General features: G+C 46.2%; 101 protein-coding genes, 6 tRNA genes, 1 other RNA gene and 1 pseudogene (1 of these 109 running past the window's edge). 65 read left to right on the plus strand and 44 right to left on the minus strand.

The features are described from left to right. Window positions 1-4,122 (minus strand): ESPR domain-containing protein (locus tag GVI43_RS09795; protein WP_211959083.1); only part of this gene is annotated, 4,122 nt, incomplete at its 3' end. 34 nt (window positions 4,123-4,156) lie between these two features. Here GVI43_RS09795 and GVI43_RS09800 point away from each other — a divergent pair. Together GVI43_RS09800 and GVI43_RS09805 are read left to right on the plus strand one after the other, a co-directional pair. Then, the gene (locus GVI43_RS09800) at window positions 4,157-4,429 is read left to right on the plus strand and encodes a hypothetical protein (protein WP_159566688.1); all 273 of its coding nucleotides are present in this window, start codon (window positions 4,157-4,159) and stop codon (window positions 4,427-4,429) included. Between the two features lie 1,616 nt (window positions 4,430-6,045). Beyond that, window positions 6,046-6,237 (plus strand): annotated as a pseudogene (locus GVI43_RS09805) (transposase); the annotation flags it as partial. A 131-nt stretch (window positions 6,238-6,368) separates the two neighbouring features. Here the strand turns inward: GVI43_RS09805 and bcp are convergent. After that, window positions 6,369-6,836, minus strand: coding sequence for a thioredoxin-dependent thiol peroxidase (gene bcp / locus GVI43_RS09810; protein WP_159566780.1), 468 nt, complete (start codon window positions 6,834-6,836; stop codon window positions 6,369-6,371). Window positions 6,837-6,838: 2 nt separating this feature from the next. Then, window positions 6,839-7,408, minus strand: coding sequence for a glycine cleavage system transcriptional repressor (locus tag GVI43_RS09815; RefSeq protein ID WP_159566689.1), 570 nt, complete (start codon window positions 7,406-7,408; stop codon window positions 6,839-6,841). Window positions 7,409-7,552: 144 nt separating this feature from the next. Here GVI43_RS09815 and dapA point away from each other — a divergent pair, with 144 nt between their 5' ends. The 3 genes from dapA (at window position 7,553) to purC (ending at window position 10,279) form a co-directional block, all read left to right on the plus strand. Continuing rightward, window positions 7,553-8,431 carry a 4-hydroxy-tetrahydrodipicolinate synthase gene (gene dapA / locus GVI43_RS09820; RefSeq protein ID WP_159566690.1) on the plus strand — a complete coding sequence of 293 codons (879 nt, stop codon included), beginning with the start codon at window positions 7,553-7,555 and terminating at the stop codon, window positions 8,429-8,431. Between the two features lie 16 nt (window positions 8,432-8,447). Continuing rightward, window positions 8,448-9,482 carry an outer membrane protein assembly factor BamC gene (gene bamC, locus GVI43_RS09825; protein ID WP_159566691.1) on the plus strand — a complete coding sequence of 345 codons (1,035 nt, stop codon included), beginning with the start codon at window positions 8,448-8,450 and terminating at the stop codon, window positions 9,480-9,482. Window positions 9,483-9,565: 83 nt separating this feature from the next. Further along, a complete protein-coding gene (gene purC / locus GVI43_RS09830; RefSeq protein WP_159566692.1) occupies window positions 9,566-10,279 on the plus strand; it encodes a phosphoribosylaminoimidazolesuccinocarboxamide synthase in 714 nt (237 codons plus the stop codon). Between the two features lie 12 nt (window positions 10,280-10,291). Here the strand turns inward: purC and GVI43_RS09835 are convergent, their stop codons facing one another. Further along, window positions 10,292-10,462, minus strand: a complete 171-nt coding sequence (locus GVI43_RS09835; protein ID WP_159566693.1) for a hypothetical protein — start codon at window positions 10,460-10,462, stop codon at window positions 10,292-10,294. Between the two features lie 222 nt (window positions 10,463-10,684). Here GVI43_RS09835 and ypfJ point away from each other — a divergent pair, with 222 nt between their 5' ends. From ypfJ to GVI43_RS09850, 3 genes are all read left to right on the plus strand, one after another. Further along, window positions 10,685-11,563: a KPN_02809 family neutral zinc metallopeptidase gene (gene ypfJ, locus GVI43_RS09840; RefSeq protein ID WP_159566694.1), complete on the plus strand. Its 879-nt coding sequence runs from the start codon at window positions 10,685-10,687 to the stop codon at window positions 11,561-11,563. Between the two features lie 82 nt (window positions 11,564-11,645). Beyond that, window positions 11,646-12,098 (plus strand): DUF441 domain-containing protein, encoded by a 453-nt coding sequence (locus GVI43_RS09845; protein ID WP_159566695.1) that lies wholly within the window; start codon window positions 11,646-11,648, stop codon window positions 12,096-12,098. A gap of 96 nt (window positions 12,099-12,194) precedes the next feature. After that, window positions 12,195-14,246 carry a tRNA(Met) cytidine acetyltransferase TmcA gene (locus tag GVI43_RS09850; protein ID WP_246201664.1) on the plus strand — a complete coding sequence of 684 codons (2,052 nt, stop codon included), beginning with the start codon at window positions 12,195-12,197 and terminating at the stop codon, window positions 14,244-14,246. 78 nt (window positions 14,247-14,324) lie between these two features. Here GVI43_RS09850 and GVI43_RS09855 read toward each other — a convergent pair whose 3' ends face one another. The 6 genes from GVI43_RS09855 to narQ all read right to left on the minus strand — a co-directional run bounded on the left by GVI43_RS09855 (window position 14,325) and on the right by narQ (window position 19,499). Further along, window positions 14,325-14,522 (minus strand): YpfN family protein, encoded by a 198-nt coding sequence (locus GVI43_RS09855; RefSeq protein WP_159566696.1) that lies wholly within the window; start codon window positions 14,520-14,522, stop codon window positions 14,325-14,327. Then, window positions 14,519-15,199 carry a M15 family metallopeptidase gene (locus tag GVI43_RS09860; protein ID WP_159566697.1) on the minus strand — a complete coding sequence of 227 codons (681 nt, stop codon included), beginning with the start codon at window positions 15,197-15,199 and terminating at the stop codon, window positions 14,519-14,521. Before GVI43_RS09860 ends, GVI43_RS09855 begins: the two co-directional genes overlap by 4 nt. Further along, on the minus strand, window positions 15,196-16,332 hold the full coding sequence (gene dapE, locus GVI43_RS09865) for a succinyl-diaminopimelate desuccinylase (protein ID WP_159566698.1): 1,137 nt from the start codon (window positions 16,330-16,332) through the stop codon (window positions 15,196-15,198). Before dapE ends, GVI43_RS09860 begins: the two co-directional genes overlap by 4 nt. Before the next feature lie 2 nt (window positions 16,333-16,334). Then, window positions 16,335-16,706, minus strand: coding sequence for an ArsC family reductase (locus GVI43_RS09870; RefSeq protein WP_246201666.1), 372 nt, complete (start codon window positions 16,704-16,706; stop codon window positions 16,335-16,337). Window positions 16,707-17,035: 329 nt separating this feature from the next. Beyond that, window positions 17,036-17,665, minus strand: coding sequence for a two-component system response regulator NarL (gene narL, locus GVI43_RS09875; protein ID WP_159566699.1), 630 nt, complete (start codon window positions 17,663-17,665; stop codon window positions 17,036-17,038). 145 nt (window positions 17,666-17,810) lie between these two features. After that, complete coding sequence (gene narQ, locus GVI43_RS09880) at window positions 17,811-19,499, minus strand: nitrate/nitrite two-component system sensor histidine kinase NarQ (protein ID WP_159566700.1); 1,689 nt, start codon at window positions 19,497-19,499, stop codon at window positions 17,811-17,813. Window positions 19,500-19,904: 405 nt separating this feature from the next. On the opposite strand from narQ, the gene napF reads away from it, so the two are divergent. Genes napF through napC form a run of 7 tightly spaced genes read left to right on the plus strand, consistent with a single transcriptional unit; the run spans window position 19,905 to window position 25,940 of the window. Further along, window positions 19,905-20,405: a ferredoxin-type protein NapF gene (gene napF / locus GVI43_RS09885; RefSeq protein WP_159566701.1), complete on the plus strand. Its 501-nt coding sequence runs from the start codon at window positions 19,905-19,907 to the stop codon at window positions 20,403-20,405. Next, window positions 20,392-20,661, plus strand: coding sequence for a chaperone NapD (napD, locus tag GVI43_RS09890; protein ID WP_159566702.1), 270 nt, complete (start codon window positions 20,392-20,394; stop codon window positions 20,659-20,661). The genes napF and napD overlap by 14 nt, the downstream gene beginning before the upstream one ends. Beyond that, a complete protein-coding gene (napA, locus tag GVI43_RS09895; protein ID WP_159566703.1) occupies window positions 20,658-23,141 on the plus strand; it encodes a nitrate reductase catalytic subunit NapA in 2,484 nt (827 codons plus the stop codon). Before napD ends, napA begins: the two co-directional genes overlap by 4 nt. Before the next feature lie 20 nt (window positions 23,142-23,161). Next, on the plus strand, window positions 23,162-23,914 hold the full coding sequence (gene napG / locus GVI43_RS09900) for a ferredoxin-type protein NapG (RefSeq protein WP_159566704.1): 753 nt from the start codon (window positions 23,162-23,164) through the stop codon (window positions 23,912-23,914). After that, on the plus strand, window positions 23,914-24,879 hold the full coding sequence (locus GVI43_RS09905; protein ID WP_159566705.1) for a quinol dehydrogenase ferredoxin subunit NapH: 966 nt from the start codon (window positions 23,914-23,916) through the stop codon (window positions 24,877-24,879). Before napG ends, GVI43_RS09905 begins: the two co-directional genes overlap by 1 nt. Continuing rightward, window positions 24,876-25,328: a nitrate reductase cytochrome c-type subunit gene (napB, locus tag GVI43_RS09910; RefSeq protein ID WP_159566706.1), complete on the plus strand. Its 453-nt coding sequence runs from the start codon at window positions 24,876-24,878 to the stop codon at window positions 25,326-25,328. The genes GVI43_RS09905 and napB overlap by 4 nt, the downstream gene beginning before the upstream one ends. A gap of 12 nt (window positions 25,329-25,340) precedes the next feature. After that, on the plus strand, window positions 25,341-25,940 hold the full coding sequence (gene napC, locus GVI43_RS09915; RefSeq protein WP_159566707.1) for a cytochrome c-type protein NapC: 600 nt from the start codon (window positions 25,341-25,343) through the stop codon (window positions 25,938-25,940). A 211-nt stretch (window positions 25,941-26,151) separates the two neighbouring features. On the opposite strand, the gene GVI43_RS09920 is transcribed toward napC, so the two are convergent. After that, window positions 26,152-27,105, minus strand: a complete 954-nt coding sequence (locus GVI43_RS09920; protein ID WP_159566708.1) for a LysR family transcriptional regulator — start codon at window positions 27,103-27,105, stop codon at window positions 26,152-26,154. Between the two features lie 404 nt (window positions 27,106-27,509). Here GVI43_RS09920 and GVI43_RS09925 point away from each other — a divergent pair, with 404 nt between their 5' ends. Beyond that, complete coding sequence (locus tag GVI43_RS09925; RefSeq protein WP_159566709.1) at window positions 27,510-28,097, plus strand: lytic polysaccharide monooxygenase; 588 nt, start codon at window positions 27,510-27,512, stop codon at window positions 28,095-28,097. A 214-nt stretch (window positions 28,098-28,311) separates the two neighbouring features. Beyond that, window positions 28,312-30,930, plus strand: coding sequence for a M66 family metalloprotease (locus GVI43_RS09930; RefSeq protein WP_170324324.1), 2,619 nt, complete (start codon window positions 28,312-28,314; stop codon window positions 30,928-30,930). A gap of 90 nt (window positions 30,931-31,020) precedes the next feature. Here GVI43_RS09930 and GVI43_RS09935 read toward each other — a convergent pair whose 3' ends face one another. Both GVI43_RS09935 and GVI43_RS09940 read right to left on the minus strand, forming a co-directional pair. Further along, window positions 31,021-31,470: a YaiI/YqxD family protein gene (locus GVI43_RS09935; RefSeq protein WP_159566711.1), complete on the minus strand. Its 450-nt coding sequence runs from the start codon at window positions 31,468-31,470 to the stop codon at window positions 31,021-31,023. Window positions 31,471-31,484: 14 nt separating this feature from the next. Next, a complete protein-coding gene (locus GVI43_RS09940) occupies window positions 31,485-32,333 on the minus strand; it encodes a hypothetical protein (RefSeq protein ID WP_159566712.1) in 849 nt (282 codons plus the stop codon). Between the two features lie 191 nt (window positions 32,334-32,524). On the opposite strand from GVI43_RS09940, the gene GVI43_RS09945 reads away from it, so the two are divergent. Both GVI43_RS09945 and GVI43_RS09950 read left to right on the plus strand, forming a co-directional pair. Beyond that, window positions 32,525-32,950 carry a GNAT family acetyltransferase gene (locus tag GVI43_RS09945; RefSeq protein ID WP_159566783.1) on the plus strand — a complete coding sequence of 142 codons (426 nt, stop codon included), beginning with the start codon at window positions 32,525-32,527 and terminating at the stop codon, window positions 32,948-32,950. 50 nt (window positions 32,951-33,000) lie between these two features. After that, complete coding sequence (locus GVI43_RS09950; protein ID WP_159566713.1) at window positions 33,001-33,579, plus strand: RpoE-regulated lipoprotein; 579 nt, start codon at window positions 33,001-33,003, stop codon at window positions 33,577-33,579. 105 nt (window positions 33,580-33,684) lie between these two features. On the opposite strand, the gene ulaR is transcribed toward GVI43_RS09950, so the two are convergent. Both ulaR and ulaG read right to left on the minus strand, forming a co-directional pair. Continuing rightward, window positions 33,685-34,440 (minus strand): HTH-type transcriptional regulator UlaR, encoded by a 756-nt coding sequence (gene ulaR / locus GVI43_RS09955; protein ID WP_159566714.1) that lies wholly within the window; start codon window positions 34,438-34,440, stop codon window positions 33,685-33,687. Between the two features lie 141 nt (window positions 34,441-34,581). Beyond that, complete coding sequence (gene ulaG, locus GVI43_RS09960; RefSeq protein ID WP_159566715.1) at window positions 34,582-35,646, minus strand: L-ascorbate 6-phosphate lactonase; 1,065 nt, start codon at window positions 35,644-35,646, stop codon at window positions 34,582-34,584. Window positions 35,647-36,082: 436 nt separating this feature from the next. On the opposite strand from ulaG, the gene GVI43_RS09965 reads away from it, so the two are divergent. From GVI43_RS09965 to cysM, 13 genes are all read left to right on the plus strand, one after another. Then, window positions 36,083-37,483, plus strand: a complete 1,401-nt coding sequence (locus GVI43_RS09965; RefSeq protein ID WP_159566716.1) for a PTS ascorbate-specific subunit IIBC — start codon at window positions 36,083-36,085, stop codon at window positions 37,481-37,483. Window positions 37,484-37,507: 24 nt separating this feature from the next. Further along, the gene (gene ulaB, locus GVI43_RS09970; protein ID WP_159566717.1) at window positions 37,508-37,816 is read left to right on the plus strand and encodes a PTS ascorbate transporter subunit IIB; all 309 of its coding nucleotides are present in this window, start codon (window positions 37,508-37,510) and stop codon (window positions 37,814-37,816) included. An 8-nt stretch (window positions 37,817-37,824) separates the two neighbouring features. Beyond that, the gene (gene ulaC / locus GVI43_RS09975; RefSeq protein WP_159566718.1) at window positions 37,825-38,301 is read left to right on the plus strand and encodes a PTS ascorbate transporter subunit IIA; all 477 of its coding nucleotides are present in this window, start codon (window positions 37,825-37,827) and stop codon (window positions 38,299-38,301) included. Between the two features lie 12 nt (window positions 38,302-38,313). Next, window positions 38,314-38,973, plus strand: a complete 660-nt coding sequence (locus GVI43_RS09980; RefSeq protein WP_159566719.1) for a 3-keto-L-gulonate-6-phosphate decarboxylase UlaD — start codon at window positions 38,314-38,316, stop codon at window positions 38,971-38,973. A 9-nt stretch (window positions 38,974-38,982) separates the two neighbouring features. Beyond that, complete coding sequence (locus GVI43_RS09985; protein ID WP_159566720.1) at window positions 38,983-39,837, plus strand: L-ribulose-5-phosphate 3-epimerase; 855 nt, start codon at window positions 38,983-38,985, stop codon at window positions 39,835-39,837. A 5-nt stretch (window positions 39,838-39,842) separates the two neighbouring features. Then, window positions 39,843-40,529: an L-ribulose-5-phosphate 4-epimerase gene (locus tag GVI43_RS09990; RefSeq protein WP_159566784.1), complete on the plus strand. Its 687-nt coding sequence runs from the start codon at window positions 39,843-39,845 to the stop codon at window positions 40,527-40,529. Between the two features lie 102 nt (window positions 40,530-40,631). Next, on the plus strand, window positions 40,632-41,195 hold the full coding sequence (locus GVI43_RS09995; RefSeq protein WP_159566721.1) for a YagU family protein: 564 nt from the start codon (window positions 40,632-40,634) through the stop codon (window positions 41,193-41,195). A gap of 426 nt (window positions 41,196-41,621) precedes the next feature. Next, complete coding sequence (locus GVI43_RS10000; protein WP_159566722.1) at window positions 41,622-42,521, plus strand: Dyp-type peroxidase; 900 nt, start codon at window positions 41,622-41,624, stop codon at window positions 42,519-42,521. A gap of 443 nt (window positions 42,522-42,964) precedes the next feature. Further along, entirely contained in the window at window positions 42,965-43,972 is a 1,008-nt protein-coding gene (gene cysP, locus GVI43_RS10005; RefSeq protein WP_159566723.1) for a thiosulfate ABC transporter substrate-binding protein CysP, read from the plus strand. A gap of 2 nt (window positions 43,973-43,974) precedes the next feature. Then, window positions 43,975-44,808, plus strand: a complete 834-nt coding sequence (gene cysT / locus GVI43_RS10010; RefSeq protein ID WP_159566785.1) for a sulfate/thiosulfate ABC transporter permease CysT — start codon at window positions 43,975-43,977, stop codon at window positions 44,806-44,808. Further along, window positions 44,808-45,683: a sulfate/thiosulfate ABC transporter permease CysW gene (gene cysW / locus GVI43_RS10015; protein WP_159566724.1), complete on the plus strand. Its 876-nt coding sequence runs from the start codon at window positions 44,808-44,810 to the stop codon at window positions 45,681-45,683. Before cysT ends, cysW begins: the two co-directional genes overlap by 1 nt. Then, window positions 45,673-46,767, plus strand: coding sequence for a sulfate/thiosulfate ABC transporter ATP-binding protein CysA (gene cysA, locus GVI43_RS10020; protein WP_159566725.1), 1,095 nt, complete (start codon window positions 45,673-45,675; stop codon window positions 46,765-46,767). Before cysW ends, cysA begins: the two co-directional genes overlap by 11 nt. Window positions 46,768-46,816: 49 nt before the next feature. After that, entirely contained in the window at window positions 46,817-47,698 is an 882-nt protein-coding gene (gene cysM, locus GVI43_RS10025) for a cysteine synthase CysM (RefSeq protein WP_159566726.1), read from the plus strand. Between the two features lie 353 nt (window positions 47,699-48,051). On the opposite strand, the gene GVI43_RS10030 is transcribed toward cysM, so the two are convergent. Beyond that, the gene (locus GVI43_RS10030) at window positions 48,052-50,022 is read right to left on the minus strand and encodes a MacB family efflux pump subunit (RefSeq protein WP_159566727.1); all 1,971 of its coding nucleotides are present in this window, start codon (window positions 50,020-50,022) and stop codon (window positions 48,052-48,054) included. A gap of 4 nt (window positions 50,023-50,026) precedes the next feature. Further along, window positions 50,027-51,217, minus strand: coding sequence for an efflux RND transporter periplasmic adaptor subunit (locus GVI43_RS10035; RefSeq protein WP_159566728.1), 1,191 nt, complete (start codon window positions 51,215-51,217; stop codon window positions 50,027-50,029). 202 nt (window positions 51,218-51,419) lie between these two features. Here GVI43_RS10035 and GVI43_RS10040 point away from each other — a divergent pair, with 202 nt between their 5' ends. Continuing rightward, window positions 51,420-52,097: a response regulator transcription factor gene (locus GVI43_RS10040; RefSeq protein ID WP_159566729.1), complete on the plus strand. Its 678-nt coding sequence runs from the start codon at window positions 51,420-51,422 to the stop codon at window positions 52,095-52,097. 6 nt (window positions 52,098-52,103) lie between these two features. After that, a complete protein-coding gene (locus GVI43_RS10045) occupies window positions 52,104-53,435 on the plus strand; it encodes an ATP-binding protein (protein WP_159566730.1) in 1,332 nt (443 codons plus the stop codon). Window positions 53,436-53,515: 80 nt separating this feature from the next. On the opposite strand, the gene acrD is transcribed toward GVI43_RS10045, so the two are convergent. The 5 genes from acrD to cysK form a co-directional block, all read right to left on the minus strand. Then, window positions 53,516-56,629, minus strand: coding sequence for a multidrug efflux RND transporter permease AcrD (acrD, locus tag GVI43_RS10050; RefSeq protein ID WP_159566731.1), 3,114 nt, complete (start codon window positions 56,627-56,629; stop codon window positions 53,516-53,518). A 293-nt stretch (window positions 56,630-56,922) separates the two neighbouring features. Next, the gene (gene crr, locus GVI43_RS10055) at window positions 56,923-57,432 is read right to left on the minus strand and encodes a PTS glucose transporter subunit IIA (RefSeq protein ID WP_159566732.1); all 510 of its coding nucleotides are present in this window, start codon (window positions 57,430-57,432) and stop codon (window positions 56,923-56,925) included. A gap of 108 nt (window positions 57,433-57,540) precedes the next feature. After that, window positions 57,541-59,268 carry a phosphoenolpyruvate-protein phosphotransferase PtsI gene (gene ptsI / locus GVI43_RS10060; RefSeq protein ID WP_159566733.1) on the minus strand — a complete coding sequence of 576 codons (1,728 nt, stop codon included), beginning with the start codon at window positions 59,266-59,268 and terminating at the stop codon, window positions 57,541-57,543. 54 nt (window positions 59,269-59,322) lie between these two features. Further along, on the minus strand, window positions 59,323-59,580 hold the full coding sequence (gene ptsH / locus GVI43_RS10065) for a phosphocarrier protein Hpr (protein ID WP_159566734.1): 258 nt from the start codon (window positions 59,578-59,580) through the stop codon (window positions 59,323-59,325). A 512-nt stretch (window positions 59,581-60,092) separates the two neighbouring features. Continuing rightward, on the minus strand, window positions 60,093-61,061 hold the full coding sequence (gene cysK, locus GVI43_RS10070) for a cysteine synthase A (protein WP_159566735.1): 969 nt from the start codon (window positions 61,059-61,061) through the stop codon (window positions 60,093-60,095). A 533-nt stretch (window positions 61,062-61,594) separates the two neighbouring features. Between cysK and GVI43_RS10075 the strand changes: the two genes are divergently transcribed. Genes GVI43_RS10075 through GVI43_RS10130 form a run of 12 tightly spaced genes read left to right on the plus strand, consistent with a single transcriptional unit; the run spans window position 61,595 to window position 75,371 of the window. Continuing rightward, window positions 61,595-62,743: an LPS O-antigen chain length determinant protein WzzB gene (locus GVI43_RS10075; protein ID WP_159566736.1), complete on the plus strand. Its 1,149-nt coding sequence runs from the start codon at window positions 61,595-61,597 to the stop codon at window positions 62,741-62,743. Between the two features lie 23 nt (window positions 62,744-62,766). Next, window positions 62,767-64,050 carry an O-antigen translocase gene (locus tag GVI43_RS10080; RefSeq protein WP_246201667.1) on the plus strand — a complete coding sequence of 428 codons (1,284 nt, stop codon included), beginning with the start codon at window positions 62,767-62,769 and terminating at the stop codon, window positions 64,048-64,050. Next, a complete protein-coding gene (locus GVI43_RS10085; protein ID WP_159566738.1) occupies window positions 64,034-65,317 on the plus strand; it encodes a glycosyltransferase in 1,284 nt (427 codons plus the stop codon). Before GVI43_RS10080 ends, GVI43_RS10085 begins: the two co-directional genes overlap by 17 nt. Further along, window positions 65,317-66,531, plus strand: a complete 1,215-nt coding sequence (locus GVI43_RS10090) for a hypothetical protein (RefSeq protein WP_159566739.1) — start codon at window positions 65,317-65,319, stop codon at window positions 66,529-66,531. Before GVI43_RS10085 ends, GVI43_RS10090 begins: the two co-directional genes overlap by 1 nt. Further along, window positions 66,531-67,565, plus strand: coding sequence for a polysaccharide biosynthesis protein (locus GVI43_RS10095; protein WP_159566740.1), 1,035 nt, complete (start codon window positions 66,531-66,533; stop codon window positions 67,563-67,565). The genes GVI43_RS10090 and GVI43_RS10095 overlap by 1 nt, the downstream gene beginning before the upstream one ends. Window positions 67,566-67,570: 5 nt before the next feature. Continuing rightward, a complete protein-coding gene (gene wbjC, locus GVI43_RS10100) occupies window positions 67,571-68,686 on the plus strand; it encodes a UDP-2-acetamido-2,6-beta-L-arabino-hexul-4-ose reductase (RefSeq protein ID WP_159566741.1) in 1,116 nt (371 codons plus the stop codon). Further along, the gene (gene wecB / locus GVI43_RS10105) at window positions 68,686-69,816 is read left to right on the plus strand and encodes a non-hydrolyzing UDP-N-acetylglucosamine 2-epimerase (RefSeq protein WP_159566742.1); all 1,131 of its coding nucleotides are present in this window, start codon (window positions 68,686-68,688) and stop codon (window positions 69,814-69,816) included. Before wbjC ends, wecB begins: the two co-directional genes overlap by 1 nt. A 22-nt stretch (window positions 69,817-69,838) precedes the next feature. Continuing rightward, window positions 69,839-71,053, plus strand: a complete 1,215-nt coding sequence (locus GVI43_RS10110; protein WP_159566743.1) for a glycosyltransferase family 4 protein — start codon at window positions 69,839-69,841, stop codon at window positions 71,051-71,053. Then, window positions 71,050-71,649: a sugar transferase gene (locus GVI43_RS10115; RefSeq protein ID WP_159566744.1), complete on the plus strand. Its 600-nt coding sequence runs from the start codon at window positions 71,050-71,052 to the stop codon at window positions 71,647-71,649. Before GVI43_RS10110 ends, GVI43_RS10115 begins: the two co-directional genes overlap by 4 nt. Further along, window positions 71,639-72,256, plus strand: coding sequence for an acetyltransferase (locus tag GVI43_RS10120; RefSeq protein ID WP_159566745.1), 618 nt, complete (start codon window positions 71,639-71,641; stop codon window positions 72,254-72,256). Before GVI43_RS10115 ends, GVI43_RS10120 begins: the two co-directional genes overlap by 11 nt. 14 nt (window positions 72,257-72,270) lie before the next feature. Next, window positions 72,271-73,446, plus strand: a complete 1,176-nt coding sequence (locus GVI43_RS10125) for a DegT/DnrJ/EryC1/StrS family aminotransferase (protein WP_159566746.1) — start codon at window positions 72,271-72,273, stop codon at window positions 73,444-73,446. A gap of 20 nt (window positions 73,447-73,466) precedes the next feature. Continuing rightward, window positions 73,467-75,371 (plus strand): nucleoside-diphosphate sugar epimerase/dehydratase, encoded by a 1,905-nt coding sequence (locus tag GVI43_RS10130; RefSeq protein WP_159566747.1) that lies wholly within the window; start codon window positions 73,467-73,469, stop codon window positions 75,369-75,371. A 72-nt stretch (window positions 75,372-75,443) separates the two neighbouring features. Here GVI43_RS10130 and cysZ read toward each other — a convergent pair whose 3' ends face one another. After that, window positions 75,444-76,175, minus strand: a complete 732-nt coding sequence (gene cysZ, locus GVI43_RS10135) for a sulfate transporter CysZ (protein WP_211959085.1) — start codon at window positions 76,173-76,175, stop codon at window positions 75,444-75,446. A 328-nt stretch (window positions 76,176-76,503) separates the two neighbouring features. Here cysZ and zipA point away from each other — a divergent pair, with 328 nt between their 5' ends. From zipA to GVI43_RS10150, 3 genes are all read left to right on the plus strand, one after another. Beyond that, window positions 76,504-77,376: a cell division protein ZipA gene (gene zipA, locus GVI43_RS10140; RefSeq protein WP_159566749.1), complete on the plus strand. Its 873-nt coding sequence runs from the start codon at window positions 76,504-76,506 to the stop codon at window positions 77,374-77,376. 87 nt (window positions 77,377-77,463) lie between these two features. Continuing rightward, window positions 77,464-79,485 carry an NAD-dependent DNA ligase LigA gene (gene ligA / locus GVI43_RS10145; RefSeq protein WP_159566750.1) on the plus strand — a complete coding sequence of 674 codons (2,022 nt, stop codon included), beginning with the start codon at window positions 77,464-77,466 and terminating at the stop codon, window positions 79,483-79,485. Between the two features lie 22 nt (window positions 79,486-79,507). Next, entirely contained in the window at window positions 79,508-79,720 is a 213-nt protein-coding gene (locus GVI43_RS10150) for a DUF3820 family protein (protein ID WP_159566751.1), read from the plus strand. Between the two features lie 75 nt (window positions 79,721-79,795). Here GVI43_RS10150 and GVI43_RS10155 read toward each other — a convergent pair. From GVI43_RS10155 to GVI43_RS10175, 5 genes are all read right to left on the minus strand, one after another. Further along, window positions 79,796-79,919, minus strand: a non-coding RNA gene (locus tag GVI43_RS10155) — RtT sRNA. 44 nt (window positions 79,920-79,963) lie between these two features. Further along, window positions 79,964-80,039: transfer RNA gene (locus GVI43_RS10160), tRNA-Lys, on the minus strand. An 8-nt stretch (window positions 80,040-80,047) separates the two neighbouring features. Continuing rightward, window positions 80,048-80,123: transfer RNA gene (locus GVI43_RS10165), tRNA-Val, on the minus strand. Window positions 80,124-80,173: 50 nt separating this feature from the next. Then, window positions 80,174-80,249, minus strand: a tRNA-Val gene (locus tag GVI43_RS10170). A gap of 55 nt (window positions 80,250-80,304) precedes the next feature. Continuing rightward, window positions 80,305-80,380 (minus strand) — tRNA-Val (locus GVI43_RS10175). Window positions 80,381-80,707: 327 nt separating this feature from the next. On the opposite strand from GVI43_RS10175, the gene gltX reads away from it, so the two are divergent. The 3 genes from gltX (at window position 80,708) to GVI43_RS10190 (ending at window position 82,551) form a co-directional block, all read left to right on the plus strand. After that, the gene (gene gltX, locus GVI43_RS10180) at window positions 80,708-82,129 is read left to right on the plus strand and encodes a glutamate--tRNA ligase (RefSeq protein ID WP_159566786.1); all 1,422 of its coding nucleotides are present in this window, start codon (window positions 80,708-80,710) and stop codon (window positions 82,127-82,129) included. A 213-nt stretch (window positions 82,130-82,342) separates the two neighbouring features. Then, window positions 82,343-82,418: transfer RNA gene (locus tag GVI43_RS10185), tRNA-Ala, on the plus strand. 57 nt (window positions 82,419-82,475) lie between these two features. Next, a tRNA-Ala gene (locus GVI43_RS10190) sits at window positions 82,476-82,551 on the plus strand. Between the two features lie 294 nt (window positions 82,552-82,845). Here GVI43_RS10190 and GVI43_RS10195 read toward each other — a convergent pair. The 7 genes from GVI43_RS10195 to GVI43_RS10225 form a co-directional block, all read right to left on the minus strand. After that, a complete protein-coding gene (locus GVI43_RS10195) occupies window positions 82,846-83,664 on the minus strand; it encodes a M55 family metallopeptidase (RefSeq protein WP_159566752.1) in 819 nt (272 codons plus the stop codon). A 26-nt stretch (window positions 83,665-83,690) separates the two neighbouring features. Next, window positions 83,691-84,746: a DmpA family aminopeptidase gene (locus tag GVI43_RS10200; protein ID WP_159566753.1), complete on the minus strand. Its 1,056-nt coding sequence runs from the start codon at window positions 84,744-84,746 to the stop codon at window positions 83,691-83,693. Between the two features lie 107 nt (window positions 84,747-84,853). Then, window positions 84,854-85,753: a glutathione ABC transporter permease GsiD gene (gsiD, locus tag GVI43_RS10205; protein WP_159566787.1), complete on the minus strand. Its 900-nt coding sequence runs from the start codon at window positions 85,751-85,753 to the stop codon at window positions 84,854-84,856. Between the two features lie 21 nt (window positions 85,754-85,774). After that, on the minus strand, window positions 85,775-86,695 hold the full coding sequence (gsiC, locus tag GVI43_RS10210; protein ID WP_159566754.1) for a glutathione ABC transporter permease GsiC: 921 nt from the start codon (window positions 86,693-86,695) through the stop codon (window positions 85,775-85,777). 115 nt (window positions 86,696-86,810) lie between these two features. Then, entirely contained in the window at window positions 86,811-88,364 is a 1,554-nt protein-coding gene (gsiB, locus tag GVI43_RS10215; RefSeq protein ID WP_159566755.1) for a glutathione ABC transporter substrate-binding protein GsiB, read from the minus strand. Between the two features lie 40 nt (window positions 88,365-88,404). Further along, the gene (locus GVI43_RS10220; RefSeq protein ID WP_159566756.1) at window positions 88,405-90,279 is read right to left on the minus strand and encodes a dipeptide ABC transporter ATP-binding protein; all 1,875 of its coding nucleotides are present in this window, start codon (window positions 90,277-90,279) and stop codon (window positions 88,405-88,407) included. 250 nt (window positions 90,280-90,529) lie between these two features. Next, the gene (locus tag GVI43_RS10225; RefSeq protein ID WP_159566757.1) at window positions 90,530-91,501 is read right to left on the minus strand and encodes an isoaspartyl peptidase/L-asparaginase family protein; all 972 of its coding nucleotides are present in this window, start codon (window positions 91,499-91,501) and stop codon (window positions 90,530-90,532) included. 729 nt (window positions 91,502-92,230) lie between these two features. Here GVI43_RS10225 and GVI43_RS10230 point away from each other — a divergent pair. Further along, window positions 92,231-93,487, plus strand: coding sequence for an Nramp family divalent metal transporter (locus tag GVI43_RS10230; RefSeq protein WP_159566758.1), 1,257 nt, complete (start codon window positions 92,231-92,233; stop codon window positions 93,485-93,487). A 50-nt stretch (window positions 93,488-93,537) separates the two neighbouring features. Here GVI43_RS10230 and mgrA read toward each other — a convergent pair whose 3' ends face one another. From mgrA to pagP, 4 genes are all read right to left on the minus strand, one after another. Then, window positions 93,538-94,527 carry an L-glyceraldehyde 3-phosphate reductase gene (gene mgrA / locus GVI43_RS10235; RefSeq protein ID WP_159566788.1) on the minus strand — a complete coding sequence of 330 codons (990 nt, stop codon included), beginning with the start codon at window positions 94,525-94,527 and terminating at the stop codon, window positions 93,538-93,540. 48 nt (window positions 94,528-94,575) lie between these two features. After that, complete coding sequence (locus GVI43_RS10240) at window positions 94,576-95,610, minus strand: NADP-dependent oxidoreductase (RefSeq protein WP_159566759.1); 1,035 nt, start codon at window positions 95,608-95,610, stop codon at window positions 94,576-94,578. A 264-nt stretch (window positions 95,611-95,874) separates the two neighbouring features. Beyond that, window positions 95,875-96,981 carry a sodium-potassium/proton antiporter ChaA gene (gene chaA / locus GVI43_RS10245; protein WP_159566760.1) on the minus strand — a complete coding sequence of 369 codons (1,107 nt, stop codon included), beginning with the start codon at window positions 96,979-96,981 and terminating at the stop codon, window positions 95,875-95,877. 232 nt (window positions 96,982-97,213) lie between these two features. Next, entirely contained in the window at window positions 97,214-97,765 is a 552-nt protein-coding gene (gene pagP / locus GVI43_RS10250; RefSeq protein WP_425482143.1) for a lipid IV(A) palmitoyltransferase PagP, read from the minus strand. Window positions 97,766-98,127: 362 nt separating this feature from the next. Here pagP and yqaB point away from each other — a divergent pair, with 362 nt between their 5' ends. From yqaB to luxS, 4 genes are all read left to right on the plus strand, one after another. Then, window positions 98,128-98,694 carry a fructose-1-phosphate/6-phosphogluconate phosphatase gene (yqaB, locus tag GVI43_RS10255; protein WP_159566762.1) on the plus strand — a complete coding sequence of 189 codons (567 nt, stop codon included), beginning with the start codon at window positions 98,128-98,130 and terminating at the stop codon, window positions 98,692-98,694. Beyond that, window positions 98,691-99,119 (plus strand): YqaA family protein, encoded by a 429-nt coding sequence (locus GVI43_RS10260; protein ID WP_159566763.1) that lies wholly within the window; start codon window positions 98,691-98,693, stop codon window positions 99,117-99,119. Before yqaB ends, GVI43_RS10260 begins: the two co-directional genes overlap by 4 nt. Before the next feature lie 69 nt (window positions 99,120-99,188). After that, on the plus strand, window positions 99,189-100,751 hold the full coding sequence (gene gshA / locus GVI43_RS10265) for a glutamate--cysteine ligase (protein ID WP_159566764.1): 1,563 nt from the start codon (window positions 99,189-99,191) through the stop codon (window positions 100,749-100,751). Between the two features lie 158 nt (window positions 100,752-100,909). Continuing rightward, window positions 100,910-101,425 carry an S-ribosylhomocysteine lyase gene (gene luxS, locus GVI43_RS10270; RefSeq protein ID WP_159566765.1) on the plus strand — a complete coding sequence of 172 codons (516 nt, stop codon included), beginning with the start codon at window positions 100,910-100,912 and terminating at the stop codon, window positions 101,423-101,425. Window positions 101,426-101,530: 105 nt separating this feature from the next. Here the strand turns inward: luxS and GVI43_RS10275 are convergent, their stop codons facing one another. After that, window positions 101,531-102,823, minus strand: a complete 1,293-nt coding sequence (locus GVI43_RS10275; RefSeq protein ID WP_159566766.1) for a CNNM domain-containing protein — start codon at window positions 102,821-102,823, stop codon at window positions 101,531-101,533. 71 nt (window positions 102,824-102,894) lie between these two features. Beyond that, window positions 102,895-103,686, minus strand: coding sequence for a cytochrome C assembly family protein (locus GVI43_RS10280; RefSeq protein ID WP_159566789.1), 792 nt, complete (start codon window positions 103,684-103,686; stop codon window positions 102,895-102,897). 176 nt (window positions 103,687-103,862) lie between these two features. On the opposite strand from GVI43_RS10280, the gene ffh reads away from it, so the two are divergent. The 5 genes from ffh to rplS all read left to right on the plus strand — a co-directional run bounded on the left by ffh (window position 103,863) and on the right by rplS (window position 107,748). Further along, window positions 103,863-105,224 (plus strand): signal recognition particle protein, encoded by a 1,362-nt coding sequence (gene ffh, locus GVI43_RS10285; protein WP_159566767.1) that lies wholly within the window; start codon window positions 103,863-103,865, stop codon window positions 105,222-105,224. Window positions 105,225-105,733: 509 nt separating this feature from the next. After that, window positions 105,734-105,985 carry a 30S ribosomal protein S16 gene (gene rpsP, locus GVI43_RS10290; RefSeq protein WP_159566768.1) on the plus strand — a complete coding sequence of 84 codons (252 nt, stop codon included), beginning with the start codon at window positions 105,734-105,736 and terminating at the stop codon, window positions 105,983-105,985. A gap of 18 nt (window positions 105,986-106,003) precedes the next feature. After that, entirely contained in the window at window positions 106,004-106,534 is a 531-nt protein-coding gene (rimM, locus tag GVI43_RS10295) for a ribosome maturation factor RimM (RefSeq protein WP_159566769.1), read from the plus strand. A 54-nt stretch (window positions 106,535-106,588) separates the two neighbouring features. After that, window positions 106,589-107,335: a tRNA (guanosine(37)-N1)-methyltransferase TrmD gene (gene trmD / locus GVI43_RS10300; protein WP_159566770.1), complete on the plus strand. Its 747-nt coding sequence runs from the start codon at window positions 106,589-106,591 to the stop codon at window positions 107,333-107,335. Window positions 107,336-107,391: 56 nt separating this feature from the next. Next, window positions 107,392-107,748: a 50S ribosomal protein L19 gene (gene rplS, locus GVI43_RS10305; RefSeq protein WP_159566771.1), complete on the plus strand. Its 357-nt coding sequence runs from the start codon at window positions 107,392-107,394 to the stop codon at window positions 107,746-107,748. Between the two features lie 86 nt (window positions 107,749-107,834). On the opposite strand, the gene GVI43_RS10310 is transcribed toward rplS, so the two are convergent. Together GVI43_RS10310 and bamD are read right to left on the minus strand one after the other, a co-directional pair. Next, entirely contained in the window at window positions 107,835-109,016 is a 1,182-nt protein-coding gene (locus tag GVI43_RS10310) for a pyridoxal phosphate-dependent aminotransferase (RefSeq protein ID WP_159566772.1), read from the minus strand. A 214-nt stretch (window positions 109,017-109,230) separates the two neighbouring features. Continuing rightward, window positions 109,231-109,962: an outer membrane protein assembly factor BamD gene (bamD, locus tag GVI43_RS10315; protein ID WP_159566773.1), complete on the minus strand. Its 732-nt coding sequence runs from the start codon at window positions 109,960-109,962 to the stop codon at window positions 109,231-109,233. Between the two features lie 133 nt (window positions 109,963-110,095). On the opposite strand from bamD, the gene rluD reads away from it, so the two are divergent. The 3 genes from rluD to clpB all read left to right on the plus strand — a co-directional run bounded on the left by rluD (window position 110,096) and on the right by clpB (window position 114,511). Beyond that, on the plus strand, window positions 110,096-111,073 hold the full coding sequence (gene rluD / locus GVI43_RS10320; RefSeq protein ID WP_159566774.1) for a 23S rRNA pseudouridine(1911/1915/1917) synthase RluD: 978 nt from the start codon (window positions 110,096-110,098) through the stop codon (window positions 111,071-111,073). Beyond that, the gene (gene yfiH, locus GVI43_RS10325; protein WP_159566775.1) at window positions 111,073-111,804 is read left to right on the plus strand and encodes a purine nucleoside phosphorylase YfiH; all 732 of its coding nucleotides are present in this window, start codon (window positions 111,073-111,075) and stop codon (window positions 111,802-111,804) included. Before rluD ends, yfiH begins: the two co-directional genes overlap by 1 nt. A gap of 133 nt (window positions 111,805-111,937) precedes the next feature. Beyond that, a complete protein-coding gene (clpB, locus tag GVI43_RS10330; RefSeq protein ID WP_159566776.1) occupies window positions 111,938-114,511 on the plus strand; it encodes an ATP-dependent chaperone ClpB in 2,574 nt (857 codons plus the stop codon). 70 nt (window positions 114,512-114,581) lie between these two features. Here the strand turns inward: clpB and rtcR are convergent, their stop codons facing one another. Next, window positions 114,582-115,343: the end of an RNA repair transcriptional activator RtcR gene (gene rtcR, locus GVI43_RS10335; RefSeq protein ID WP_159566777.1), read on the minus strand. The gene runs 837 nt beyond the window's last position; only the last 762 of its 1,599 coding nucleotides appear in the window; its start codon lies beyond the right edge, outside the window; its stop codon occupies window positions 114,582-114,584.

A 115,343-nucleotide genomic window follows, 5' to 3' on the forward strand; every position in this document is an offset into this window, starting at 1 on the left:
GACCAGAATACCGGTACCACCGACGCCGTTCAGGTTAATCACCAGATTTTTTGAATCAGACATATCCAGCAGGGAGGTATTCGCCACCACGCCGCCGGTGGCGGTTTCGAACGCCAGACCGGTACCGCTGCCGGATACGTTGATAGTACCGCTGTTGGTTTGCGCTAACGTTGCCGCGGTACGGATACCTTTACCGTTGGCCACGTTAATTTGGGTGGTGCCGGTGAGCTGCAGGCCCGCTATTTCAGCTCTATTTTCAACCCCGTGCCCCGTTGCACCGGCGGCATTGACGTTGATTTTCGCACCGGCAATCACCAGACCTGTCGCGCCGGTATCGAGCAACACACCGTGCGCCGTACCTTGCCCTTCAACCGTACCTAAACCGCTGCCGACCAGATTGAGCGACGCGTTCTGACCGAGCTTAATCGCCGCTTCGCCGTTGGTCGCGATGATATTACCGCCGGTGCTGGTCACGACTGAGCCTGCACCTTCCACCGATACGGCGACGCCGTTGACGCTGATATTGCTGGATTTATTGTCAAACTGACCGTTAATCACCTTCACGCCGGTGTTGCCGGTACCCTGCGTCAGGGTGATGTTGCCCTGATTGACCAACAGCCCCTGATTTTGAGTGATAAACCCGATGGCGTTGTTTAAGGTACTGGTAATGTTGGATTCATTGGTCAGGGTAGAGCCGGTATTGCTGGTCAGGATGTTACCGGCCAAATCGTATTCGTTGCCGTCAACCACGCCCACTACCGCGCCATTGCCGACTAAACTCACGCTGGTACCCGCCTGTAACGTACCGCTGGCCGCACCGGTGATATACACACCTTTTGCGCCCGCGCCTAAGATTTGGAAATTGCTGCCGGAAGAGGCGACCACCGAGGTGCCTGCGCCGGTGGCCCAGATACCGTTAGAATTTTGACCGGAGGTTTGCATCTGCAGCACGCCCGACTGAGTCGCACCGTCTTCAATGCGGAACAGCGTCGACTGTTTACCGCTGGCGTCCAGTACGGTACCGGCCGCCAGATTAGTCTGAATGCTAGAACCGGTGCCGACGATACGAAAAGCAATCTGGTCGGTCACGCCGGTAGCGGCGGCGGCAAACATGGGTAATGATGTCCCGGACAGGAGCACCTTGCCGCCGTCCAGTGCCTCAACGCCGACCGCGCCCTGGCCCTGCATATCAATAGAGCCGCCGGTCATATTGACCGTGACGGCGCTGCCCGAAGCCTGAATACCCTTGGTACGGTTGGCGTTGGTACCGCCTTTTAGCACTAAGTTACCGCTATTATTAATGGTGGTAGCCAAATTCGACGAGCTGGCCACCAGTCCAATACCGCCGTCCTGTAAGGTAATGCTGCCACTATTGCCACCGACAGAGCCGTCCAGCACCTGAATACCGGTGGTGTTTTTGCCGCTAAAGATAATATTGCCGGAGTTGCTCAGCGTCGCACTGTTACGGGCGATATAGCCGGTGACGTTATCCAGCGATGAATTAAGATTAGCGCCGGCCACCAGAAGGGTGCCGGTACCAAAACCGGCCGCACCGGCGTTGAGTGAACTATTGCTCAGCACGCCGGCAACCGGTGTACCGGTGGCAGAGCCGGTTAAATCATGCTTTTGCCCATCGGCAATACCGGCAACCGCCCCCGTCCCGGTCAGATTAATGTTGGCATTCGCGGCAATGTTGCCCTGCGCACCGCCTTCCACTAACACGCCGGTGGCATTCTCGCCGCTCAGGTTGAGGGTCATGCCGCCGGAGTTAAACGCCGACACGTCGGTACCGGTTAAGCCGGTGACCATCACCGCAACGGAGTCTTTACCGGATGCAGTGAGTGCCGAACCGGCACTCGTACCGCCGGTAAAGTCGGCGCCGTCTTCCATACGGAACAGGGTGGAACGTTCAGTCGACACATCCATGGCACCCGAGCCGGTATTGGTCAGAGAGGCTGAGGGACCATAAACGAAGAAGCCAATCTGGTCAGTGCCGGAGACAAACTTCACTTCGCCTGCGCCGCCGATATCGATACTGCCGCCGTCACGGGCGTGAGCACCAATCGCGCCATTACCGGCCAGATTCACCGTACCGGTCAGGGTGATGTTACTGCTGGCGTTGTGTGACCACAGGCCATAGTTGCGCAACCCGGTAGTCGGGTCAGCGCCACCGGCTACATTAATTACTCCGCTGGACGAGGCTTTACCGCCGCTATAGGCCATCATGCCAATATTGTTAATACCTTCTAAATCAATGGTACCCGCATTATCGACAATAGTACCCGCTGCGGCACTGCCACTCTGAATACCATAATTAACGCCAGGCGTAGCGCTGTAGTGCCCTTTTACGATGATTTTTCCGCTATTGACCACGTTCACCGCGGCCGCGGTGCCAACCATAATGGCCGTACCGTGTTGTACTTTGTCACCAATAATCAGCGAGCCTTGGTTATTCACCGTCGCGCCGCCGGCTTGAACCAGAATCAGTCGCCCGTTGTTAGGCTGAACTACATCAGCACCGCCGCGGTTAATTGGGGTCGCGGTGGTATCGGTACTGGCTTCGCGCCCTAAATACATCACACCCGCGGTATCATTGATAAACGAAGCGATACCCGAATCCAATACAATACCACTCAGCGTCGACGTCCCGGCCAGCGTCGCATTACCCACGTTGTAGGTGCCATGATTTATGGCTGAGCCGCCGGCGCGCACATAAAGCCCGACAGACGTCTTGCCGGATGAGGCAACGAGGTTCCAGCCAGCGATATTAACGGTGCCGTTATTGATATAGGTAGAACCCGTATCCTGTACCAAATCATAACCGTTTTCACTACGAGCACCGCTGACCTGACCTAAATTACGTACACCGTTGTTAATGGCGTGGCCGCCATTGATGGCGCGCATTCCAGCCTGCACATTGCCACCGTAAGTGGTGAGCGTTCCGTTATTGATGACCGTGCCGCCATGGTTCGCCTGCAGGGCAGCGGTACCCGACGCTATTACTATGGCACCCGTGTTGCCGATCTGGGCCAGCGCACTGGCTCCGTCAGCATGCATCAAGATCCGATCCCCTGGAGGTGTATAAAGCGGGTCGGTTGATGGAATGGATAGGGGATCGCTGATTAACTGGTAGCTGCTTGTGGTATTGACAATCGCCGCTTTTATTGCAGCATTATAGTTGGTCTGCGCAGAGGTACCGCTGCCTAGCTTACCTGCCTGCAATTGAGCGACCAGCCAGCTGTTATAGGCCTTATACCCGGCCAGATCGTTAACGGTTTGGGTCTGGGGACCATCGGTAGTATTGACCGTAAAGGTGCCTTTATAGGTCTGGGTGGAAATCGATGAAGCAACTGGCGCTAAACTCCCATAGGGAACGTTAGAAACAATTCCGGCAAAATACACCGTATTAGACGAATTCCAGTTAGCCGTGCCGTCGGTCACTTTAATGTATTCCGTACTTTTAACCGAGATATCACCAATGGCCCCGCTGACGTCCACGTTCAGAGTACCGCCGTTGGTCACGCTGGCAATTTCGGCATCAATAAACGGTCCCTTACCGGCTGTTGTAGGCATATAAACATAGATGCCATATGAATCTCCGCCTGGAACGACTTCTTTGATATTCGCATTATCATAGGTATTGACCGTGGTAGAGCCGCCGGTCACGGGATCATATACCGCTACGCTGACGCTTTGTGAGTTATTGCTCACACCAAATAGCCCGCTAGGGTCTACCGCACCGGTGATATAACCGGCGTTATAGCCATTGATTAAAGAGTAAAAGGTGGCATCAACACTGGCAGAACCGGAAAACGCCGTAGTACCTGACAGATTTACCGTATTGCCGTTAACGCTAATGCTACCGGCCTTATTGTTAAACTCACCGGTTGTAATGGTTGGATCAATCGTGATATTGGTGGCAAAAACGGCAGGAGACCCTATCAGCAGGGCGCTAATGGCCGCCGTAAGCAGCGATTTTCGCCCCAAAATTACCGGAGGATTTACGCGAACGGCTGCACCCGCACTACTAGCGGTACTTTTGGTTTTACCCCGACTTAATTCAGAGGCAACAACCCACAGGCCTAGCGCGCTGTTCCAGATAATCCGATAAACTTTATTCATTTTATTCTTCCATATTACTTTACAAGATTTCACGATGAAACGAGTAAGCGATTACCCGCTCATTGTGATTTTATTTTCAGCGATAGATGTCCCTCTTATCGCTGTACAACCCGACAGTCAGTCACTGCTCAAAAGCTGTATTTCATTTCAAACATTCTCTGAGTATCGGTATAACGGTCACTGCCAAATTGCTGTGCAACGTTGGCCTATGTTGATAAAAGATCTCGATGCCCAGCTTGAACTCGTCATGGCATCAGAGCGCTTTTTATGGGGAGGGGAAACGCTTGGAGTCGACGTTATCGAATAGCGAAAACATATTGTTAAAGAATGATGAGTATAAATTTAACAACATCTTTATTACAATTCTATTTACTTTTATTTCCATTTCTTACCTTGTCCCTAGGTATAAAGATCCGTCGAATCTAGGCCGCTATTTATTGGCATTGTGAACTCAAGTGTCAATAAACTGGATTCCATTTATTTCATTTTCTCTTAATATGGAATAAAGGTCCAGTTTTATTCATTATCCTTGTGGAACATAGGTAGAATTTTATGTTAATTAACATATAAACTTGTTGTTTTAAAAATATTTTTGTTATTTAGTATTTAAGTGCTTTTTATCAGGGTGGTCCTATTCTTAGATTGTCTTAACAACTATTTAACTTGTGTATTTATATAAATAAACAACATATTACTGTGTGTGAATGAACGGTTAATATTTCTGCTGTACAGCCGATCGTACATCGATCAGGTATCAATTTCTTTATCCAATAAAGTACCGTCACAGGTGTGAAGAATGTCGATCAGACGAAAATTTCGCTCTTTTTTCCAATTCGGGAGTAATGTTATAAAGTTGTTGTGGATATAAACTTGGCTCTTTACGACTCTCCAATAGCTAATCGTATTTTCTCCGATCTGTGGAATATTTTTACTACAAGTGAATAACTAGAGTAAAACGATTTATTGATGATATTGAAATAATCTAGGAAGGCATGATAAGGAGAGGGATATAGTTCATAGTTATAAGGAGTGTCGATGGATGGGATTTATAAAATCCAATTATCAGGATGGCTTATTTATATATTAAATGCGTCTAACTATTTATAGGTAGGTGTATTGTTAAGTCCCACCATTAAAAATGAGCTGGGCTTATATTGATTTATTAGTGTTTTATGCTGCAAAAATATAATAACTATCCACTATTTAAAATAGCATTAAAAATATTATCAAACACTATATTAGGTTCTGATATGTTTTACAGGTGCGATTAAATGTTTTTGGATTACTGGTAGTTTAATTTGTCGAATGCCGGATATTACGATGTTCCAGAAAATCTTGCATTAATCGGGTAGCCATACTTTGGCCTGCCAAACTGTAGCCACCTGCATGTTGTAACGAATGTGCGCTTAGGATGAACGGGAAATTTCGCCACTTTTATTCAAGGTAAACAGTGAGGGGCTGGTTTCACTATTTTTCCTTTTATTACCAATAGAGATCCATTGTTTCAATATTTTTATCTCACTGCCTAATAACGGAGGTAGGGGAGAAAAAATATTCTTTAGTCATGCAATAAAAGAGTACTGACACCCTATCAATATCGGCCTTCTTAAGTAGGATAAATCGTTTGCTTTTAATCTACGTCCATAGCTTATAAATAGTATATCCCTGTCTCATTAATACGGTAACGCAGCATTTTTTATCCTCCTTTAGCTAACGTGTATTTATAAAAAATCTGAGTATTTACTTAAAAATATAAGAATGGGAAAGCACCATATAAATGGTGATTGCCCCATCTATTTTGATGAAGGTTCCAACCAAATTAGTTTAAAGGCATTGATATAAATCAAAATCACCTTCATGGAGGTGATGCTCGTTCATGTGAAGCTATGTTCGTAAAGTGCCCAAGCTAGATACTATTCAATAATAGGTTATGTGCATTTAGTCGTAAGAACTTCGCCAAGTCTAAGTGTTTCAATGCTAATGGGATTTCTAATAGGGCGAGCAGCAATAAGGTTGTTTGCCAAATACCCGTATCTGAGAAAAAAGTTGTGGGGAAATCATTTCTGGCAAAGAGGGTATTTTGTTGACTCCGTGCGAGCGAATGAGGAAATCATTTGAAGCTATTAAGGCTGGGTGGCGAAAGAGGAAGAATAGAGGTAATGGCCACTGGGTCTGGCCCCCTTCTGGGGGGGCCGCATCAAAACCACCCGAGGTACGGGTGGTTTTGATTAATGGGGTGGTGGTTACTACTTGCCGTTTAGATAATCTAGAACGATTTCATGGTGGTTAGTGGTTTTAAAGTCATCAAAGACTTGCTCAATTTTACCGTCAGTACCAATCAAAAAACTGATGCGGTGAATGCCATCATAGGTTTTACCCATAAAGGTTTTTTCACCCCAAATACCGAACAGCTCAGAGACGGTATGCTGTTCATCTGACAGTAACGTAAAGTTCAGCAGTTCTTTCTCAACAAAACGGGATAGTTTTTCTGGTTTATCGGTACTGATACCCAGAACTTCGACGCCCAGCTTTTTAATCTCATCCATATTATCCCGTAATCCGCAGGCCTGTAAGGTACAGCCCGGCGTCATCGCTTTAGGATAAAAATAAACAAGAACTCTCTGCCCTTGGAAGTCAGTGAGGCTGATGTCTTCGCCATCTTGATCCGGGAGTGTAAATTCTGGGGCGGTGTCACCGGTTTTTAATGGGTTTATCACTAGTTTCCGTCCTTTTCTTCATGCTGTGGATTGATAATGATACTAATACTGCCTTGCGCATTGAGTTCTGTACAGAGGCGATAGAAATCTTGTTCAACAATCTGTTTGGAGTCTGTCAGCGTACTGTGTATTGTCATTTCAATATAGAGCGTTGGTTGTTGAAATATTTCGCAAATGCTGGTCTTTGAAGTGAGTTCAGCAATGCTGGTTTCTTCTGTATCAAATAAGTTAGTAAAGCGCTCAATTAAATGAGGAGAATCTTTAACTTCTACTTTGACCCACATTGTGACCGGCATCGGAGGGCGTTCGTGCTGAGTTGTGCGCTTCATCACAATAAGAAGGTCTAGTTCCATACCCTTTTGTGGCAATGTAGACTCTAACAGCATCATCGCGCTCCAGCCACCGGACAGCAACATAATAAACGTAAATTCTTCACCTAATAGCGCCAGGCGACTATCTTCAATATTACAGCCGCAGCTACTGACGTGTCGGGTGATCGTATTGACGATCCCGGGGCGATCGGTGCCTAATGCGGTGATGACAAGGTAATATTCAGATTGCTGTGGCACGTTGTACTTCCTGCCTAAAAAAGGTGATGCATATGGTAAACATAAAAAAATCACCCAGACAAGCAGTTAGAGTGATGTTGTTGCTTGCTTTTCGCTATTGGTCAAAAGTACCATGGTTAGCATATCTATCAAGAGGAATGGCTTATGTTTACGGGAAGTATGGTTGCACTAGTTACACCGATGGACGTTAATGGGCATGTCGATCGCGCCAGCTTGAAAAAATTGATTGATTATCATGTGGCTAGCGGCACCGCCGCGATAGTTTCCGTAGGTACTACCGGAGAGTCGGCTACCTTAAACCACCAAGAACACGTGGACGTGGTTAAATTAACGCTGGATTTAGCCGACGGGCGTATTCCCATTATTGCTGGCACCGGCGCGAATGCGACGTCTGAAGCTATTTCATTGACTCAACATCTTAACGATACTGGGGTAGTTGGCTGTTTGTCCGTTACGCCGTATTATAATAAGCCAATGCAGGAAGGCTTATATCAGCATTTTAAAGCGATTGCTGAACATACTGATTTACCACAAATTCTGTATAATGTGCCGGGGCGTACTGGCTGTGACATGCTGCCCGAGACGGTTGCTCGGTTAGCTAAAGTGCCTAATATCGTGGCATTAAAAGACGCAACGGGTAATTTAAGCCGGGTCAGCCAGATTCAGGCGCTGGTCGGTACAGACTTTAAATTACTCAGTGGTGACGATGCGACTTCATTAGAATTTATGCAGTTAGGCGGTCACGGTGTGATTTCCGTTACGGCCAATATTGCAGCAAAAGAAATAGCTCAGCTATGTGAATTAGCGGCTCAGGGAAACTTTACTCAAGCGCGTTGTCTTAATGAACGAATAATGCCGTTGCATTACAAATTGTTTGTTGAGTCAAACCCTATTCCGGTTAAATGGGCATGTCATCGTTTAGGCTTAATTGCCAGTGATACCATGCGGTTACCTATGACACCACTGGCAGAATCTGCCCGTCCGGTCGTCGAACAGGCGTTAAAGTCTGCGGGTTTGCTATAATTTTTAGGAAGATTTGATGGTTCATTCATTACAGAAAATAATTGGTGTTTCGCTGGTCATGTTTGTGGCTGCGTGTTCTAACGATCAGTCATATAAGCATCAGGTCAGTGGCAATGAAGACTATTTGAAAGCCCCGGAGCTAAAAGAACTGCATGCGCCGAGCGGTATGATATTACCCGTTCAAACGGGTGATTTTGCTCTGAGAAAGGTTGCTGTAGCTGATGGTAGCCTTGGCCTGGCGCTGGATATTCGCCCGCCGTCTCAGCCATTGGCTCTGATGAGCGGTTCTCGAGTGCAATACGCTAATAATATTGCTTCTATTTCATTAGAGAACAATGCTCAGAATCAGGCGCTTTGGTCGCAGGTGATTGCGGTATTGGGTCAAAATAACTACAAGATTGCCGATCGTCAGGATGCCAATCAAACGTTAACCACTGACTGGGTAAACTGGGCCCGTGAAGATGAAAACGTGCCGCATCAGGCCCGTTATCAAATTAGCGTTCAGTCTCAAGGTTATCAAAACCAACTGTCAGTGAAAGTGATTGAGCTGAAGGCTAATGATAAAACTATCAGCGATGCTGCAAGCATCCAGCGTTATAGCATTAGTATGCTAAACAGCATTACCGAGGCGCTAGATAAAACGCAGAGCAATCAGGATGCGAGCCGTATTGCGCAAACAACCGGTAGCGTTGTTCTTCAGGCAGGGCGTGATGATACGGGTCTTCCGGTCGTTATTGTACGCGCACCTTATGCCAACGTTTGGGAACGTTTACCTGGGGTGTTAGAGAGTATGGGCATGAAGGTTGAAGATCGTAATCGTCCTCAGGGTTTGATTACCATGACCTTCAAATCCTCTGCCAGCAACTGGGCTGCATTGAACGTGCCGGATCCCGATCTGCAAAATGGCGACTATAAGCTACAGGTTGGTGATTTAGATAACCGCAGTAGTTTGCAGTTTAGCGACGGTAAAGGTCAGGTTCTCAAAGATGCACAAAATAACGCACTGGTTGCAATATTGCAGTCGGCGTTTAACCGGACTACCACTAAATAATCAAAAGGGGCTTAACAGGCCCCTTTATCTTTTCCACAGTTAGGGAATATCCTCGAACTTGAAATCAACGGAGACAGCTGAAGATGCAAAAGTTAGCCGAACTTTATCGCGGTAAGGCAAAAACGGTTTATACCACCGAGAATCCGGATCTTTTAATTCTGGAATTTCGAAACGATACGTCTGCTCTTGACGGTGAACGCATTGAGCAATTTGATCGCAAGGGAATGGTAAACAATAAGTTTAATCATTTTATTATGACCAAGCTGGAAGAAGCGGGTATTCCAACCCAAATGGAACGTTTGCTGTCCGATACCGAAGTACTGGTTAAGAAGCTAGATATGGTGCCGGTTGAGTGCGTAGTTCGTAACCGTGCAGCTGGTTCATTAGTGCGCCGCTTGGGCATTGAAGAAGGTCTAGTATTGAATCCACCGCTGTTCGATCTGTTTTTAAAGAATGACGCTATGCACGATCCGATGATCAACGAATCTTACTGCCAAACGTTCGGTTGGGTCAGCGATGCTAATCTGGCGCGCATGAAGGCGCTGAGCTATAAAGCAAATCAGGTTCTGAGTAAATTATTTGACGATGCTGGATTAATTCTAGTGGACTTCAAACTGGAGTTTGGCTTATTCAACGGTGAAGTTGTATTAGGCGATGAATTCTCTCCTGACGGTAGCCGCCTGTGGGATAAAACAACGCTGAACAAAATGGATAAAGACCGTTTCCGCCAGAGTCTGGGTGGCCTGATTGAAGCGTACGAAGAGGTTGCACATCGTCTCGGTATTAATTTGGACTAAAAACGCAATCGATTACGTAGAGCTGGCTATCAGTATAGCCAGCTCTATTTCTTTAAAAATGCGATCGTCTTGGGCGGCCTTAACCCGCAATAAATACCACTCATCGGCGATAGCTGGAAGCGGGTAGCCAATAACTTCACGGTCAAAGCGTATATTATTTCTCTTGTCGGTGAATTTAATCATGGGCGAATTCCTTTGTCTGACGCCAAGCGTAGCGCCGTTGAATATCGATTACTCTCAGATTTCCCTCTCTTAATCTCAGTTATAAAAATTAAAAAGTACATGTACTAATACTATTAACGCGTAATTAATCAGTCTTTTTCTATTTTGCCGAATATACTCAAGTTATATAATGCTACCTATTGGTCTGAATTTTCAGACTACAGATAATTGAGAGATAATATTATGCGTTGGCAAGGCCGTCGGGAAAGTGACAATGTTGAAGATCGTCGTAGTGATTCCAGTGGCCCTTCAGGTGGGCTAGGCGGGGGTGGTTTTCAAGTTCCTCGCGGAAAGGGGGGGATCGCTCTATTAGTCGTCGTTTTGGTGGCCGGATATTATGGCGTTGATCTCACACCGTTGTTGACCGGTGGAGAAAACGCACCAACGGCTCAGCAGAGCCAGCCTCTCTCTCCTAAAGATAATGAGATGGCTAAATTTACTTCTGTTGTTCTGGCTTCAACGGAAGATACTTGGGCTGAAATATTTAAGAAAGAAGGCGGCCAGTATAAAGAGCCAAAACTGGTGTTATACCGTGGCGCAACTCGCACCGCCTGTGGTACTGGCCAATCGGTGATGGGGCCATTCTACTGCCCGACGGATAAAACGGTCTATATCGACCTGTCGTTCTATCAGGATATGGAAACCAGGCTCAAGGCTGGCGGTGACTTTGCTCAGGCCTACGTAGTGGCCCATGAGATCGGGCACCATGTACAAAACCTGATGGGCATCAGCGCTAAGGTGCGCGAGCTTCAGCAGCGCACCCGCAACGAGGCAGAGGTAAACCGTTTATCGGTAAAACAGGAGCTTCAGGCTGACTGTTTTGCCGGCATCTGGGGAAACGGCATGAAGAATCAGCAAGTGCTGGATCTGGGCGATATGGAAGAAGCATTGAACGCCGCGCAGGCGATTGGTGACGACCGCCTGCAAAAACAGGGTAACGGTAGAGTTATTCCCGATAGCTTTACTCACGGGACCTCTGAGCAGCGCTATACCTGGTTTAAACGCGGTTTTGACAGCGGTGATTTTAAACAGTGCAATACGTTTGATACTGATAAATTATAATCTCGGGTCATTTGAGGGTATTATTTGTGCCGGGTAATTAATCCGGCGCAATAGTGCCGCGCATAACCGCGAGAAATCTGTCATGCCAAACGTTGATCCTACGCTAATCATTCTGCTGGTTTTAGCCGGTCTGGGTATTCTTAGTCATAATAATACGGTGACTATTGCCATTCTGGTGCTGTTAATTCTTCGGTTAACGCCTCTCGAAGCGGCTTTTCCCACGGTGCAAAAGTATGGGCTGACGGTAGGTATCACTATTCTCACTATTGCGGTTATGGCGCCTCTGGCTAACGGTAAAATGACGCCAGCGATGCTGATGCAGGTGTTTGTTAACTGGAAATCTTTGACGGCTATTGTTATCGGTATTGCCGTTGCCTGGCTAGGCGGGCGAGGCGTAGTCCTAATGGCCAGCCAGCCAACGATAGTTGCCGGGCTATTAGTGGGCACTATTATTGGCGTTGCGTTCTTTAAAGGCATTCCGGTTGGCCCGCTCATTGCGGCAGGTATGGTCTCGCTGATTATCGGTAAGACCTGATTATTCGATTGATCGCCAAGACTAAAACGATATGCGTTGTGTGACATCATGCCCACAATTGCCCTTTAGCCGCCGAAGAATGAAAATCCCTTTTTTATGAATATAGATCTTAGTTCTTGCCTCGGACAGATGTCGGACTATGGTATCCGTCGGCTGGTTATTTTAAGCGGTGAGCCGCACTGGTGTCATGAACAGGCACTGAGTTTCACCCAACGCTACGTCGGTGACTGGCCTTGGATTTCTGATTTTCCGCTGGTCAATTACCCCTATTTGCAACGCAGGCCGTCGGCCGTCAATAATTTGTTGGGCAGTGAGTTCCGGCATGCGGTATTTGACGCAACTCAGGGGTTGCACGCCGAGGCGCTGGCAGCGATTGCCGGAACGCTGGCGGCGGGTAGTATGCTGGTGATGATGGTGCCTGACTGGCAGACATGGCCAACGCTAACCGATAACGATAGCCTACGTTGGAGCGAGTGTTCACATCCTATCTGCACGCCAAACTTTGTCCGCCACTTTCAGCAACAGGTTACCGCCGACGGTGACGCGTTATTGCTTCGCCAACATCACCCGTTTTCCCTCAATGCAGTAGAACCCTTGCCGGAATGGCAGCGTCCAAACGGTTTACCTACGGCGGAACAACAGGGCTTGCTATCTATCCTGTCGTCGGCTGAGCCGGGTGTGTATGTTCTGATTGCCGGGCGCGGTAGAGGTAAATCAGCGCTGGCCGGTATGCTGGCCAATGGCTGGTCTGGCGGTGGTGAGTGCTGGCTAACGGCTCCCTCCCAGTCATCGACGGCAACGCTACAGCTATGGAGCAACGGAAAGGTTACTTTCTTTTCTCCAGATGGATTACTGGAACGGTGCACATCCGTTCGGCCACAAAACGTCGACTGGCTGATTATTGACGAAGCGGCGGCAATTCCGGCGCCGGTACTTCATCAGCTGTCGGCATTTTTTCCTCGGGTGTTACTAACGACTACGGTACAGGGCTATGAAGGCAGCGGCCGCGGCTTTTTATTAAAGTTTTGCGCCAGCCTGCCGGAACATCGGGTTCTGACATTACACCAACCGGTGCGTTGGGCTGAGAACGACCCGCTGGAACGTGTGATTAACCAAGTATTGCTGATGGATGCTGAAAATAGCGTGATGGCATTGACTGAAACGTTACCAACGATTGCTTCTATTGATCGGCAGCGGCTGGCTGATAATCCCGAGTTATTCAATCAGTTCTACGGCCTGCTGACCGGAGCCCATTATCGAACTAGCCCGCTAGATTTACGGCGGCTATTTGACGCTCCGGGAATGTCATTTGCAGTAGGATTAAACGCTAAAAAGGCCGTAGTCGCTGGGCTATGGTTGGTGGACGAGGGTGGCATATCGCCTGAGTTAGCCCGTGAAGTATGGGCCGGAAGGCGGCGGCCCAGAGGCAATCTTGTCGCCCAGTCGCTGGCGGCACATGGCTCGGAATATGTCGCGCCCCAGCTCCGTTCTGCCAGAATCAGCCGGATTGCCGTTACTTTTGGTTTGCGCCGCCGGGGAATTGCCAAAGCGCTGGTTACTGAACAAGTTAATCAGGCTAAGGCCAGAGGGCTGGATTATCTCTCCGTCAGCTTTGGCTATACCGATGAGCTTTGGCTGTTCTGGCAGGCGTGTGGTTTTGAGCTGGTCCATATGGGAAGCCATAAAGAAGCCAGCAGCGGCTGTTATTCCGCGATGGCTTTGGTGCCCTTTAGCCATCAGGCGAAAGGACTGGTCATGCGGGCTAAGCGTCATTTTTTGCTGAATCAGTTGGTCTCCTGCGTTAAGCACAATCACGTTAATAATATTATGCCCGCTGATTTAAGCGATGATGACTGGCGGGCGCTGGCCGGATTTGCCTTTGCTCTGAGAACGTTAGACGCCAGCCAGATATCAATATATCGATTATTGCGCCATCAGAAGGTGAAATGTGCCGGGCTGAGGGGAATATTAGAACAACAGCTAAGCCCTGAAGAGACGGTTCAACGGTTGAACGTGAGCGGTAAAAGAGAGCTGACTAAGCTATTGCGTGAAGAAGTGGTACAGGCTTTAACGGTTATTGATCAAGATCGCTGTCGGTACTGGAAAGATTGGGTATCAGGAACGGTTCCCGTAGAACACGGCGCTTAGCTGATTAATTTGTCAGCGGAAGTAGCTTCGTCACCGTTAGGCCCGCCGTGCCGTATTTTACAGCATGGCGGGCTGAGGCTATTTCTTCTTGTTTTTGTTCCACTCATCGTCATCTTCTTTATCCCACTGGGCGTTATTGTCCCTGTGAGGCGGAAGCTTAGATGGATCGTTGAGCGAACCTTTGTAATTAACTTTATTTAATGCTTTTATGCCGTTAATGATGATACCGAACAGCACAATCAGAATAATCCACCAGTAGTCTGCTAGCCATTTCATGAAGAGACTCCGTCGATATTGGTAATATAACGTTCGAAAATTGAATCAAGATGCTGGCTAAGCCAACGGTATCCTTCAATCTCCTGATTTTCCCAACAGGCCAGCAGCGTTTGTGGCGTTAACTGGCGTTCGGCTTCCTGAGCCAGCGGGTAATAGCTTAAATGCCATGGCTCAGCGGCGACGCCCCCGCGGTCGTGCAGGAATGGCCGATAGAAGCCATATCTATTCATATTAGCCGTTAACCACTGCGTCAGGTGGTTAAAGTAGCCATTTTCCAAATATTCCCATGGCTCAAGCAGCAGCTTTTGTCCTTCCGGTAGTAAGTCAGGATCGTAGATATCCAGATCGGTGCCCCAATGATGGCGGCTGGCTCCGGGCATTGCCGACCAGCGCAGAATGGCAATGCAGCGCTGGCCTGCATCAAGGCAGGAGATGTTGATTGGCTGGCTTTGTGCGTCCATGACCTGACGAATACCGGTAAACTTTTCGTTCCATATCATCTGCTGTCTGGCAAAGTCGCGAAAGGTACTGGCCGGTTGGAGATTAAACCCGGCCCGTTCGGCCGCTGCCTGTAGTTCGAGAAACGCCTTTGCGGCCGCAGGCTGCAGCCGATGATTTCCGCATAAGTCGATCAGATGTTCGGTGCTTTGGCCGGTTAACATCTCGGTGGTTATCATGCCAGCAGCTGGTCCATGATTTTTTGATACATACGGCTAAGTAGCTGAAGATCGGAGGCCTTCACGCATTCATTTACTTTATGAATGGTGGCGTTTACCGGGCCAAGTTCAACTACTTGGGTTCCCATCAGGGCAATAAAGCGCCCGTCAGACGTTCCGCCGTTGGTCAGCAGTTTCGGCGTTACGGTGGCGTAATATTCAACCGCACGAGAAACCGCATCCACCAGCTTTCCACGCGGCGTTAAGAATGGCTTACCTGACAAATTCCACTCAATACTGTAGCGTAGCCCATGGCGCGACAGCATTTCCTGCACTCTGTGGGCGATTTGTTCATGAGTCAGCTCAGTGCTGTAACGAAAGTTAAACTGAATAAATAGCTCGCCGGGGATAACGTTATTACTGCCGGTTCCGGCATGAATATTCGCAATTTGCATACTGGTGGCCGGGAAAAACTCGTTGCCGCGGTCCCACTCGGTATTCACCAGTTCGCTGATAAACGCGGTCGCCTTATGCACCGGATTATCGGCCAAGTGGGGATAAGCAACGTGCCCCTGCGTACCGTGAACGGTCAGGTTAGCGGTAATAGAACCACGGCGGCCATTTTTAACCACGTCACCAACGCGAGCGGTGCTTGATGGCTCACCGACTAAGCAATAGTCCACGCGCTCACGCCTAGCCATCAGGGTTTCAACCACTTTAACCGTACCATTTACCGCAGAAGCCTCTTCATCTGACGTTATCAAAAAGGCCAGGCGGCCCTGATGGTTCGGATTAGAGGCGACAAAGCGTTCAGCGGCCACCACCATGGCGGCCAGCGAGCCTTTCATGTCGGCGGCACCGCGGCCATACAGGAAACCGTCTTGGATAGTGGGTTCGAAAGGCGGTTGGTTCCAGTGTTTTTCATCGCCGGTAGGGACAACATCGGTATGGCCGGCGAAGGCTAAAGTAGGTGAACCGGCGCGGCCTTCCCGATAGGCCCAAAAGTTCAGCGTATCGCCAAAGTTCATCGGTTCAACGGTAAAGCCGATGGCCTTTAACCGGTCGATCATAATCTGCTGACAGCCTTCGTCGTGCGGGCTAAGGGATGGTCGTTTGATCAACTGTTGGGCTAAGGTGATGACAGGGCAAAACATGATTATTGCGCTCCGTCGATAAACTGTTGGTAGCCGTCGGCGGAAAATCCCAACAGCATGGTGCCTGAATCGTTGCGTGCAAGTACCGGGCGCTTAATAATTGAAGGCTGCTCGAGCATTAACGCTTTGGCTGCTGCTTGATTATTGGTGGCGGATTTTTGCTCATCGCTAAGCTTGCGCCACGTGGTGCCGCGGGTATTAAGCAGGGGTTCCCAGCCAAGACGATCGATGAGTTGTTGTAATAGCGCTTCATCTAGCCCGTCAGCGCGATAATCGTGAAAACGATAGTCAACCTGATGTTCTTCCAGCCAGCGGCGGGCTTTTTTTATTGTATCGCAGTTTTTAATGCCGTAGAGGTTATAGGGCGTTTTCAAACGGAGTTCCTCATCAATTTACCATTAACATAAGCGCAGGCGACCTGTTGCAGAATAGATGCGTTCAGCAAATGGCTGAGAAAGCAGGATCGACTAAAGAATAAATCTATCATTTATTGATCCAATAGTGCGAAAAAATACGATTTAATTTGGCTTGTCGGTGCAAAGTTCGAGTGGTTAATCCAGCTTGAGTATGATGATTTAGCAGAGGTAAAAACAAAATAAGCGGCTTTAAATCAGGCGTTAGTGAGCGGTAATAAAAAAGTCGCCCCCATAGAGGGGGCTAGAGAGCATCGATTGATGGGCTATCTGAGCGGTAACCGTGTCGGTTACTGACTCTTTTGTTCCAAATACATTACCGTTGCGGCTACGCGTGAGCGAACGTTTAGTTTGCGCAGCATATTACGGATATGTACTTTTACCGTTTCTTCCGAAATATGCAGAAGAACGGCAATTTGTTTATTAGACATTCCGCGTGCCACTTCTTGTAATACGTCTAATTCACGTTCAGTCAGTGATTCAAACGGGTCGGTTTGGTCGTTTCTGGATGCCAGATATTCAAGGATAATATCGCTGAATACGTTTTCTCCATTTGCCGCCTGAAGTATTTTATTTAGCAGTTGGTCTGGCTCGCTGTCTTTCAATAAATACCCATCGGCACCGGCATCGATAAGGGCGTAAATATCGTTACGAGAATCGGATACGGTAAGTACAATAATTCGTGCGTCAATGCCTTCATTACGCAGCGCCTTTAGGGTATCCAGACCGGAAAGACCCTTCATATTAAGGTCAAGTAAAATAAGATCCGGTGAGAACTGACTGGCAAAAGTAATGGCTTCATTACCATTACTTGCTTCGGCCACAATATTGAACGAAGGTTCTAGCTCAAGAAGTTGCCGAACGCCGCGACGCATTAGCGGATGATCGTCTACGATTAATATATTACATTGCTCTGACACAGTGAATTACTCCATTATTCTTAATCAGTTGAAGAATATTAATATTCCTTTAGAACTTGGCGTTAAAACGGTATTAACCACCTTACGTAAGGCTATTAATTCAGGGATATAAAATATTTTATATTTTATTCTTTTTATGAAAAGCTCATTGTTGAGGAAAGGTAAGACATATGGATGTCCCACCTTCCTCGCGGCGGCGAATATTCAGTGTACCACCCAATCGAGATGTTCTTTCACTCATAATATTTAAACCATAATGACCTTCCGGTTCATCAAGGCTTTTGATGCCCGTGCCGTTATCGGTGATAGTAAACATATTATTACCGTTAGTGGCTGAATCACAGTTAACTGTGATAAGCGTAGCATTGGCGTGTTTAATTGCATTCAGTACCGCTTCCCTGACAATCTGTAGCGCATGAACCTGTTGCTGTGCATTTAATGCTTGGGATGATAATGCACAATGAATCTGAATCGGCACCGTTGTTTGAGCCTGTAACGGTGTCATCAATTGGTTCAATGCTTCATGCAGGTCCGCTTCTTGTATGGTGAGTCTGAAGGTCGCTAACAGTTCCCGAAGCTGTCGATAGGCGCTGGAAAGCGCCCGATCGAAATCGCCGATAACCGACATCGCTTTAGCATTATCACTGGGAACGATACGCTTAAGCAAGGTAAGTTGAATTCTTAAAAAAGAGAGTGACTGGGCCAGCGAGTCGTGTAACTCACGGGCAATCGTCGCTCTTTCTTCCATTAAGAGTACCTGCATATAGCGTTTTTGCGCCCGGTTAAAATAAATACCCCGGCTTAATATATTGGCTACGTTTTCAATTAATTGTGGATGAACTGCGGTATCGGAACACTGCCAGCTCAGGCGACCCAAATGTTGCTCGTTTTGTTGCAGCGACAGGAATTGCCAGTCGAGGTTTTTATCCTCATCGCCTTCAGTTAAAACCCACCGGCCTTCGCCACTGTCCTGTACTTCCAGCCGGATAACCACCAGATTTTCACTGTTATGTACGATGGATAAAACCTGTTCAAAGCACTGGCGATCTACCTGACTAACGCTGAGCGCCTGTAAGCAATCATACAGTACGACAAGAGAACGATTTGCCTGAGTCAGCTTTATGGTTTTTTCTTCAACTTTTTCAGCCAGTGACTGATAGAGCTTCGCTAAATCTGTCGACATCGAGGTAAACGCGGTGGCAAGAACGCCCAGCTCGGTTGGCTGAGCGACATCAAGCGGCTGATGGTCAAAATGGCCGGTCTGAATATAGTGGCTTGCTCTGACCATCCGGTTCAGCGGTTCAACAATTTTTCGCCTGCTAAATTGGATAATGTAGAGTACCAGAGCAATAGTCAGTAAAAAGCTGATGATACTAATGCCTGTGGCAACCCTGAGTTTGAGCTCAGAAAAGCGTTGGATAGACAAAACAAAGGTATCGATTTGATCTACATAGCTGGTTAGCTGATTGATGTAGTTTTCAGGCCGATTGCCTCTGAGCTCGTTTTCAAGCTGGTTCCAACGTTCTAATAATAAATGGTATTCATTACTAATCTCAGAAGGGATGTAAAACCGGTTCAATGCATCTAATGCGGGCGCTTTTAGAGAGGCGTCATATTGATCAATATATTGCTTAAGATCGGGGGAGTCGGTGGTTAGTTCGTAAGCTAAACGGTAGCTTTGCATGCGCAGTGAGCCTGAGATATTCACCGCTTCTGCATCTGTGCGGCTGGCAATCAGCGTAATAATGGCTAAACCGGTTGATAGTATCGATAAAACCACAATGGCAATCAGCATGTGCGATATGGTGGTAGTAACTGAACGCTTAACCGACACTTGAATACCTCACAGGGAATAATTGCATTAATTAACGACTCTTGAATTTATTGGCTTAACTTTTTGTTATTTTATTGTTAATTAAAATATGAAGGTTAAATAAATTAAAAAACAATTTTTTGGTTATTTATTTTTCAGCCTGATTATTACATTTCTACTTCCAATTGAATGACTATTATTTTAAAACGTGCCTAAGTCAAAATTCTGATTAAAAAATCTGTGAACGATTGATCTAACGCAAACAACCCCACCATTTACCCATTAAGAGTAATTATAACTCAATGCTTCAGAGATTAACTTACACTGGCCGGAGTTTCTATCTGAATTTTATCTACTCTGACACCCATGAGATTAACGGGCATTTAATAAGCTAACGTTTCTCTCGTGTTAACGGGAGGAGCAATCATGTCTGTTTTATCGCGACGCAATCTATTACGAGGGCAATGGCACCGTAGTTCTGCCATCAGGCCTCCATGGTCGATAGATGAAGCACAGTTTATTGATGGCTGCACCCGTTGCGATGCTTGTATTGATGTTTGTGAAACTCAAGTATTGATTGTCAAAGGACAGGACTACCCTGAAGTCGACTTTCAACGCGCTGAGTGTACGTTTTGTGGTCGTTGTGCGGATATTTGCCCAGAACCGGTTTTTGTATCTACTGAAAACTCGCCCTGGCAGCGTAAAGCAATAATAAATAAGACCTGCCTGACGTTTCAGGGCATAGCATGCCGGAGCTGTCAGGACGTTTGTGAGCCTAATGCGATTAAGTTCAAACTTCGCTTAGGAGGGATAGCCCAGCCCGAATTAGAAAGTGGGAGCTGCACCGGATGCGGAAGCTGTATCCGAAGCTGTCCGGTTCAAGCCATCACAACCAGTGAGAGTGATAAAGATAATGTCGGAAAATAGTGACTGGCACGTTTGTAGTTTGATTGTTCAGGTAAAGCCTGAAGATATTCCAAGAGTGAGCAAAGCGTTGTGCGAACTACCGGGAACTGAGATTCCCGGAGTGAATGAAACTGAAGGTAAGTTAGTTGTTGTTATGCAAGCAGAGAATTCTGATGCTCTGTTTGCACAAATTGAGTCAACGCGGGATCTAGTTGGTGTGTTGGCTGTGTCGCTGGTTTACCACCAGCAAGATGAGCAAGGTGAGGATACGCCATGAAACTCAGTCGTAGAGACTTCATGAAAGCAAATGCTGCTGCTGCCGCAGCGATGGCTGCCGGAATGACTATTCCAACGGTAGCCGTTGCCGCTGAAGGAAGTGATGCAATTAAGTGGGACAAAGCGCCGTGCCGTTTTTGTGGTACCGGATGTAGCGTTCTTGTTGGAACACAAAATGGTCGGGTTGTTGCCTCACAGGGTGACCCCGATGCACCGGTTAACCGTGGTTTAAACTGTATCAAAGGCTATTTCCTGCCTAAGATCATGTACGGAAAAGATCGCCTGACCCAGCCACTGCTGCGAATGAAAGACGGTCAATATGCCAAAGACGGTGAGTTTACCCCGGTAACGTGGGATCAAGCCTTCACCGTAATGAGCGAAAAATATAAGAAAGCGTTCAAAGATAACGGTCCTAACGGTGGTGGTATGTTTGCTTCCGGGCAATTTACCATTTGGGAAGGTTATGCAGCGGCTAAGCTGTTTAAAGCCGGTTTTCGTTCTAATAACATCGACCCGAATGCACGCCACTGTATGGCCAGTGCGGTAGTTGGCTTTATGCGTACCTTTGGTATGGATGAGCCGATGGGGTGCTACGATGATATTGAGCAAGCCGATGCCTTCGTGCTTTGGGGTTCAAACATGGCGGAAATGCACCCGATCCTGTGGTCGCGCATTACCGATCGTCGTTTATCTAACCCGAATGTTAAAGTTGCGGTGATGTCTACCTTTGAAAACCGTAGCTTTGAATTAGCCGATAACCCGATGATCTTTAAGCCTCAGACCGATCTGGTTATTCTGAATTACATCGCGAACTACATTATTGAAAATAACGCCGTTGACCATGATTTCTTGGAAAAACACGTTAACATTCGCCGCGGTGAAACCGATATTGGCTATGGCTTACGCCCAACTAATCCTCTGCAAAAAGCGGCTAAAAACCCGGACAGCGATAAATCAACGCCAATGAGCTTTGACGAGTACAAAGCTTTCGTTGCGGAATACACGTTAGAAAAAACCGCTGAAATGACCGGCGTTGCTCAAGATTCACTGGTCGCATTGGCTAAGCTGTATGCCGATCCAAACGTGAAAGTGGTTTCTTACTGGACCATGGGCTTCAACCAGCATACCCGTGGCGTATGGGCGAATAACCTGTGCTACAACATCCACTTACTCACCGGTAAAATTTCTAAGCCGGGCTGTGGTCCATTCTCTTTGACCGGTCAACCATCGGCCTGCGGTACCGCGCGTGAAGTCGGTACCTTTGCCCACCGCCTGCCGGCAGACATGGTGGTAACCAACGAAGCGCACCGTAAGATTGCCGAGCAAAAATGGAAACTGCCGGAAGGTACTATCCTTGGCAGCGTTGGCCTACACGCAGTCGCTCAGGACCGCGCGTTAAAAGACGGTAAGCTGAACGCTTACTGGACGATGTGTACCAACAATATGCAGGCCGGTCCGAATATTAATGAAGACCGTATGCCGGGCTGGCGCGATCCGCGCAACTTCGTTGTGGTTTCCGATCCGTACCCGACTATCAGCGCATTGGCTGCCGATCTGATTTTACCGACCGCAATGTGGGTAGAAAAAGAGGGTGCCTATGGTAACGCTGAGCGCCGTAGCCAGTTCTGGCGTCAGCAGGTTAAGGCTCCGGGCGAGTCTAAGTCCGACCTGTGGCAAATCGTTGAGTTTTCTAAGTATTTTAAAACCGATGAAATGTGGCCTGCTGAGCTGTTAGACAAGAACCCTGAATACCGTGGTAAAACCCTGTATCAAGTTCTGTTCGCTAACGGTCAGGTCGATAAATTTAAAGTAGACGAACTGGCGGCAGATCAGCTTAACGATGAGTCCCGCGAGCTAGGCTATTACCTACAAAAAGGCCTGTTTGAAGAGTACGCCGCCTTTGGTCGCGGTCATGCTCACGATCTGGCTGACTTTGACGCTTACCACAAATCCCGCGGTTTACGCTGGCCGGTGGTTGACGGTAAAGAGACCCTATGGCGCTATCGCGAAGGTTTCGACCCGTACGTTAAAGCCGGTGAAGGCGTGAAGTTCTACGGCAAGCCTGACGGTAAAGCGGTGATTTTTGCACTGCCTTATGAGCCGCCTGCTGAGAGCCCGGATGAAGAGTTTGATCTGTGGTTATCGACCGGTCGCGTTCTGGAGCATTGGCATACCGGTTCCATGACCCGTCGGGTTCCTGAATTGCATCGCTCATTCCCTGAATCTGTGCTGTTTATTCATCCTCAGGATGCACAAAAACGCGGTATGCGCCGTGGCGATAAAGTTAAGGTCCAGTCCCGTCGCGGCGAGTTAGTCTCGATTGTGGAAACCCGTGGCCGTAACCGCGTGCCTGAAGGTTTGGTCTATATGGCGTTCTTTGATGCCGCACAGTTGGTCAACATGCTGACTTTGGATGCAACCGATCCACTGTCGAAAGAGACTGACTACAAGAAGTGCGCAGTCAAAGTGGTCAAGGCATAGGATAGGTAACGCGCATCACTATGGCTAACCAAAGGGATAAAGGGCCCGAGCGTCGTCGTTTTTTACGCGATGTAGTACGCAGCGCAGGCGGTCTGGCCGGGCTGACGCTGCTGCTGGGCATTCCACAAAAACAGTCTCAGGCTCGCGAGGGGGTCGCTTTGCGTCCGCCCGGTGCACTGCCGGAGGCGGCGTTTAACCGCGCCTGCATCCGCTGTGGACAATGCGTACAGGACTGTCCTTACGATACCCTCAAGCTGGCGACGCTATTGTCACCGGTCTCTTCGGGTACGCCGTATTTTGTGGCTCGTCAGATTCCTTGTGAAATGTGTGACGATATTCCCTGCGTTAAAGCCTGCCCTAGTGGTGCATTAGATTCTTCTCTGACAGATATTGATAAGTCTCGTATGGGACTGGCGGTATTACTGGATCATGAAAACTGCCTGAACTGGCAGGGATTACGCTGCGACGTTTGCCATCGCGTATGCCCGTTAATCAACAAAGCCATTACGCTGGAACTTCACCGTAATGAGCGTACGGACATGCACGCTAAGTTTTTACCTACGGTTCACAGTGAATACTGTACCGGCTGCGGTAAATGCGAAGAGGCTTGTGTACTAACGGAGGCGGCCATTAAGGTGCTTCCGATATCACTGGCTCAGGGCAAACTGGGTGGGCACTACCGACTAGGGTGGATAGAGAAAGATAAGGCAGGGCATTCATTGATTCCTGAAGCTCTGACTCTACCAACCCGCAAACCGGAAGGAGGGCAATAATGGCGAATGCACCTATGCAGGCTGGCCGTGAAGCTCTGGTTAAATATGGCTGGTGGTATAGCCACCGCTTTCTGGTTTTACGTCGGATTAGTCAGTTGCTCATTCTCGGCATGTTCCTGACAGGGCCATTGTTCAGCATCTGGATCTTACGGGGTAACTACGGCGGCAGTATGCTGCTGGGGACTATTCCGCTAAGCGATCCGCTTATTATGCTGCAAAGTCTGGCTTCCGGTCATATTCCTGCTATTCCACCAGAAGGTACCCGCTCAAGCTGGGCCGACTGGTCACAATGGTATGGAATATTCGGCGGTTTAATTATTGCTCTGCTGTACGCGCTGTTCGCTAGCCGTTTGTTTTGCGGCTGGGTTTGCCCGTTAAGCCTGGTGACTGATTTTGCCGCATGGCTGCGGCGTAAATTGGGCATCCGCACTAGTGCCACTATTCCGGCGTCGCTGCGCTATGGCATTTTAATTGCCATCGTTTTAGCCAGCGCCGTCAGTGGAACGCTGGTATGGGAATGGGTTAACCCGGTTTCAGCATTCGGTAGAGGATTAATCGGCGGTATTGGACATTTATCAGCTTCAGTGAATGGCGTAATTACCGGACTGGCTGTCGGTTTTGGTGCCAGCATTTGGCTGATTGTGGCGGTTTTCCTGTTTGACCTGCTGGTGGTTGAACACGGTTGGTGCGGCCATTTATGTCCCGTTGGGGCTCTTTATGGCGCCATTGGCCATAAAGGGATGCTGCGAATTAGCGCTGTAAACCGTCGGGATTGTACCCGCTGCATGGATTGTATCCATATCTGCCCGGAACCACAGGTGCTGCGCGGCCCTCTGTTTGCTAAAAACGAGAGCCCGTTAGTGCTGAGTAAGGATTGTATTTCCTGTGGCCGGTGTATTGATGTCTGTTGTGAGAAAGTATTTCAAATAAAAACACGATTCCATCGTTCGGGAGTAGAAGAATGAAGAGTAACGTCTTGAAAAAGCAGGTTACCTTATGGGCAATGTTAATAACATTAGTATCGGGTGGCGTTGCCGTTGCTGCAGGTAATGGCGTTGATTTCAGCAAGTCTCCGGAAGTATCGGGCACCGCTGAAGGCCAGGTTAGTATGCCTAAAGAGCAAAACCGTATCGCGCTGGATTATGTCAACCAGCCGCCGATGATTCCACACAGCGTGGAAGGCTATCAGGTAACGGCAAAGGTGAACACCTGCCTTAAGTGTCACGGTGTTCAAAGCTACCGAACAACGGGAGCTCCGCGTATCAGCCCGACACACTTTGTGGACAGTGCAGGCAATGTAAGCAGTACCGTCGCTCCGCGTCGCTATTTCTGCCAGTCTTGCCATGTACCACAGGCTGACGCACCACCAATTATTGGCAATATGTTCGAGCCTGCACCGGGATACGGTCAGTAATCGGGGGATGAAATGAGTAAAGATAAAAAACCGGGTTTAATCCGTCGTATTTGGACTTGGTTTCGTACCCCAAGCCGCTTGGCTATTGGCACGTTATTGATTCTGGGCTTTGTTGCCGGCATCGTTTTCGTGACTGGTTTTAATACCAGCATGCACGCGATGAACAGCGAGAAATTCTGTATCAGCTGCCATGAAATGCGCGATAACGTCTATCAGGAATATATGGAAACCGTGCACTACAGCAACCGAACCGGCGTTCGCGCTATCTGTTCTGATTGCCACGTGCCGCAAGAGTTTATTCCTAAGATGGTACGTAAAATTCAGGCCAGCAAAGAGTTATATGGTAAAGCGTTTGGCGTTATCGATACCCAACAAAAATTTGAGGCACATCGTTTAGATATGGCCAAGAATGAGTGGGCGAGAATGAAAGGCAATGACTCGCAAGAGTGCCGTAACTGCCACAGCTTTAACTATATGGACTTCACTGAGCAGAAGACGGTCGCCACGAAGATGCACAGTTTTGCTATTGATAAAGGCAAAACCTGTATTGACTGCCATAAAGGGATTGCGCATAAGCTTCCTGATATGACGGGAATTCCTAACGGGTTCTGATTCTGTTGAATAAGTTTGTTACTAAAAGCCCGCGAGTTGATGACTTGTGGGCTTTTTTATTTCTGGCTGGTACTTACCGTATTTAATGCGTTTTAACGTTGGTTATCCCGCTGAAAAACGAAGTGGGGGCTATTTATTAAGCGTTAACGCTGAGTTATCTGTCTCGTTAGCGGGCTGGCCAGTAGCGTGATTTTGTTAAGCGATTTCTTGGTTAACGAGTGGCGTTATACCAGGGGTAGCAGCCGTCACGCACTAGTATGTTCCCCATCATGCTAAATGCATCGCTTTTGCCCTTTAGCCGTTCGAGCCACCAGTTGAAATTGGCCCCTTTGCTGGCCGGATGCCAAGCCAGCCAGATGATTTCATCGCCTTTTTCTATTTCTACCTCTACATCGATCTCTACCAATGCGCCATGCGCCAGCTCCTTTTCAATCAGCGCTGGCGGTAGAAAAGCATGACCAATGCCGCGCTTAAGCAGCTCAAGCTGGTTCTCGATGTTGCATGCCATGATCTGCCGCTGGCATGACATGGGGCCAATATTGCGCTTAGGCAGCTCACGGCTGCTGTCTTCTATTGCTACCACGATGTCATTTAGCCGCTGGTTTCTGCTGACCGGCTTTTTTTGCGCCGCAAACGGATGCGATGGTGATACGCACAGGGCAAAATTTATCTTACCGAGCATTACCGTTTTGGCCTGAACGCTGTCTGGGATCTGGCCAATGGCAATAATCAAATCAGCGCGATTGTATTTTAATGCCTCCCAAGTGCCGTTTAACGCTTCGCGCTGTATTGAGATACTGGAATCCTGACTGTAGCCAATATAGTCACGAATATCCTGAACAAGGTCTTCCCATGGGAAGAAGGCATCCACAGCAAGACGAATATTATTGTCCAGCTTGGGGATATTACGTACTCGACTTTCCAGATCCTGCATTGCATTTAATATCCAAATGCCTTCCTGCAGCAGGAATTCGCCTTCATCCGTCAGGGTAATCATTGGACCATTACGGTGGAACAGTTTTACGGATAGTTTGTTTTCAATATTTGATACGCGGTAAGAGATCGCTGAAGGAGTCTTGTAGAGTACTTCTGCTGCCCTAGAGAAAGAGCCGGTAGTTTTGATCGTGCTGATTATTTTAATTGCATCTAGGGACAAGCTAGTCATATATATGCCTCTTTTACATAAAACAAGAAAGATGCACACTAAATCCCTCAGCATGGCAACTCGAAATAGCGCAAATAGCGCAAATGGAGTAAAAATACGCCTAACTCAAAGAAATATACCCCATATAGCCAAGCACTATTCGGGAGAGTATTCATCAAGTCTTTAAATAAAATTCATCATAACTGCACGGTATTAATCCACTGAGATATAAAAAATTCAATCTTAAAATTGAAACAATTCACGATAATATTTTTCGTTAATAGGTCGTGAAATATTCCGTTTTAGCCCCCGGTAAAAGTGATAAAAAATATATAGGCACATAAAAAGAGTGTGTAATTGCCACAACATCTTGTGGCCTGAAATAATATCTAATTACCTCTTACCGTTTTATATCGGGAGTTATTATGAAAATGATATCAAGATATGTTACGACTATAGCTCTTTTGGGGGCAGCCATATTTGCCGCACAGGTCAGCGCTCATGGTTATGTAAAATCCCCGAGCAGCCGCGCCTACCAGTGTAATCAAGGCATTAACGTCGGATGCGGCAGTGTACAATATGAACCACAAAGCATTGAAGGGCCGAAAGGATTTCCGGAAAGCGGCCCACCGGACGGCCATATTGCCAGTGGCAATAAAGCTGCGTATTTTCAACTAGATGAGCAAACACCAACCCGTTGGCACAAGGTTAATATGAATACGGGTGATAATACCTTTGTCTGGTACCTGACTGCGCAACACAGCACCACCAGCTGGCGTTATTTTATTACCAAAACTGGGTGGGATGCTTCACAGCCGCTGAGCCGTGCCGCTTTTGACCTGACGCCGTTTTGCCAGATCAACGATGGTGGTGCAATCCCTCCGATGGAGGTCGTTCACAAATGCACCATACCTAAAGACCGCAAGGGTTCACACGTGATCCTTGCCGTGTGGGATATTGCCGATACCGCCAATGCCTTTTACCAAGCGATTGACGTCAATCTGAGTAACTAACCATAAAGGCCCGGCTAACGCCGGGCTTAATGAGATAGTCACCTCAACTTTATGAGCGGCATCTTTGAACGCTATTGCCATGGTTAATCCTCCCCCCTTGTACTGAATAAAGATGGTTGCTGACCGGTTACGCTATCTCAAAACGATTCTTTGCATGTCTGCGCTTTTACTTCAATTCATGGAACAAGCCAGCATCCTTAGAGAGGGTTTTATTATGCATATACCAAAAAAAATCGCATTGAACGGTGCTGTTGTACCGACTACTGAAAAATTAGTTTTCAATACCAACGAAAATTCCAACGATTTACAGGGGACACTGGCCGCCAGTATTAAATTTGCCCAAAGCCAAATATTCCCTGCAATACCTAAGCCAGGTGATAGCCAGCCTTACCTCGCCGCCGGAAGAAAAATTTTGCTTATGGTAAAACCGCTGAACGCGGTTAATACCTTGCATGTCACGGTATTAAACCGAGATGGTGTGCCGCTTGGTTCACGGTTGCTAAATAGCCCCGACCTATTGCCTAAAACGGCCTATTACATCGATGGCATACCGGATAGCGGGGTGGATTTCACCCCCCAGCCGGGGCCGACCTATACCATCAATAATAATAGTGGCGTCAATAAGCTGAGCGATCCGCAGGGGACCTTCCTGCTAGAAAAGCTGCAGCAAAACGCGGTGGTTGATATTCAAACTGCAGACGGCTGCTGGGTTGACGACATTTACCTGCCGAGCAGTTCGACCGTGGAAGGAAAGATAGTACGCGTCCAATCCACAGCAGTATACGCCTCGACTATTTTATATAGTAACCGGGGGATATCGATATCGCGGGGATTGACCTATCAGTTTAAGTTTGTCTCAGGGCAATGGTTTTGTGATGCCGAACTGGGAAACCAAGGGCTTATTTATGCCGACAATATCTGGAGCGTTGAAATTCCGGCACAGTGGGTCAAGCCTGGCATTAGTCTGCGTTTTGACAGCGATAGCCTGAGCGGGCAATTGAACAACCTGCGGGTTGGGGCCAGCACTGAACTGCTCATCAACACCATCGACATTGGTATGCTCACGCCACCGCGGGGCGCTTATGCCTTTGCAAAAGATCCCCATGCTCACGAGGAGTATTTCCAGACAATTCCAACCACACGGATGGTCGTAAGCAATTATCAATCGCTCTATCTACCCGAGGTGATGCTACCCAACGGTACGTTACTCACAGATTTTGATCCGAGCGTAGGAGACTGGCACTCTGGGACAATGAGGCAGCGAATTGGCAAGGAGCTGATTTCACTGGGTATCAACCATGCCAACTACGGTATTAATTGCTCGGCGGGCGAAGGCGAATGGAGCCCCTATACTGTCGCCCAGCTTACGGCCCACAACAGCTGTGGAAAATATTCCAATGGGATTGTGGTGCACGGCGGTTCGGGCGGCGGGGGGATCGTGACCCTCGACAGTTCAATTGGCAACGAGTTTAGCCATGAGGTGGGGCACAACTACGGGTTGGGGCATTATCCTAATGGTTTTAACGGCTCGGTGCACCGTGCGGCCAACGAGATTAACTCAACGTGGGGATGGGATATGAGCCGCGGTAAGTTCATTCCCAATTTCTGGCCGATGATTAGCGATAAAGAAACGTGTTACCAAGGAACATGCCAACCACCGTTTTATGGTCATACTTTTGGCTTTGATCCCATGGCCGGCGGTGAGCCGATGTCTCAGCTTATCCGCTTTACGCTGCATACGCCTTATACGGCGGCAATCATTCAGAAATTTATGGAAAGCAAAGCCGTTTTTGCGGCCGATTCAAAAACGGGTTTTCGTAAATGGGAGCCTGATACCCAGCAAATGGAACCTTATGACCATCGCGTAGACGCGACCGTACCAACCGTTGTTTCTAACGGCAATCTGAGTGAAGAGGCCATCTCAGCTATGTTTGATAAAAATCAAATGGTGAAAGTGGCCATGCAGGACGGAAACTGGGCACCATCTATCTATGTTCCGCCTGCGTCATCGGTTAACGATCAATGTATTATCACAATAGATCATGAAGCTACGCTCAACAGTCAGCTCTATATCAATGGTCAGACTATTCTGGTATCCCGTGGCTTTAATACCAGCTACATCTCAAACGGTTTAAGCTGGAATGAGTGCATATTGTTGGATATGAGCATGACCCGGTACAAGGCGCCTAACAACGATTTGAGCGAATCCACGTTGATTAGCCTACTGGCTAAGTATCAGGTACTGAATATGGTAATGTGGGACGGCGACTGGGCCCCGTCTATTCATATTCCGCCAGCATCACAGGCCAACGATCGGCGAGTCATCACGATTGACCACAATGCTACTTATAATACACAGCTCTATGTTAATGGCCTGAGCATTCAGATATCGCAGGGTATGAAGAAGTACTACATCTCTGATGGCGATCTGTGGATCGAACGTAGACAGCTTATCGATATGAGCGTTGAACGCTATCCGAAAGCATTTGGTGTACCGGTAACGACACTGGTCGGCTATTATGACCCACTGGGTGAGCTTCAAAGCTATTTATACCCGGCCTTGCACGGAGGCTATGGTTTTCTGTATGCCGACGATAGCGGTACGTTGACCGAGGCTGACTACCAGCTGTGGGTGGAGTCTGACAATGAGATTCAGCGTTTCAAGCTGAATAATAGTCGTATTCAGAGTAACGTGATGAACAAATTCCACATTAACATTGCAGAATCTGAACTCCCGCGTACGGTAGCCCTTGTCCACAATGGCGATATGGTGCTGCGGCAAAATATCGAGCCCGCAGAAGCAGCCCTGACTTACACCCTTAACGGTGAATAAAGGATTTATCTGAGTTTCGCTAAAGAGGGCAGATAGCCGTCCTCTTTAGCGCGTTGAAATTTGCTCTTGGCTTTTAACGTATCAAAAACGCTATTTCTTAAACTTCAACAGCCACTTATCCAGTTCATTAGCAAACTGTTGGCGATCGCGCTGGGTCATGGTGCTTGGGCCGCCGGTTTGTACGCCGCTGGATCGCATGGTGTCCATAAAGTCGCGCATCGTCAGGCGTTCACGAATGGTTGCCGGAGAGTAACGTTCACCTCTGGGATTAATCGCGTCTCCGCCTTTTTCCAGCACTTCGGCCGCGAGGGGAATATCGGCGGTGATCACTAAGTCACCGGGTTCAACCCGGCGGACTATTTCGTTGTCGGCAACGTCAAACCCCGCCGGAACCTGTAGGCTGCGGATATACGGTGACGGCGGCGCTTTAATGTATTGGTTTGCTACTAACGTAACCATGACATTAACCCGTTCGGCTGCCCGAAATAGCACTTCTTTTATTACGTTAGGGCAGGCGTCTGCATCGACCCAGATTTGCATAATTTATTTATCCTTCATGGCGCCGGTGATTCAGGCTCTTCAGTGAGATACCAGCAACCGTTTTTTTCTTCAAACAGGTAAGAATTGCCTTCAGACATGCCGTATTGGTAGCTAATTAGCCGGGCATGCTGGCCGACGGTAACTATCTCAGGCTTCAAATCGTCCGGATCGACCCTACCGTTGTAATCGACAAAGTGAAAAACACCGTTTTGGTAACGGATATTAAACCCATCGTAATTTGTCGCCAGAGTATAAGCGAATTGAGTACGATCGCCGTTATCGTCCGATTCTAATTGCGCGACTTTGACTAACGTATCGGTAAAGCCTTGCTGCAGGTGCTTATCGGAAGCGAAACGTTGAATAAAACTATCAAAATCAGGCGACGGGCAGCTCTGCGCTACCGGCTGTTTAATGGGTAATATCTCCCAAAATTTAACGGTCAGGCTTGCTTTCTCTTTCTCGATATTCCAGCTTTTATAAGGGCCATAGGTACTGATTCTGATTTCTAACTGCTGATTCTTATTGGCAAAATGCATCACGCAGTGCCCGTCGCCGCTACAGCTTTCCACTTCGGGTAATTGGTTACACACGTCTGCTGTTCCTCCGACATTATCCCAGCATTGCGGATCCCTGAGCGGTAGCCAATCGGCCTTCAGTAAGGACTGGCGCACATCGGCATAAGGCATTTCTTTCTTAAATGATTGTTCTATTGGTGATGCATTGGCTGAACTGAAAGCGTTACCGGAAAAAGCCACAATAGCGAATAGTGCGGATGAAATGAGTTTAAACGTGTTTTTTACTTCCGCTGAAAATGGACTGCTGACCGCTGAATCCGTCCGATCAATATGTTGGATTATTTCCATGAATACGCTTCCTTGTATGAACAAAATCAAACCGGTGAAATTTATTTAACCATTTGATTTCTAATGGGGTAGTTTATAAAACGCCTAGAAGCACTAGCACAGCGCGCCCATAGCCAGATCGAATATCCTTGCACTTAACACTAAACTTACCATAATCGTCAACTATTAGAAGGTGATAACGGTGAATGATGATGGAAATCCGCGTATTTAAACAAGATGATTTTGAAGACGTAATAACGCTATGGGAGCGTTGCGATTTATTGCGTCCGTGGAACGATCCTGAAACGGATATTGAGCGTAAGCAGAACAACGATCCTGAACTGTTTCTGGTTGCTGAGGTCGGAGGTGAGGTAGTTGGTACGATTATGGGTGGATATGATGGGCACCGTGGCTCGGCGTATTATCTGGGCGTACATCCTGACTACCGTGGCAGAGGCATTGCTAATGCGCTCATCAGCCGTCTAGAAAAGAAATTGATTGCCCGCGGATGTCCTAAATTGCAGCTGATGGTCCATGATGACAACGATGCCGTTATTGGGATGTATGAAAAGCTTGGCTATGAAATTCAGGATACGGTTTGTATCGCTAAGCGGTTGATTGAAGATCAAGAATACTAGTAGCCGACAGGCTTATTGCCTGCTTGCTCACTGACCCGATAGGATAATAGATGAATATTCGCGTTGTTTTATTATTGGTTCCTTTCTTGCTTACCGGTTGTTCAACGGTGAGCAATTTCTCTTTTTCCAGCCTGTCTCCGCTTAACTGGTTTAGCAGTAGCCCGACGCTCAGCGATAGCGGATTGGGTGATATCTCTTCAGCTACTCCGCTGGATGAAGGATCACTGAATAAAACGTTAGACGGTGATTATCGCCTGCGTAAAGGCATGGGTATATCGGCCGGTCAAACCGTCACTTTTTTTGAAGCGATGGACGGGACTAACGTTAAGCTGGCTTTCTACGCCAATGAGCAGGGCAAAGTTAAACGTATTGAAGTGATGGATAACGGCGTTAAAACGGCGGTAGGAACCAAGCTGGGTACCAAATTTAGTGAACTGTATGAAAAAGCGTTCAACGTTTGTGAAGTCGGTATCGGTGATAGTGCCGGTAGCGTTGCCTGTAAATCACCCGAAAGTCAGCGCATCACTTATATTTTTAGCGGTGAGTGGATGGGGTCATCCAGCATCATGCCGCCGGATGATAAGTTGAGAACCTGGACTATCAGTAAAATGATTTGGAATGCCAAATAGCCTATCGATTTATTCGACCTAAGTTCTACTAACGCCGACTAACGCCGTCAGATCAAACATAGTCGATTGCCCTGACGGCTGTTTTTACATCCAACGCCACTGTCGTTAAACCAGCAGTATTTCAACGCCCTGTTGACGCAGCTGTTCAATAATGGCCGGATCGGCAGCTTTACCGGTAATAATCATATTAATTTGTTCAGTTCGGCTAAACAGCATTCCCGCCCGTTGACCAATCTTACTGCTGTCGACCAGAACCACCAGCTTACCAACGTATTTCAACATTTTTTGCTCGGCCATTGCGGTCAGCATATCCGTTTTATACAGCCCGTCTACGGTTAGCCCTTTACCGCTGGTAAACATCCAGTGCCCGGCATACAGGCTGGAGTCGCTGTCCTGAGGCGATAGGGTAATCGACTGACTCTTATTATACTGCCCGCCCATAATCACGACGCTGTCGTGTTCCTGCTCAATCAGATAATTAGCCAGAGGAAGATAGTTGGTGATCACCTGAACATCTCGACCAACAATCTCTTTGCCTAACAAAAATGCGGTAGAACCGCAGTTAATCACCACACTTTCACCCGGCTGACACAGCTCAGCTGCTGCCTTGGCGATGCGCATTTTTTCATTCAGGTTCTGAGTCTGATGGATATTTAATGGCGTCCAGGCCGGTCGCTGTGACTGAATCACCTCTGCGCCATTGCGTACTTTGCGTAGCTTATTCATGCTATTGAGCTTATTAATATCCCGACGGGCCGTGGCCGGTGAGATATTAAAGGTGTCAATGACATTGGCGATAGAGATTTGCCCTTTGCGCTGTACCAACTCAAGAATGGCATTATGGCGTTGAGATTCGGTCATGTGGGCTCCGGTCTGTGCGTGAATATGATTATATGATGATTATATGCGAGCGGCATGGCAATTTGAATCATCCATAACAAATTAAAACGCATTGTAGGATCGCTTGACGGGTGGGGGCACCACCCGTCGGAGCCGAATGGACTATAAAAATGATTTAAACGGAAGGTCTGGCTCAGTGGTAAAGCAATCGTCAAAGCCGCGTGGATAGTGATACTCAAAGCTATCTTTATCCTGAGGCCAGATAAACTTACCGCCGACCTGCCAGATATAAGGCTTAAAGCTGTACTTCAGCCGGTCCTTTTTCATGTTCCACAGCATACGAATTTCTTGCGGATCGGCCTGAAAGTTAGACCAGATATCGTGATGGAAAGGAATGACGACCTGAGTATTCAATGATTCAGCCATACGCAGCATATCGGCACTGGTCATTTTATCGGTAACGCCGCGTGGATTTTCACCGTAAGAACCCAGAGCAACGTCTATCTTATGATCGTTTCCGTGCTTGGCATAATAGTTGGAATAGTGAGAATCACCGCTGTGATAGAGGCTACCACCCGGCGTTTTAAACAGGTAGTTCACCGCGCGTAAATCCATACCGTCGGGCAAAACACCCTGCGCTTTTTGATCGGCTGGCAGCGTAATCAGTGCGGTACGATCAAAGGCGTCTAGCGCATGGATTTCAATATCTTTCACCCGAATCACATCGCCCGGTTTAACTACGCGACAGCGTTCGGCCGGAACGCCCCAGCTTATCCAGATATCGACACAGGTTTGCGGCCCGATAAAAGGAACCAAGGAATCGCAGTTTTGCATCACGGCCGCGGCAACGTTGACATCAATATGGTCGTTATGGTCGTGAGTAGCCAGTACTGCGTCGATGTTTCTGATGGCAAACGGGTCGAGAACAAACGGCGTGGTGCGTAAATTAGGCTGTAGTTTTTTTACTCCAGCCATTCTTTGCATCTGATGGCCATCTTTCATCAATGGATTTCCGTGACTTTGCTTGCCGGTACCACACCAGAAATCGACGCAGACGTTGGCACCACCCTCTGATTTCAGCCAGATCCCCGTACAGCCCAACCACCACATAGCAAAAGTACCAGGAGCAACCTGTTCCCGATCTATCTCTTCATTTAACCAAGATCCCCACTCAGGGAAGGTACTTAAGATCCATGAATCCCGTGTGATGGTATTAACTTTACTCATGATTAAACCCTCTTTAATTTGCTATTGAATCAATTCGCATGATGCTAATTTAGTCATAATTAATCATTTAAAGATTTATTGTGATTTTTAATGGTGACTTGGTGACTCTATCATCGATGGTTTTTATGTTCAATGGTGATTTTTATTTTTAGTTTTTGCGGGGTAAATCGCAGTAATGACTATGCCACATTGATTGATTCTATTTTAATTTGAATATAATATCATGATAAATAATGAATATATTTCATGCGTCGCTAATTCAAATCGGGGGCTTGCGGATAACTTGGGAGCAATATCACAAATAGTCATATTTAATCTTTTAATGATTCAATGTGATTGGTATGGTGATTTTGTTTTATAACTGACGTACCCGGCAAGTTACCAAATAGGTGCGCCTAACTTCACTGGATAGATAAAAAATCAAACGGGGAGTTTTATGGAAACCCTCTACAACGTTTTCACTATTTTCTTTAATCAGGTTATGACTAATGCCCCGTTGTTGCTGGGTATTGTCACTATGCTCGGCTATTTGTTATTGCGTAAAAGCGCAACGGTCATTATCAAAGGAACAATTAAAACGATTATCGGTTTTATGCTGCTTCAGGCCGGTTCTGGCATTCTGACCAGCACGTTTAAACCCGTGGTGGCCAAGCTTTCAGAGGTTTATGGCATCAACGGTGCTATTTCAGATACTTACGCCGCAATGATGGCAACCGTCGAAAGAATGGGGGATGCCTACAGCTGGGTTGGCTATGCGGTGCTGCTCGCGCTCGCGCTTAATATTACGTATGTCCTGCTGCGCAGAATCACCGGCATTCGTACCATCATGCTTACCGGCCACATTATGTTCCAGCAGGCGGGCCTGATTGCGGTGTTCTTCTTCATTTTAGGCTACGACATGTGGACGACGGTGATTTGTACTGCGATTGTGGTTTCGCTCTACTGGGGAATCACGTCCAACATGATGTATAAGCCAACTCAGGAAGTGACCGACGGCTGTGGTTTTTCTATCGGCCACCAGCAGCAGTTTGCCTCATGGCTTGCCTGTAAGATCGCGCCGTATCTGGGTAAGAAAGAAGACAGCGTTGAAAATCTGAAGCTACCGGGCTGGCTGAATATTTTCCACGATAACATTGTCTCTACTGCCATTGTGATGACGCTGTTTTTCGGCATTATTCTTTGCTCTTTTGGCCTCGATACGCTGCAGAAGATGGCCGGTAAAACCCACTGGACTATCTATATTCTACAAACTGGCCTGATGTTCTCGGTTGCTATCTTCATTATCGTACAGGGCGTGCGTATGTTTGTGGCCGAATTAACCGAAGCGTTTAACGGTATTTCCCAGCGTCTGATCCCCGGAGCCGTACTGGCTATCGACTGCGCGGCTATCTATAGCTTTGCTCCGAATGCCGTCGTTTGGGGCTTTATGTGGGGTACTATCGGTCAGCTTATCGCCGTTGGCATTTTGCTGGCTATTGGCTCCTCCATCATGATTATTCCCGGCTTTATTCCAATGTTCTTCTCTAATGCCACCATCGGTGTGTTTGCTAATCACTTTGGCGGGTGGCGTGCGGCGTTAAAAATCTGTCTGGTTATGGGAATGATAGAGATTTTTGGCTGCGTATGGGCGGTTAAGCTGACCGGGCTCAGCGCGTGGATGGGAATGGCCGACTGGTCGATTCTGGCCCCTCCGCTTATGCAAGGATTAACCTTTGGCCTGTGGTTTATGGGCGTCGTGCTGGTTATTGCCCTGATGTACATGTTTTTTGCCGGTCGTTCACTGCGGGCAGAAGAGGACTTAGAACAAAAACAATTAACTGAATCCATTACTAATTAATATTCACCTATTGGAGATTTCATTATGACAGTACGAATTCTGGCGGTATGCGGTTGCGGGCAGGGCAGTTCAATGATCATGAAAATGAAAGTCGACCAGTTTCTGACTGAGCAAAAGGTAGATCACACGGTTAACAGCTGTGCTGTAGGTGAATATAAAGCAGAGCTTAGCGGTGCCGACATTATTGTTGCTTCTACTCACGTGGCGGAAGAGATCACCGTCAGCGGTAATAAATACGTTATTGGCGTTCGAAACATGCTGTCGCCTGCGGACTTCGGTCCAAAGCTGATGGACGTGATTAACATGCATTTTGCCAAAGACGTTAAGCCATAGGAGCCAGCATGAAACTGAGAGACTCTCTGGTTCAGAATAATTCAATTCGACTACAGGCTGAAGCCGATGACTGGCAGTCAGCGGTAAAAATTGGCGTTGATTTGCTAATTGACGCCGACGTTGTTGAGCCTCGCTACTATCAGGCCATTTTGGACGGCGTTGAGCGTTTCGGCCCCTATTTTGTGATTGCGCCGGGTTTGGCTATGCCTCACGGCAGGCCGGAAGAGGGGGTAAAGAAAAACGGTTTTGCCTTAGTGACGCTTAAAAAGCCGCTGGTATTTAATCATGATGACAACGACCCGGTAGACATTCTGATCACGCTGGCCGCCGTTGACGCTAACACCCATAACGAAGTCGGCATTATGCAAGTCGTCAACCTGTTTGAAGATGAAGCCAACTTTGATCGCCTACGGGCCTGCCGCACGCCTCAGCAGGTTCTCGATTTAATTGATGAAACCACTGCCGCGGCAGCAAATAGCAATTAAGGAAACTGATACATGACAACTCGTTCATTACCTATGTTACAGGTGGCTTTGGATAATCAGACGCTTTCGGATGCCTATGCCACAACCCGACTGATCGCCGAAGAGGTAGACATCATTGAAGTCGGGACCATTCTCTGCGTTGGTGAAGGGGTTCGGGCCGTGCGCGACCTGAAGGCACTCTATCCTCATAAGATTGTTCTCGCCGATGTCAAAATTGCCGACGCCGGTAAAATTCTGTCGCGCATGTGCTTTGAAGCGAATGCCGACTGGGTCACTGTGATTTGCTGTGCCGATATCAATACGGCCAAAGGTGCGCTTGAAGTGGCCAAAGAGTTTGGCGGCGATTTACAAATTGAGCTAACCGGATTCTGGACGTGGGAGCAGGCCGAAGAATGGCGAGTGGCCGGAATTCAGCAGGTCGTTTATCACCGGAGCCGTGACGCGCAGGCAGCAGGCGTGGCGTGGGGTGATGCCGATATTACGGCGATTGAACGGCTGTCCGATATGGGATTCAAAGTTACCGTTACCGGCGGTTTAGCGCTGGAAGATCTTCCTCTGTTTAAAGGAATTCCTATCCACGTATTTATTGCCGGGCGCAGCATTCGTGATGCCGCAAGTCCGGTTGCCGCGGCCAGAGAATTCAAACGCTCTATTGCCCAGCTTTGGGGTTAGGGAGCCTGTATGTTGCAAAAAGCCGTTCCGCTGGGTATTTATGAAAAAGCATTACCTCAGGGCGATGACTGGTTGGCTAAATTAACCTTGGCAGCCGAGCTGGGGTTCGACTTTGTTGAAATGTCACTGGATGAAAGTGATAGCCGGTTAGCCCGCCTTGATTGGAGCAGTGAACAGCGAATGGCTCTGGTATCGGCGATTGCTAAAACCGGAGTCAGGGTGCCTTCAATGTGTCTGAGCGCTCATCGTCGCTTTCCTCTAGGAGCCGAAGATGATGAAACTCGCGATCGGGGGCTGGAGGTTATGCGTAAAGCCATCCGGCTGGCGCAGGATGTGGGAATCAGGGTGATCCAACTGGCCGGTTATGACGTTTACTACCAGCAGGCCAACGATAATACCCGTGAGCGCTTTCGTGATGGTCTGAAAGAGTCGGTTGAAATGGCCAGCCGTGCACAGGTTACGCTGGCGATGGAAATTATGGACTATCCGTTAATGAACTCAATCAGCAAAGCGCTGGGGTATGCCCATTATCTGAATAACCCGTGGTTTCAGCTTTATCCTGATATTGGCAACCTGTCAGCCTGGGATAACGACGTTCAGATGGAGCTGGCTTCCGGAGCGGGTCATATTGTTGCCGTTCACGTTAAAGACACCAAACCGGGCGTGTTTAAAAACGTGCCTTTTGGCGATGGCATAGTTGATTTTGAACGCTGTTTTGCCACTTTACACCACAGTGGATATCAAGGGCCTTATCTGATTGAAATGTGGAGTGAAACCGCAGTCGATCCGATTAAAGAGGTTACCATCGCTCGGGATTGGGTAAAACAGCGGATGCACAACGCGGGTTTAGCAATAGAGGTATAACGATGCTGGAACAACTAAAGCAGCAGGTTTTTGCCGCCAACATGGCGCTACCTAGCCATGGTTTAGTGACGTTTACTTGGGGTAACGTCAGTGCGATTGACCGTGAGCGCGGTCTGGTGGTGATTAAACCGAGCGGCGTACCTTATGAAATCATGAAAGTCGAAGATATGGTCGTCGTCAACCTACATGGCAAAGTGGTTGAGGGCGATTACCGGCCGTCTTCTGATACCCCAACGCATTTGGCGCTGTATCACCATTATCCAAATATTGGCGGTATCGTTCACACCCATTCTACCTATGCGACCTCGTGGGCGCAGGCTGGTAGGCCAATTCAGGCATTGGGCACAACCCATGCTGATTATTTCCTTGGCGATATTCCCTGTACTCGAGCGCTCAGTGAAAAAGAGGTTGCGGATGAATATGAACTTAACACTGGCAGGGTAATCATTGAAACGTTAGGCGACATCAATCCGCTACATGCTCCGGGAATTGTAGTGTATCAGCACGGTCCCTTTGCATGGGGAAAAGATGCCGACGATGCGGTACATAATGCGGTTGTTATGGAAGAGGTCGCTAAAATGGCGTGGATAGCCTACGGCATTAACCCAAACCTGCGACAAATTGACGGCTATTTGATGGATAAGCACTTTAGCCGCAAGCATGGGCCAAATGCTTATTACGGGCAGAAGTAGCGATCGGACCTGAGCGGATACGTTACCTTATTGATGGACGATATCTATGTCTTTTCAGCGATAAGTCTACTTATGATTACCTAGCGTTATGGAGCTATCATAGTGATATTAAATAATTTTCTGTTACAAACGGAACCGTCGCGCCGCCGTTATGGCGTTGCCGCGATTGTCGGGGTGATTGCCGGTATTATGTCTGCCTTTGTTAAATGGGGCGCAGAAGTACCATTGCCACCGAGGACTATTTCCGACGGTCGCGCTGAGTTTAATCCACCGTATATTTTCTTGAGAGACTATCTTGGTATAGACCCGACCAGTACGGTGTATACCTTCTCAGAGCATATTATTAATCCGGTGATGGTTACGCACATTATATTCTCACTGGTATTCGCCATTGGTTACTGCATTGTGGCCGAGCGTTTTCCAAAAGTGAAAATGTGGCAGGGGGTGATGGCGGGTATTATTGTGACCATTGTCGTTCACGGAATAACGATTCCATTGCTTGGCTTATCGCCAGCGTTATCTACGCTGCCTTTCGATGAATACGTTTCTGAAATAGTCGGGCATATTTTCTGGTTCTGGGTGATTGAAATGATTCGACGCGATCTGCGTAATCGTATTACTCACCAACCTGATGCGGAAGTTCCATTAGATTCGTGGCATCGCTGAGGTTAGAAAATAGATTGGCTATTTTTTCTTACAGATAGCGAAATCAATAAGAGCCAGCTTTTACTGGCTCTTATTGATGACAAACCCAACGGTTAACTATTTAGCCTTAAAACTACCCGCAGCCCGATATGCTCAAAAACGTCGCCCCTTGGCCGCGAGAAAAAGATAATCTTTCGACGTTCTATTCGCGGATGAAGCTTACGCTGAAATAAAATTAAACCACTTTGTCAGCATTCTCAGCCTGCTTTACTACATGAATAAAAAGAACCACGATATTCAATTGGCAAATACAGCCTGTTTATCCACTCAGTTTTGAGTTAACGCATGATAGCCCGCGCTGATTTCGTTATGATAGTTGTATATGACTAATCATCAGTGCTGCCTGAGTGCGGGTGGCGCTTTCATTGAAGTGAGGATAGGTTTTTTATGGTTCAATCTCAAAGCGGTGTTTTGCTGGAACACTGTCGTTTTGGTATTTTTATTGAAGCTAAAGTAGGCAGTGATTTAGAACGTATTCGTACCGGCTGTAAAGACTTTTGTGCTACGCTGACTGATTTACAACAACAATATCCTGAAGCAGCATTAGGCGCGGTTATTTCATTTGGTTCAGATCTCTGGAAGCAACTGTCCGGCGGTAAAGGTGCTAGCGAGCTTAAACCTTTTGTACCATTAGGCAACGGGCTGGCACCGGCAACCCAGCGCGATATGCTGGTTCATATTCTTTCCCAACGCCATGACGTTAACTTCACCCTTGCTCAGGCAGCGCTAAAGGCGTTTGGTGATGCCATTGTGGTCGACGAAGAAATTCACGCTTTCCGCTGGACCGAAGACCGCGACCTTAGCGGGTTTATTGACGGAACTGAAAACCCACAGGGTGATGCTAGCCAAGCCGTCGCGGCGATTGCTGCCGATCGGGAAGATGCAGGCGGTAGCTACGTTTTAGTTCAGCGCTATGTGCATAATCTGAATATCTGGAACAGTATGCCGGTTAAAGCGCAAGAAAATGCCATGGGCCGTACCAAGGCTGATAACGAAGAGCTGCCTTCTGATAAGCGCCAGCCAACTTCGCACTTAGGCCGCGTCGACCTGAAAGAAGAGGGGAAAGGGCTGAAAATTTTGCGTCAAAGCCTGCCTTATGGTACTGCCAGCGGAGAGCATGGTTTGATGTTTATCGCCTACTGCGCTCGCCTGCATAATATTGAACAGCAGTTGCTGAGCATGTTTGGCGAGTTGGATGGTAAAACCGATCAGCTATTGCGCTTTAGTAAGCCAGTGACCGGCAGCTACTATTTTGCTCCATCGTTACCTCGCCTGATGGCACTGTAAGAAAATGCACCGGCAGGATATCGCTTCCTGCCGGTGAATGATTTATCCCGCCTAAACGTCTCCCGATTTATTTTATTTCCTGCGCTGTGCCACATATTCTTTTTAGCTCTTAATCAGACCCAAACGGTATATGAAAACGTTATATATAAGTTAAATCTAGCCATACACTATGACTTATCCAGCCGGTCTTTATTACGTAATGTGGTTTTTACCCTGTCGTCATCCCGGTGAAAGCCGGGACCCAGATTTTAGCTAACAAATTAGCACTTGGCTTAAAGATTGGACCCCGGCTTTCGCCGGGGTGACGATGGGCAGTGACCGATGATAATCAACATGATTACCATTTAAGCATGTTGATAGTCTTTAACTGACAGGCATTAGTCTTTTTTACGCGGTTTTCATCGCGAAATGCCGCGTGATATAGCGATAAGTGAGAGGGTGAAATGAGTAGGAAATGGCTAAAAGTTTGGGCGTTAGCAACGCTGGTGACCACCGGGTCAGCCTCTGCGGCTGAGCTACTGAATAGCTCTTACGATATTTCCCGCGAGCTGTTTGCTGAAATTAATCCGGTGTTTGAAAAACAGTGGAAGCAGCAGTCAGGTGAAGATCTCAGCGTTAAGCAATCCCATGCTGGCTCATCAAAGCAGGCCTTAGCCATTTTACAGGGGCTTAAGGCCGATGTGGTGACTTACAATCAGGTGACTGACGTTCAGATCTTGCACGATAAGGGCAACCTGATCCCTGCCGACTGGCAAGCCCGTTTGCCCAATAATAGCTCTCCTTACTATTCGACCATGGCGTTTCTGGTGCGCAAGGGAAACCCAAAAAATATCCATGACTGGAACGATCTGGTCCGTGACGACGTGAAGTTAGTGTTCCCGAATCCTAAAACATCGGGTAATGGCCGCTATACCTATCTGGCCGCCTGGGGCGCAACCAACATTGCGGACGGCGGCGATCGCCAAAAGACCCGCGAGTGGATGACGCGTTTTTTGAAAAACGTCGCCGTGTTTGACGTTGGCGGGCGTGGTGCAACGACCTCGTTCGTTGAGCGTGGTCTGGGAGATGTGCTGATTAGCTTTGAGTCCGAAGTGAATAATATTCAGAAGCAATATGGCGCATACCAATATGACGTGGTGGTTCCGCCGGTCGATATTCTGGCCGAGTTTCCGGTTGCGTGGGTGGATCGCAACATAGTGCGTAACGGCACTGAAAAAGTGGCCAAAGCTTACCTCAACTTCCTTTACACCCCACAAGCTCAGCAAATTTTTACCCGCTACAGCTATCGGGTTTACGATAAAGCCGCTATGACGGCGGTAAAAGGCCAGTTCCCGGAAGTAAAACTGTTCAACATTGAAGACCAGTTCGGCGGTTGGGAAAAAGTCATGAATGAACATTTCAGTACCGATGGCATTCTCGATCAGCTGCTAGCGGCAGGGCATAAAAGCTGATGCTGCTGTCAATGCCTGCGAAACGCGTATTGCCGGGCTTCTCCTTGAGTTTGGGAAGTAGCCTGTTATTTACCTGTTTAATTTTACTGTTGCCGTTGAGCGCATTGGTTATGCAGCTTAGCCATATGCGCTGGCAGGAGTATTGGCAGGTAGTGACCCATCCTCAGGTTATCGCCGCGTATCAAGTAACGCTATTGTCAGCGGCGGTGGCCAGCCTATTTAACGCCTTCTTTGGTACCCTGATGGCGTGGATACTCACCCGCTATCGTTTCCCCGGGCGTAGCCTGTTAGATGGCCTGATGGACCTTCCTTTTGCCTTGCCGACGGCCGTTGCTGGCTTAACGCTGGCCGGATTGTTTTCAACTACCGGCTGGTATGGCTCGTGGCTGGCGCAGTTTGACATCAAAGTGTCTTTCACATGGTTGGGTATCGCGCTGGCGATGGCATTTACCAGCATTCCTTTTGTCGTCAGAACCATTCAGCCGGTGCTGGAAGAGTTAGGGCCGGAATATGAAGAGGCAGCAGAAACCCTCGGGGCCAGCCGCTGGCAGAGTTTCCGGTTGGTGGTTTTACCTGAGATCGGGCCCGCGCTGTTAACCGGCACGGTACTGTCATTCACCCGCAGTCTGGGGGAATTTGGCGCAGTGATTTTCATTGCGGGCAATATTGCATGGAAAACAGAAGTAACCTCATTGATGATTTTTATTCGCCTGCAAGAGTTTAACTATGCCGCTGCCAGCGCGATTGCTTCCGTCATTTTAGCCGCATCCTTAGTTTTATTGTTTATCGCTAACGTATTGCAAAGTCGTTACGGCAAGCGCGTCGGAGGCCACTAATGACTGATTTTACCTATCAACAGCAGGCTGGCCTGAGTCAGATAAACTGGGGCAAGTGGGTACTGATTGGCACGGGTATTGTGCTGTCGGTAGTTCTGCTGGTGATTCCGATGATAGCCATTTTTGCTACCGCCTTTTCCGCCGGGTTTGACGGCGTAATAAAGAGCCTGAGCGACCCTGATATGTTGCACGCCGTATGGCTAACGGTGCTGATCGCTTTGATTGCGGTTCCGGTCAATTTGCTATTCGGTACGCTGTTGGCGTGGCTGGTGACGCGGTTCGAGTTTCGAGGCCGTCAGCTATTGCTGACGCTGATTGATATTCCTTTTGCCGTTTCGCCTGTGGTGGGTGGGCTATTGTACCTGCTGCTTTATGGATCAAACGGGCCGGTTGGCGGCTGGCTGGAATCGCATAATATTCAGCTGATGTTTTCATGGCAGGGAATGGCGTTAGTCACCATTTTTGTCACTTGCCCGTTCGTTGTGCGTGAGTTAGTGCCGGTGATGATGAGTCAGGGCAGCCAAGAAGATGAAGCGGCAGTACTGTTGGGCGCTTCCGGCTGGCAAATGTTCTACCGGGTGACGTTACCGAACATTCGCTGGGCGTTGCTATACGGCGTGGTTCTGACCAATGCCCGGGCAATCGGTGAGTTTGGTGCGGTATCGGTAGTGTCTGGCTCAATTCGCGGCGAAACCTATACCTTGCCATTGCAGGTTGAACTATTGCATCAGGATTACAACACGGCGGCCGCCTTTACTGCTGCGGCGCTGCTGACGCTAATGGCTATTGTGACGCTGTTTTTAAAAAGTACGCTTCAATGGCGTTTGGCCCGCCAGAAGAGACGGCATATTCAGGAGATAAACCATGAGCATTGAGATCAAAGGCATCAATAAATACTTTGACCAGACCAGAGTATTGCAGGATATCTTTCTGGATATATCTTCCGGCGAAATGCTGGCGCTGCTTGGTCCTTCTGGGTCAGGGAAAACCACCTTGCTCAGAATTATTGCCGGGCTGGAATATCAGAATGCCGGGCAGTTGAGCTTTAACGGTAAAGATGTCAGCCGGCTTCACGCCAGAGACCGCCACGTTGGCTTTGTTTTCCAGCACTATGCCTTGTTTCGCCATATGTCAGTATTTGATAACGTTGCTTTTGGTCTGACGGTACTTCCTCGCCGTGAGCGCCCGAATGCCGCAGCGATTAAGCAAAAGGTCGAACGTTTGCTGGATATGGTTCAGCTTGCCCATTTGGGTAGCCGTTTTCCTTCGCAGCTGTCCGGCGGGCAGCGTCAGCGGGTTGCATTAGCCCGGGCGTTGGCGGTCGATCCGCAAATTCTATTATTGGATGAACCCTTTGGTGCGCTGGATGCTCAGGTACGCAAGGAGCTGAGAAGCTGGCTGCGCCAGCTACACGAAGAGTTAAAGTTTACCAGCGTATTTGTTACTCACGATCAGGAAGAAGCGATGGAAATTGCCGATCGGGTGGTGGTGATGAATCAGGGGCGTATTGAACAGGTTGGCACGCCGGATGAAGTGATGCGCGAGCCTGAAAGCCGCTTTGTGCTGGAGTTTTTAGGTGAAGTGAACCGGATTCAGGGGGAAGTGAAAGGCTCCCAGATTACCATTGGTTCCCATCATTGGCCGCTGGATGCGGTGCCGATTCATCAGGGGCCGGTTGAACTTTATCTACGGCCTTGGGAGGTTGAACTTAGCGATCGGGCTACCGCGCGCTGTATTTTACCCGTTGTGGTGGTCGACAGTATTCCGAAAGGGCATTACTGGCAGCTAACGTTGCAACCTTTGGGCTGGCAAGATGCGGCGGTTAGCGTTACTTTTAGCCATGAGAATGGCGCTCCTCCGCAGCGGGGCGAACGCTATTTTATCGGTGGCGATCGCGCATGGTTATATGCCGGGGAACGACTGTTATTACAGTCTCTCCCTTACGCACAGAGTGCATGAACGCATAGATCGGAATAAAAATTAATAAACCAAGCGTCGGGAATGTCACGTGTCAACATTAGAAGATTTTATCGGTAACACTCCGCTAGTCAGATTACAGCGATTGACTGAGGGCGTTGAGAGTGAAGTTTGGGTCAAGCTAGAAGGAAATAACCCGGCCGGTTCGGTAAAAGATCGCGCGGCATTGTCGATGATTCAGCGCGCTGAACAACGGGGCGAAATTCAACCGGGTGACTGGTTGATTGAAGCAACCAGCGGCAATACCGGCATTGCGCTGGCGATGATCGCGGCTTTGAAGGGATATTCTTTACGGCTGCTAATGCCCGAAAATATGAGTAAAGAGCGTCAGGCTTCGATGCGTGCTTACGGTGCAGAACTGATTTTAGTCAGCCGGGAGCTGGGTATGGAAGGAGCCCGGGATCTGGCTCAGAAAATGGCGGATGAAGGGCAGGGGAAGATCCTCGATCAGTTTAATAATGATGATAATCCGTATGCCCATTTCTCAACTACCGGTCCTGAAATTTGGCGGCAGACAGCGGGAAAGGTCACCCACTTTGTTTCTAGCATGGGAACCACCGGTACCATTACCGGCGTGAGTCGTTATTTAAAATCACAGAATAGTCAGGTTCAGGTTATTGGCCTTCAGCCAGCCGAAGGCAGTAGTATTGCCGGTATTCGCCGCTGGTCTGCGGACTATTTACCGGGCATTTTTCGCCCTGAGTTGGTTGATAACGTATTGGATATTACTCAGGCGGAAGCGGAAAAAACCATGAAATTGCTGGCTACGCGCGAAGGTATATTTTGTGGAGTCAGTTCCGGCGGCGCGGTGGCCGGTGCGTTGCGTGTTGCGGCACGGCATAGGAATGCGGTTATTGTTACGGTGATATGCGATAGGGGGGATCGGTATTTGTCGACGGGGGTGTTTGATTAATGGTGAACGGGGTGTCTTCATATCGGTTTCGATAGCGTCAGGATCGTCGTATGTTTCGTCCGTTAATAGTGATGAGCTTGACTAAGCTGCTGCACACCGGCCGAGCAGAGGGGGTAGCCGACCCCCTCTTGCATCTCCGCGGTCTCGCTACAAATGTTGACCGCTGCTTTGCAGCGGCAGCCTCAGTCAGCTAAAAGGTTTAACGCATCGGCACGGATTCGTTCCAGACGAAGCCGTGCCTCGGTCCGCATCCATGCGAACCGTGCTACCTTTTAGCTTCCTTCGGCAACATTTGTCATGCTCGAGTTGAAGGTCAACGGCAAAGGTCAAGAACAATAAGACCAAAGTTAGCGCTACTCTCTCTCCAGCGCATGTATCGGATCCATTCTTGCGGCTCGGCGGGCCGGGAAGAAGCCGAATATCACGCCGATTAGCGTTGAGCAGGCAAAGGCGGCGATGATTGACGCGACGGAGTAAATCATCGAGAAGCTGCTGACCAGCCGATCGAACACGCTACCAATGGCTAGCGCTAAACCGACTCCTAGCGTACCGCCCAGCAGGCAAACCAGAACCGCTTCGATCAAGAATTGCTGCATAATATCGCTGGAGCGAGCACCTACCGCCATACGTACACCAATTTCTCGGGTTCGCTCGGTCACTGAAACCAACATGATATTCATCACGCCAATTCCGCCGACAATCAGTGATATAACGGCGATCATTGAAACCAGCAATGTCATTGTCGCCGTGGTTTTTTCAATCGTCTGTCGGATGCTGTCGGTATTGAGGATAAAAAAGTCCTGCGTGCCGTGGCGCTGGGTCAGTAGTTTAGTCACGCCCGCTTCGGCGACGTCCAGATCGATATTGTCACTGACCCTAACGGTGATGCTTTTCAAATACGATTGCCCCAGCATACGGTTCATCACCGTGGTGTAAGGTAGCCAGACGTTAAGGCTTTCATTACTGCCGAACCCGCTTTGCTGCTTTTCTACCACGCCAATAATTCTGGCCGGTAGATTACCCAGCAAAATGACTTCCCCCACCGGATTACTCTGCTTGCCAAATAGCTTATCTCTGGTGTTTTCATCAATCACCGCTTCCTGCGCCAGCGAATTCACGCCGTTAAGGTTAAATGACATACCTTGAGCCAGCTTATAGCCACGAACGTCGAAAAACTGTTCACCGACGCCGTTGACCGTTCCGACCACTGACAGGCTATTTACCCGGAAGTTTGTGCTGGCCGATACGCTTGGCGTCACGCTATGCACATAGCTTTGCTGGCGCAACGCATCGGCATCGTTAGCCCTTAGGGTATGTATGGTTGAAGCTTTACGATCGCCAAAATCATTCCCCGGAAAAACCTCTAACGTGCTGGTTCCCATCGAACTGATATCCGCTAGAATCTTTTGTCGAGAGCCTTCGCCTAGAGCAACGACCGAGACCACTGAGGCAATACCAATGATAATGCCCAGCATGGTTAAGAAGGTACGCAGCCGTTGGGAAATCATCGCCAGCATCGCCATTTTGAACGCATCGACAAAACGGTCCCGCTGGGCGAAAAATCCATTATTGGTTTTGGTGTTATGAGGCGAATTCGGGGCTTCCTTTTTAGCCTTGGTGCCCGTTTGCCGATCCGGGGGGCTTTGGCGATCGGCAATAACATTGCCATCGCTGAGCTCAATGATGCGTTGCGCACGTTCGGCAATTTGCATATCGTGGGTCACGATCACCACGGTATGGCCCTGTTCGTGCAGGTCTTTTAGAATTTTTAAAACTTCCTGACCGCTATGCATATCGAGTGCGCCCGTCGGTTCGTCGGCCAGAATGACTTGGCCGCCGTTCATCAGGGCGCGGGCAATACTGACTCGCTGTTGCTGACCACCCGATAGCTGGCTTGGGCGATAGCCGGTGCGTTCATCCAGCCCGAGTCGGGTCAGTAAAGCAACGGCCCGGTCTTTGCGCTTTTGGCGCTCGGTTCCCGCATAGATAGCGGGAACTTCAACGTTGCCCGCGGCGGTTAAGTCGCCCAGCAGGTGATAACGTTGGAAAATAAAGCCAAAATGTTCACGGCGAAGTTCAGCTAAATCATCGGGCTTCAGTTCATTGGTCGTTCGGCCCGCGATCCGGTAAGTTCCTTCACTCGGCTTATCCAGGCAGCCAAGGATGTTCATCAGGGTTGATTTGCCAGAGCCGGAGGCTCCAACAATGGCTACCATCTCGCCAGCGTTAATCGTTAGGTTAATGCCTTTCAATACGGTGACTATCTGCTCCCCGGCGGAAAACCGGCGGGTAATATTCTCTAACTGAAGTAACGGCTGAGTCATGGTGCTACATCCTCATCCGTGGCATGCGGACTGGCTTACTCTGACCGTCGCCGCTGGTTTCACTGATGATGATTTTTTCTCCGGCCTCAAGGCCCGAAATGATTTGAACGTCAACGTTGTTGTTTATGCCGGTTTTTACCCTTTTTTGCATCACGTTGCCCGCGTCATCAACCGTCTGAACGGTTGCATTACCCTGACCGTCGGTTTGATTTATGGCCGTTGCCGGAATAATAATGGCGTTTTTTGCCTGCTCCAGAATGATATACACCTGAGCGGTCATGGAAATGCGCAGTTTTCCATCAGGGTTATCAACGTCGAACAGGCCATTATAGTAAATCGCCGTGGTGGTAGAGGCTGAACTGGCTGACGAGGTGGTGTCGGTGTTAATGGAGTCCGGCGCGGGTTCGATAGCCTTTAATGTCGCGCTGTAGCGTTTACCCGGTTCGCCTAAAATAGTGAAGTAGACCGGCATACCTACTTTAACTTTCGGTACGTCGGCTTCAGAAATCTGGGCTTCAATCGTCATGGTATTCAACTGAGCCACCTTAATGATGGTCGGTGCGCTTTGAACGGCGTTAACGGTTTGGCCTTCTTCCACAGGAATAGCCACAACTACGCCATCAATCGGCGAGTTGATTTGGGTATATCCCAGATTTAACTTGGCGGTATCAACCGCAATTTGAGCCTGAATAATTTGCGCATTCAGCGCTTCGATATCGGCTTTCGTGGCATCTAGTACCGCTTTTGCACTGTCATAATCAGCCCGAACGCCGACTCCTTTGGCCAGAATGATGCTTTGACGCTCAAACGCCAGCTGGTTATTTTTCAGCGTTGCATTTTTAGAGGCGCGCTGTGCCTGAATGCTTTTCAAGCCAGCTTCGGCATCTTTCAGGGCGTTTTGCTGGGTCAGGTCATCGATTTCGGCAATCGCCTGACCTTTAACCACCTTATCGCCTAGCTCAACGTGTAGGACCTTAATTTGTCCCGACACTTGCGCACCAACGTTAACCTGTTTTAACGCTTTGATGGAGCCGTCGGCCAGAACGGTTTGTTCAATATCGGCTTTGGTTGCCAGCGCAGTAATGTAGTTAGGTTTAGCCGTTTCTGAGAACAAGACCGTTTTAATCAGCAGCCCGATAATCAGGATACTGACGATAATTAGCAGATAACGTAGTTTTGATGAACATATTTGCATAAGCCGGAATAGCCTCTAAAAACTAAAAATAGAAAAAGCGGAGACAAACGTATCTCTTAATCGTTATTCAGTAATGTACAACGGGTTGAAGGGCTATAGAGTAAACTCATCATAAATAAAGTGTAAGGTTTAAGTAAAAGTGGCTGCATCCTTATGCAGAAGGCGTGAGAATGAGCGAAACCATGATAGTACGGAGATGGGCATGAAAATTCTTCTGGTCGATGATGACGTTGAACTGGGCAGTATGCTACGAGAATATCTGGAGGCCGAAGGGTTTTCAGCTACGGTGGCATTAACCGGCACTGCGGGCGTGGCAGGGGCTCTGTCTGGAGAATATGCGGCAATGATTCTGGACATTATGCTGCCGGATATGAGCGGCATTGATGTGTTGAATAAAGTGCGCAAGCAGAGCCGCTTGCCAATTATTATGCTCACGGCCAAAGGAGACAACATCGATCGGGTTATTGGCCTTGAAATGGGGGCCGATGATTATGTGCCGAAGCCATGCTATCCGCGCGAGTTGGTTGCCCGACTGCGCGCGGTACTGCGCCGTTTTGAAGAGCACGTCGAACCGCAAAATGAGGCGATTTTTTCTTTTGGCGACCTACGGTTAGACGCATCTCAGCGTATCAGTGAATGGAAAAGAGAGCCGTTCGAACTGACGGCTTCAGAATTTAACCTACTGATGTTACTGATGAAAGAGAAGGATCGTGTGGTTTCAAAAGATGAGCTTTCTTTACAGGGCCTAGGTCGGCCAAGAGAGGCTTACGATCGCAGCGTTGACGTTCATATTAGTAACATTCGTCAAAAACTGAGTCAGATTGCTGGCGACACGCTATCAATTGAGACTGTCCGTAGTATTGGGTATCGGATCAGGTAAGGGATTATGCGTCGAAGTCTTTTTTTGAAAATATTGTTCGGATTCTGGATTACCTATATTGCGATTACCCAATCGGTTTGGTTGGTGTTTTCCTATTATTCGAGCCAGAAAGAACCGGTGGAAAACCGGATCGCTAACCGCATTGTGGCCTTACAGTTTAATTCTGCGGTATCCGTGCTGGAAACCCACGGAATTGACGCCCTAAACCGGATGATTGATAAGTGGCCTGAGGCCGATCGGCGAAGCGTTTCGCTGATGTTGCTTAAGGCGCCTTTGTCTGCAGTATCGGAACGGCGTTCACTGATCCCACTGACGGATGACGTGCGGGTTGAGCAGGTTAAAAGCGCCGACGGGCAAAATTATTTGCTGAAGTATGACGTTGAAGCTTTGCGTAAAGAGTACCGCCCGAAGCGTTCGGGGAGAATATTATTCAACCTGCCTAATCCGCTGTTAATTTTGGGGGCAATAGGCGGCTTTCTGTTTAGCGCGCTGTTAGCGTGGCATTTAACTAAGCCCATGCGTCAGTTACGCTCCGGATTTGATCGGGTTTCTCAGGGGGATTTAGACGTTCGGCTTTATCCAATGATGGGGAAACGAAGGGATGAACTCAGCGATATGGCTCGCGATTTTGACTCTATGGTCGAACGGTTAAAATTGCTGGTGGATGCCCGGGAGCAACTGCTGCACGATGTTTCCCATGAGTTACGCTCACCGTTAGCCAGATTACAGCTAGCCATTGGGCTGGCTCGGCAGAATCCGCATAACGTTGAGAGTTCGTTGGAACGGATAGAGCAAGAGTCAGTACGGTTGGATAAGATGATCGGTGAACTTCTAACGTTATCCAGAACCGATGCAACCGGCATTTCCGACGAGGAATATTTCGATCTGTATGGTTTGGTTGAGGCCGTGGTCAGCGACGTTCGCTATGAGGCGCAGATACCGGGCGTCGCTATCGAACTAGAGGCCGATGAGCAGGTTCAAAATGAGGCCACGGTGAAAGGTAACGCTGAACTCATGAGGCGCGCGGTTGAGAATATTGTGCGTAATGCGTTGCGGTTTTCCAGCACCGGCCAGCTGATTAATGTGGCACTGAGCCAGAATGAGAATGAGTTTGTGATTCAGGTCAGCGATCGGGGACCGGGCGTTGATGAAGATAAGCTGTCTAGCATTTTTGATCCGTTTGTCCGGATTAAATCCGCCATGTCTGGAAAAGGCTACGGTTTGGGATTAGCAATTGCCCGGAAGGTTGTCAATGCTCACCGCGGCAGTATTGAGGCCCGTAACGCCGATGGCGGTGGGTTAATTATCCAGATTCGCGTACCGCGATGGACCGCTTAACCGAATCGATTAAAAGCTAAATAGAAAAGTCCCGGTCATGTTTCAAATATGAGCCGGGACTTTTTTATTAAAGCCATCAATTAGATTGTCTTGTTTTTCCCCGGGAATCTCTTACGTATCAGGATAAAGAACACCGGTATAAAGAAAATTGCCAACAGCGTGGCCGAAAGCATTCCGCCCAATACGCCAGTACCAACGGCATGCTGGCTGCCGGAACCCGCGCCTTGACCAATGGTCATTGGCAATACGCCAAAAATGAATGCCAGCGACGTCATCAGGATTGGACGCAAGCGCAGCCGACAGGCTTCGAGCGTTGCGTGCAGTAAATCTTTGCCTGAATGGTGCAGCTCATTGGCAAATTCTACGATAAGAATGGCGTTTTTAGCCGAGAGTCCGATGATGGTGAGTAATCCGACCTGAAAGTAGACATCGTTCTCTAGCCCGCGCATCCATGTAGCACATACGGCCCCCAATACGCCAAGCGGAACCACCAGCATGACTGAGAAAGGAATAGACCAGCTTTCGTATAATGCGGCTAAGCAAAGAAAAACTATCAAGAGCGATATGGCATAAAGCGCCGGGGCCTGCTCGCCCGACAGGCGTTCCTGATAGGACATACCGGTCCATTCTAAACCGATGCCCTGAGGTAGATCTTTAACCAGTTGCTCCATAATATCCATTGCGGTTCCGGTGCTGATACCGGGGGCTGCTTCACCCACAATTTCTACCGCTGAGTTACCGTTATAGCGTTCCAGCCGTGGAGAGCCATAGCTCCATTCTGTGGTGGTAAAGGCCGACAGCGGAACCATACCGCCCTTATTGTTGTTAACATACCAACGGTTGATATCATCGGGCTGCATCCGATAGGGGGCATCGCCCTGAACGTATACCTTTTTTACCCGCCCGCGATCGAGGAAATCATTGACGTAGGTTGAGCCCCAGGTGGTTTTAAGTAAGTCGTTGATATCATCAATGCTGACGCCGAGCGCTTGGGCTTTACGCTGATCGATATTAACCTGTAGCTGAGGGCTGTCATCGAGGCCATTGTGTCGAACTCGGGTTAACTGAGGGTTTTTTGCCGCAGCCGCAATGAGAGAATCTCTGGCCTGCATTAGCATGTCGTGACCGACGCCAGCATGGTCTTCCAGCTCCATATCAAAACCGGCTGAATTACCCAGCCCGGATATTGGCGGAGGGCTACTGGCAAAAACGCGGGCTTCTTTGATCTGGTTAAAATCTTTGGTTACGCGTTCAATGATGGCAAATGAGGTATCTTCGGGGTGGGTCCGCTGGCTCCAGTCACGAAGACGGATAAACATTCGAGCCACATTTTGCCCGTTTCCACCGGGGCCTGAACCCACGGTTGAGAATACCGACTTGACGTTTTTCCCTTCTTTTTGCAACAGGTATTGTTCGACTTGCTGAACAATCTTAAACGTTTGCTGTTGCGTTGAACCCACCGGTAACTGGATTTGGGCCATGAACACGCCCCGATCTTCTAGCGGCAGAAATGAAGTCGGCAAGCGAGTGTAGAGTAGAGCCAGCCCGCCAAGAACCAGCAGGTAAATCAGCATCGTGCGCCCGCTGCGCTGAATGACTTTGGATACGCCACGTTCATAGCGCCGGGCATTGCTGGCGAACATTCGGTTAAACCAGCCAAAAAATCCACGCTGGGTGTGAATTTCACCCTTACTGATTGGTTTTAGCATGGTGGCACAGAGCGCTGGCGTGAGCACCAACGCAACGAGTACTGACAGCACCATCGCTGACACAATAGTGACAGAAAACTGCCGGTAGATGGCACCGGTAGTGCCGCCAAAAAAGGCCATTGGAATAAACACGGCGGATAAGACCAGCGTGATGCCAACCAGTGCGCTTTGGATCTGCCCCATTGACTTGCGCGTCGCTTCCCGCGGTGCAAGCCCTTCCTCCGCCATAACGCGTTCTACGTTTTCAACCACCACGATGGCATCATCAACCAGCAAACCGATAGCCAATACTATGGCAAACATGGTGAGCGTATTGATACTGAAACCAAACATATAGAGCACGGCATAGGTGCCTAGTAACACAACGGGTACCGCAATGGTTGGAATGAGTGTGGCGCGGAAATTTTGTAAAAACAGATACATAACCAAAAACACAAGGAAGATAGCTTCCATCAGCGTTTTAACAACGTCTTTGATTGAAGCTTGCACAAACGGGGTTGTTTCATAGGCATATTCAATCTTTAGCCCATGAGGAAAATATTGTTCGAGCTCGGCCAGTTTAGCTTTAACCAGTTGGTCTGTTTGTAGTTCATTCGAACCGGAGGCCAGCTTAATTCCCATTCCGGACGCAGGCATTCCGTTGTAGCGGCTGATGTAATCATATCTTTCTGCCCCGAGTTCGATAGTTGATACATCGCCAAGCGTAACCACAGAGGCATCCTGATTGACGCGCAGCGTAATATTTCTGAACTGTTCCGCTGTCTGTAGCTGGGCCTGAGCATTCATGGTGGCATTCAGTACTTGACCGGGAACGGAAGGGGTTCCGCCAACTTGGCCTACGGCAATTTGGCTGTTCTGTGACTCAATTGCGTTAACAACGTCTTTGGCTGTGAGGTTGAAACTGGTCAATTTGTTGGGATTTAACCAAATACGCATCGCATATTGTGAACCGTAGGCATCTACGCTGCCGACGCCGTCTATCCTGCTGATCGGATCCTGTAAATTACTGGCGACGTAGTCGGCAATATCCTGACGGCTCATGGAATTATCGGTTGATACAAAGGCAACCGTCATCAGGCTGTTATCACCAGATTTTGAAACGGTAACGCCCTGTTGTTGTACATCCTGAGGTAACTTTCGGATGGCTCCCTGTAGCTGGTTTTGCACCTGTTGCATGGCTTCGTTCGGATTAGTACCGGCTTTGAAGGTTAGCGTGATGGACGCACTACCGGTATTACTGCTCTGAGATGACATATACTGCAGGTTATCCAGACCGGTCATATTTTGTTCTATTGTCTGGGTAACGGTATTTTCTAACGTTTGGGCTGAGGCTCCCGGGTAGTTGGCTGAAATCCGGACCGTTGGCGGAACGAGGTTTGGGTACTGTTCAATGGGCAATGAACTGATGGCGAGTAACCCGCTAAGGCTGATAATAATGGCAATAACCCAGGCGAAAATGGGGCGATCGATAAAAAAACTAGCCATGGGTAGTAACCTTCATAACGCTCTCTTTTTATTTTGATGCCTGAACACGGGGCAGGGGAAAGGTACAACAATCATCGTAATCTACTGTAACGCGCTACTGTGAAGAAAGAATGGAGATATTGTAAAAAATATCATCCTATTATAGAAATTCTTTCATCGGGCGGAATTCGGGTAGAAAAAATGGGTTTGATTAACCTAGGAAGAAGCTGAAAATACAAATAAAGATGCCGATCGAGCATACTCGATCGGCATTTAGGATTTTTCGTTCTGTTGTTTAACCTAACGAATAAAAATTATTTTTTAATGCGAATAACCGGTGTTTCACCAACAACAACGGTGCCGCTAAGCTTAGTCAGCTCTTTGATTTCATCCATATTGGAGATAACGACCGGTGTTAGAGTCGATTTTGCTTTTTCTTCCAGCAGTGCCAGATCGAATTCAATGATCACATCGCCTTTTTTAACCAGTTGCCCTTCTTCTGCAATGCGTTTGAAGCCTTCACCTTTTAGCTCAACGGTATCAATACCAAAGTGAACAAATAGCTCAATCCCGCTATCCGACTCAATAGAGAATGCATGGTTGGTTTCAAAAATCTTACCGATAGTTCCATCTATTGGGGCAACCATTTTGTTACCGGTAGGTTTAATTGCGATACCATCGCCAACGATTTTTTCAGCAAATACAACATCAGGTACATCTTCGATGTTGACAATTTCACCTGACAGCGGAGCAACAATTTCAATGCTGCCTGCGTCTTTTTTATCATCAGAAACGAGTTGTTTCAGCTTATCGAACAGACCCATGATTTTCTCCTCAGCAGTAATGTTTAAGCGGTGTGCCGTTATTATTGTATATATTTGTTTATTGGAGTTGCCTCAAGTTAGCCGCAACTCCGATAGGTACAAGTATAGTTAGCAGAGCGTTTTTTCTTCGATAAATTTATTCACAATATCTAATACCTCTTGCGCAGTTGGCTGTGCTAATGCACTTTCTGCCAAGGCTTTTACATCAGAGAAATTCGCGTTGCGAATGATTTTCTTGATGCGAGGGATAGCAATTGCGCTCATGCTAAATTCATCTAGGCCCATACCGAGCAGCAATAGAGTTGCACGTTCATCACCGGCTAATTCGCCGCACATCCCGGTCCATTTGCCTTCTTTGTGAGAAGCATCAATAACCTGTTTAATCAGGGTTAAGACGGACGGAGATAATGGGTTATATAGATGAGAAATCAGCTCATTGCCACGATCTACGGCTAGAGTATACTGGGTTAAGTCATTTGTCCCAATACTAAAGAAATCAACTTCTTTTGCCAGATGATGTGCGATCGTAGCGGCTGCAGGGGTTTCTACCATTACGCCGACTTCAATAGCTTCATCAAAGGTTTTATTCTCTTCTCTTAGCTGAGTTTTCAGCATTTCCAACTCAGTTTTCAGTAGTCTAACCTCTTCTACTGAAATAATCATCGGGAACATAATACGCAGCTTGCCGTATGCTGATGCGCGTAAAATGGCGCGCAGCTGGGCGTGCAGAATTTCTTTACGGTCTAAACAAATACGTATTGCACGCCAGCCAAGGAAAGGGTTCTCTTCTTTCGGCAGGTTCATATACGGCAGGTCTTTATCTCCGCCGATATCCATAGTGCGTAAAATAACCGCCTGTGAGCCCATGGCTTCAACAACCGCCTTATACGCCTGGAACTGTTCTTCTTCCGTCGGGAATGAGTCACGATCCATAAACAGGAATTCAGTACGATACAGGCCAACGCCTTCTGCGCCGTTACGTTCTGCGCCCGCTACGTCACGAACGGTACCGATATTTGCACACACTTCTACCTGATGGCCATCAAGAGTGATTGCCGGCAAGTCTTTTAGCTTGGTTAATTCATTTTTATCGCTGAGGTATTGGCTTTGAGCGATTTTAGATTGCTCAATGACTTCAACGGATGGATTAACGTGAATCTTATTGTTTACGCAATCCAGAATCAGAAAGTCACCGTTCTTCACCTGTTTAGTCACGTCATTGGTACCTACAATCGCAGGAATTTCCAATGAGCGGGCCATGATTGAAGTATGGGACGTACGGCCGCCTAAGTCGGTAATAAAGCCAAGAACTTTATCCAGATTCAGTTGAGCCGTTTCTGACGGAGTCAGATCGGTAGCAACTAAAATAACTTCGTCTTTGATTGCGCCGAGATCGACAATAGACATGCCGAGAATATTCTGTAGCAGGCGTTTACCAATATCGCGGATATCGGCAGCGCGCTCTTTCAGGTATTCATCTTCAAGACTTTCAAGTTCAATCGCCTGCGCCTCAAATACTGCATGCGCAGCGGCGTCTGCCGTTTCTAGCTTGGTTTTAATTCGGCTTACGACTTCCTGCTCAAGGTCTTCATCCTCGAGCAGCATTATGTGGCCTTCAAAGATCGCCGCTTTTTCTTCGCCGAACGTCTCACTCGCTTTAGCCATAATGGCGTTGAGTTGTTCACTGGCTTTATCTCGACCAGCCTTGAAACGAGCGATTTCCTGCTCGATATTGTCGCTGGAAATCTTCTTGTTATTAATGACGATGGGTTCGTCTTTCAATATCAAAGCGTTACCAAATGCGATACCTGGGGATACTAAAATGCCTGAAATCATAAGCCTACCTTTAATTTAAAACCAAAACGGGTGCTGAAATTGTAGTTAAAGGTCTTATTCCAGTTCTGGCATTAGTTTAACCAGATGTTCAACCGCTTGTTGCTCATCTTCACCTTCAGCAGAGATAGTAATTACAGTACCTTGAGTCAGGCCAAGAGTTTGTAATTTGAACAGGCTTTTCGCACTAGAGCTTTTGCCATTAGCCGTCACGGTAATGTCAGAAACGAATGCTTTAGCTTCTTTTACGAATTGTGCGGCAGGGCGGGTATGAAGGCCATTTGGTGCAGTTACGGTAACATCTTGCTGAAACATAGTGATCCTCAACTTGGTTGAATAAATGTCTTTGGCGTTAACGTTTAAGTTTAGCCTAAAATTAACCAACATCGCTTTTGCGTTTAAGCAACAAAGGGCGATGTTAGTGTGGGATGCGCTGGACGGTCAGAATAAATAGTAAGCCGTACTCAGACAGGTATTTACTTGTTCAAAATCGTATTTCTACCACCTACGCTATTATATATAGCCCTTTTTAGCAAGAACCGAAAAAGGTAGGATTGGTGATTTAATTCGAGCATCGAAAAAAGTAGTAGCTTGATACTAGTAGTTAGTCAGTAAATCAAAGTTTTTTGGCAAAAAGCGAGAGCTGGCGCACAGAAAATGGTTCATATAAGCACTGTTTGCAAATTTTTGCCGCCGGGAATTTTTTGCTATTTTACTATTAGCATTGGATGTGAGTAGTCTTAGTGATAAGAGAAAGTTGTTATTCGGTATTGGCTATTGAAAAGCAAAAAGGCCCTTTGCAGGGCCTTACTAAGATAGAAGAGGCTTTACTGCTGGAGCTCTTTCTCAGTGAATAAATCGGCAAATAGCGGCGTACTTAAGTAACGCTCGCTCGATGATGGCAAAATAACCACGATATTCTTATCGGCGAATTCAGGTAATTCAATCAGCCTGAGGGCTGCGGCAACGGCAGCGCCTGAAGAAATGCCGGCCAGAATACCTTCCTCTTCCATTAAACGATGAGCCGTGGCAATTGACTCTTCGTTAGTAATTTTTTCCACTCTATCAATCAGACTTAAATCTAGATTGCCGGGAATAAATCCTGCGCCAATACCCTGAATTTTATGCGGACCTGGTTTTAGTTCTTCCCCTGCCAGTGCCTGACTAATTATCGGTGAATCAGCTGGCTCAACGGCAACGCTAATAATTTTCTTACCTTTGGTATTCTTGATGTAGCGGCTAACGCCGGTTAACGTACCTCCGGTACCAACGCCAGCAATAAATACGTCAATATTGCCATCAGTGTCTTCCCAAATTTCAGGCCCGGTTGTTTTTTCATGAATTTCAGGGTTTGCGGGATTATTGAATTGCTGTAGTAGCAGGTAGTGTTCTGGATCGGAAGCGACAATCTCTTCCGCTTTAGCTATTGCGCCCTTCATCCCTTTGGCTGCTTCAGTTAGCACCAAATTTGCACCGAGGGCTTTAAGTAATTTGCGTCGTTCTAGACTCATAGATTCAGGCATGGTCAATGTAAGTTTATAACCACGGGCTGCAGCAACATAGGCCAAAGCAATACCGGTATTACCGCTGGTAGGTTCAACCAACGTGACGCCTTGTTTTAATAAACCACGCTTTTCAGCATCCCAAATCATATTGGCACCAATACGGCACTTAACGCTGAAACTAGGATTGCGAGACTCAATTTTTACTAAAATTTTCCCATTTCCAATGCGGTTCAAACGGACAAGAGGGGTATGGCCAATAGTTTGCGAGTTGTCTTCATAAATCTTAGTCATGGCTTATCCTTTTAATTTTATGAATTTTTAGGGAACATATACAGCATAACCGCTAAATCAAAACTGTGAAGGAAGGAATAGATATATCGTTATGTAATTAAGGAATAAGTTTTTATCACGATAATGATTTTTGGGATAAAAAAGTATCAATAGCATTAACACTTACGAGTTAATATGTTGGGTGCGGTATTCATTAAGGATAGTTAGCTTATAATTGTTAGCCATTTTGCTTTGTGAAGTATAAGCCAATATGTTTGCATTTAATGACTAATTTCATTTAAATCAATCGGTTGTATGTATTTCTCGCACAGGGGTTGCATGGCAGTTAACTTGCGATTGAGAGCTAAGTGAGTATAATCAGCCGCAACGAATGAGCTACATAATGAAGCAGCATAAAATATTTCATATTAATATATATACTGATTTAGGAATAAATGGCTACCCTTTAATATACCAGCGGCTGTCCCTACATCGTTTTATACAGTGCCTTTAGGAGCCGTAACCTAAGGGCGGTAGCGTGCCTGAAAAAGTGCATGGAAGATTTAATTTCTAATAAATATATTAAATTTCAACCAATTGGAATGGATATGAGCAATAAAGAGCAATCCCAGTCACAACCACAACCGGCATTCGCTGGTTACTACCCTATGTATCAGGCGCCGCAGAATGGTGAGATCGACCTGTTCGATCTCATAGCACAGCTATGGAAGAAAAAACATTGGATTATCGGTTGTATGCTAGCAACTACGATTTTGGCTGCGGTATATGCATTTACAGCGAAAGAACAGTGGACTGCAACAGCGGTGGTTGATGTACCGAGCTTTGATACTATGGATAACTATTATCAGGGATTCCGATTGTTGGAAGGGAATGTAGATAAGCCTACCTCATTAGAAGAGGTTGCAGATAAATTGTTTAAGCAATTTATCTCTCAGGCTGGATCTTATAATGAGTTAAGTAAGTTTATTGGTCAGAGTGAATATTATAAAATGTTGGTTGAAGGTAAAAGTGAAAGTGAAAAGGCTAAACTGCTTAATGAGGTTGTTGATAAAGTAAAAATTTTAAAAGATAAAGACGAGCTTATTTTTACAATTAGCTTCCCTGCCAGTACTCCTAATGAGTCAAAAAAATTACTGGAAGATTATATAAAAGTTGTTAACGGTAATGTTAGTAGCGCTCAATATGCACAATTAGCTTCTCAGATTACCAATAGAAAAACCAGTATTCAAAATCAGATGAATGCATTAATGCAAATTGCAGAAGATAAGCGCCAGGAAGAAATTAAAAATATAAAAATGGCGTTGGCAATTGCTAATAAATCTAATATTCAAAAGCCTGAATTGAATGGTTTAACAAAGTTAGATACAAATAGTCTGTTTCTGTTAGGTAAAGATGCATTAAATGCGATGTCTGAGAGCATTAAAGATCAGCCTCTCACTTTAACTGATCATTATTATAGTTTACAAGGGCAATATATTAATTTAGAGCGATTTGATGTTGATGGTGACTCTGCTCAAGCCTTTAGTTATCTAAAGGGCCCAATAGAGCCCGTTAATAGAGATAAGCCATTACGAGCGCTAATGTTGATAGTGGGATTAGTGTTTGGTTTAATTGTTGGATTGGGAGCGGCTACAATTAATATTGCTATTCAAAATAACGTTAATAAGAAAAAGTATTCATAATAAGAATCCAACTAAGCAGGTTAATGGTGATTAGCTCAACTTTCTCAATTTTATTTTCCCATGGAATAAAAATATTATATGGACTAGTCCTCTTAAAATTAATTGCAGTATATCTGGGACCTGACGGCCTAGGTGAGTTAGGTAACTTTATGAGTCTGGTTACTATTTTTACCGTTATTGCAGGTGGCGGTGTGATAAATGGCATCATAAAGTATGTGGCAGAGTATAAAAATACACCAGATAAGTTGTATGGTTTTATATACACTAGTCTGGTTTATTCAATTTGTTTTTCTATCGTTGTATTAATATTATCTATAATATTTTCTAACTATATATCTATACTTATCTTTGGTAATGATAAATATTCTTCTGTAATTATATTCGCTGCATTGTCTCAGATTATATTATCTCTGGTAAATGTGATTGTTGGTATCGTTAATGGATATCGTAATACAGTATTATATGCAAAAATTACTATATTTGGTTATATAATATCGTTCCCTGTCGTTTATTTCTTTATAAAATATTCAGGATATGTTGGTGCTGCAAAGTCTTTAGTTGTGGCAAGCGCACTAATGATTTTACCAGCAATAATATTTTGTTTTAGATATTTTAGTCTTAATGAGTTTAAAACTCATGCTTCATTAGATTCTAAATATTTAAAAGATATATCCAAGTTCAGTTTGATGCTTCTCGTTAGTGTGAGTACTTTTCCAATTTCAGAAATTATAATTAGAAATATTATCATTGAGAACGTTGGATTAGCTAATGCTGGCATATGGCAATCATTAACGAAGTTATCTGCCGTATATATGGGGTTCATTGGTATTTTCTTGAACTTTTATTTTATGCCTTTACTGTCGGAAAAAGGTAATGATATATCGAGTATAAATCGCATTGTAATTAAGTTTTCCTGCATTATTTTGATTTCTTTCTTCTGCACTTCAATTTTTTTCTATTTTCTAAGAAGTTTTATAATTAGCTTGGTCTTCTCTAAAGAGTTCTTGGTCGCAGGTGATTTCATTATATATCAACTAATTGGTGATTTTTTTAGAGTTGGCTCTTATATCATTGGTTTTATCGTCGTAGCTAAAGCTGCAACAAAACTATATATATTTGCTGAAATACTGCAATGTACTTTATATGTATCAATTGTATATTTCTCATTAAAATTTAGTAGTGGATTTGAACTATCTACAGTTTTTAAGTCATATATATACGTATATATGATTTATCTTCTTGTTTGTTATTTGGTATACTATTTTTGGTACAAGAACAGGCGTTCAATCAATGTTATTAATAACTAATACTTTAGCATTTAACGGTGGAACGACTTTTTTACTTCGTTTTGCTAAAGGTTACCTACAGAAAGAAGGAAAAAAAGTAGGTGTACTGGTTTTATTCAATAATATAGATAAGCATTTAGAAGTAGAGATAAAAAAGTATGCTGATGTTTATTTTTTATCTGAATATATTTTTTCTGGTTTTAGGTTTATGTGTAAAAATCAATTGTCTGTATTTTTACCATTCCAAAAAAAATTGTTATCAAGAATTCTTCCTGAAGATAAGCATCTGCATGTGATGGGGATTTTTGGCCTGATATTCTCCAGACGCCTGACTCGTCTGTTTGGTGAGTTTAAAGTTACTGTTGGGATTTATCATCAAAATGAGTATATGTATAGAACAAAGAAACCCTGTAAATTTTCTGAAGGTGTTTTTAAGTTAGTCAAAGATGTTCCTGATGACAATTTCGTATTTTTTAATGAATTCAATATTGAATCCTATGGGAAGTTTTATATGAAGGATTATGCAAATCCTTCATTGCTACCTATAGGAATTGATATTAAAGCAGATAATTCTGAAAGTAAAAAACCCGTTAATGCAAGAATAGTATCTATAGGTAATTTGGTTAATTTTAAAACGTATAATCTTCATGTTATTAATTCGCTAAATAGACTCCCTAAAAAATCGGGAAAAGAGGTTGTTTACGATATTTATGGTGAAGGAGATAATAATATTTCACTGCAACAGTTAGTTAATGATCTTGGATTAACGGAACGCGTTAGATTCTGGGGGAATATAAAATACAGTGAAATGAAGGATGTATTACAAGATGCTTCAGTTTTTGTTGGAAGTGGAACTGCATTGCTGGAAGCAGCTGCTTTAGGAGTTCCTGCTCTCACTGGAATTGAGTCAGTAAAAGATCCGATAACATATGGTTATTTATATGAAATAGAGGGTTTTTCATATAATGAATTAATGCCAGGACGGAAAGTTTATAATTTAGTAGATAAATTAAATGAATCTATTAATAGTACTGATGAATATTGGACGGATTTATCCTCGTTATGTAAAAAGAAGTCCAAAGATTTTTCAATATCTTGTACTGTTGATGGTTTTATTCGATTAAATGATAAAGCAAAATTAGTTAGTTTCGATAGAAACAATTCTATTTGTTTTTTCATGTCTTTTTTAAAGTGTGTTATTTATGATAAGCTAAATTTAGATAAGAGTTTCAGAAATAGAAGGGATCAGTCATCATTTAGTAATGATATGAAAAAGAATTTATTATAATGAGAATACTTGTAACTAAATTAATTATTGTTTCAGCATTCCTTCCTTATATATTGGGGTGTAGGGTTGACTTCTTTTTTTGTACTTTGGTGTTTTTTGTTTTGGCTTTTTATCAGCTATTTTCCAATAAGAAATTAAACGGAAAAATTTTAGCTTTAGCCGTAGTACTATTTTTTTCCTCTTTACCTGTTATATTTAATTATATATTTAATAATGATGATATACCCGTATCGACATTTTTTTCATCAGTATCCAGATTTTTATTGCCATTTTTTCTACTGTTTATCTTCTCATCCATTTTAGTTAAATGTGATGACCGTTTCTTCGTTGATATATCCTTCTTTATTTTAAAGTTTCTGGTTGTTATAACAAGTTATACAATCTTTACTGTTATTTTCAGGGTCGATGATGTTTTTAATCTATACGCTGTTGGTGGTTATGATGGTGTTTGGTGGCAAGCATACAACCTAAACAGATATACAGGAATATTCAATCAACCGTTGGAGTCAGGTATCTTTTATTCAACAATGCTGTTTGTCGTTATTTTATTGAATAAACAAAAGTTTTTGACAGGGTGGCGGTTCTATTTTTATCTGTTATTCATTCTTATCGGTGGAGCTTTAAGTTTTTCGAAAAATTTTATTGTGTTAGGGTTGTTTATTGCATTACTGCAGTATTTAATCTTGAACCCTAAGAAGATCGTTCAGTTAACATGTGTTCTGGTTCCTGTACTATTATTTTTATCGTTTATATTTATTAATATTAGTAATGCAAGTTATTTAGAATCATTTGTTGATTTGTATAATGAGAATGGTTTCTTATATGCAATTACAGCAGGTCGATTTGGTAGTGGCCAAACTCAGCTAGAGTTAATGATCCATGAATTTATTGCTAATGGATTTCTATATGGTGTTTCTATAAATAGCACATTACCTTTTGATAACGCATATATAGAGTATGCATATCAGGGGGGGATAGTGCCTTTAATAATGTATGTTTCATTCTTTTTGTTAATATTTATTTTCGGGTTAAGTTTAAATAAAAATGCATATGGTAAAACCTTGTTAATAATAGCCTGCTATGGGATTTTTTGTTCAATAGGTGGGCCTGTAATTAATGCCAATAGGGCATGCATATTTTATTTATTATTTATTTCAATGTTTATTCTATTATCAAAGAATAATAGTGTGCTAATTTCTAAGGTGAGAAGCTGATGTTTAAAGATAAAGTATTATTAATTACAGGAGGTACTGGTTCATTTGGTAATGCAGTACTCAACCGTTTTTTACATACAGATATTGCTGAAATTAGGATTTTTAGCCGAGATGAAAAAAAACAAGATGATATGCGTAAAAAATATAATAATGCCAAAATCAAGTATTATATTGGCGATGTTCGTGATTTTAATAGTATTTCTAGCGCAGCAAAAGGTGTCGACTATATTTATCATGCGGCAGCATTAAAGCAAGTACCTTCATGTGAGTTTTACCCTCTTGAAGCAGTAAAAACAAATGTTTTAGGTACGGAAAATGTACTGGAAGCTGCAATCAACAATAAAGTAAAGCGAGTGGTTTGCTTAAGTACTGATAAAGCTGTTTATCCAATCAATGCGATGGGTATTTCTAAAGCGATGATGGAAAAAGTGATGGTTGCTAAAGCTCGTCAGATGAATGATAACGAGACAGTCATCTGTGGTACTCGCTATGGTAATGTAATGGCATCCAGAGGTTCTGTCATACCATTATTCGTGGAACAAGTATTATCGGGTAAATCAATAACAATAACAGATCCAGATATGACTCGTTTCATGATGACGCTGGAAGATGCCGTTGATCTTGTATTACATGCTTTTAAACATGGTTCTAATGGGGATATTTTTGTTCAAAAAGCACCTGCTGCAACGGTAGATATTTTGGCTAAAGCCATTTTGAGTTTTATGAATAAAGAAAACCATGAAATTAAAGTTATTGGTACTCGTCATGGTGAAAAGTTATATGAGGCTTTATTAACAAGAGAAGAAATGGTAAATGCTGAAGACCAGGGCGAGTATTATCGTATCCCTGCAGATAACAGGGATTTAAACTACGACAAATATTTTGATAATGGGCAAGAGAAGGTTACAGAAGCATTAGATTATCACTCGCACAATACTCATCGATTAAATATTGATGAGATGAAGACTCTATTACTTAAACTCGATTTTATGCGAGAGATCGTTAAAGGTAACTATATTCAACCGGATCATTAATTTTTATGGCTAAAATACTAGTAACAGGTTCTCAGGGTTTCATTGGTAAAAACTTAGTTTTAAGATTAAAAGAAGAAAAACATGATGTTATTGAGTTTTTAGTTTCTGATTCTTTAGATAAATTGGAGAGTATTGTAAGTGATGTAGATTTCATATTTCATCTGGCTGGAGTAAATAGGCCTAAAGATGAAATAGAGTTTACAACGGGTAATGTCAATTTAACCAAACAGTTAATTTATTTTATCAGTAAATTGGATAGAGATGTGCCGGTTCTGTTTACATCATCTATACAGGCAGAAAAAGAGAATTCTTATGGCGTAAGTAAGAAAAAAGCTGAAGAGGAACTGTTAACTTATAGAGATAATACTGGAAATACACTTTTTATCTATCGATTACCTAATGTTTTTGGTAAATGGTGTAAGCCTAATTATAACTCTGTTGTGGCAACATTTTGTCATAATGTTATCAATGATATTCCATTAGTTATTCATGATGAAAAAGCGATCGTTAATTTAGTCTATATTGACGATGTAGTTAACGATTTTATTCTTCAGTTAAGAGTGTCATCAGTTGAGCAAAATAGGGTATTCAAAGGTATTAAGCCTGTATACCAAATTTCTGTAGGTGAACTGGCGAATAAACTGAAGCAGTTCAAAGAAAGCCGAGTTAGTTTGGTAACTGATAATGTAGGTTCGGGTTTATCAAGAGCGCTTTATTCTACTTATCTGTCCTACATGGCGCCTGACCATTTTTCATATACGGTACCCGTTTACAGTGATGAGCGTGGTAGCTTTTCCGAATTGATTAAAACACCTGAGCATGGGCAATTTTCATTTTTTACCGCTAAACCAGGGATTATTCGTGGTGGACATTATCACCATACAAAAAATGAAAAGTTTATTGTTGTTAAGGGTGAGGCTCTTTTCGGTTTTAAAAATATGGATACTGGAGAGTATGTCGAAATAACCGTCAGTTCTGAAAAAATAGAAATTGTTGAAACTATTCCTGGCTGGGCTCATAACATCAAAAATATTGGAAATGATGAAATGGTTGTTTTGCTTTGGGCAAATGAAATTTTTGATAGAGAAAAGCCTGATACTATTTATGCTGAGATAATGTAATGAAAAAATTAAAGGTAATGACAGTTGTAGGCACAAGACCGGAAATCATTAGATTATCCTGTGTATTGGGTAAATTAGATCAATATTGTGATCATGTTATTGTTCATACCGGACAGAATTATGATTATGAATTGAACGAAATTTTCTTTAACGATCTGGGTGTTCGCAGGCCTGATTTCTTTCTTAATGCTGCTGGGTATAATGCCGCAGAGACTATTGGTAACGTTATCATCTCTGTTGATAAGGTATTGGAAGAAGTGAAACCGGAAGCATTACTTGTTTTAGGTGATACTAATAGCTGTTTGGCGGCTATTCCAGCTAAAAGAAGAAAAATTCCTATTTTCCATATGGAAGCGGGAAATCGCTGTTTCGATCAACGAGTACCTGAAGAAGTTAACCGTAAAATTGTAGATCATACTGCGGATATAAATTTAACCTACAGTGATATTGCTCGGGAATATTTACTGAAGGAGGGATTACCTGCTGACCGTATCATTAAGACAGGTAGTCCAATGTTTGAGGTTTTAACAACCTATAAAGATGAGATTAACCGCTCTGATGTGCTGGAGAGGTTAAATCTAAAACAGGGGCAGTTTTTTGTAGTAAGTGCGCATCGGGAAGAAAATGTTGATTCAGTTGATAATCTAATAAAGTTAGCTCTAATATTGAATACTGTTGCGGAGCATTATAATTACCCTGTCATTGTTTCCACTCATCCAAGAACACGTAAACGTATTGAAGCACAATCACTCTCTTTCCATGAAAACGTCCATCTTTTAAAGCCTCTTGGTTTTAAAGACTATGTAAAATTGCAGATGTGTTCTAAAGCCGTATTGTCGGATAGTGGAACAATTAATGAAGAGTCGTCAATATTAAATTTTGCGGCAATAAATATTCGCGAAGCACACGAACGACCTGAAGGATTTGAAGAAGCAGCGGTCATGATGACAGGATTAGAAGTTAATAGGGTAATGCAAGCTCTTGAGATTCTAGAATCTCAGCCTACAGGTGATATACGCCTACTTCGTCAGGTTGCTGATTACAGCATGCCAAATGTGTCTGATAAGGTTGTTCGGATAATTCTTAGCTATACCGATTATGTGATGCGAACAGTTTGGAAGCAGAACTAATATTTTATAAAGAGCTAATTTCTTGAAAATTTTACTTTTAACTCAATGGTTTGATCCTGAACCAACATTTAAAGGCCTTTTGTTTGCTAAAGAGTTACAGGCAAATGGACATGAGGTAGAGGTTATAACCGGTTTTCCTAACTATCCAGGTGGGAAAATCTATGATGGATACAAAATAAAATTTATTCAAAGAGAGTACATTGATGGCATAAAGGTAACAAGAGTACCTCTGTATCCAAGTCATGATAATTCGGCAATAAAGAGAATATTTAATTATATTTCTTTTTCCTTTTCAGCAACATTGTATGGAATATTTGGCGCTAAAAAGCCTGATGTAATTTATATTTATCATCCTCCGTTAACTTCTGGGGTTGCCGGTGCAGTTATTGGCTTTTTCCGCAGAGCACCATATGTGATCGATATACAAGACTTGTGGCCTGATACACTGAAAGCTACAGGTATGGTCAATAATCAAAAGGTGCTTAATATTGTTCAGGTCGTATGTAATTGGGTGTATCACAGAGCGACAAAGATTGTTGTATTGTCATCTGGTTTTAAAAATCGATTAATTCAATCTGGTCAGCCTGAGAATAAAATCTCTGTAATTTATAACTGGTGTGATGAATCGGCATTGGATATTGATAAATCGTCTCGATTGCCTGCTGAAGGGTTCAATATTGTTTTTGCAGGAAATCTAGGGAGAGCTCAGGGGCTGGATACGGTATTGCTGGCAGCAATGGATCTTTCTTCAAATGAGCGGAGAATTAATTTTATTTTCGTTGGCTCTGGCGTAGTTGAGGATGAGTTAAAGCAAACGGTTAAGGACAAATTAATAGATAATGTCTATTTTATTCCCAGACTTCCAATGAAAGATATTGGTGGTGTACTTAAAGAAGCCGATGCATTATTGGTACACTTAAAAGATGAAGAGCTGTTTAGTATTACTATTCCATCTAAAACTCAAGCCTATATGTCAATTGGGAAGCCGGTTATTATGGGGGGCAGAGGTGACGCTGCAGACATCATTATTCAGGCGGATGCTGGTATTGTTTGTGAACCAGAAAATGTTGAGTCGCTTAAACAGGCTGTTATCTGTTTGTCTCAATTAACTGAAAATGAAATTGAAAAGCTAGGAAAGAACGCAGAAAAGTTTTATTTGGATGAGATGTCATTATCTGCAGGATGTAAAAAATTCATATCAGTTTTTGATGATGCAATTCGTATGAGGAAACTATGATAAATCGTCTATTTGATATAGTTGTTTCTTCTATATTGCTTATTTTATTTTCGCCGCTTTTCTGCTTTCTTTATTATAAAATCGCCCAACATCTTGGTACGCCGGTGTTTTTTAAGCAAATCAGACCAGGAAAGGGAGGCGTTCCATTCCTTATGATAAAGTTTCGCTCTATGCGGGATGCCGTCGATAAGGATGGGGTAGCGTTACCTGATGAGGAGAGGTTAACCCCTTTTGGTCATAAATTGCGGAGCAGCAGTTTAGACGAATTACCTGAATTATGGAATGTGTTAAAGGGCGATATGAGTTTAGTTGGTCCTCGGCCTCTTTTAATGGAATATCTACCTTTATATACCGTCGAACAAACACGTCGTCATGACGTTAGACCGGGCATAACCGGCTGGGCTCAAGTTAATGGTCGTAATGCCATTAGTTGGGAAGAGAAATTTAAGTTAGATATCTGGTACGTGGAAAATAGAACAATATGGTTGGATATTAAGATCTTATTTTTGACAATTAAGAAAGTTTTAATAAAAGATGGGATTAATGCTGAGGGGAGTGTAACTATAGAGAAGTTTACGGGGTCAAATGAAAAATAATAAATTAATTATTTTTGGTGCCGGTGGCCATGGAAAAGTTATTGCTGACTTAGCTTCACTAATGGGCTATAAAGAAATTAATTTTTATGATGATTCATATCCCCAAAGAACTTATTTATCTAGATGGCCAATATTAGGAACTTGTCAATCCCTCCTAGATAACCCTCTACCAAATGCAGATTATGTTGTTGCAATTGGGCATAATATTACTCGGTTGAAAATATTTAATAGTTTGAAATTACTTGGCGTCAATCAACCTATACTCATCCATCCATTTACTTCCATTAGTCAATATTCATCAATTGGTGAAGGTACAGTAATTTGTGCAGGTGTTTGTATTTCTGCCGATACTTCTATCGGAAATGCCTGTATTTTGAATACTGGATGTACTGTTGATCATGATTGTATTCTCTCTGATGGTGTTCATATCAGCCCTGGTGCAAATGTAGCTGGAGGTGTGAGTATTGGAGAATGTACTTGGATAGGTATAGGTGCTGCAATTCGTCAATCAATAGAAATTTCAAGCCATGCTATTGTCGGTGCCGGTGCAACAGTTATTAGACATGTTGATATAGGCCAAATGGTTTTAGGCACACCAGCCAAATAATAAAGGATAGATAAATGTTAAATACCAATTTTTCTCCATGGCCTTCTTTTACACAGGAAGAAGCCGATGCTGTATCAGATATGATACTTTCAAATAAAGTAAATTATTGGACCGGTAATGAATGTCGTGAATTTGAAAAAGAATTCGCTGCATTTAGCGAGAGTAAATATGCTGTTGCATTATCTAATGGGACTCTGGCTCTTGATGTTGCAATGAAAGCTCTTGATATTGGTTATGGGGATGAAGTTATAGTTACATCTCGTACCTTTTTAGCTTCAGCAAGTAGTATTGTTACCGCAGGCGCAATACCCGTCTTTGCTGATGTTGATTTGAACTCTCAAAATATTACAAAAGAAACAATTCAGGCTGTTTTTACCTCTAGAACTAAAGCAATCATATGTGTTCATTTAGCCGGTTGGCCTTGTGACATGGATCCTATAATGCAGTTTGCAGAAGATCATGGTATATGGGTTATTGAAGATTGTGCTCAGGCTCACGGAGCTAAATATAAAGGTAAAATGGTAGGTTCCATTGGTCATATTGCCGCGTGGTCATTTTGTCAGGATAAAATTATGACAACAGGCGGTGAAGGAGGAATGGTTACTACTAACAATGAATCTTTTTGGAAAAAAATGTGGTCTTATAAGGATCATGGCAAGTCATTTGATGCTGTTTATAACCGTGAACATCCACCGGGTTTTCGTTGGTTACATGAATCCTTTGGTACTAATTGGCGAATGATGGAATTTCAGGCTGTTATAGGCCGAATCCAATTGAAACGTATGGCGGATTGGACTGCCATTCGCCAGCGTCATGCTACAAAGCTGAGTAACGTATTATCTCAGTTCAGGTGTATCAGAATGCCAGTTCCTTCTAATGATTTTGTTCATGCATGCTATAAACATTATGCATTTGTCGTTCCCTCACAACTTAATGAATTATGGAATCGAGATCGTATTATTGATGAAATAAATGCTAGAGGGGTACCCTGCTATCAGGGATCTTGTTCGGAAGTTTATTTAGAGAAAGCGTTTAATAATACTTCTTTTAGACCTAACGTTAGGCTAGTTGTGGCAAAAGAGTTAGGTGAAACGAGCTTGATGTTTCTTGTTCATCCGACATTAACTGATGATGAGATATCTGAAACGTGTATGGCCATTTCTGATGTATTGAGCCTTGCACAAAAATAAGTGTGAATGAGTATATTGTTATGTTATATAAAGCATTATTATCATTGCCTCGTGCAAAAAAAAGAGTAATTATGGTTTTACTCGATATATTGCTAATTACGTTGGCTTACTGGGGAGGGTTTTGGGTTCGACTTGATACTAATACCCCTATATACAGCATTCAGCATTGGATGTTACTTGCAGGGATAGCACTGCTTACTATAGCAATATTTGTCAAATTAGGCTTATATCGAACAGTATTACGGTATGTTAGCGCCAGAATATTAGGTACTGTAGCCTTAGGTGTGGCAATTTCATCTTTGCTCTTAGTTTTTATTGCGTTTTATGCAGGTGTATTTTTACCTAGAACTGTAACAATAATTTATTTTACTTTTTCTTTATTACTAGTTTGTGGAACCCGTTTAGTATTTAGAATACTTTTAAATCGTAGTATGGAGGGTAAGCTCCCCGTTATTATTTATGGAGCAGGCGCTTCAGGACGACAATTATTACCTGCATTATCTCAGGCTAGTGAGTATTATCCGGTTGCTTTTGTTGATGATAATCCCAGATTACAGCGTGCCGTTATCCATGGCGTTACTGTGTATGCTCCTAGTAAATTAGAATACCTTGTTGAAAGATATGGTGTTAAGAAAATATTATTAGCAATGCCTAGTGTTGCTCATAATCAACGTAAAACGGTTATATCCCGATTAGAGAAACTCCCCTGTGAGGTTCTTTCTATTCCTGGCATGGTTGATTTAGTCGAAGGACGGGCAAGTATAAATAAGCTAAGAAAGGTCTCAATTGAAGATCTTTTAGGCAGAGACCCCGTTAATGCCATTCCTAAATTAATGGGAGCAAATATAACTGGTAAAGCGGTTATGGTTACTGGTGCCGGTGGCTCAATTGGTTCTGAATTATGCAGGCAGATAATTTACCAGAAACCCAAGCTACTGGTCTTATTTGAACTTTCAGAATATGCACTTTATTCCATAGAAGAAGAGTTAAGCAGAATATGTTTATCTGAGAAGTTGGAAATAACATTAATTCCGTTACTTGGTTCTGTACAAAGAAAAGATCGTTTAGAAACAGTAATGAAAAGCTTCAATATTCAAACTGTTTATCATGCGGCAGCTTACAAGCATGTTCCATTGGTTGAGTATAATGTAGTTGAGGGTGTGAGAAACAATATCTTTGGTACACTTTACTGTGCTCAGTCAGCTATTGAGGCTGGTGTTGAAACATTTGTATTAATATCTACAGATAAAGCAGTTAGACCAACTAATATCATGGGAACAACTAAACGAGTTGCTGAATTAATACTTCAGGCTCTGGCAAAGGAGCAATCTCGGACTCGTTTTTGCATGGTGCGTTTTGGTAATGTTCTTGGCTCCTCGGGGTCTGTAGTTCCACTTTTTGAAAAACAAATAGCACAAGGTGGACCAGTAACATTAACCCATCAAGATATTATTAGATATTTTATGACGATACCAGAAGCTTCTCAGCTAGTTATTCAAGCTGGTGCAATGGGGCATGGTGGGGATGTATTTGTACTTGATATGGGTGAGCCTGTTAAGATTTTCGATTTGGCTAACAGAATGATTCGTTTAAGCGGCTTAACTGTAAAAAGTGAATCTAACCCCGAAGGTGATATTGCAATTGAAATTACGGGATTACGTCCAGGTGAGAAGCTGTATGAAGAACTATTGATAGGTGAATCTGTTGAAGGAACTCAGCATCCCCGTATTATGACAGCAAATGAAGTAATGTTGGCTTGGCAAGCTCTTTCTGCCCTAATTTCTGAATTAGATCAGGCATGTTATGATTTTAATCATGAAAAAATTAGATCTTTACTTCTAAAAGCACCAACGGCTTTTGAACCTTCTGATGGAATATGTGACTTAGTTTGGAAAGCTAAGCAGGAAGTTCGTATTTCTCGGTAATAATTAGATATATTCCTTTTCAACGTTGGGTAACCTATATTTTAAAAACCAAAATATAGGTTACTTTTCCACTTAACCCCCAACAAACCCCGACCTATACCTATCAACCCACATCGCCGTCGCGCCACAAACCGCTACTGGCATGATGAATAAATTCAATATCGGGATCATCGTAAACAAGCTCACCACTCCGCCAAACTGTAGATTCATCATTTTTTCCTTTCCCAGCGTTCGTTTCATATCGGAAAAGCCGATTTTATGGTTATCAAACGGGTAATCGCTGTATTGAATCGAGAGCATCCAGGCGCTGAACAGGAACCAGAGTATCGGGAACAGCACTTGCCCGACGCCCGGTATGAAATAGAGTACCAACAGGAGCAGGGCGCGGGGGAGGTAATAGGCGAGCTTTTTCCACTCACGCTTCATAATCCGTGGGATATCTTTTATGATCCCGGCTATTCCGTTGTCGGGGAGGGCTTTACCGGTTAGCTTTGCTTCTAACTGTTCTGCCAGTAGACCGTTAAACGGCGCGGCTACCCAGTTGGCAATCGTGCTGAACAGGTAGCTAAAAACAAGTAATACGGTGATAACCGCAACCGGCCAGAGCAAATAGCTCAGCCACTGCAACCAGTTGGGTATATGGCTCATTATTGCTGGGATCCATTCCCCGAGTTTGCCATATAGCCACCAGAATGCCCCACCGATTAACAAGATGTTCACCAGTAAGGGAAGTAATACGAAACGCTTGATTCCCGGTAAGGTGACCAGCTTGAATCCTTTGGCTATATAGTGGAAACCGCTCAAAGATTGCGGGTTACTGCCATTAGAATTTGTTGTCATGCATTAAAAGTTCCTGTTATAAACGCAAATCAGGTTATCATATCCTATGATAAATACATTACTATCTTCATGATACCCTTTGTACTTGAAGTAACGGCAGTGTTCGCTTACTTGTTACCCTGCCGAAGCGCTAATTATTTGGGCTGTAGATTAAAAAATGAGCGAAAAGTAGTAAAAAGCGTATTTATCGCTAATAAAAACAAGCACGGGCTTGCACTTGGATACGCGGACAAATAGATTAGTAGGGTGAATGTTTGCCGCGGTGGCATGTATTAGAAAAGCAGAGATAGCAATGATGCAAAATTTGCGTCTAGTATTGATAGTAGTTGGAGCAATAGCAATTTTAGCGCTGTTAATACACGGCTTATGGACTAGTCGTAAAGAGCGCTCGTCTATTTTTCGTGATAAGTCGTTCAAAAAACGGGGTATATCACAAAAAACAGAAGTGTCATTTGAATCATTAGATGAAGGTGTTGGTCCGGTGCGCGTTCGTACTGTTTCTACCCACTCTTCTGATCCTCTGGATGAGTCAAAACCTGAAATTGTGGTTAAAACCGAGGTTTTACCGCAGGAAGCTGAACTGAAATTAGATACCGAACCGTCTCCGATGCAAATGTCTTTCGATGACGTTCTGCTAACGGATACGGATGAAGTTCCTGAACCGGTGCAACCAGTATCGGTAGAGCCGTCTCCTCAAGAAGCGCAAACACAGTTGGCGGAATCTAAAGAGCCTGCAGCACTGAAAGAGTTGGTGATTGTTCTGCACGTTTCTGCGCTGAATGGTGGTAGCATTTCCGGTGAACCGCTATTACAAAGTATTCTTCATGCAGGCTTTCAGTTTGGCGCTATGGGTATTTTCCATCGCCATGTCGATCCTGCTGGAAGCGGTCCGGTATTGTTCAGTTTGGCCAATATGGTTAAACCAGGTTCTTTTGACCCTGAACAGATGTCAGATTTCTCTACTCCGGGCGTTTCGATGTTTATGATGGTGCCTTCATACGGTGATGCCCATCAGAACTTCAAGCTTATGCTGCAGTCAGCGCAACGTATTGCTGATGATGTTGGTGGCGTGGTGCTAGACGATGGTCGGCATATGATAACGCCGCAAAAGCTTGAGACTTATAAAGCTCAGATAAGAGAAGTTATCGACAATACGGCTAAATAGCGGCTTAGGTTGGCTATACATCAGTTACTTATATTTATTCAATAAAACCCCCGCCTGTCGGGGGTTTTTTATCATTACCGGTGAGTTATGGAACCTCTTAAACAACGTCTAATACAACTTTGTAGCGAGCTACGTCATCATGAACATCTGTATTATGTTCTTGATGCTCCGGAAATTCCCGATGCTGAATACGATCGCCTGATGTGCGAACTGCGCGATATTGAGGCAGCTCATCCTGAATGGGTCACCGACGATTCCCCGACTCAACGCGTAGGTGCAACGCCGCTGGCGGCGTTTGCGCAGGTTACTCACGAAGTTCCGATGCTCTCTTTAGATAACGTTTTTGATGAGCAAAGCTATCTGGCGTTCGATAAACGCATTCATGACCGCTTAAAAAGTGAAGATGAAATTACCTTTTGCTGCGAGCTCAAATTAGACGGTCTGGCAGTTAGCCTGTTATATGAAGATGGCCGTTTGATTCAGGCCGCCACCCGCGGCGACGGAACAACCGGCGAGAATATCACTTCTAACGTCCGTACTATCGGCGCTATTCCATTGCGGCTAATCGGCGATGATATTCCCCATCGGGTTGAAGTTCGCGGCGAAGTGTTTATGCCGCAGGCCGGATTCGAAAAGCTCAACGATTATGCTCGCCGTAACCACGAAAAGGTTTTTGCTAACCCAAGAAACGCGGCCGCAGGCTCTTTACGTCAGTTAGATCCAAAAATTACCGCTAAACGCCCATTGATGTTTTATTGCTACGGTGTCGGTGTGATTAGCGGTGGCGAATTACCCAACAGCCACCGGCAGCGTTTGATGAAGTTTAAACAGTGGGGGCTACCTGTCAGCGAGCGAATTCAACTGTGTACCGGTAGCCAGCAGGTTTTAGACTTCTACCGTCAGGTTCAGGAAGATCGCCCAACGCTTGGTTTTGATATTGACGGTGTGGTAATCAAAGTTGACGATCTGGCACTGCAGGAATCGTTAGGGTTTGTTGCTAAATCTCCGCGCTGGGCGACGGCGTTTAAATTCCCGGCTCAAGAGCAGATGACCGTAGTGCGTGACGTAGAGTTTCAGGTAGGGCGAACTGGCGCTATCACGCCGGTAGCCCGTTTAGAGCCGGTTACCGTCGCCGGCGTTACCGTGAGTAATGCAACGCTGCATAATGCGGATGAAATTGCGCGCTTAGGGCTCTGTATCGGCGATACGGTGATGATTCGTCGTGCAGGTGATGTGATTCCTCAGGTAGTCGGCGTTATCGCCTCAGAACGCCCGTTAGGCGCTAAAGAAATCGTCTTTCCAACCGAGTGCCCGGTCTGCCATTCAGCGATTGAAAAAGTAGAGGGTGAAGCGGTTGCCCGCTGTAGCGGCGGTTTAGTCTGTGGCGCTCAGAGAAAAGAGTCTCTTAAGCATTTCGTATCCCGCAGGGCGATGGATGTGGAAGGGATGGGCGATAAAATTATTGAGCAATTAGTCGATAAAGAGTATGTCCACACTCCGGCCGACCTGTTCCGTTTATCAATTGGCATTCTGACCCGGTTAGAACGGATGGGGCCAAAATCGGCGCAGAATCTGATTGAAGCTTTAGAGAAAGCCAAAAGCACCACCTTTGCTCGTTTTCTGTTTGGTTTGGGAATTCGGGAAGTGGGCGAAACTACGGCGTCTAATCTGGCCAGCCACTTTGGTTCGCTGGAAGCGCTTCAGGCTGCAGATATTGATACGCTTAAAACCGTACCGGACGTTGGCGATATTGTCGCGAAGCATACTTTCAACTTCCTGAGAGAAGAGCATAATCAGAAAATTATTGCTGAGCTGATTGGCCCGGAAATTGGTGTTCATTGGCCCGTTCCGGTAGTGATTATTGCTGAAGAGATCGATAGCCCATTTGCCGGTAAAACGGTTGTCCTGACAGGTTCGCTTAGCCTGATGTCCCGCGATGACGCCAAGGCTAAATTGATTGCGTTAGGCGCAAAAGTCAGCGGAAGCGTCTCCAAGAAAACGGATATGGTGATTGCCGGTGAGGCCGCTGGCTCTAAGCTGGCAAAAGCGCAGGAACTGGATATTCCGGTAATTGATGAAGCTGAAATGGTACGTCTGCTCGGCGAGTAAACGTGAACGGAGAACGATTGCGATGCTAGAGAAAGAGCATTTAATTCAGATCGCCAATACCCCAATGCCGTTTGGAAAATACAAAGGACGGATGCTAATTGATCTGCCCGATGAATATTTACTCTGGTTTGCGAAGCAGGGCTTTCCCGCCAGCGCATTGGGGCAACTGATGGAAATGACGCTGGCGCTGAAAATTGACGGTCTGGACGAAGTAGTTCGGCCGTTAAAGCGCTGAAGTGAATTATCCGCCACGCTTTGCTTCCCGGGGGCTATAAACGAAAAAAGCGCCATAAGCGCTTTTTTCTGAAATTGGTGGGGCGTGCAGGATTATTCGGCCGTTGGCCTCACCCTGCGGGCCGTTATCTTCGATAACGTTGTCTCGCTGCGCTCGGCTCGAACCTTTAGGTTCTCATCCAGCACGCTTTGGTTTTCATCGGCTATAAACGAAAAAAGCGCCATAGGCGCTTTTCTCTGAAATTGGTGGGGCGTGCAGGATTCGAACCTGCGACCAATTGATTAAAAGTCAACTGCTCTACCGACTGAGCTAACGCCCCAGAGATTATGGTGGGTGATGACGGGCTCGAACCGCCGACCCCCTCCGTGTAAAGGAGGTGCTCTACCAACTGAGCTAATCACCCTAAAATCTTGGTTACTGCTTATTACTCTATTTACTACTCTATGAGAAGAATGGTGGGTGATGACGGGCTCGAACCGCCGACCCCCTCCGTGTAAAGGAGGTGCTCTACCAACTGAGCTAATCACCCAAACTGCTTTAATCTCTCACTATTGCGCGATATAAAACCGACGCTACACAAAGAATGGTGGGTGATGACGGGCTCGAACCGCCGACCCCCTCCGTGTAAAGGAGGTGCTCTACCAACTGAGCTAATCACCCTTCTCGTGTGGAGGTGCATTATAGGGAACCGACCAAATGAGTCAATTGTTTTTTCATGGAATGTTATTGTTCGTCGTAAATTTAGGCAGTTGAGTCTAAATATATTGACTGTGATTGCGCCTTCAACATTGAGGATTCAGCGGGGAGTGATAGAATGTGGCCCGCTCTCGTGCAGTACGGATGTAGTACAGGTATAGTACAGATACTAAATTCAGATTTATACCCAATAGATTTCAAGTAACGGCCAACGTATCAACAACTTGAAAGATGACGAGTATATTGATATTTGCCGATTAAATCTTGCAACAAGGCTAACGCTCAATGTCCATGAAAATAAAAACACGTTTTGCTCCGAGTCCGACCGGTGATTTACACGTAGGCGGGGCGCGCACCGCGCTTTACTCTTGGCTTTTCTCCCGTCATTTTGGCGGTGAGTTTGTTTTACGTATTGAAGATACAGACCTCGAGCGTTCAACCCAGCAGGCGATTGACGCCATTATGGACGGTATGAACTGGTTAGGCCTGGACTGGGACGAAGGTCCTTATTTCCAAACTAAGCGCTTTGACCGTTATAACGGCGTGATTGATGAAATGCTGGCTGCAGGTACAGCCTATAAATGTTTCTGTTCTAAAGAGCGTTTAGAAAAGCTGCGTGAAGACCAAATGGCGCGTGGCGAAAAAGCGCGTTATGACGGCTACTGTCGTGATACGAAATGTACCCATGGTGATAATGAGCCGCACGTGGTGCGTTTTCGTAACCCACAGGAAGGCTCGGTTATTTTTGATGATAAAATCCGCGGCCCGATTGAATTCAGCAATCAGGAATTAGACGACCTGATTATTCGCCGTACTGACGGTGCGCCAACCTATAACTTCTGCGTAGTGATTGACGATTGGGATATGGAAATTACCCACGTTATTCGTGGTGAAGACCATATTAACAATACTCCGCGCCAGATTAATATTTTAAAAGCGCTAAATGCTCCGGTTCCTGAATACGCCCACGTATCGATGATTCTGGGCGACGATGGCCAGAAATTGTCTAAGCGCAACGGTGCGGCCAGCGTGATGCAGTATCGCGACGCTGGTTATTTACCTGAAGCGCTGCTGAATTATTTGGTTCGTCTGGGCTGGTCCCATGGCGATCAGGAAATTTTCAGCGTTGATGAAATGAAGCAGTTCTTTACGCTGGATGCGGTAAGCAAATCTGCCAGCGCATTCAACACTGAAAAGCTGCAGTGGCTGAATCACCACTATATTAACCACCTGCCAGCAGAATACGTGGCGGTTCATCTGTCATGGCATATTCATGAGCAAGGGTTTAATACTCAAAATGGCCCACAGCTGGTAGAGATAGTTAAGCTGCTGGGAGAGCGATGTAAGACGCTGAAAGAGATGGCTACTGCCTGTCGCTATTTCTACGAAGAGTTTGATGCGTTTGACGATGATGCCGCTAAAAAGCACCTGCGCCCGGTAGCCCGTGAGCCACTAGAAGCCGTGCGCGCCAAGTTAAGCGCTACCGGCGACTGGACGACAGAGAGTGTACATCAGGCAATTGAAGGCGCTGCGGCTGATTTGGGCCTAGGCATGGGGAAAGTTGGAATGCCTTTACGCGTTGCGGTTACCGGCTGCGGCCAGTCTCCGTCAATGGACGTTACCGTTCATGCTATTGGTAAAACCCGTAGTCTGGCGAGAATCGATCGTGCTTTGGCATTTATTGCTGAAAGAGAAGCCCAGCAGCAGTCATGATTCATTAGCCTGACTGGCTAGTTATCAGAAAAACCGGGTGAATGATTGGCTCGGTTTTTTTTATTGTCCGCAACGCTGATATTGGCGACAGCCGGTCTGAATTGTTCTCTTTTTCAACGCTCAGACCAATTGTACTAATTAGCCGTTGACAGGTATCCCTGATGTTTCATATTATGCGCCCGTTCTATATTTTATAGCGATGATTTATGTCGTGGGGTTATAGCTCAGCTGGGAGAGCGCTTGCATGGCATGCAAGAGGTCGACGGTTCGATCCCGTCTAGCTCCACCAAATCTTCTTATTCGCTAAGAAGTCGCCGCCAAATCGGTGTGTTTGTTCCAGTTCTGTGGGGTTATAGCTCAGCTGGGAGAGCGCTTGCATGGCATGCAAGAGGTCGACGGTTCGATCCCGTCTAGCTCCACCACATTTAGTTCACTGATTTGCAGGTTAGCTCTTAGAGAGGCGCTATCGGTGAATAGAAAAGTAGAAAATAGCAAAATAGAAAAAACCGACTCGCATTAATATGTTAGTCGGTTTTTTTATACCCGAAAGGGCCGATCCCCACCACTTTCAGCCACGATGATTGAGCATTAAAAAATCTAAAGCGCTTTGAGAAGCGTCGATAATATTTTTAGCTCAGTAAAAAGGCCCTGATAGACAGAGCCTTTGGCTGACAATAAACGCCGGGCTCCGGCATTTACGCTCGATTATCTCAGCATTATCTCAACATCGTCGACATCGCAGAGAAGCAGTTGAGTATCCGAATGGCCGACTGTACTGAATCAGCTTCAAAGCTAATCAAATCACCTTCAAGTCGTTCTGCAATCGGCAATTGGCCAAACAGATCGGCAAGCGCCGGGGTTTGGGTTTGTAGGCGACAAATAATCGGTGCGGTAATGTTGAACGGGTGCCAGACGCCGGGGTTTTCTATTAGCATTCTGGCGGCATCATAAATAGCTTCACATGACTGCTGCGGCGTAATTGATAGACCTGAGTTTTGGCCTTCAGCCTGCTTTGTTTCAACAAACGTGACGTTTGGAAACAGGGGCCGCGTCTCTTCAATGAAAACGTCGTCGCCGGTAATCAGCGCCACCGGTACGTTAAATTCTCCGGCTAAGGCACCATACAGCCCGGCTTCGCCCAGCTCCATATTGTTGAGCCAGATGCGGGAGAAGGCGAAACTGTTAATGGTATGAGCCAATATTCCGCGGCTTTTTGACTTGGCATGATAGCCAATGAGAAACAGCGCATCCGGGGCGCGTTCCACGCCGGAAACCATACTCAAATAGCGCGGTTTCCCCTGAAGCAATAGCGCTCGCGGGTCCATTTTGTCTGCAATGAGATTGCGAAAACTGCCGTGAGAGTCATTGACCACCACTTCTTTGGCTCCGCCGTCAAATGCGGCTTTAACCGCTGCGTTGGCTTCGTTGGTCATCCAAATTCTGGCGCGCTCATATTCACCGTTGCCCGGCCGAACCTGCTCCGGGTGGAAAATGCCGGCGACGCCTTCAATATCGGTAGAGATTAAAATCTTCATGCTGCTATTTCCGTATGGTTCAGAATTCAGAGTAAATGGCGTATATCTGGTGCGATATCGAGCAGTGAAAAACGCCGGTGGCCATCGCGGCCGGTGGTTGTTTCAGCGTGCCATAATGCGTTAATGATAGCCTGCTCAACGCTGTCGGCCGTAGCCTGAAATAGCGGGTCGATCGTAGCATCATGCACCAACGAGATCGCAGGCATCGGGCGTTCAGGCTGATGAGGAAGGGTGTAAGCGGTCGAGAATGCCAGTGCAATATCGCCGCTGCCGTTGCCAAAAAAGGCACCAGTGCGCGACAAGCCTACTCCGGCGCGCAACGACAGGCGCTTTAGCTGGCGCGAGTCCAGCGGGGCATTGGTGGCTATAATCATAATGATTGAGCCTTTTTCTTCCGTTTGCGGCTTTTGTGCCGCCAGCCGTTGTTGCATCAACGGGCCAATATGCTTGCCTGTTACGGTGAGGGTTGGCAGGCGGCCAAAGTTAGATAGAACCAACGCGCCTACGGTGTAAGAGTCACCGGAGCTTAGCGTCGCCACTCTTGAGGCCGAACCTATGCCGCCTTTCAGTTCAAAACACGACATGCCGCGGCCTGCACCAATAGCCCCTTGTAGAAACTGTGATTGGGCGTTATTCAGCGCGTGCTGATAGTGCCGTTCTCCCAGCGCCATGGCCTGAATATCGTTGAGATAACCGTCGTTACATTCGAACACCAGTGGATTTACCGTTGACCACTCACGACCGATTTCAGGATTTTCTTGAATCGACCGGCGAATCTGAGCCTGCGCCATTGCGCCGACTGAGAAGGTATTAGTTAGTACTATGGGGGTTTCGAGCACGCCCAGCTCGTCGACCTGAACTAAACCAATGCTTTTTCCAAAGCCATTAAGTACGGTAGCCGCAGCGGGAATTTTATCGCAAAACAGATTACCCGCGTGCGGTTTGATGATGGTGACGCCGGTCTGTTGGGCATTTTCGCTTAGCGTACAGTGCCCAACGCTGACACCGGGAACATCGGCGATCGAATTGTAGCGACCGGCAGGAAGCTGGCCAATAGAAGGAATTGAATCGAGGGCGGTCATCGTGGGCATCCTTTTGGTTCAGTGATGTGGTGCACTATGGCTTACCATTACCGGTTATCGTATCGCAACCTGCATGAACAGACTGCGATACGACGCTGATTGCCCGGCTATTTCCTATCAATTTTTGGATCTAATGCATCACGCAGGCCATCACCCAGCAGGTTGAATGCCAGAACGGTGAGAAATATTGCCAGACTTGGAAATATGGCGACGTGAGGCGACATCACCATATCGGCTCTGGCTTCGTTGAGCATCGCGCCCCATTCTGGCATTGGGGGCTGGGCTCCCATGCCTAAGAACGAGAGGCTGGCGGCGGTGATAATCGACGTACCGATACGCATGGTGAAATAGACCACAATTGACGAAATCGTTCCCGGCAGTATGTGGCGCATGATAATGGTCCAGTCTGACGCGCCTAAGCTGCGAACGGCTTCCACGTAGGTTAGCTGTTTGATAACCAGCGTATTCCCCCGCACCAGACGAGCAAAGGCCGGAATGCTGAATATTGCTACGGCGATAATCACGTTCGACATGCCGTTACCCATAATGGCTACCACGCCGATAGCCAGTAGGATGCCGGGGAAGGCGAACAGCACGTCAGAGATACGCATAGTAATGCGGTCCCACCAGCCTTCGTAATAGCCGGCCATCAGCCCCATAAAGGTGCCGATCAACGCGCCAAGCGCAACGGAAAAAAATCCGGCCGACAGCGATATACCGGTTCCGGCCAGTATGCGGCTAAAAATATCGCGCCCGAGTGAATCAACGCCAAACCAGTGAACGGCCGAAGGGCCTTCATTCAGGCGCTCATAGTCAAAATAGTTTTCTGGATCGAACGGCGTAATCCACGGGCTCAGAACGGCGATCAGGATTAAAAATAGCACAAACACGCCAGCGGCTACGGCAACATGCTGTTTACGAAATTTACGCCAGAACTCACTCCATGGCGTACGCACGCTATCGTTTTTACTCGCAGAAGCAGACGTGATGGTTGGTTCCACAGTCATTGATAAACTCATCTCTGCCCCTTATTTGTATTTTATGGTTGGGTTAATGGCGGCATACAACATATCAACGATCAGGTTGATAAGAATAAATTCCAGTGAAAACAGCAGTACTTCGGCCTGAATCACCGGATAGTCACGGGCTTCTACCGAGTCCACCAGCAGGCGGCCAAGGCCGGGCCAGTTAAATACCTTTTCCACCACAATCGAACCTCCGAGTAAGAAACCGAACTGTAGGCCCATCATGGTGACAACCGGGATCATCGCGTTGCGTAATCCATGCTTGATAACCACTACCCGTTCCCGAAGCCCTTTGGCTCTGGCGGTACGAATAAAATCTTCCTGTAATACTTCAACAAACGAGGCTCGGGTAAAGCGCGCCATAACGGCGGCAACGGCCGCACCTAAGGTAATTGAAGGTAATATGTAGTGTTGCCAGCTATCGGCCCCGATGGTCGGTAGCCAGCCGAGATTGACCGAGAACACCTGCATCAATAGCATACCCAGCGCAAATGATGGGAAGGAAATGCCGGATACCGCCAGCGTCATGCCCGCTCTGTCCGGCCAGCGGTTACGCCATACGGCAGAAACAATACCGATCCCCATACCGAAAAGAACTGCCCAGGTCATACTGGTTACCGTTAGCCAAAATGTTGGCATAAAGCGCACGGCGATCTCTTCACTGACCGGCCTTTTGGTGCGCATGGAGGTACCAAAATCACCCTGAATAACATTGCTGAAAAAATGGACAAATTGTTGCGGAAGCGGTTTATCAAGACCGAGGTCTTTGCGAATCATATTCACCACTGTTTCATCAGCCTCAGGACCGGCCGCTAAGCGGGCAGGGTCGCCGGGGAGCATATGAACGAATAAGAATACCAATACCATGACGATTAACAGCGTCGGTATCAGTCCAAATAATCGTTTTATAAAGTAACTCAGCATGATGCAGACTCAGAAAACTACGTGCAACGACGTATGCAATGACAATTACCAGCGTCACGTTGGCAAGCCAACGTGACGCTGATTGAACGCGCTCCGTTGAGAGCGCAGATAAATATTATTGTTTTAAATCAACTTCATCAAAGCTAAATGAACCGTCGAGCGTGATGTACATGCCGGTTAAATTCTTGCTGTGAACATACAGTAGTTTATCCGTCAGCAGGAATGCCCATGGCGCATCGGCCCAGATTTGGTCCTGAGCTTCTTTGTACAGCGCCGCTTTTTCTGAAGACACCGTGGTCTTCAGCGCATCGCCTAGTGCTTTATCCACTTTTGGATTGCTGTAATAAGCCGTGTTGAACATTTTTGGCGGCCATGATGAGGTCGCCAATAGCGGCGTTAGCGCCCAGTCAGACTCCATTGTTGAAGATGACCAACCGGCGTAGTACATCCGCACGCCTGCCTGTTCTGGCTTTTGGACGCTTTCTACTTTGGCAACGCGCTGGCCCGCTTCCATTGCTTCAATTTGTACTTTAATACCCACTTGCCCTAGCTGTTGCTGGACAAATTGAATCACTTTTTGAGCCGTTGTGTTGTTGCCGTTTGCCCATAGCGTGGTTGAAAAACCGTCAGGGTAGCCAGCTTCTTTTAGTAACTCTTTGGCTTTGGCTGGGTCGTAGGGCCATGGACCATAGTTAACCGCATATTCAACGCCCTGTGGTACGACACCGTTAGCCGGTGTGGCATAGCCAGCAAAGGCAACTTTAGCCAGAGCTTCTTTGTTGATGGCGTAATTAATCGCCTGACGAACTTTCAGGTCATCAAACGGTTTCTGCAATACGTTGAAGCTGAGGTAACGTTGAATAATGGACGGGGCTGAAACCATTTCCAGTTTGTCATTTTTTTCCAGTAATTTTGCCTGTTCATAAGGGATCGTATAGGCAAAATGAGCTTCACCGGTCTGCATCATGGCGGCGCGGGTATTATTTTCAACCACCGGGCGCCAGGTAATGGAATCAACTTTTGGTAGGCCTTTCTTCCAATAGTTATCAAATTTTTGCACTTTCATGTAGTCAGTGGCGTTCCATTCAGAAAATTGGAACGGGCCAGTACCAACAGGGTGGAAGCCAATATCTTTTCCATATTTCTGGAGCGCTGCTGGCGAAATCATAACGGCTGACGGGTGAGCCAATGAGTTAATAAAGGCGGAGAAAGGTGCCTGTAAGGTAAATTTAACCGTGTAAGGCTCAAGCACTTCAGTTTTAGTTATACGGTTAAACATATTGTAACGCTTCAGGTGATTTTCAGGGTTGGTCACCCGATCAAAAACGGCCTTAACAGCGTTAGCATTGAAGTCGGTACCATCGTGGAACTTAACGCCCTGACGAAGCTTGATCGTGTATTGTAGCCCGTCATCACTGACGGTATAGCTGTCGGCTAACACATTAACTAATTTTGCATCTTTATCGAAGCCAAACAGGCCTTGATAAAACGACTTTGATACGGCTTGCGACAGGGTGTCGTTAGAGTCGTACGGGTCAAGCGTTGTAAAGTTTGAATAGACGGCAACGATGACATCCTTGGCGGCAAAAGCAGGTAACGCGCTGAAGCTAGCCAGCGTAACTATGCCAGCGGCAAGCAGCGTTTTTCGGGGAAATGAAAGTGTAGTCATAAAGCGTGCTCTCCATACATGTTGTGTTGTTGATCTAGTTTTAATAAACGCCGGCAATCCGGTGGCGTGCGACAAAATGGTTTTCACTAACCTGAACCAAAGGTTCAACGTTGGGTTCGTCATTTAATGCTCTGATCGGACTAGGTATTTCGTCTGACAGCAGCTCTCGTTTTAGATGACGCCTTGCCGGATCGGCAATCGGCACGGCGGCCATCAGCTTTTTGGTATAAGCATGCTGGGGATTTTCAAAGATCTCTTTGCGTGGTCCTATTTCAACGATTTGGCCTAAGTACATCACGGCAACCCGATGGCTAACGCGCTCAACCACCGCCATATCGTGAGAAATAAACAGGAAGGCAATGCCGAATTCCCGCTGTAAATCCAGCATCAGATTGACCACCTGAGCCTGAATTGAAACGTCAAGCGCCGACACTGATTCATCGGCGATGATGACTTTAGGATTGAGAGCCAGCGCTCGGGCGATACAAATCCGCTGGCGTTGCCCGCCGGAGAATTCGTGAGGGTAGCGCTTTGCGTGCTCAGGCAGTAGGCCAACTTTCTCCAGCAACCACGCCACCCTCCGTTCAGCCTCTTTTCCTGAGGCGACTTTATGAATTAACAGCGGTTCCATAATGGAAAAGCCAACGGTTACCCGAGGGTCTAAAGAGGCAAACGGATCCTGAAAGATAAACTGAATATCTTTGCGCAGCGCTTGCAGGCCCTGACCTTTCAGGCTATTAATCTTCTTTCCGCAAAACTCAATGCTGCCGCCCTGGCTTTCAACCAGCTGGAGCAAAGAGCGGCCGGTGGTAGATTTACCACAGCCAGATTCTCCAACCAGCGCTAGGGTTTCTCCGGGGTAAAGCTCGAAGTTAACTTTTTCTACCGCATGGACCCGGCGCTTAACCCGATTAAAAATGCCGCCGCGAATATCAAAGCGGGTGATGAGGTTTTCAACCTTTAAGATAGGCGCGCCGGAATGGTCAACGGTTTGTTGGACAATTGGCGGTGTGCTGTCATTGAGACCATCAACGTTAAGCAGCGGGAACTTGGACGGAAAGTCAGTGCCTTTCATTGCGCCCAGCTTCGGTACGGCAGACAGCAGGGCTTTCGTGTAGGGGTGCTTTGGTGAGGCAAACAAGGTGTCTGAATCACCTTCTTCAACTTTTTCGCCTTTATACATTACCAGCACACGGTCGGCGACTTCGGCCACCACGCCCATATCGTGGGTAATGAATATCACCGCCATTTCCATCTCATCCTGTAGCTCACGAATAAGCTGTAAAATCTGTGATTGGATGGTTACGTCCAGTGCGGTAGTGGGTTCATCGGCAATTAATAGGGCCGGGCGGCAGGAGAGAGCCATAGCGATCATGACGCGTTGGCGCATACCGCCAGAAAGCTGATGAGGATAACGGTCAAGCACGTTTTTAGCTTCGGGGATGCGTACGCGCTCCAGCATTTTCAAAGCTTCAGCTCTGGCGGTGGCCCGATCTTTGTTCTGGTGTAAACGGATGGATTCAGCAATTTGTTCGCCAACCGGAAATACCGGATTGAGCGAGGTCATTGGTTCCTGAAAAATCATCGCAATGTCAGCACCGCGGATGGTACGCATGGTTGAGCTATTTGCTTTTGCCAAGTCTAGCTGGTTGCCACCTTGGTTAAATAGAATTGTGCCCTGAGTGATTTTTCCACCACCCTGTTCAACTAAGCGCATGAGAGCCAGTGAGGTAACCGACTTACCTGAGCCTGATTCACCAACGATCGCCAGCGTTTCTCCCCGTTTTACGCTAAAAGAGAGGGAACGCACGGCGCTGACGGTATGTTCGGAAGTTTCAAACTGTACGGAAAGATTATCAACCTGAATGGCCTGCGCTTTCTCTGTATTATCGGAGACTATATTATGTTGTGTCACAGTTTCTCTTATCCCTGCCAACGGCTATTTTATTTGGTGAAATAATTCAGACCGAACTTGTAAGCAAAATAAAATAACTCGTGGTTACGTGGTTTCTATTTATGAGTAAAGATTATGAGTAAAGACAACGAAAATAATGGTGCATCCAATGGATTAGCATTGGTGATATAGAAAACCTAAATCTATTTGTTTGATCAAGTCGATATTGGCTCAATTTGCCCGAATAGTATTCGGGCAGCGCCGTTCGTTATTAACGATAAATATCAACTGATGCAGCTTGACCAACCTTTGCAACACCTCGGTACATTCCTTCGGTATTAAACGGCATGGCAACGTTGCCTTTATTATCAATAGCAATAATTCCGCCGTTACCATCGATAGCCGGTAGTTTTTCCATGACAACTTTATTGGCGGCGGCTTCTAAAGACAAGCCGCCATATTCCATCAGCGCAGATACGTCATAGGCAGCTACTGCGCGGATAAACATTTCGCCGGTGCCGGTAGCAGAGACGGCTACGGTACGGTTATTGGCATAGCATCCGGCACCGATAATCGGTGAGTCGCCGACCCGGCCAACTTTTTTGTTGGTCATTCCACCGGTGGATGTAGCCGCCGCCAGGTTGCCACGAATATCTAAAGCTACTGCGCCCACGGTACCAAATTTCTTATCGGGATCGATGGGATCGCCCTGAGGCTGAGAGGCTAAGCTGGCCGCGTCGTGGTCCAACATGACTCCGTTTTGTTCCAGAAGGGCCCGCTGCCATTGTTCATAGCGTGGGGTGGTAAAATAGTAGTCAGATTCAACCATTTCAACGCCGCGGCTTTTAGCGAAGTCTTCAGCGCCTTCACCAATAAACATCACGTGGTCGCTATGTTCCATCACTTCACGGGCGGCAAGGATCGGGTTGCGAATGTGTGATACACCGGCAACCGCTCCGGCTTTGAGCGTTGCGCCATCCATAATTGACGCATCCAATTCGTTAGTTCCAGAGTTTGTAAATACGGCACCTTTACCGGCATTGAATAGTGGGTTTTCTTCTAGCAGCCGTACCGCTTCGGTAACGGCGTCTAACGCGCTTCCGCCCGCGGCAAGAATGCTTTGCCCTGCGGTGACAATAAAGGTTAAAGCGCTACGATACTCTAACTCTTTCTCCGGACTCATCGCCGAACGGGTAATTGCACCTGCGCCACCGTGAATGGCGATTACTGGTTTGAATGTCATGGTATGCCTAAAGGTTTGCTTAGGGTTATTTAAGTTTTATCAGGTAAGAGTACCGTCCAATAACTTATTCTGAGCCGTTATTCTGTCCATGAATTCAATTGATATTATTTGGCTTTTTTCGACTATAGAATTTTGAACATCGCTCGTAAAGTAAAAAAATGAGATAAACGATATTTTTTTACCAACGGTTTAAATACAGCATTGGAAATAAAACCTACTAATTAAAAAATTAGAGTTATTAATAAGTCTAATTCATCGTGTTATTTCAATAGCGATTAAAATATAAGACATAAAAATTAGAATAATTATTTTATCTGGTGATAAAAATGGGTTGTATGAAATATTTCAGATGAAAAGATAGGTGTCATGGGTGTGTTTATTGAATGAATAGTTGCTAATGTGGCTTGATAATTACCGCCAGTAAACGGGGCGGTAGAGAGAGGATGAAAATTTATACCGTTAAGATGGTTAAATTTTTCCGCTCATGTTGTTACAAATGGTTTCTTTATTGTTGTTAAAATGCTGCATTTGGCGGAAGCTGTATTATAATGACCCTATAAAAGTCGTTGGTAAGGCCAGACTTGGTCTGGCGTGCATTGTTACTCAAGTTGTTACCCAAATCGTTTAGTTATATCTATTTTAGCGATTTGTTTAATCCCCTTGTTATTTAAATGATAATCATTATCATTAAAGAGGCGATATTGGTTCGTTATAAGGGGAGGCGTGAAAATGTCAGATTCAGGTGCCGTAGTGCCGCCAGAGATTCAGCCAGCCTCTGTGTCTAATCGCGCATCGAGAAAAATGCGGCTTTCCTTGATGGGGCCTGCCTTTATTGCCGCTATTGGATATATCGATCCCGGGAACTTTGCTACCAATATTCAGGCCGGATCGGCGTTTGGTTACCAGTTACTTTGGGTCGTTGTGTGGGCCAATATTATGGCGATGGTTGTTCAGCTGTTTTCAGCCAAGCTGGGCATTGCCACCAATAAAAATCTGGCTGAGCATATTCGCGATCGTTTCCCTCGTCCAGTGGTTTGGTTTTATTGGGTTCAGGCTGAGCTCATTGCTATCGCGACCGACTTAGCTGAATTTATCGGTGCGGCGATCGGTTTCAAATTACTGTTGGGTATTAGCTTACTGAACGGTGCCATTATCACCGGTATCTGTACTTTCCTGATTCTCATGCTTCAAAGCCGTGGCCAAAAACCGCTTGAGCGAGTTATCTGCGCCTTTCTACTGTTTGTCGCCGCAGCCTATATAATTGAACTGGCTTTTTCTCAGCCGGAAATAGGCAGTCTGGCGACGGGTATGCTGTTCCCCGGTTTACCTAATAATGAAGCCGTATTTTTAGCCGCTGGCGTATTAGGGGCGACGATTATGCCTCACGTTATTTACTTGCATTCAGCGCTAACACAGTACTCACAGGGTACCCGAGAACAGCGTTATTCGGCCACTAAATGGGACGTTGCCGTAGCCATGACTATTGCCGGATTCGTTAATTTGGCAATGATGGCTATGGCCGCAGCGGTATTTCATTTTAACGGGCAGACGGGAATAACAGAATTAGATCAGGCCTATGTGACCTTAGAGCCATTGCTCGGTAAGTTTGCCGCGGTGACCTTTGGCCTGAGTCTGGTGGCTGCCGGGTTATCTTCGACCGTTGTTGGTACGTTAGCCGGACAGGTGGTTATGCAGGGGTTTATCCACTTTAAAATTTCATTATGGATCCGCCGTAGCGTCACGATGCTACCGTCGTTTGTGGTGATTATGTTGGGCATGGATGCCACCCGAATCTTATTAATCAGTCAGGTATTTTTAAGCTTTGGTATCGCGCTTGCGCTGATCCCTTTACTGAGTTTTACCGGCAACCGTCAACTGATGGGCGATATGGTCAATAGCCCGGTAATGCAGAATATCGGACGATTGATTGTGGTTTTAGTGGTGAGCCTGAATCTCTATCTGGTAGGCAGTTTCATATTGAGTTGATCGAGCACTGCGAACGCTAAGCCCGCGGTGCTACTAATCTGTTTTACTCACTACGCCAAAATACGCTCTATTTCATTCAGCTCCTGTTGGCTAAACTCAATATTATCCAGCGCCATTACGGCATCGACAATCTGGCTAACCCGGCTGGCACCAATTAGAGCGGAGGTCACTTTCCCATCTCTTAATACCCACGCTAGAGCCATCTGTGACAGCTTCTGGCCGCGCCGTTGTGCTAGCTGATTAAGCTGGTTAATTTTATTCAGCTTTTCCTGAGTCAGCTGTTCTGCTGTCAAGGAAGGGCTGCTGCTGGCTATACGGGAGTCGTCGGGAATGCCGTTGAGATAGCGATCGGTTAACAGGCCACCCGCCAGCGGTGAAAAGGCGATTGATCCGACGCCTTCTTCCTGTAATACGTCCTGTAGGCCATCTTCAATCCAGCGTTCGAACAGGGAGTATTTCGGCTGGTGGATCAGGCAGGGCGTTCCTAATGCGTTAAGAATACGGATGGCTTCTTTTGCCCGATCTGCCGGATAGTTAGAGATACCCACATAGAGCGCCTTACCCTGACGCACAATCAGATCCAGCGCTGCCATGGTTTCTTCAAGCGGCGTATTAGGATCCGGGCGGTGGTGATAGAAAATATCGACATAGTCTAGCCCCATGCGCTTCAAGCTTTGATTCAGGCTAGAGACCAAATATTTTTTGGAGCCCCAGTCGCCGTAAGGCCCAGGCCACATAGTGTAGCCAGCCTTAGACGAGATAATCATTTCATCCCGATAGGCATGAAAATGCTGTTTTAAGATCCGGCCAAAGTTTGTTTCTGCCGATCCCGGCGGCGGGCCGTAATTATTGGCCAGATCAAAATGAGTAATACCCAAATCAAAGGCGGTACCAATCATATTTCGGCTGGTGTCATACTGTGTAACATCACCAAAGTTGTGCCATAGGCCGAGGGAAATTTTTGGCAACTGTAAACCACTGCGACCGCTGCGGGCGTATTGCATATTGTCATATCGTTTCGGGTTGGCTTGGTAGGGCATCATGTTTCCTCTAAGTTGCTTAGGCTGCTCAGTAGCTAGTGATTGTAGTTACTCTTTTGCTATCTGGATAACCAGCTTGCCGAAATTTTTGCCTTCCAGCAGGCCAATAAACGCCTGTGGCGCATTCTCTAGCCCGTCAATAATCTGTTCGCGATAGTGAATTTTTCCTTCTGCAACCCACAGGCTCATTTGCTGTATAAATTCACCATAGCGATGAGCATAGTCATCAAAAATGATGAAACCCTGCATACGGATCCGCTTTTTTAGGATGATGCTTTCCAGCAACGGGAGCCTGTCCGGGCCTTCGGGTAATGAGGTCGTATTGTACTGCGATATCGTGCCACAAACGGGAATTCGGGCTTTAGGATTCAACAGTGGAAGGACGGCATCAAAAATTTTACCACCAACGTTCTCGTAATAGACGTCAATGCCCTGTGGGCAGGCTTGAGCTAACCGTTTTGCCAAAAAGGGCTGTTGATGGTTGAGGCAGGCATCAAAACCGAGGGTGTCGACGGCGTGGCGACATTTTTCTTCACCACCGGCAATACCTACTACCCGGCATCCTTTCAATTTTCCTATCTGGCCTACCGTTGCACCAACCGGGCCAGTTGCCGCGGCGACCACCAACGTTTCGCCCGCTTTGGGCTGGCCGATATCCAACAAGCCCATATAGGCAGTGAAGCCAGGCATGCCAAGAATACCCAAGGCGTAAGACGGATGAGGAAATTTATCATCAAGCTTGAGCAGGTCATTGCCGTTTGAAATTGCATAGTCTTGCCACCCTGAACGGCTGACTACCCAATCGCCTGCCAGATATTCAGGATTATTTGATTTTTCTACCCGACTGACGGTTCCTCCGGTCATTACCTCATTGATTTCCAGCGGTTTGGCATAAGACGGCTCATCGCTCATTCTGCCTCGCATGTAGGGATCTAATGAAAGATAGACGTTGCGTAGTAATAGTTCACCTTTTTCAGGCGTTGGAACCGGACGCTGTTCTAGCCTGAAGTTATCCGGAGTAGGGGCGCCAAACGGGCGAGAGGCGAGAACAATACTGCGATTGATTTGTGGGCTCTGACTCATAATGACTTCCTTTATTGAAGATGATGAATGGGAAACGGAGCGTTTAATCTGACCGTATTGAATTTGAAAACGATATAAAGATGTAAGAGATATATGAAAAGCTACTCTTTATCATGGCCGATGAACAGTGATTACGTTTGCCGGCCAAATAGAGCGGATAAATACATTTTATGCTTTAGCCTAAGTATTAGATTAGAGCAATATTTTCAAACGGCGGACAAAAAAATGCCGCTGTGTCAGCGGCATGTACAAACCCGTTTTCTGTTACTCCACCAGTACCATGATATAGGCAAAGAACAGGGCCAAATGAGCAGTACCGCTTAATACGTTGGTTCTGCCGGTTGCGAAAGAGCTTTGGCATAAAAGTAGTACGCTGACCAGAATCACTATATTGGCCGGATCTAAGCCAAACACCAGATTTTGTCCGGTAAGCAGGGCGATAATTACCACGCAAGGAACCGTTAACGAAATAGTTGCAAGCACAGAGCCAAAAAACAGGTTCATTGCGCGCTGAACCTGATTCATCATTACTGCTTTAAGAGCCGCTAAACCTTCCGGTGAAAGGATTAATAGTGCAATCAGGAAACCAGTAAACTGCTTGGGGGCGTGCAGGCCGCTCAGCAGGGTTTCTAATGAACCTGCATTGATTTTTGTTATGGCAATAACGGCAACTAGGTGAATAACCAGCCAGAACCCATGCCATTCATTGCTATGCGCTGAAGGCTTTCCTTGGTGGTCATCGGGATCGTCAGATTCATCTTCGTGTTCATAAATAAACAGGTTTTGGTGGGTTTTTGTCTGAATGATCAAAAATACGCCGTACATGGCCGCTGAAATTAGAGCAACGAATATTAACTGCACGGTGCTGAACGTACCGCTGGCAAACATTGCCGGTAACACCAAAACAATCATTGCCAGCGGCATAATAGCCATCAGATATTGCTTTATGCCTGCCAGATTAACGTGCTGAGTGGCAAATTTCTGACCGCCCATCAGCAGCGACAGCCCGACTAACCCGCTGGTCACGATCATCACCACGGAGTAGAGCGTATCTCTCATCAGCGTTGGCCCTGCATCTCCGTTAGCCATCAGCGTTGAGATTAAGCTAACCTCTAGAATCACCACGGACAGGCTTAATATGAGTGAACCATAGGGCTCACCTAAACGGTGGGCCAGAACGTCGGCGTGGCGTACAACGCTAAAGGCACTGCCTAAAATGGCGGCCAATGCCAATAGGTTGAGTAACACGATAATGGCAAAGCTTGGGGTGTGTTGCAAAAACAACAGTACGGGAATGGTGATCATCGCCAGAATTAGCGAATATTCCTTATGGCGGGTTTTCGCAGCGGGAAGATGTTGGGCGTTATCCATATTTTTTCTCTATTGCTAAAACGATGATCGAGCCGTTAGGTTAAATTCTATCCGTGGTTAGAATAGGGGTAAACGAGGATACCCTGACTTAATATTAATAGAACATCATGAATTAGGAAGATAAATATCAGGCCGGTAGGCTAATTCGTCTGAAAAATGATTAAGCGTTACCGGCCCTGAGATACTGTTATTTGTTGTATAGAGATGGTATCAAATAGCGCTAAAATTGTCGTTAGAACTGCCACCGGGCCCAGGTAAACAGCACATTACCGTTGTTATAGGTTCCAGGAATATAGGTATTTTGTAGTGCAAATTTCTTATATTCGACGGAGAACAGCGGTAGCGGCAATGGAATGGGAATATAGCCGTAGTCGTGACGAGCAGTGACTGCAGCCGTAAAACCTAATCCTAAACGCCAGTCGTTGCTTTCACCAAAATACCAATTCTTTTGATAGCCATAGCCAACGATAGGTTCGATCTCGTTATGAGAGTCTTGGAACTCCATAGCATAAATAGAGTGCCAGTCGCCGTCTTCGTCGAATCTGGAAACGCCATAGCCAATACCCCAAGGCCTTTCGTTGTATTGGTCGGTCTTCTCTTTATCGTACATAAAACGGGCATGCCAAGTGTTTAATGGAACATACAGATCTCTGGTTGGAGAGTCCCACGTTTTCTGGACATTACTTTTTATTCGATCCCAAACACCATTATCCGCCGCATCATCGGCAATAACATTAAACGATAAACTAGCAAGCAAAACGGTTGCACTGATAATTGGTTTCATATAATTCTGTTTTCTCATCCTAATGTGTGTAGTGCGCATTTCCATACTTAGAACAGTAGCGCATGGCTTCGAGATTGCTTAGCCCACTAAAAAATCGCCATCATTATAATGAAACTACGGCGCTAATTCACTAAAAGAAGGCTATTTATGACTCAATTAACGCCGGTCCCGTGGTGATAAAAGGAGTAATTGGCTCAGCAATCAGCATGTTTTATCAGGAAGATAAAGCTCATAACGAGTGATATTCAACGGCGTACTGAACGGGATATACCGGCATAACTCTTTGAGCGACATTGATTTCATTTTACGATAAAGTAACCAAAGGGTTTGCAATCTGTTATCTAAATAATATGGAGTCTGCCATGTACGATCGTTATCAAGGCTTGATCTTTGATATGGATGGAACGTTGTTAGATACCGAAGCCGGGCATCGGCAGGCTTGGGATGAAGTTCTGGCAAAGTACGGTATGAAGCTAGATTTGGAAGCGATAATTCCTCTGAATGGCTCCCCGTCGTGGAAGATTGCCCAGTTTATTATCGATAGCTATCAGGTCGATATGGATCCTTATAAATTGGCTCAAGAGAAGTTTGATATCGTTGAAGACATTGTTTTAGCCATGGTTAAACCGTTGCCGATTGTCGATGTTGTTAAAGCCTACAAGGGTAAACGGCCAATGGCTATTGGTACCGGCAGCATGCACGGTTTTGCCGATCGGCTATTACAGCACTTTGGCCTGAGTGACCACTTCGTTGCCGTGGTTGGCGCTGATGATGTACAAAACCATAAACCGGCTCCCGATACCTTTTTGCGCTGTGCTGAATTGATGAAAGTGAACCCCGGTTCTTGTGTCGTATTTGAAGACGCTCCTTTTGGCCTCCAGGCAGCAAAATCCGCCGGTATGGATGCTATCGATGTGCGCAATTTGTGAGTGACGCTTTAGCGTTGTTTACGCTGTTTAGCAGTAGCTTTTTAAGCGCCACACTGTTGCCCGGTAATTCAGAAATTCTGTTAGTGACGTTGCTAACAACGGTAAAAACTAATCCTTTATTATTGCTGGTGGTGGCAATTATAGGTAATACCTTAGGTGGGCTGACCAACGTTGTTATTGGTCGTTTAGCTCCGGTACCAAAGCACCACCAACGTTTAAAATTAGCCATGACTTGGCTACAGCGTTATGGTTCTCCGGCGCTGTTATTAAGTTGGTTGCCCGTTATGGGCGATTTATTGTGTCTGCTGGCAGGCTGGCTGCGTTTGCCCTGGTGGTCTGTAACATTCTTTATGTTAGTCGGAAAGTCATTGCGCTATACCGTTGTAATGGTGATTACGCTTAAAGGTCTGTCTTTTTTTAGCTGAAAAGATGGTGTTACGGACACCGTGCTTTGCTTTGGCAGGTTATTTGAACATTGATAACGGGAGGTCGAATTGATCCCGGACGTATCGAAAGCGCTTTCTTGGCTGGAAGCGCATCCTCAAGTTTTAAAAGGTATTCAACGCGGTATTGAACGCGAGACGCTTCGCGTGACGACGGATGGTCAGTTAGCCACCACGCCACACCCTAAATCCCTCGGTTCTGCATTAACTAATCGTTGGATAACCACCGATTTTGCAGAGGCATTATTGGAGTTCATTACACCAGTTGATGATGATGTTGACCATCTGCTGGATTTTTTACGCGATATTCATCGTCACGTAAGCCGCGAGTTGGGCAGTGAACGCATGTGGCCTTTAAGCATGCCGTGCTTTATCAATTCTGAAGATAAAATTGAATTAGCCCAGTATGGCACTTCTCATATCGGGCGCTTTAAAACCCTGTATCGGGAAGGTTTAAAGAACCGCTACGGCGCGCTGATGCAGACGATTTCCGGGGTTCATTATAATTTCTCGTTACCATTAGAGTTCTGGCAAGCGCGGGAAGGGATTACTGACGCTGAAAGTGGTAAAGAGAAAATTTCTGACGGTTATTTTCGTCTGATTCGTAACTATTACCGTTTCGGATGGGTTATTCCTTATCTGTTTGGCGCATCTCCGGCTATTTGCTCGTCCTTTATTAAAGGTCGTGATGTCAAAATACCGTTTGAGAAGCTGAAGACCGGCGTATGTTACTTGCCCTATGCGACTTCGCTGCGTTTGAGCGATTTGGGTTACACAAACAGTTCTCAAAGCAATCTGGGAATTACGTTTAATCACTTAGAGACCTACGTTGAAGGGCTGAAGAAGGCCATTTCAACTCAGGCAGAACAGTTTAAGCCATTAGACCAAAAGAAAAATGGCCACTATCAGCAGCTTAACAGCAATATTTTACAGATAGAAAACGAGTTCTATGCACCAATCCGGCCTAAACGGGTCGCGCGTGACGGTGAATCTCCTTCAGATGCACTATTGCGCGGTGGCGTTGAGTATATTGAAGTCAGATCGTTGGATATCAATCCATTCTCACCAATTGGTATTGATGCCAATCAGGCTCGTTTCCTCGATCTGTTTTTGATCTGGTGCGCGTTGGCCGATGCGCCTGAAATGAGTAGCGATGAATTGCAATGTACACGCTACAACTGGAATCGTGTGATTCTTGAAGGCCGCAAACCGGGGCAAACAATCGGTATCGGTTGTGATGCGGCCCGTCAACCGCTTGATGTGGTTGGTAAATCATTGTTTGCTGATTTGCTTCGGGTTGCCGAAGTCTTAGATGGGGCGAATAATAATTCGCAATATCAGAACGTATGCAATAAATTAATATCATCTTTTGACGATCCTGAGCTGACATTTTCCGGCAGAATGTTGCAGGCGGTCAAAGATGTGGGCATTGGGCGTTTCGGTTTGGCGTTAGCTGAGCAGTATCGTCACATGCTACAGTCAGAGCCCCTGAAAGTACTGACTGAAGAAGCTTTAGAAGCAGAGCGCATTGCTTCAATTCTGCGTCAGGAAAAGATGGAAAAGCAGGATACTCAAAGCTTTGACGAATATCTGGCGGAACAAAATCGCCGATAGTTAGATAAAAGAAAGGCCACAGATCTAGTGGCCTTATAAAACATCTCTACATGAGGGATGATAATAACGAGTGTTGTTCTAATATGTAGGACTAGTGGATAGCGAAAAGGTTTCCTATTAAGTGCAAAAAAAATCATTTTTTTTAGGGGGTGTCGAAAATGCCACTGTTAGATAGTTTTGCCGTTGACCATACCCGCATGTTAGCTCCGGCCGTACGAGTAGCTAAAACAATGAAAACGCCTCACGGAGATACAATTACCGTATTCGATCTTCGTTTTTGTCGCCCTAATATGGAAATTTTGCCAGAAAAGGGGATTCACACCCTTGAACACCTGTTCGCTGGTTTTATGCGTGACCATATAAATGGTAACGGTGTTGAAGTGATCGATATTTCACCGATGGGATGCCGTACTGGATTTTATATGAGCTTAATTGGTACGCCGGAAGCGTCTCGGGTAGCGCAAGCCTGGGCGGCGGCAATGGCCGATATTTTGAAAGTACAGGATCAAAAGAAGATCCCTGAATTAAATGAGTATCAATGCGGTACTTATGAAATGCACTCACTGGAAGAGGCTCATGCTATTGCCGGCAACATCATTAGTCGCGGTATTGGCATCAATCAAAACGATGAACTTGCCTTGCCGACAGATAAGCTTTCTGAGCTGCATCCGTAATATTTGGTTGGTTAGGACTATAAACAAAAAGCCCGTGTACTTATCGAAGTACACGGGCTTTTTAGTCAGAATCACTGTTAGTTAGTAATATTGTTGTATTATTGGCTACTTACCAACGGTTTTACCCAGTGATTCACCGATTACTGGTTCGATCCGCACCTGCTTAATCATATTATTATTCACTTCAAGAATATCTATGACGTAATGCTTAAACTCAACGCGCGTGCCCGGCGGTGGGATATCTTCTAAAAATTCCAGCAATAGGCCGTTTACGGTTCGGGCTGCCGATGTGGGTAAGCGCCAATTAAAGGCCTTATTCAGTTCACGAATGCTGGCGCTGCCATCTACTAACACTGAGCCATCAGACTGTGGTATCGCCTCTTCAGCCAAAGAAGGGGACATTGAGGTGGTGAAATCACCGACGATCTCCTCAAGAATATCTTCCACGCTCACTAATCCCTGAATATCGCCGTATTCATCAACAATAATGCCAACTTTTTCACGATTACGCTGAAACTTCACTAGCTGAACGTTTAACGGCGTGCCTTCAGGAATAAAGTAGATTTTGTCAGCGGCCCTGAGCATGGTTTCTTTAGTAAATTCGCTTTTTTCCATCATGAGGCGGTAGGCCTCTCTGACCCGCAGCATGCCGATGGCATCGTCCAGCGAATCACGGTAAAGCACAATACGGCCATGGGGAGAGTGCGTTAGCTGTTTAAGAATGTCTTTCCACTCGTCATTGACGTTAATACCGATAATTTCACTACGCGGCACCATAATGTCATCGACGCTGACAACTTCTAGATCCAACACCGATAGCAGCATGCTTTGGTAACGGTGGGAGATCAGCGGATTAGACGCATTAACGATGGTACGTAATTCGTCTTTGCTGACCGCGTCAGTTCCCTTAACGTCGGAACGTAATCCAAACAAATGCATAATTAGGCGGGTAATACCGTTCAATAGCCATACCAGCGGCGCCATAATTTTTTGCAACGGCTTAAGCAACAGGCTGCTGGGAAAGGCAATGCGCTCCGGGTAGAGTGCGGCAACCGTTTTAGGCAATACTTCGGCAAAGACCAAAATAATGAAGGTTAGTACCCCGGTAGCAACGGCGACGCCCATATTGCCGTAGAGGCGCAGGCCAACAACGGTTGCCAGTGATGAGGCCAGAATATTGACTAAGTTATTACCGATAAGCACCAGACTGATTAAACGATCTGGTCGCTGAAGCAGTTTTTCTACTCGGCGGGCCTGACGGTTGCCTTTGCTGGCTAAATGGCGCAGGCGATAGCGGTTTAGCGTCATCATGCCGGTTTCTGAGGCAGAGAAATAGGCTGAAATTAGCACCATAATGACAAGAATGATAATAAGAGTACCGGTTGATACATCGTCCACCGATTTATGCCCTCAATGATTAGCGGTAATCCGTTAAGTTAACTATAAGGACTGATTGCCAAAAACCTAGCTTAGTGGGCTAAAATTTCCTGAATCAAGCGACTGCCAAAATATCCTAGCGTTAGTAAAAATGCACCTGATAGGCTAAACCACACAACTTTACGCCCGCGCCATCCTTTACGGTAGTGGCCCCATAGCAGGATGATATAGACCACCCATGCGATGATTGACAGGGTTGTCTTGTGGATATTTTCCCGACCAAAAATATTATCCAGATAGACCACACCGGTTATTAGCGTCAGCGTCAGCAGAATTAAACCAACCTGAGTGATGTGAAACATAATGCGTTCGATAGACAGTAAGGGCGGCATTTCAGACGTAAAACTTAACTTCTTATTTTTTAGCTGATAGTCGATCCAGGCAAGCTGTATGGCATACAACGCGGCAATAATCAGCGTTGCGTAGGAGAAAAGGGCTAGGACAATGTGAACTAGCAGCGTTGGGCTATCTTCCAGATGCGTAATAAATTCCCACGGACTGAAGCTGGCCAGCGCAACGTTTATGATCGAGAAGCTATAAACAATGGGCAGTAAAACCCAGCCGCGATCTTTTGAGGCGACAAAGGTCATGATGCTGCTAATCAACAGGCTGGCTACGGAAGCCATGTTGAGCAAACTTAAATTTTGCCCATAATCGACATCAAAAATGCTTTGCTGTAGCGTGATTGCATGAAAAATAAGTGCAAAGACGGCTACGATCAGCGTCCAGCGACGATGAAAGCTTTTTTTTCTAAGCAGGCTTGGAATGACTAGCCCAAGGCTGGTTAGATAAGCGAGTAGTGATAGGATGGCAAAAACGGGCATAATGTTGATGTTTGTATAGGCCATGGAAAAAGTATTACCAGTATAGCCTTAGTGACGCCACCCTCCAACAGTTCTCAGCAAGTATCGATAACAAGCCTGCGTATTGTTCGTGTTATACTCGCTAAAATTAGTTGCCGCCTTGGCGGTTTATCATAACGTTGAGCATGAGACAGACGATGTTTGAAAACTTAACCGACCGATTGTCGCACACGCTGCGCAATATCAGTGGCCGCGGGCGGCTAACTGAAGACAATATTAAAGATACCCTGCGTGAAGTTCGCATGGCTTTACTTGAGGCTGACGTCGCTTTACCGGTAGTTCGAGATTTTATTAGCCGAGTTAAAGAGAGCGCCGTAGGGCAAGAAGTTAATAAAAGCCTGACTCCGGGTCAGGAGTTCGTCAAAATTGTCCGCCACGAGTTAGTGGTGGCTATGGGCGAAGAAAATAATGAGCTGAATTTAGCCGCTCAGCCTCCGGCGGTCATTCTAATGGCTGGTCTGCAAGGTGCAGGTAAAACCACCAGCGTAGCCAAGCTGGCTAAATTCTTAAAAGAAAAGCAAAAGAAAAAAGTATTAGTCGTTTCCGCCGACGTTTACCGCCCTGCGGCAATCCGTCAGCTCGAAACGTTGGCTGAAGCCATTGCTATCGATTTCTTTCCGTCAGACGCTCAGGAAAAGCCGGTTGATATCGTTAATAGAGCATTGCAGCAGGCTAAGCTTAAGTTTTATGACGTTTTAATTGTCGATACCGCCGGTCGTTTGCACGTAGACGAAGCAATGATGGACGAAATCAAACAGGTTCATGCCGCGATCAATCCGGTTGAAACCCTGTTTGTGGTCGATGCGATGACCGGTCAGGATGCTGCGAATACGGCGAAAGCGTTTAACGAAGCGTTATCGTTAACCGGCGTGGTTCTGACTAAAGTTGACGGTGATGCCCGCGGTGGTGCTGCGTTATCAATACGCCATATTACCGGCAAACCCATCAAGTTTCTTGGCGTTGGTGAGAAAACTGAAGCGCTGGAACCTTTCCATCCGGATCGCGTTGCTTCGCGTATTCTCGGCATGGGCGATATGCTCTCTCTTATTGAGGATATCGAAAGCCGCGTTGACCGGGAGCAGGCCGAGAAGCTAGCCACTAAACTGAAGAAAGGCGATGGTTTTGACCTAACCGACTTCCTCGATCAGCTCAAGCAAATGCGCAATATGGGCGGCATGGCTAATATGATGAGTAAGTTACCCGGAGCAGGTCAGATCCCGGATAACGTTAAATCTCAGATGGATGACAAAGTGCTGGTGCGAATGGAGGCAATGATTAACTCCATGACTCATAAAGAACGCGCTAAGCCTGAAATTATTAAAGGCTCTCGCAAGCGCCGCATTGCGACGGGTTCAGGCATGCAAGTGCAGGACGTCAACCGTTTGCTTAAGCAGTTTGATGACATGCAGCGCATGATGAAAAAGATGAAGAAGGGCGGTTTAGCCAAAATGATGCGCGGCATGAAAGGTATGATGCCGCCAGGGTTCCCGGGCCGTTAATGGCGAATGTCGCAATCCGCTAAAACAAGCCCCCTTTAGTCATCGGCTAAAGGGGGCTTGTTACATTAAATCTACGTAATTAATTCAGCCAGCAATGCTGCACGCTTTGGCAGATCTTCAATAATAATAGTTTCGCATTCTGTACGAGGGCCTGCTCCGGTAGCGCCAAACCATCTAACCTCGGGATCTCCATTGCCGATGAGTTGTACACCATAGCCGAGAATAATTAGCGCTTATTATTCAGTTTTAGTTTTTAATTTAATTTATTACTAAGTTTAAACTCCAATAGATGAGATACTCTGGCATTGGCGATTTAATTTTAGAGTCAGTTTGTTGAATTATCAGCAATGCCGGTTAAATTCAGGCTTTCTTTTAATGCAGAATCACTAATATCGGGCGCTTTAAGTTGCTTTTTGCGCCAGAATGAGTAAAATTTTCGGGCTTTTTATATTGCACCGGACCCCGTTCCTCGATGGGGGCCGTGTGTTTTATTAACTAAAGAGGATGTTATGGTAACAATTCGTTTAGCTCGTGGCGGCGCAAAAAAGCGTCCGTTTTATCAAGTTGTTGTGACCGACAGTCGTAATGCGCGTGACGGTCGCTTCATCGAACGCGTAGGCTTCTTCAACCCGCTAGCAGCTGGTCAAGCAGAACGTCTGCGTTTAGATCTGGACCGTATCAGTCATTGGACTGGTCTGGGTGCTACCGTTTCTGATCGCGTTTCTTCGCTGATCAAAGACGCAAGCAAAGTAGCAGCATAATTTGTCTGGGTGGCAGCAATGAGCAAACTACTAAATCCAATAGTTCTCGGGAAACTGGGCTCTACGTATGGTATTCGGGGTTGGCTCAGAGTTTTTTCATCCACCGAGCAGTCTGAAAGCATTTTTGACTATCAGCCGTGGTATATCCAACAGGCCGGTGAGTGGCGCGTTGTAGAGCTGGAAAGCTGGAAACGTCACAATCAGGATCTGATTATCAAGCTGAAAGGCATTGAAGATCGTGAAGTTGCTAATGCGTTAACCAATCGCGAGATTGCCGTTGATGCTGAGCAATTGCCTCCGCTAGAAGAGGGCGATTACTACTGGAAAGACCTTATGGGCTGCCGTGTAGTAACAACCGAAGGCTATGAACTGGGTAAAATCACAGACATGATGGAAACCGGTTCAAACGACGTTCTAGTGGTCAGGGCTAACCTGAAAGATGCTTTTGGGGCAAAAGAGCGCTTAATCCCGTTCTTGGATGGACAAGTTATCAAGAAAGTCGATCTCACTGCTCAACTTGTTGAAGTAGAGTGGGATCCTGGTTTCTAGCTCCGTAGCTGATGCGTTAAGCATCAAACGGTAGTAGCGGATGGAACGTTAACTATGTGGATTGGTGTAATAAGCCTGTTCCCCGAAATGTTTCGCGCGATTACTGATTATGGAGTAACGGGCCGAGCAGTAAAGAATGGCCTGCTGAGTGTAGAGTTCTGGAGTCCTCGTGACTTCACATACGATCGGCATCGTACCGTTGACGATCGCCCTTATGGCGGTGGTCCGGGTATGTTGATGATGGTTCAACCCTTACGGGATGCCATACACGCAGCAAAAGCAGCGGCAGGCGAAGGGGCGAAGGTTATTTATCTTTCGCCGCAGGGGCGCAAACTTGACCAACAGGGTGTTTGCGAGCTGGCAGCGAATCAGAAGTTGATTTTGATTTGTGGCCGGTATGAAGGCGTGGATGAGCGCGTAATTCAAACCGAAGTTGATGAAGAATGGTCTATCGGCGATTACGTACTCAGCGGTGGTGAACTTCCCGCGATGACATTGATTGACTCAGTTTCCCGCTTTATTCCGGGCGTTCTGGGGCATCAGTCGTCAGCAGAGGAAGATTCGTTCGCCGACGGTCTGTTGGACTGTCCGCACTACACTCGTCCTGAGGTGTTAGATGATATGGAAGTCCCGGCGGTTTTACTTTCGGGAAACCATGAATATATTCGCCGCTGGCGCATGAAACAGTCGCTGGGTCGAACCTGGCTTAGAAGACCTGAGCTTCTAAAAAGCCTAGCTCTGACTGATGAGCAAGCAATGCTGTTGAAACAGTTCCAACAGGAACACTCGCAGCAAGACTAATAAGGGAAGGGTAACCGTTCCCGCAGTTTCAGTTTACCTAGGGTAAGAGAGAAATTATGAGTAACATTATTAAGCAAATTGAACAAGAACAGATGAAGCAAGACGTACCTGCATTCCGTCCAGGTGATTCTCTGGAAATTAAGGTATGGGTCGTTGAAGGTACTAAAAAACGTCTGCAGGCATTCGAGGGCGTGGTTATCGCTATTCGTAACCGCGGTCTGCACTCTGCATTCACTGTTCGTAAGATTTCTAACGGCGAAGGCGTAGAGCGTGTGTTCCAAACTCACTCTCCAGTTATTGACAGTATTACTGTTAAGCGTCGTGGTGCCGTTCGTCAGGCTAAACTGTACTATCTGCGTGAGCGTACTGGTAAGTCAGCTCGTATCAAAGAGCGTCTTGGTAGTAAAGCTTAAGCAACATCCAAAGCTATTAGTTATATCTGGGTCTGGCTATTGCCAGACCCTTTTTTTATCCGTCAGTAACAGGATAACCGCCGAGGTTATACCCATCCCTTTGCTCTAAACTCGGTCAGAACGCTGACAAAAGCGGTCATCTCTTCCGGTGTTCCCAGCGTCAGTCGGTTCCACCCTCTGGCGGGTAGGAACTCTCTTCCGACGAAAACGTGGTATTCCTTCATTCTATCCTGATAGGTTTTTACCTCTCCGTTAACCTTATGGAAAATAAAGTTAGCCTGAGAGGGCAAATAGGCCAAACCGAGTTTGTCTAACGCGTTAACCACAATTTTTCGCGATGTCTCTATAGAGGTCTTGCTGATGGTCAGGAAGGTTTTGTCCTCTAATGAAGCGAGTGCTGCAACGGCACCGGCGGCATTAGTATTATCCAGGGAGACAAAGGGTTCAATTTGCATGATTAAATCTGGATGGGCGACCGCGTAGCCAATACGCAGACCGGCTAGTGCATAAATTTTTGAGAAGGTTCGGGTAACGATAACGTTTTTATTATCTTTAGCAATGAGCTCAATGCCGCTACGAAAATGCGGATCGGTAACAAACTCGGCATAGGCTTCATCGAGAATAAACAGCACTCGCTCTGGCGCTGATTTGATCCATGGGTCGATTAGGTCTGCAGCCGTGATGGTTGCGGTTGGATTATTTGGGTTGCACAGGTAAACAATCGAATAACCGGGGAAGTCATTCGCAGTTTTTTTCATCGTTTCAATGTCAAATGCCAGCTTTTCCGTCAGCGGTATTTTAATGGTTGGTACACCGGTGGTTTTAGCGTAAAGCTCAGCGTAGTTAAAGGTTGGATCGGGTGCGATAACCTGTACTTGCTTTCCTGCTTTTTGAGCCCGGTAAATGGCCATCTGAATGGCAGCCTGAATAGATTCTGATGACCCATTGCCCAGAGAGATTTGATTTGTATCTAACTTATGGGACTCTGCAATTTTTTCAATGAGCTTTTCTCTGGCAGCATCAGGGTAGCGAAACGAAGTCGGCAGAGCGGCAATCACGGCCTGCTGAGCTTTCTGTGACATGCCTAACGGATTTTCATTGAAGTTAAGTAATAACGGCTGCTCTTTAGTTGGCTGGAGCAACAGTTTTGTTGTTTTGTCGCCCGTTTGATTGTCGGTACTAGCCTTCGCGGTACTGGTTATTAAATTTCCGAACGTTAGCCCGCCCAGCAATAATCCAGATGATTTTAATAGGGTGCGTCTGTCCATGAAGTTTCTCTCTATTGTTGGTTTTATTTGTGGCCGCAAATAGCGGGCCCAACAAAATTAGCGAGTTCTGCGCACAATGTAAATACGAGCGACCGAAATGGTCAGATAATGGGGTAATGAGAAAGGTGATGACGCTGAGGAAATGGGCAATTTATCACCATATATCAATCACTACCTAGAGCGTAGTGATTGATATATTGGGAATAATTGATAATTAATCTTTGATATTATTGGTTTCAATAATTCGTTTAACTTTATCTGCCTGCGCTGGTAAATTTAACTGACGATAGGCATTTTCCATCAGCGGTAACGCTTCACGGGTTGCCTGAGAGTTAGGATAATCACGCAGCATTTGCTCAACGCGATTAACTACTGCAACATAAGCGCCGCGCTTAGTGTAATATTGTGCAACTGAAAGCTCATAGTTAGCTAAACGGTTATGTAAGAAAACGAGGCGCTTTTGGGCATCGGCCGAATAAGCACTTTGCGGATAATTTTGAACTAACTGAGTAAAGTCACGGAATGCATTACGGGCATGCTGTGGATCGCGGTCAGAACGATCGATACCAAAGAAGCTTTGTAAGGTATTATTGTCAAACGCCATGTCGGTCAGGCCGCGCATGTAATACACATAGTCGATGTTCGGGTGCGTTGGATTTAAACGAGCGAACCGTTCAATAGTTGCTTGCGCTAACGGCAAATCGTCTGATTTATAGTAAGCGTAAATTAAATCTAACTGTACTTGCTGTGAATAAGGGCCAAAAGGATAGCGGTTATCTAACGCTTCTAATTGGGTTATGGCTGCACGGAAATTACCGCTTTGTAGCTTTTCTTGGGCGGTTGAATACATTTCTGACGGTGGATTATCAGGAATGGTATCCGACGAGCAACCTGCCAACGCCAGGCTTAATGTGGCAGCAGCCACTAAATATTTCATACGCATCATGACGTTTTGCTTATCCTCAGAATGTTGTTCAGGGAGACTATCCGTTAAGCTCCCAATAAGTACAAGGTACAATACCATATTATTTTAAACGGCTTTACCGTCAAAACCCAACTTAAAACTTAAGAAGTTATTTATGTCACAGCAAGTACAACTTGAAGCAACGGTTGCCGAATCGCAACTCGGACAACGATTAGATCAGGCTTTGGCCGAATTGTTCCCTGATTATTCACGTTCTCGCATAAAAGAATGGATTTTAGAAGAGCGCGTTACGGTTAACGGACAAATTGTAGCCAAACCTAAAGAAAAAGTATTGGGTGGAGAGTGTATCTCAATTAACGCGCTGATCGAAGAAGAAGCCCGTTGGTTAGCCCAAGATATTCCATTAAATATCGTTTATGAAGATGACGATATCATTGTTATCAATAAACCGAGAGATTTAGTGGTGCATCCCGGTGCCGGTAATCCTGATGGAACCGTGCTGAATGCACTACTTTACCATTATCCGGCAATTGTTGATGTACCGCGCGCGGGTATTGTTCATCGTTTAGATAAAGATACGACCGGATTAATGGTAGTAGCCAAAACGGTTCCTGCTCAAACTCGGTTGGTCGAATCGCTACAGGCACGTGAGATTACCCGTGAATATGAAGCCGTTGCTATGGGTACCATGACGGCTGGCGGAACGGTTGATGCCAATATTGCACGTCATCCGACCAAACGCACCCATATGTCGGTGTATCCGATGGGTAAACCGGCGGTAACGCATTATCGGATTATGGAGCATTTTCGTGCCCATACTCGTTTGCGTTTACGTCTGGAGACCGGAAGAACTCACCAAATCCGCGTTCATATGGCTCATATAACTCATCCGCTGTTAGGCGATCCTCTATATGGCGGTCGCCCTCGGTTACCTAAAGGCGCTTCTGACGATTTTATCCAGACTCTACGTGGATTTGATCGTCAGGCACTGCACGCCATTATGCTGCGCCTGCATCATCCGATCACCGGTGAGTTGATGGAGTGGCACGCACCGTTACCGGAGGATATGGTGCAATTAGTCGCTGCTCTGCGTGCCGATACTGAAATATTTAAAGATGAGATGAATTGGTAGTGATTCCGTTGCTTAAGCCCGATGGTACTTTGCCCGCTGGCGTTCATGCCTTCAGCACAACGCGTAATGGTGGCGTCAGTCAGGCACCTTACGACACGTTAAATCTTGGTGCTCACGTTGGTGATGATGCCGGTTTAGTGTTGCAGAATCGTCAGCGGTTAGGTCAACAGCTTGGCCTGAGTCAAGATATTGTCTGGCTTGAGCAGGTTCATGGTACCGATGTTTTATGTTTGGAACACACTCTCCCCGATGTTTGTATGGCTGATGCTTGCTATACCCGAACGCCGGGGCAAGTTTGCGCCATTATGACCGCTGATTGCTTACCGGTACTTTTCTATTCGGTTAAGGGTAATGAAGTCGCCGCTGCTCATGCGGGGTGGCGTGGGCTTCAGGCCGGCGTTCTTGAACATACCTTGGCGCATTTTATCGCCCAGCCCGTGGATATCATTGCATGGCTTGGGCCGGCTATCGGGCCTCAACGGTTTGAAGTTGGGCCTGAAGTACGGCTGGCGTTTATGGATATAGATCCTAACGCGGAGCGTGCATTTTGTGCCAGAGGTGATAAATATTTAGCTGATATTTATATGCTGGCGCGCCAGCGTTTACAGGCTGCGGGCATCTCTCGGGTGTATGGCGGTGACTATTGTACCGTTAGCCAACCGGAGCTATTTTTCTCTTATCGGCGAGAAAAGAACACTGGTCGAATGGCCAGCCTTATTTGGTTTGATTAACCGTTTGTATCCTTTCTATTGCTTGATACGTTTCAAGAGTATTCATAATATATATTGACTTTACCCTTGAAAAGCGCATCAACAGCCTCATCTATACTGCATAGCAACATGTTAACCCTACTCTGGAGGTGTTATGCGTTTGGATCGTCTTACCAGCAAATTTCAGCTCGCCCTCGCTGATGCTCAATCGTTAGCGCTGGGGCGTGATAATCAATTTATAGAGCCTATCCACCTGATGAGCGCGCTATTGTCTCAGGAAGGAGGAAGCATTCGCCCGCTGCTGACTTCAGCCAGCGTTGATGTTAATCGCCTGCGTAGTGATTTAGACGATGCGTTAAGCCGCACGGCTCAGGTTGAAGGCACCGGCGGTGATGTTCAGCCATCGAATGAACTGGTACGTATTTTAAACCTTTGCGACAAACTGGCGCAAAAGCGAAATGATAAATTTATTTCATCAGAACTATTTATTCTTGCTGCATTAGAAGAACGCGGCCAGCTGAGCGATCTGCTCAAAAAGGCCGGGGCCACCGGCAGCAAAATGATTCAGGCCGTCGATCAATTAAGAGGTGGTGATAGCGTGAATGATGCGAATGCTGAAGATCAGCGCGAGGCTTTGAAGAAATATACCATCGACCTTACCGAGCGCGCAGAGCAGGGTAAGTTAGATCCGGTAATCGGTCGTGACGAAGAGATTCGTCGTACCATTCAGGTATTACAGCGCCGGACTAAAAATAACCCGGTATTAATCGGTGAACCGGGCGTAGGTAAAACCGCCATTGTTGAAGGCTTAGCCCAACGTATCATTAATGGCGAAGTCCCTGAAGGGTTGAAAAACAAACGGGTACTCTCTTTAGATATGGGCGCTCTGATTGCCGGTGCAAAATATCGCGGTGAGTTTGAAGAGCGGTTGAAAGCCGTACTTAGCGATTTATCTAAGCAAGAAGGCAACGTTATTCTGTTTATTGACGAACTGCATACCATGGTCGGCGCTGGTAAAGGCGATGGGGCGATGGATGCGGGTAACATGCTAAAACCGGCCCTTGCCAGAGGGGAATTACACTGCGTTGGTGCAACTACTTTAGACGAGTATCGCCAATACATTGAGAAAGATGCTGCATTAGAGCGTCGTTTCCAAAAAGTGTACGTAGCTGAACCTACGGTTGAAGATACCATTGCTATTTTGCGTGGGCTAAAAGAGCGTTATGAACTACATCACCATGTACAGATTACCGACCCTGCAATCGTTGCTGCGGCCACTCTGTCACATCGTTATGTTTCAGATCGCCAGCTACCGGATAAGGCCATCGATTTAATTGATGAGGCCGCGTCCAGCATTCGTATGCAAATAGACTCTAAGCCTGAACCGCTCGATCGTCTGGAGCGCAGAATTATCCAGTTAAAGCTGGAGCAGCAGGCGTTATTAAAAGAGTCGGACGATGCCAGTAAGAAGCGTCTTGAGATGCTTAACGATGAGTTAGAGCACAAAGAGCGTGAATATTCTGAACTGGAAGAAGAGTGGAAAGCTGAAAAAGCGGCGTTGTCCGGAACTCAGACCATTAAGACTGAACTGGAACAGGCAAGAACAAGCTTAGAACAGGCTCGCCGGGTTGGCGATCTGGCGCGAATGTCTGAGCTGCAATACGGTAAAATTCCTGAGCTTGAAAAGCAGCTAGCCTCGGCCATGCAGTCCGAAGGTAAGACCATGAAGCTACTGCGTAACCGCGTTACCGATGCGGAAATTGCCGAAGTATTGGCTAAAGCTACCGGCATTCCGGTTGACCGGATGTTGGAAGGGGAGCGCGACAAACTGTTACGCATGGAGCAAGATCTCCATCATCGGGTTATCGGGCAAAACGAGGCGGTTGAGGCCGTATCTAACGCTATTCGTCGTAGCCGCGCTGGATTATCCGATCCCAATCGGCCGATTGGTTCGTTCCTGTTCCTTGGCCCGACCGGCGTGGGTAAAACTGAACTAGGTAAGGCATTGGCAAACTTTATGTTTGACAGTGATGACGCCATGGTACGGATCGATATGTCTGAGTTTATGGAAAAACATACGGTTTCTCGTTTGGTGGGCGCGCCTCCGGGATATGTTGGTTACGAAGAAGGCGGTTATCTGACCGAGGCTATCCGTCGCCGTCCTTATTCTGTCATATTATTGGACGAAGTTGAGAAGGCTCACCCGGACGTATTTAATATTCTGCTTCAGGTATTAGATGATGGTCGTTTAACCGACGGACAGGGTCGTACCGTCGATTTCCGCAATACTGTGGTGATTATGACCTCTAATCTGGGATCGGATTTAATTCAGGAGCGCTTTGGCCAGTTTAGCTATAGCGAAATGAAAGATTTGGTTATGGAGGCTGTAAGCCATCACTTCCGTCCGGAGTTTATTAACCGTATCGATGAAACGGTGGTATTTCATCCGTTGGCAGAAAGCCAAATTATGTCGATTGCCCGTATTCAACTGGCGCGTTTATACAAACGTCTGGAAGATCGAGGCTATATGGTTAGCATTACTGATGATGCGCTGGCGCTGTTATCGAAAGAGGGTTTCGATCCGGTATATGGTGCCCGTCCGCTGAAAAGGGCTATACAGCAGGAGATCGAAAACCCATTGGCTCAGCAAATTCTGTCAGGAAAGCTGCTGCCGGGCGTTCCCGCTGTTTTAGACGTTGATGGCGATAAGATTGTGGCCAAACAGTAATGATTAACCGGTAGAAATATAAAAGGGTGACGGTCGGTCACCCTTTTATTTTGTCTGAATCCTGTAGCGTTCAGCCGTCGGACGCATTTTTTATTTTTTCCCAACTCAGACCAAACCGGACTAAATATTTTCTTAATCGGTCAGCATCGTTAGGATGCTGTTTTTGTTGGCGGGATACTGCGAATAGCTTTCTTCCGGCTTCCGACAGGCTTGAACTTGTCCGACAAACGTCAATAACAGATTTCAACTGATAGCGGTCGAACAAATCAATGGGTTGCTCTAACTCCGGTAATAAGTTGCTTTCAGTGGTATATCCCCAGCTATTCTGCAGGCGTTCTATCTCATCGGACACGACCGAATCGGTAATTCGTCCTGATTCAGCCAGCGTCGCCATGCGGGTTACTGATGCTCCTAATTCCCTGAAGTTACCTGACCATAATGCGTCTGATGAAGTCGCAAACGACAGATATTTACGCCTAGACTCCGCGTTAAACCGGCTTTGCTCACCCTGTTCTCTGGCAAAACGGGCCAGTTCATAATCGAGATTTGGCTCGATGTCTTCTCTACGCTGTGCCAGCCCCGGTAGCTTATAGGTCCACAGGTTAATGCGCGCGTAAAGGTCTTCTCGAAACAGGCCTTCACTGACCTGCTTGCGTAGGTCCCGATGGGTTCCGGCAATCAATTGGAAGTGACTTTGTACTTCTTTATCGCTGCCAAAAGGAAAGAAGCGCTTTTCTTCAATTGCTTTAAGCAGCATTGCCTGCTCATCCAAACCGAGCTCTCCGATCTCATCTAAAAAAAGCATGCCATTATCTGCGGCCCTAAGCAGGCC

The sequence above is a fragment of the Budvicia diplopodorum genome, assembly GCF_009800925.1.
In the GTDB taxonomy this organism is placed as follows: Bacteria; Pseudomonadota; Gammaproteobacteria; order Enterobacterales; family Enterobacteriaceae; genus Budvicia; species Budvicia diplopodorum.

Bases quoted from the DNA above. Each gene is read 5' to 3' on its own strand.
- GVI43_RS09835 (WP_159566693.1), bottom strand. From the start codon at position 10,462: ATGATTAAATTCACCGACAAGAGAAATAATATACGCTTTGACCGTGAA.
- cysK (WP_159566735.1), bottom strand. From the start codon at position 61,061: ATGACTAAGATTTATGAAGACAACTCGCAAACTATTGGCCATACCCCT.
- pagP (WP_425482143.1), bottom strand. From the start codon at position 97,765: ATGAAACCAATTATCAGTGCAACCGTTTTGCTTGCTAGTTTATCGTTT.
- bamC (WP_159566691.1), top strand. From the start codon at position 8,448: ATGGTTCATTCATTACAGAAAATAATTGGTGTTTCGCTGGTCATGTTT.
- GVI43_RS09980 (WP_159566719.1), top strand. From the start codon at position 38,314: ATGACAACTCGTTCATTACCTATGTTACAGGTGGCTTTGGATAATCAG.
- luxS (WP_159566765.1), top strand. From the start codon at position 100,910: ATGCCACTGTTAGATAGTTTTGCCGTTGACCATACCCGCATGTTAGCT.
- cysW (WP_159566724.1), top strand. From the start codon at position 44,808: ATGACTGATTTTACCTATCAACAGCAGGCTGGCCTGAGTCAGATAAAC.
- yqaB (WP_159566762.1), top strand. From the start codon at position 98,128: ATGTACGATCGTTATCAAGGCTTGATCTTTGATATGGATGGAACGTTG.
- GVI43_RS09945 (WP_159566783.1), top strand. From the start codon at position 32,525: ATGGAAATCCGCGTATTTAAACAAGATGATTTTGAAGACGTAATAACG.
- GVI43_RS10030 (WP_159566727.1), bottom strand. From the start codon at position 50,022: ATGACTCAGCCGTTACTTCAGTTAGAGAATATTACCCGCCGGTTTTCC.
- GVI43_RS10195 (WP_159566752.1), bottom strand. From the start codon at position 83,664: ATGAAGATTTTAATCTCTACCGATATTGAAGGCGTCGCCGGCATTTTC.
- GVI43_RS09850 (WP_246201664.1), top strand. From the start codon at position 12,195: ATGAATATAGATCTTAGTTCTTGCCTCGGACAGATGTCGGACTATGGT.
- GVI43_RS09935 (WP_159566711.1), bottom strand. From the start codon at position 31,470: ATGCAAATCTGGGTCGATGCAGACGCCTGCCCTAACGTAATAAAAGAA.
- napD (WP_159566702.1), top strand. From the start codon at position 20,392: ATGTCGGAAAATAGTGACTGGCACGTTTGTAGTTTGATTGTTCAGGTA.
- GVI43_RS10040 (WP_159566729.1), top strand. From the start codon at position 51,420: ATGAAAATTCTTCTGGTCGATGATGACGTTGAACTGGGCAGTATGCTA.
- wbjC (WP_159566741.1), top strand. From the start codon at position 67,571: ATGGCTAAAATACTAGTAACAGGTTCTCAGGGTTTCATTGGTAAAAAC.
- zipA (WP_159566749.1), top strand. From the start codon at position 76,504: ATGATGCAAAATTTGCGTCTAGTATTGATAGTAGTTGGAGCAATAGCA.
- clpB (WP_159566776.1), top strand. From the start codon at position 111,938: ATGCGTTTGGATCGTCTTACCAGCAAATTTCAGCTCGCCCTCGCTGAT.
- napF (WP_159566701.1), top strand. From the start codon at position 19,905: ATGTCTGTTTTATCGCGACGCAATCTATTACGAGGGCAATGGCACCGT.
- GVI43_RS09855 (WP_159566696.1), bottom strand. From the start codon at position 14,522: ATGAAATGGCTAGCAGACTACTGGTGGATTATTCTGATTGTGCTGTTC.
- rpsP (WP_159566768.1), top strand. From the start codon at position 105,734: ATGGTAACAATTCGTTTAGCTCGTGGCGGCGCAAAAAAGCGTCCGTTT.
- GVI43_RS10230 (WP_159566758.1), top strand. From the start codon at position 92,231: ATGTCAGATTCAGGTGCCGTAGTGCCGCCAGAGATTCAGCCAGCCTCT.
- gsiD (WP_159566787.1), bottom strand. From the start codon at position 85,753: ATGACTGTGGAACCAACCATCACGTCTGCTTCTGCGAGTAAAAACGAT.
- bamD (WP_159566773.1), bottom strand. From the start codon at position 109,962: ATGATGCGTATGAAATATTTAGTGGCTGCTGCCACATTAAGCCTGGCG.
- GVI43_RS10035 (WP_159566728.1), bottom strand. From the start codon at position 51,217: ATGCAAATATGTTCATCAAAACTACGTTATCTGCTAATTATCGTCAGT.
- rluD (WP_159566774.1), top strand. From the start codon at position 110,096: ATGTCACAGCAAGTACAACTTGAAGCAACGGTTGCCGAATCGCAACTC.
- cysA (WP_159566725.1), top strand. From the start codon at position 45,673: ATGAGCATTGAGATCAAAGGCATCAATAAATACTTTGACCAGACCAGA.
- napC (WP_159566707.1), top strand. From the start codon at position 25,341: ATGAGTAAAGATAAAAAACCGGGTTTAATCCGTCGTATTTGGACTTGG.
- GVI43_RS10225 (WP_159566757.1), bottom strand. From the start codon at position 91,501: ATGACATTCAAACCAGTAATCGCCATTCACGGTGGCGCAGGTGCAATT.
- GVI43_RS10095 (WP_159566740.1), top strand. From the start codon at position 66,531: ATGTTTAAAGATAAAGTATTATTAATTACAGGAGGTACTGGTTCATTT.
- ulaG (WP_159566715.1), bottom strand. From the start codon at position 35,646: ATGAGTAAAGTTAATACCATCACACGGGATTCATGGATCTTAAGTACC.
- GVI43_RS10130 (WP_159566747.1), top strand. From the start codon at position 73,467: ATGTTATATAAAGCATTATTATCATTGCCTCGTGCAAAAAAAAGAGTA.
- rplS (WP_159566771.1), top strand. From the start codon at position 107,392: ATGAGTAACATTATTAAGCAAATTGAACAAGAACAGATGAAGCAAGAC.
- cysP (WP_159566723.1), top strand. From the start codon at position 42,965: ATGAGTAGGAAATGGCTAAAAGTTTGGGCGTTAGCAACGCTGGTGACC.
- GVI43_RS09940 (WP_159566712.1), bottom strand. From the start codon at position 32,333: ATGGAAATAATCCAACATATTGATCGGACGGATTCAGCGGTCAGCAGT.
- GVI43_RS10125 (WP_159566746.1), top strand. From the start codon at position 72,271: ATGTTAAATACCAATTTTTCTCCATGGCCTTCTTTTACACAGGAAGAA.
- GVI43_RS09925 (WP_159566709.1), top strand. From the start codon at position 27,510: ATGAAAATGATATCAAGATATGTTACGACTATAGCTCTTTTGGGGGCA.
- GVI43_RS10090 (WP_159566739.1), top strand. From the start codon at position 65,317: ATGAGAATACTTGTAACTAAATTAATTATTGTTTCAGCATTCCTTCCT.
- ypfJ (WP_159566694.1), top strand. From the start codon at position 10,685: ATGCGTTGGCAAGGCCGTCGGGAAAGTGACAATGTTGAAGATCGTCGT.
- rimM (WP_159566769.1), top strand. From the start codon at position 106,004: ATGAGCAAACTACTAAATCCAATAGTTCTCGGGAAACTGGGCTCTACG.
- GVI43_RS09845 (WP_159566695.1), top strand. From the start codon at position 11,646: ATGCCAAACGTTGATCCTACGCTAATCATTCTGCTGGTTTTAGCCGGT.
- ligA (WP_159566750.1), top strand. From the start codon at position 77,464: ATGGAACCTCTTAAACAACGTCTAATACAACTTTGTAGCGAGCTACGT.
- GVI43_RS10085 (WP_159566738.1), top strand. From the start codon at position 64,034: ATGTTATTAATAACTAATACTTTAGCATTTAACGGTGGAACGACTTTT.
- GVI43_RS10240 (WP_159566759.1), bottom strand. From the start codon at position 95,610: ATGAGTCAGAGCCCACAAATCAATCGCAGTATTGTTCTCGCCTCTCGC.
- ffh (WP_159566767.1), top strand. From the start codon at position 103,863: ATGTTTGAAAACTTAACCGACCGATTGTCGCACACGCTGCGCAATATC.
- crr (WP_159566732.1), bottom strand. From the start codon at position 57,432: ATGGGTCTGTTCGATAAGCTGAAACAACTCGTTTCTGATGATAAAAAA.
- GVI43_RS09860 (WP_159566697.1), bottom strand. From the start codon at position 15,199: ATGATAACCACCGAGATGTTAACCGGCCAAAGCACCGAACATCTGATC.
- GVI43_RS10000 (WP_159566722.1), top strand. From the start codon at position 41,622: ATGGTTCAATCTCAAAGCGGTGTTTTGCTGGAACACTGTCGTTTTGGT.
- gltX (WP_159566786.1), top strand. From the start codon at position 80,708: ATGAAAATAAAAACACGTTTTGCTCCGAGTCCGACCGGTGATTTACAC.
- acrD (WP_159566731.1), bottom strand. From the start codon at position 56,629: ATGGCTAGTTTTTTTATCGATCGCCCCATTTTCGCCTGGGTTATTGCC.
- GVI43_RS10075 (WP_159566736.1), top strand. From the start codon at position 61,595: ATGGAAGATTTAATTTCTAATAAATATATTAAATTTCAACCAATTGGA.
- ptsI (WP_159566733.1), bottom strand. From the start codon at position 59,268: ATGATTTCAGGCATTTTAGTATCCCCAGGTATCGCATTTGGTAACGCT.
- GVI43_RS09920 (WP_159566708.1), bottom strand. From the start codon at position 27,105: ATGACTAGCTTGTCCCTAGATGCAATTAAAATAATCAGCACGATCAAA.
- gsiC (WP_159566754.1), bottom strand. From the start codon at position 86,695: ATGCTGAGTTACTTTATAAAACGATTATTTGGACTGATACCGACGCTG.
- GVI43_RS09905 (WP_159566705.1), top strand. From the start codon at position 23,914: ATGGCGAATGCACCTATGCAGGCTGGCCGTGAAGCTCTGGTTAAATAT.
- GVI43_RS10115 (WP_159566744.1), top strand. From the start codon at position 71,050: ATGATAAATCGTCTATTTGATATAGTTGTTTCTTCTATATTGCTTATT.
- wecB (WP_159566742.1), top strand. From the start codon at position 68,686: ATGAAAAAATTAAAGGTAATGACAGTTGTAGGCACAAGACCGGAAATC.
- GVI43_RS10120 (WP_159566745.1), top strand. From the start codon at position 71,639: ATGAAAAATAATAAATTAATTATTTTTGGTGCCGGTGGCCATGGAAAA.
- ulaC (WP_159566718.1), top strand. From the start codon at position 37,825: ATGAAACTGAGAGACTCTCTGGTTCAGAATAATTCAATTCGACTACAG.
- GVI43_RS09800 (WP_159566688.1), top strand. From the start codon at position 4,157: ATGAAACGAGTAAGCGATTACCCGCTCATTGTGATTTTATTTTCAGCG.
- GVI43_RS10080 (WP_246201667.1), top strand. From the start codon at position 62,767: ATGGTGATTAGCTCAACTTTCTCAATTTTATTTTCCCATGGAATAAAA.
- ulaB (WP_159566717.1), top strand. From the start codon at position 37,508: ATGACAGTACGAATTCTGGCGGTATGCGGTTGCGGGCAGGGCAGTTCA.
- GVI43_RS10310 (WP_159566772.1), bottom strand. From the start codon at position 109,016: ATGGACAGACGCACCCTATTAAAATCATCTGGATTATTGCTGGGCGGG.
- mgrA (WP_159566788.1), bottom strand. From the start codon at position 94,527: ATGCCCTACCAAGCCAACCCGAAACGATATGACAATATGCAATACGCC.
- napG (WP_159566704.1), top strand. From the start codon at position 23,162: ATGGCTAACCAAAGGGATAAAGGGCCCGAGCGTCGTCGTTTTTTACGC.
- GVI43_RS09950 (WP_159566713.1), top strand. From the start codon at position 33,001: ATGAATATTCGCGTTGTTTTATTATTGGTTCCTTTCTTGCTTACCGGT.
- dapE (WP_159566698.1), bottom strand. From the start codon at position 16,332: ATGTTTTGCCCTGTCATCACCTTAGCCCAACAGTTGATCAAACGACCA.
- napA (WP_159566703.1), top strand. From the start codon at position 20,658: ATGAAACTCAGTCGTAGAGACTTCATGAAAGCAAATGCTGCTGCTGCC.
- chaA (WP_159566760.1), bottom strand. From the start codon at position 96,981: ATGGATAACGCCCAACATCTTCCCGCTGCGAAAACCCGCCATAAGGAA.
- ptsH (WP_159566734.1), bottom strand. From the start codon at position 59,580: ATGTTTCAGCAAGATGTTACCGTAACTGCACCAAATGGCCTTCATACC.
- dapA (WP_159566690.1), top strand. From the start codon at position 7,553: ATGTTTACGGGAAGTATGGTTGCACTAGTTACACCGATGGACGTTAAT.
- purC (WP_159566692.1), top strand. From the start codon at position 9,566: ATGCAAAAGTTAGCCGAACTTTATCGCGGTAAGGCAAAAACGGTTTAT.
- GVI43_RS10045 (WP_159566730.1), top strand. From the start codon at position 52,104: ATGCGTCGAAGTCTTTTTTTGAAAATATTGTTCGGATTCTGGATTACC.
- GVI43_RS09965 (WP_159566716.1), top strand. From the start codon at position 36,083: ATGGAAACCCTCTACAACGTTTTCACTATTTTCTTTAATCAGGTTATG.
- napB (WP_159566706.1), top strand. From the start codon at position 24,876: ATGAAGAGTAACGTCTTGAAAAAGCAGGTTACCTTATGGGCAATGTTA.
- GVI43_RS09985 (WP_159566720.1), top strand. From the start codon at position 38,983: ATGTTGCAAAAAGCCGTTCCGCTGGGTATTTATGAAAAAGCATTACCT.
- ulaR (WP_159566714.1), bottom strand. From the start codon at position 34,440: ATGACCGAATCTCAACGCCATAATGCCATTCTTGAGTTGGTACAGCGC.
- GVI43_RS09930 (WP_170324324.1), top strand. From the start codon at position 28,312: ATGCATATACCAAAAAAAATCGCATTGAACGGTGCTGTTGTACCGACT.
- GVI43_RS10200 (WP_159566753.1), bottom strand. From the start codon at position 84,746: ATGACCGCCCTCGATTCAATTCCTTCTATTGGCCAGCTTCCTGCCGGT.
- gsiB (WP_159566755.1), bottom strand. From the start codon at position 88,364: ATGACTACACTTTCATTTCCCCGAAAAACGCTGCTTGCCGCTGGCATA.
- trmD (WP_159566770.1), top strand. From the start codon at position 106,589: ATGTGGATTGGTGTAATAAGCCTGTTCCCCGAAATGTTTCGCGCGATT.
- GVI43_RS10150 (WP_159566751.1), top strand. From the start codon at position 79,508: ATGCTAGAGAAAGAGCATTTAATTCAGATCGCCAATACCCCAATGCCG.
- GVI43_RS10280 (WP_159566789.1), bottom strand. From the start codon at position 103,686: ATGCCCGTTTTTGCCATCCTATCACTACTCGCTTATCTAACCAGCCTT.